Origin of the sequence: Tumebacillus flagellatus (assembly GCF_000714935.1) — a bacterium.
Classification (GTDB): domain Bacteria; phylum Bacillota; class Bacilli; order Tumebacillales; family Tumebacillaceae; genus Tumebacillus; species Tumebacillus flagellatus.
Map to the genome: position 1 here is coordinate 1 of NZ_JMIR01000012.1, position 114,220 is coordinate 114,220.

The window sequence follows — 114,220 nt, forward strand, 5'->3', positions numbered from 1 at the left end:
AATGGTTACTGTTGCCTTCACCATTCGGGACTTTCACCCTATAGACAACGCCCATGCTGGGCGCGCTATAAAAAAAAGAGCCCGCAGAGCGGGCTCTTTCTTGGTAGCTTCGACTATTAGTTAGCCGCAGCAACGTTGATGGTGATGGTTTGGGACTTGCTGCCGACGTAAACGGTAGCGGTGATGTCTTTACCGTAGGTGAAGTTGGTAGCGTTGGTCAGCTGGAGCTTGCCAGTTGCGTCGATGGTGAACGCGTTAGCAGCAGCCAGGTTGGTGCTGTTCACGTAGATGGTAGCGGTGTTGTAGTCGGACCATACACCGTACTGATCTTTGCGGATGACGTTCAGTTGAACACCAGCAAGTGCATCAGCGTTGCTCAGAGCGTAGTAGGACTTGTTCGCGAGGCCCAGGTCATCTACGGAATCTTGGATGTTAGCGGTGCCGCTGTTAGCGGTTGCGATCGACTTGTTCACGATGCGGAACTCGCTGGTAGACGGAGCAGCCGGAGATACGGTTACGTCCGTGGTGACTTCTTTCACACCGTCGAGGGTGTTCAGTTTCACCTTGATGGTAGCTTTCTTGTCAGCGGTGTTGTCGGAACCATCAGCGTTGGTGGTTACGTTAGCGCCGTAGACTTTCGAGGAGTCTGCAGATACTTTCGCAACGGTGGAATCGCTGGAGGTTACAGACAGGATGTCGGACGGAGCGATCACGTAGGTGTGACCTTGAGCATCTTTCGCAGAGACGGTGATGTCACGTGCGTAGATGTCGCCAGCGTTAGCGGTACCGGAGTGGTCGCCGTTGCCGTTCAGGGTCGGGATCGCAGCGATGCTGTAGGTGAGACCCGAAACGTTGTTCTTCACTACCGATACGGTGGAGGTAGCGGAAGAAGTTACGTTTTCTTTCGCGGTGCCGAGGTCGGTGCCGAATTCTACGGTTACTTTCGCAGAACCGGTTTTCACAGCGTCGCCGGAAACGACGATGTTCGCCAGGTCAGCTTCGTCGGTGCCGATGTAAGAAGCACCCGGGGTCACAACGTGGCCGTTGACAGATACGCCTACTGCCAGATCGGTCGAGGACTTCTCAACAGATACGCGGTACCCGATTTTGCCGTTGTCAACCAGATCAGCAGCGTCGATAACGGTGCCATATTGGTCAAGGAACTTCGGCTTCAGCTTGGAAGTAGCGCCATTGGTCAGGTACAGAGCGGAAGCAGCATTCACTTCGGTCAGTACGCGAGCATCCTTGATGTCGAGGATGGTTTGAACCGGGGTGGAGCCAACGGTGGAGATGATGGTAGCTTTGCCGGTAGCGCCAGCCGGGGTCAACTTCAGCTGACCGTAGTGGGAGCTGTTCTTGTCGGTAACCAGAGTCATTTGGCCGCTGAGAGCGCCGGTTGCAGTGGTTTTCAGCGCTGCGAAGCCAGCTTTCACCACTTGATCAGCAGTCATTGCGTTGCCGAATTGGTCGGTTACGTTGATTTTCAGGTACGCGGTGTCGCCGAGTGCGATGGTGTCGCTGGATACATCGCCAAACTCGAGCGCGTTCGGAGCAGACAGGTTTTCAACCTTAACGGTCTTGCTGTAGGAAACGCCGGTTTCTTTGTTTACTACAGTGACAACAACGTTCTCTGCGGTGGTTACTGCAGAGGTGTCGAGGGTGATGATCGCGTTACCGTCGCCGTCGTTGTCGAATGCTGCAACAACATTGGAGTCGGAGGTCAGAATGGTAAGAGCGCCATCGAGAGCCGTCTTGGAAGTGATTGCAGTGCCGTATTGATCCAGAGCGGAAACCGCGATGGAACCAGCAGCAGAATCGCCGAGGTAGAGCTTATCGGTGTTTTCCGGAAGCACTACATCACCGAAGGTGAACTTGTCGATCTTCGCTGCAGCTGCGACGTTGAGGGTCTTGGAGAACGGAAGACCGGAAGCAGAGTCAACCAAGGTTACAACAACTTTCGCCGGAGCGTTGTCCGCGTTGAAGTTGATGCCGGTAACGGAACCGATACCCTTGGACTTGGTCAGTGCAACGGAACCACCGTTAGACGCGTACGATTGTACGGAAGCGGTCTTGGTGATGTCGGTGTTGTACTGATCGTATACTTTATAAGCGAAGGAAGCGGACAGACCGTCTTTCGCTTTGATCACGTCATCGCCGATGATGTCGATCTTCGCGATCTTCTGTGCTTCGAATTTAACGGTGTTGGTGATTGCGGTGTCGGTCAGGCCGGAAACCGTTACGGTGTAGTCGCCTTCGGAGAAGGTACCGGAGGATTTCACCAGGGTAGCGGTGGTCTTGTCGTCGCTCCAGGTAGCGGAGTCAACTTGAACCGAGGTGGTAGCTTTCTTCACGGAGAAGGTAGCTTTCGTGGTGTCAACCGGCTGGTTGAACTTCACGGTGATGGTGTTAGCAGCCGTAGCGGAAACGGTAGCGGAAACTGCGCCGACCGGTACTTTTACGGTGTCAACAGCGGTTTGCCAACGAACGGTCAGGGAAGCAACTTGCTCACGGGTAGCAGTGCCTTTCGGATCGAACGCGCCGTTGGAGCCGGAGATGTAACCGAGTTTGAACGCGGTGCCGACTGCGTCTTTCGCGTAGTCCGCGATGTCAGCTGCGTCGGAGAAGGTCAGGTTTGCTGCGCCGCCGGTTACAACGTCTTTGCCTGCTGCCAGGTTCAGAGCGCGACCGAAGATTACAGCCATGTCTTCACGGGTCAGGTTGGAACCTGCGCCGAATTGGCCGTTGCCGGTACCTTTGATCAGACCAGCTTTAACTGCTGCTTCAACCGCTGCGAAAGCGTAGTGATCTTTCGGAACGTCGGTGAAGGTAGCGGTTGCCGGAGCGGAGGTGGTGTCGAGCTTCAGAGCTTTTGCGAGGATGATCGCGAAGTCTTGGCGCTCGATGGTGCCGGTCGGGTTGAAGTTCCCGTTGCCTACACCGTTCAGGATGCCAGCATCAGCCAGTTTGAGGATCGCGTCTTTCGCGAAAGAACCGTCGATGTCGGAGAAGGTGGTGCCAGCGAATGCTGCCGGTGCAACCAGTGCGGATGCAACTGCGGATGCAGCTACAGTTGCGGTGAGCTTCTTGCTTTTGTTCACAGAGTCTTCCTCCTTCGGATTGCGAGTCCAGATCACTGCCGATTCAAACCTCTGCAACAGTTCAGAAAGTTCGCCGTACAATGCCTGCACTCTCTTAAAAGAAAAATTGTATAGACCCTTGAGGATATATGCTCCTGTCGAATCGGCTCGAGACGACAGGCTGGCTAGCAGTTTGTGGTCCTGGTGGCGCCAAGACCACTCCCCGGCGGAGCTCTCATGACAGCTCCACGGCGGTTGAGTTTCTCAAGGGCTCGAGCCTATGTCTGTACTATAGCAAACTCCGAAAAGTTTGTCACTAGCTAGAGGACAAAAAGTAGCCCACTAGATTCTGTAAGTGTGTCCAATTTGAAACATACAGAAAATTCGACACACCCCTTCTCGGTTTTGCTACAGGCGTCCCGCCCGAACTAACAGGGGAATCAAGTATTGATTGTAGAGCAGGACTGTTGTTTTTGACAACTACTTTTTTCCATGGGTATTAAAAAACCCCTACTCACTCTATGTGAGCAGGGGTTGAACTATGCCGTTTGTCGAAATCTCACAGCAGATTTTTGTATAGATCTGTCGTCTCTTGAACCAGTCGGGAAAGCGCAAAGCGGCGGAAGACCATCTCTTGCCCGGCCTTCGCCAGCCGCTCCCTCAACTCGGTGTTCTTGACGAGGAGACACACCGCTTCCGCAAGTGCGTCCGGATTGGCCGACGGCACCAGCAATCCGTCCACGCCGTCGGTGATCACTTCCGGCGTTCCGCCCACCGCGGTGGCGATCATCGGCACTCCGACCGCCAACGCTTCCAAGATCGCGACCGAGAGACCCTCCGACAGCGACGGCAGGACAAACACGTCGAGCTGCGGCAAGAGGTCGGGGACGTCCTTGCGGAACCCCATGAACTTAATGTAGGAGTCCACGCCGAGCTCCTTGGCCTCCCGTTCCAGCTCTTGATGCAAATCCCCTTCGCCGATCCACGGAAACACGACGTCTTGGCGCTCTTGCACGATCTTCCGGATCGCTTTCAACAGATAGGTGTGCCCCTTGACCGGATGCAGGCGGGCGACGGTGCCGACGATCGTCACGTCCTCGTCCACACCGATCAACTCGCGCAAGTTCGTCACGGGCTGGTGAGCGACCGGCTCCTCCGGCAACTCCAGCGCGTTGTGGATGACGCTGAGTTTGTCCTTGGGCATGCCGACTTTGACCAAGTCCCGCTTCATCGCTTCCGAGACGAGGATGAAGTGGTCGACATATTGCCAGGTCTTCTGCTCCGCCGCTCCGAAGATCATGCGTTTCCACGCCACCGGATAGTCCAGCGACATGATGCTGTGCACGGTGGTCACCAACTTGGCGGGGAATCCCTCCGCCCGGTTGGCCAGCCGCCCGATCAAGTTGGCGCGCACGCCGTGCGTATGGATGACGTGCGGCCGCCAATCGCGGATCAAGTCGCGCAACGGATTCAGACCGCCGATCGACTTGGAGTCGCTCTTCAGCACTGTCGTCGGAATGCCGAGCGCCCGGACGCGGGCTGAAAACTCCTCTTCATAGAAGACGGCGACCTGCGGATGAAATTCATGTGCGTCCAAGTGGCTGACGAGCCCGAGCAGGTGCTGTTCCGCCCCGCCGAACTCGCCGCCCCCGATCAAGTACAGGACGCGTATCGGTGCTTCCACCATGATTGACCGCCTGCCTTTATGCGTTTGCTTTCTCGCGCATCAAGCGAATCCCGGCGAAGAGGATCGCGATCAGCACCCAGAAGTGCGTGGTAACGTTCAAGTCTTCAATAATCGCAGCCGTCACGTTCTCGACGATCATCCCGAACAGAGCGGCCGTAATGCCGGCATTGAGCGCGTACAGGTACGAGCCTTTTTGCTTCATGCCGAATACTGCTTTGGCGCCGTTGATGACCGGGGTCACGATCATCGCCACGTAGGCGAGGAGACCTGCCAACCCGGTTTCGGCGAGCAATTTCATATATTGGTTGTCGATCCACGTCGCGCCCGGCATGTTGTGACGGGTGGCAACCGAGTCGCCCGCCGTCCCAAGCCCGGTGCCGAACACCGGATAGCGTTTCCAGATGTCAAACGCACGGGTCCAGAACTCGACGCGGCCTTTGTTGGAAGACTTGTTGAGGTACTCCGGTGTGAACGCCAGCGTCAGGCGATGGACGACGTCCGGCGCGACAAACGGCGCTGCGATCAAACCGACGATGCCGATGCCCGCCAGCCACTTGTTGCGGGTGATCAGCGTGTACAGCGCCATGCCCGCCACGAAGCCGATCCACGCGCCGCGCGAATACGTCATCACCATCGTGTACATCAACATGAGCGAGACGATGCCGTACAGCGAGCGCTTCAGCCAATCCTTGGCATGCAGGCACAGCGAGATGGCGATCGGCGCGATCAAGACCATATACCCGCCCAGCGCGTTCGGGTTGCCGATCGTCGAGAACACGCGCAGCTTGATGCTGCTTTCCTGCTCGGAGTAGACCCAGCTCTTCGGAGATTCGACGCCGGAGAGCTTTTGGTAGATGCCGAAGCACGCCACGACGAACGCCGCGATGATCATCGCGTTGATCATGTCCTTGATCGTGTCTTCGTCGTCGAGCAACGCGTTGAGAACAAAGAAATACAGCGACCCTTCCAGCAGCGTCCGGATGCCGTCCACAAACGTCGACAGGTCCAGATTCACCGGCACCCAGGTGTAGGGTTTCGGGGAGATGCGCAGCGTCTCCGGGTGGAACACCCAGTTAAACACGGCGGAAAGCACCGCGACGATCGCCACGACGAGAATTAGTTTATGCAGTCGGCTCGCTTTCCAGTCGAAGCGGCCCTCCGCTTTGGATTTCTGGTAGAACGCGAGATACAAGAGAAGGATCATCAGTTCCTTCCAAGCCGGAACCAGCGAACCGAGTACCGGAATGTGACCCAGCGCGTCGCGCAGGATGTAGTTGACCATCGAGAACAGCGAGAGGATGAGCAACAGGTAATAGGTCCAACCGCGCGTGCGGGAATTCTGCAAAGTGACTCCCATTCCTACTTCCCTCCCTTCTTGGCATTCGTGTCCGTCTTGGTTTCCGGACGGGTTTCACGCAACGCCTTCGCAAACAGGGAAGCCACCGTCGCCCGGTTGGCGTTCTCGTCGGGACGGAAGGTGTTGTCTTCATACCCCTTGGCATACTTGTTGGCGATCATCGTGTCGATGGCCTGTTCGTACGGGTTGCCAGCGACGTCGTTGACCGGCGATACGCCATCGGTCGAAGTACTGTATTGCAGGTGCAGCGATTGAACAACGCCTTGCGCCAATTCACCGCGCGTCACCGGCTTGTCCGGTTGGAACTGCCCGCTCGCCAAATCCTTGAACGGGATCAAATTGCGCTTCTCGGCTTCAGCCAGCACCGGAACCGACCAGTGCGTGGGCGACACGTCCGTGTACTTGACGGTGGCGGTCTTGTCCAGCGTGTCGAGATTCACACCGTCCACGCGCAACATCAGCGCGACCAGTTCGGCGCGTGTCATCACGGCTTCCGGATAGAAGTTGTAGACGGTACTGTCACGGCCTTTCATGAAGCCCTGGTTGTACATGTACTCAATGTCATACGCCGCCCAGTGCGATTGCGGCACGTCTTGGAAAACAGTAAATCCCGTTGGGAACGGCAGCTGGTAAAACAGCCCGATCGTGATAAAATAGAGGACCACGACCACTGAAGTGAACCAGACGAACTTTTTATTCCGCATGTGATTCCGATTCCTCCATTTTTTTCTGCTCCTGTAGACAAATACTCATATATTGTAAGACTCGTTCACGGGCGCGTCAATTCACACACCGTAACAAAAACGTGACAAGTTGCAATTCCCGCCCACCAAAGGGTACGATATGAGGTGGGAAATAAGGGAGGTCATGCCCATGTTAAAATCCTACCGCACCTTGCTCGCTCCAGGCGTTGAAACGCTGATCATAAAAAAATCCCGCTTCATCGGATACGCCACCCCCGTGCAATCGGAGGAAGAAGCGCTGGAGTTCATCGCTTCCCTGCAAAAAAAGCACTGGGACGCCACCCACAACTGCTACGCGTACGTCTTCGGCCCGCACGACGAAGTGCAAAAAGCAAGCGATGACGGCGAACCGTCCGGCACCGCCGGCAAACCGATCCTTGAAGTGATCAAGAAGGAAGAACTGCACAACGTCGCCGTCGTGGTCACCCGCTACTTCGGCGGGATCATGCTCGGCGCGGGCGGGCTGATTCGCGCGTACTCGTCCGGTTGCGTCGCCGCTTTGCACGCCGCCGGCATCGTCACGCGGATTTTGTTCCAAGAGATCGCCATCGACATCGACTACACGTGGTACGGCAAGATCGAAAACGAACTGCACGCCGGCGGATGGCACATCGACCGCGTGGACTACCTCGACCGCGTCACCGTCTACGCGCTCTGCCCCGTAGACGAAACACAATCCCTGCACAAGCAGTTGATCAACGCCACCAACGGACAGGCTCTGCTCACCGACATCGAACAGCGCTACTATTTCTTGCAAGACGGCAAACTCGTCCGCTAGGTGTACGAGATTCCACCCCATCCCTTTCAAAAACGTCCCAGCCACGTCGGGGCGTTTTTGATGTACGACACGCCCGCCGGTGCGGTTGATTCTCCCCCCCGCTTACTCACCGGTGCGATTGAATCCACCCCCGCTTTTTCGCCAAGGGTGTTTGAGTCTACCGCAAGTTTACTAGCCGGGGCGTTTTTTATCTACCGCATGCGCTCTTGATAAAACGTCTGCACGATCTTGGCATGCCGCACTTGCTGCTCGGCAAAGTCGGCGCTTTGCAAGCACGTCCACGTCTTGCCGCCCGCCATTCTCACGCGGCAGGAAGTCGGCGACGGGCCGCCTTGAATCTGCGCGATGCTGTGCGCGGCAACGTAGCCCGTCGTGCCGTCCTTGGCGACGCGCGGCGTGCGCATCTTCAGCGGAATCAGCACGAGTCGCGGCGAGAACGGCAGCGGAACGTGCAACCTTTTTCCTAGTATATCCCCATAGCGCTCTCGCACAGCCGTCAAATCCACGCCGTAATAGCGGGCGATGCCCTTGAGCACGGCGGGTACGGGCCGCGGGTCCAACCACCCCTCTCCGTCCGTCAACTCCACGCGCGTCATGTCTCCGCCGCCCTCCACGTAGACGGGCGCCAAAACCGCCAACTCCCGAATGAAACTCTCCACCTCTTGCCTGCTCTCCCTCTCCAACCTGAAACTCCTCCTCTCAAACGAAGACCTGCTTTCACTTCCCGACGACTCACGGTAAGTCGAATTCGACCCAGCCTCGCTCGACGCAGAGCAAGCCTGATTCCGCTTTGGACGATACGCTTGTCCCGCCCTATCCTGAGAGTGCGTATACGACACCCACCAGGACCGGTCCCCAAACGAGGGGAACTACCATATGATCGACCGCTGGACACCGATCGTGCTGCAAGCCCAAGCCCAAGACCCGATCGCCACGCAACAGCTGATCGAGGAATTCACCAACTTGATTCACTCCGCCGTCGCGAGTTTCCGTCCGCAACGGGACTTGCGTGCCGATCTCGTGCAGGAATCCTACCTCGGCTTCCTGCGCGCCATCCATTCCTACGACCCAACGCTCGGCTTTTCGTTTGCCGCCCACGCCAAGTCCCAAACCCGCGCCGCCGTCTGGCACTTCCTGCGCGTCAAAAAAAGAACCCGCCTCCGTGAAGAAATCTGCTTCGACGACATCGCGCCGCCCGCCCTGTCCGCCGACTTCTCCCGGCTGGAATGGCGCGAGATGCTCGCCACCCTCTCCGACCGCGAAGCCCTCGCCGTTGAGCGCTTGTTCAAAGACGGCTGCTCGATGAGCGAACTGGCGCGTCTCGAAGGCGTACACCCCGACACAGCACGGACTTGGAAGAAACGCGCCTTGCAAAAACTCAAAGCACAACTCTGTCGGAGCTAATACAACCAGATTCCCGCCCCGCCCGTCAAGGGTGCAAGAGATTGCAAACTCTCGCACACATCCGCAAACTTCTGCATGGTTTTGCACCGTTTCGCGCACTTCGGCAAACCTTCTCAAACTCTTGCACTCTATTGTAAGAACTCGCAACAAAAAAGACCCGCGTCCATCACGGACCGGGTCTCTTTCTTGCCAAACTTATTTCTGATCGACGAACGCGAACATCAATTCCGCTTCGCACACCACGTTGCCGTCGACCGTCGCCACGCCCTTGCCTTTGCCGATCGCCCCCTTCATGCGGGTGATCTCCACTTCCATGCGCAGCACGTCGCCGGGGCGGACTTGTCCGCGGAACCGGCAAGCGTCGATGCCGGCAAACAGCGCGAGGCGGCCTTGGTTCTCCGGCTTGGAGAGCATCGCCACGCCGCCGACTTGCGCCATCGCCTCGACGATCAGCACGCCCGGCATCACCGGGAAGCCCGGGAAGTGGCCTTGGAAGAACGGCTCGTTGATCGTTACGTTCTTCACCCCGATCGCTTTCTCACCGATCACGACCTCTTCGATGCGGTCAACCAGCAAAAACGGATAGCGGTGCGGCAACACCGATTGAATTTCATCAATGTTCATCATGGGAAGTCACGTCCTCCTCTGTCCTTGGGCAGAACACAATTTCTATTAGCATACCAAATTTTACTGCCGCCCGCCATTCTGCATAGGGGTCCTGCCCCGCACACATACTACAGACACCTTCCGCAGGCCGGCCGGCACGGAAGTTTATATAAAAAGCACCTCGCCCCGCCGCTTGACGGGAAGAGGTGCTTTTTATTTGACGTTGAGCGCTCGGAAACGTTGCAAGTAGACAATCGAAGTACCGAAAGCCACGACAAGAACTCCCCACAACAACAACTCCGCATGCGGCCAGCGCAACAGCAACGCCACGAGCGCGAGGTACATCAGCACCGTCGTTGCTTTGCCCCAAAACATCGCCGGCACGGTTTTCTTGCCCCGCGAGACCCAGAACAGGCTCGTGAGGATCATGCCGGCTTCGCGCACGACCAACAGCGCCGTCGCCCACCAAGAGACCCGCTCGTCGATCACCAGCGAGAGAATCACCGCCAGCATCATCAGCTTGTCGGCGAGCGGGTCGAGCATCGAACCGAGTTCCGTCACCCAACCGAACTTGCGGGCGAGATACCCGTCGACGATGTCGGTCAATCCGGCGAGCGTCAGCACCAGCAGCGCATACAGCATGTTGTACGGAGAGTCCGAAAAAAAGACGATGCCATAGACCGGGATGCACCCAAATCTCAGCATCGTCAACAGGTTCGGAAGATTCAGCATCCAGAACCTACGCCCGCAGGTTGTTGGCGATGCCCATCATCTGATCGGTTGTCGTCAAAGCGCGTGCGTTCATCGAATACGCGCGCTGTGCCACGATCATTTCCGTCATCTGCTGGGACATATCGACGTTCGACATTTCCAACGCCCGCTGTTGCAAGGAGGAGTGACGAACCCCTCCAATCACAGTTCCGTTTGCTTGCACGTCTTGGGGGTTATACCCCGTAACCAAACGGTAGAGGTTGCCGCCCGCTTCCGCCAAGTTCGCTTCCGGGTGCGCAATGCGCGTCACTTCAAGTTGTCCGAGGTTCTCATACGTCGTGCCGACGTCCGGCGAACTCGGCAGGGCGGTCAGGTTTCCGTCTTGGTCGATCTTGAGCGAGGCCGCGTCATAGCCGGTCAGCTTGATCGGCTGGTTGTTCGTGTCGAGCACCGGGTTGCCGTCCGCCGTGACCAAGTACTGATCGGTCCCCACCGTGCCGACTTTGAACGAGCCGTCACGGGTGTACGATTCAAACGCTTGCCCCGACTTGTCATACGCGCGGATCTTGAAAAACCCGTCGCCCGAAATCGCGACATCGAGCGGGCTTTCGGTGGTTTGCACACTGCCTTGCGCAAACGACGTCGTCGAGCCGACGGCGAGCACACCGGCCCCGATGCGCAGACCCGCCGTCGTCAAGCGTCCGGGCAGGGCTTGCACGTCGTCCTTCTGGGTCAGCGCGCTGTAGAACATGTCTTTGAACTTCACGTCTTCCGTTTTGTAGCCGGTCGTGTTCAAGTTGGCCAAGTTCCGCCCGAGGATGTCAAGCTGCGACTGCATCGCCGACATTCCGTGCGCCGAGGTCCACAACGATCTCATCCCTTACACCTTCTTCCTAGGTGAGACGGCCGATGGAGACTGCCTTCTCCAACGAGCCGTCCAACGTCTTGATCATGCGGGAGTTGGCTTCGTAGCTGCGCATCACTTGGATCATCGACACCATCGACGACGCCATGTCCACGTTTGACTGCTCCAACTGCTTCGAAACCATCTGCGAAGAGAGCTGTCCGTACTGGGCGTTGTCGGTGATCACGGTGCCGCCTTGGTACAGCGTGTCGCCGTACTTCTCCAGTTTGTTGCTGTCTTGGAGGTAGACGATTCCTTCGGCGTTGGTGCTGCCCCGAAGCGCCTGCGGAATCTGATACGCACGGCCGGTTGCGTCCGTCACGGCGTACGCGCCGTCCGACCCCACTTGGATGCGGGCGTCGTTGACAGCGTTGTGCGTCTGCGAGTTGACCGGAAGCACATAGTTGCCGCCGGAATCTACGAGGAAGTTGGTGCCCGGCTCGACTTGGAAATCACCGTCGCGCGTATACATGACTTTGCCGGAGTTGCGCTCCAGCACCGGGAAGAACGCGCGGCGGAAGTCGTTCGAGTCGGTCGGCGGCGAGTCGATGATCGCGCGGGCATGAGGGTTGTCCGAAGCAACCAGCTGGCCTTGCACGAATCGCGGGACGACTTCTTCGACGAACGCGCCGTTGTTCAACGTGCCGATCTTGCGGTTGTTGCCGCCGGGACCGCCGGTCAACGTGTCGTTCATGCGGTAGAGCAACTCGTCGGGAAACGAGCGGACGACGCTCGTGTCGCCCTTATACCCAACGGTGTTGGCGTTGGAGATGTTGTTGGACAAAACCTCTTGCATGCGCTCGTTGGAGTGCATGCCCGACTGCGCGATATACAGGCCGCGAATCATAGCTCAGTTCCTCCCTCGTAGAGACTGCAAATCACACTCAAACCTGGACGACGTTGCTGGTGGTTTTCTTATTCAGAAGCGACCGGGAGACTTTGTTGAGGTTGTCCAGCGCGATGCCCGTGCCCTTGACCACGCAAAACAGCGGGTCGTGCGCGATGTGCACCGGCACCAGCAACTCTTGCTGCAACAAGCGGTCCAGCCCGTGCAACAGGGCGCCGCCTCCGGTCAACACGATTCCTTTGTCAAAAATATCGGCTGCCAACTCCGGCGGGGTCTGCTCCAACACGCTCTTCGTCGCGGCGACGATCAGATCGACCGTCTCCTGCAACGCCTCGCGCATCTCTTCCGATTCTACCGTCACCGTTTTCGGCAAACCGCTGATCATGTCGCGGCCGCGAATGTCCAACTTCTCATGGCGGGCATGCGGGAACACCGAGGCGACCCTGATCTTGATCTCTTCTGCCGTACGCTCACCGATCAACAGGGAATGCTCTTTGCGAATATGGCGAATGATCGCTTCGTCGAACTTGTCCCCCGCGACGCGAATCGAATTGGCGGTGACCACATCTCCGAGCGACAGAACTGCTACGTCGGTCGTGCCTCCGCCAATGTCGACCACCATGCTGCCGGACGGTTCAAAAATGTCGAGTCCGGCCCCGATCGCGGCTGCTTTCGGTTCTGAAATCAGATAGACCTGCTTCGCACCCGTTCGCTCCGCCGCTTCGATGACCGCTTTCTGCTCGACCGACGTAATGCCGGACGGCACGCAGATCATCACGCGCGGACGCTTGAACGGACTTTTGCCGATCGACTTGTTGATAAAATGGCGAAGCATGATCTCTGTAGTATCAAAGTCGGCGATGACGCCTTCACGCAGCGGCCGGGTTGCCACGATGTGCCCCGGCGTACGTCCAAGCATCCGACGCGCCTCTTCGCCGACTGCCACAACTTTTTTGGATAGCGAATCGATGGCCACCACGGACGGCTCATCGAGCACGATGCCTTTCCCCTTGACATGGACTAACACGTTCGCCGTGCCTAAGTCCACGCCGATGTCAATTCCGAACATGTTCGAAAGATCCTCCCTTAGCCCCGTTGCATTTGTACAAATTAAGAAGCGAAGTCTCAGCTCGGGTACGCCGCTGAAGGGCTAAGTAGATGAGATTCCGCTCTCTAGAAGTTCTACAGCGGCGCGGAAACTCCTCTTTCCACATGCAGGTTTTTCGCCATTTTTCGCTTGGTTTCGTCTTTGCGGTATTTCTTTTTCGTCGCCTCTCCTCCCCGCAGATGGCGGATCGATTTGTGGTATTCGAGGATCTCCTTCACTCGGTTTGCGAGATCCGGATTGATTTCCGGCAAACGCTCTGTCAGGTCTTTGTGAACCGTGCTTTTGGAGACCCCAAACTCTCGGGCGATCGTTCGGACCGTGTTTTTGGTCTCCACGATGTATTCGCCGATTTTTAGGGTGCGTTCTTTGATGTAATCGTGCATTCCCTTCGCCTCCCCATGTTCATCGGATTGTCTGATACATGTATATGAGGAGGGGTACACCATATTCCAAAATTGAGGTTTGACAAGCCCTGACAGGCGTTTTTCGCCAAATATCTCTCTCTATCTCTCCCTAGCATTTTTTTATTGAGGCAAAAAAACCGCCTCTCACGCGGGGGTGAGAAGCGGTTTCGGAAGTTTGCGGTTACTGCACCGAGTCGGTTGCGCCGTCCGTTTTTTCAGCCGGAGCTTGGGTTTGCCCGCCGGTGGAAGAGGAAGCGTCAGGCGCTTTCTTCTCGGCCGGAGCGGTTGCGTCGGCCGGAGTCGTGGAAGTGCTGGACGTTTTGCCCGCGTCTCCGGTGGTCGCTTTGCTTGCGTCGGTGCCGGACGTTGCGTTGCCGGACGTTGCAGCGGATTGCTCGCTGTCGGTGTGAGTGGTTTTCGCGTTGTCCATCTTCGGCTTCTTCGGAAGGACGGTGTTCGGGTCGACCGGTTTGCCGTCTTTGCGCAGTTCGAAGTGCAGGTGGTTTTTCTCGTCTTTCTCCAGACGGTTGTTGCCGGTCTTCGCGATCGGCTGTCCGGCGAGGACTTGCGCGCCTTTTTGCACATCCACATTCGAGAGCGACGCGTAGTAGGTGGTGTAGCCGCCGTCGTGTTGGATCTCGACGGTTTGACCCATCAGCGGGTCTTCGGTCACGGAGAGGACGGTGCCTTTCGCCGCGGCGATGACGGTGAACGGCTGGTCGTTTTTCAGACCGAGGTTGACGCCTTGGTTCGGGATGAAGCTGTTTTCGTAGGAGATGAGCGAAGCGGCTTTTTCATCGTCCGACGCGTCCTCGCGGTAGAAGTCCATCGAGACCATCGCGTCGTCGCCGCCTTCGCCGACCGGCCATTGGAAGGTCGGAGCGGTGTTCGCCGGAGTTGCGTCGGTGTTGTTCGGGATTGCCGGACCGGATACTTTGCTCGGAGTTTCCGTCGTTTTGTTCACATCGTACGGCGACGCATCTTGGGATTTGGCGTACATCAAACCAACGATGAGGACAGATGCTGCGAGGTAGATAACCGGGAACGTCCAGCGCTTGGCAAAAAACGAAGACTTGGCAGATTTGTTCGTTTCTTGCGCTTTGTCTTGCAGGTTTTTGTTTTCTTGGTTGTTGTTCATATCAATCACCTCAGTAGGACATTCTCACCCGATCATGAGATTGCTAAACATGTCCCTGCTGAGATTTTGATAAAAAAACAATCTGTTGCGCATACTACCCTTTTTTGACGAGGTCCTTGGCGTTGCCGAATTGGACGCCTTGGTAGTAATGAAGCAGGATCTGGTCGTACGTCTTGCCTTCCTTCGCCATGCCGTCCGCGCCGTACTGCGAGAGCCCGACGTCGTGTCCGTAGCCTTGCGTGTGGAAGGAGATCGTGTTCTTGGCTTTGTCGACGTCCCATGTAAACATCGTGGAGCGCAGGCCGAGCAGCTTGCGGAAGTCGGGGCCGTTGAAGACTTTGTCGCCGACTTTGATTTTTTTGATGTGGTCGGCGGCGGAGCGCTCGACGGGGATGATCAGTTGGGTCAGCGTCGAGGCGGGGAGTGCGGTGATGCCGAGTTTCTGGCTGAATTCGGAGAGCGGCAAGGTGAGTTCGCCGTTGTACTTTTCCGATTTCAAGTCCCAAGGGGAGTCGACGGAGCGCAGGTAGGGGATGACGTTGCCCCAGTAGTCTTCGGAGTTTTCCGTCTTGCCGCTGGAGGTGGAGAAGAACAGCGCTTCGATCGGTTTGCCTTCATAGAGCAGGACTTTGCCCTTGGTGGCGTTGACGGCGTTGTTGATTTTGGAGATGTTCTTGGGGTAGTTGAGCATACCCCAGGTTTGTTGAAGTTTCTCGTCGGTGGAGTAGGCTTGGCCGTCGTTGTGGTCGTCGCTGACGTCCGCCCCCTCGGGCGTTTTGGTCCCGGCGGCGAGTCGGCGGACGATGTAGGTGCGGGCGGCGACGGCTTGGGCTTTGAGGGCTTCGTCTTGGAACGCGATCGGCATCTCGGCGGCGACGACGCCGCGCACGTACTTTTCGAGCGACATCGGGACGATTTTGTCTTGGCTCTTGAGGTAGACTTTGATCTCGATGTCGTCTTGGTTGTCCAATTCCACGAGGGACGGCGAGGTGGAGGAGTCGTGTGCAGACCCCGAAGGCCAGATCGCAACCAAAGCCGACGGGATGAGGACGGTTGCCGTGATCAGAGCGACGATGAGCAGCGGGATGAGGAGCCAGGTCTTTTTGTTCATGGGAAAGATGATCCTCCATTCTCAGAGTGTCTAGTGAAGTGTATGAGAGAGTGGGAGGGGTTATGAGTGGTTGGGAGGGGATGACAAGGACTGTCCGAATTTTACGGACAGTCCTTCGAGACACTACAACTACCCGTAGTTTTATAAATTCTCCTTGCTGAACGGTTTTGTATTTTTTATACTTTTTTGATAAAACCCCAGAAACCACTTAAAGTGCGAAATGACGAGTATCTCGGCGGAATATGGTGAAATTTACCTCCCCTTGTTCTATTTTTCATGCCACTCGACTTGAAATAATCACCTAAAAAACATATATTTTACTTCTAGTCATAAAAATAATAAAGGTGTTTTGTAACATGGCGATGAGTAATGTAAAATGGGTAATCGGGGCTGCTATGGCCGTTGCACTTGTTGTCCCGCAATCAACTTTTGCTTCTGCAACAAAGAATGAACACACCATCAAGACGTCTACGTACTACAACGTAGACGAGCAAGGCACGAACATGGTCAAAGGCAATTCCCAAAATTCCAAAGTCACCTTTCAAGAAGTGACCGTAAGCCAGTCTTCTACCAACATCATCGGTTCTGTTGAAGGAAAGACTCGCCTTCCCTTCCAATTGACCGGTACGTTAACTCAGGCAGAGGACGGCAAGAACATGATTGTCGGTCACCTAAAGGACGAAGGCGGTAATTTCGAGGTTTTGCATTTCAGTTTGGATCGTTCGAACTCGAAAGACCTTATGTTCGACAAGAATGTTAGTAAAAAAGATGAGACTGTTTTGCGTCTGTACCTGCTGGAAAAAAACACTCGAAATGTCACGGTCGTTGAATTGGTAAACCCGGACTTCCTTTCCGTGGATGATGCTTTCAAAAATCTTTCCAATTTCCCATTGACCGATCACAGCGATGAATTTTGGTATGGCAAGTTGCTTAAGCCGGTAAAAACCGAGTCTGTTGATTTGTCCAATACGGGTCCGCAAATCTACAAGTCTGATAAGGTCATGAAAGACTACGTGAACTCATACAATGTAGCGGGAAGCTATATTTATGAGCACTTCATTGTCAATCACAACATTTCAGCTCCTGGGTCGATCGGTTCGGATGGCCAAACTTTTACTGCACAAATGTACGTTTATGACGAGTACACCTTGAACTCTTCCGGTTCCAAGATCAGCAGTGACACTTATACAAAGATCGGTGCCTATTCGAGTTCGAAGTTAGACACTTACTTAGACCTAGGCGATGCCTACCTCAACATGTTTTGGGATGGAGGCTACTCGACTTCCGGCTCTTTTGACGCGATTTTGCGCTGGGATATGGCTCTTCCCAAGACCCCTTTGGGCTTTACCGTGACCTACGCAGGCGGTCAAACGGTTCCAAACAAAAGCATGAAGACTTTTGACAACTCGGGTTCTTACAAATATCGTCAAGCCGGGGTCGAATGGGACAAAGGAAAGTACCTTCAATCCGTTGGACAAAACTTTTCCGCAAGTTTTACGGTAGGCTTATTTGATGCCAGTTCCTATAGCTCTGTGAAGACCTGGGCAACTCGTTGGACGTACGATCTCTCGAGTACCCAAAACTACACATACGGCGGCACACAAACCGTTCCGGTTTACATCACTTACGGAAACTAATCAATAACAAAGGATAGGAGGCGTGTGATTGAAAACGTCACGCTGGTTTGCTGGGACACTTGTTGGACTCGTATTGATTATCGGCACTTATTGGGCTACAAAGACTGCATTCGAGAATCGACATCACCAGGAATACTCCACACACATCTCCAATGCCCTGACCGATGTAAAAATGGCGGATCAAGGGATACGTGATCTCCAACCACGATGGGGAGAGCTTTCTCAACTTGAGATTTCAAACGCTCTGCTGCAAGTGGCAAGTTCCTTGAAAGCTGCTGAAGTCGAAGCCGACGGTCTGCAAGGTTATCTCATGTATCATGACGATACGAACTTTGGTCCCAGCCCTTCCTTCTTATCCGACCTGTTTATGAACTATCGGGAAGCAGTCGAGTCTCGTCTCCGCGAAACTTGGAACCTGAACAAAGAGGATGCGAAATGGAGTGTCCTTCAACAAGACATCTCAACCATGGAGAAGGACTTGCACCACCTCGCGGAAGCCGACCCATCAAAAATGCAGAATGCCAAGTTATCTGAACTCCGTCAATACTGGTCTTCGTATACGGCTGATCTTAAGTTCCAAGAAGTCAAAAAACGCTACGACGAGAAACACCCGTAGAATTCCAAAGTGGTAATGAATAAGCCTCCTTCCCGTTAGGGAAAGAGGCTTTCGTTTTCCTTGCCTTCAGACTCTATCCGCACCTTCTGCACATCTTTGCAGGCAAGTTACACCTGAGATCACGGCAATTCGTCCGTCGATGCGAACATTTGCACCCATGCACGACAGTTCAGCAATATGTTACAAGCGTAGCGAAGATACGCAGCGGGATAAGGAGCCAGGTCTTTTTGTTCATAGGAAAGATGCTCCTCCATTCTCAGAGTGTCTAGTGAAGTGTATGAGAGAGTGGGAGGGGTTATGAAAAAGGTTAGGCACAGAGAGTATATCCATTGACCCCAAAGTTGGTTTTTTTCTGCACATTTGACTTCACGAAACTTATTGTAATGGTAACAAAAAAATCATCCCTACAATTCATTCCACCGAACCGTATTTATTCTTCGAGATATATCAAAGAGGCACGATAAACAACTCGTGCTCCTTCATAAGATATTCAAATTCACATTTAGAATCACGAGGAGAGTTCCAGTGCCTTTCTTACCGCCTTTGCTAAATCCCCGCCTTGTAAGCTTTCTCCTAAAAGTAAGGTTTCATCTTTCTTGAGTATAAATCCATTTTTCCCTTGATTGGATGTCGGCAATACAGAATATCCTTTACGAATGCTCCAATCTAAAGCGACATATTTCGCTCCTTTTATGATTTGTAGATATCTCTTATTAAGCAACTTTTCAATCGGAGACTTGCTAAGATCTTCATTTGGTTTATTTAAACATTCCTCTAAAGCTTCTAGCAGATTCTCTTCTAAAACGTTATCAGGACAATCTTCTTCCAACACATGATATATTTCAATTTCAAGAGTTCCTCCCCATTTCTCCGACTTACCTTTAGGAATAATAATTAGCTTACCGCCAGATAGTAAGTATACACTCACACTCTTGTATTCCAACTTTCCCACTCCTTTATTTCACTATTTTCGTGATAATTGTTACTCCATTTTCGCGGCTTCTTCAATAATTCTTTCCAGTTGGTCAGACTGTGATTTTGATAGCTCAACCGGGGGTAATGCCAACTCCAAGATGCGTTGTGTATTCTCATCCAAATCAATACGTATACCTTTATAAGTCATCGGCTGAAATCCAGCGAGTAAATCTGCGTACCCCTTTATTGTGTTATACAAGTTATTACCACTTTGGTATGTCTTGGAACTTACATCCAAGGATTTGATACTTGTAATAGAACTAGCTAAATCTCCTTCGCTTTTTGTGAACTTATCAATAATGGGCATATTATTCATCATACCACCCAGCGTTTGTTCAATTTCCCAACCGCGTTGAAAAGGTGACTTTGCCCAAACTCCTATTGGAGACTTTACGAAATCATCAGCTTTACTTAGGAGTTTAGCTCCCTTGGCTACATACGAACCTGGAACAAATGGAATTATCGCTGCTCCGATGTCCCAAAGCAAATAACCTACATTAGTCCAAGTGGGATTACTATAGAGGTCGTATGCGCTCCACCCAATGCTTGCGATGTCAATGATGGTTTCAAGAAAATGTCCACTCGGGTCTCGATACTTTAAAGGATTATTCTGCACATAGGTGTATAGGTTCAGTGATAGTGGGCTTGTTAGATCTCCTTCAAAACTGTCCTGATTTATAAATCTACCTATACTTGGATCATACCATCGTGCTCTGAGATTCTGCAACTTACTGGTTTCATCCCAAAACTCACCGGAGTAACGGAACGGGTTGGAGACCGTTTCTTGAGTGGTTTGCGGGTTGCCCCAGATGTCGTAGGTGTAGGTGTTCAGGACGTTGCCGTTGCTGTCGCGAAGTTCCGTGACGTCGTCGTGACCGTTGAGGGAGTAAAAGGCTTTGGTGCCATTGGCGTCTTCGCGAGAGATCAGTTGGCCGCCTTGGCCGCCTTGGCCGCCTTGGCCGCCTTGGCCGCCTTGGCCGCCTTGGCCGCCTTGGCCGCGGTAGTAGCGGGCTTTCAGTGACGCGGTTCCGTTGGTGACGGTCGCTTCGGCGATAATGTTGCTGCCATCATAGTAGTAACGCGTCGTTACACCATTCTCCGTGCGCTCGGTCATCAGTCCGTCGCCGTTGTACTTGTAGGTGACTACCTTGCCATCCGGGGTGGTCACTTTTTTCAGTTGGTTGTAGCCGTCGTACTCGTAGACGTTGAGGCTCGGAAGTACCAGTTTGTCCGATTGCTGCGTTTGACGGTTGCCTCGGTTGTCGTAAGTGTACGTTTCGTTGAACTGCGAAGATGTGGAGATGCGGTTCAGGGAGTCGTATCCGAAGGTATACTGCGCCGCGTTTTCCGTTTTGGATGTTTGGTTGTTGTTCAGGTCGTAGGTGTACCCGAACGTGTTCGTGACGGTGTTGTCGTTTTTTTTCTGAACTTCAGAGTTGACCATGTTCGTCTCGTTGTAGCCGTAGGTGGTCGTCATGCCGTTTTGCAGTTGCAGAGAAGCGACCACTCCGCTTCTCTTGTACGTGTATTGCGCGTCCGGCGACGCGGCGTTCGTGTCGGTTTTTACGTTTTGCAGACGGTTCATGCTGTCCAAAGCGTAGGTGATCGTCTTGCCAAACGGTTCTTGCAGAGAGACGACGTTGCCGTTGGCATCATACGTGTACTTGAGCGTCTTGGCGTCCGGATAGGTGACGGTGTCCAGTTGGCCCAATGCGTTGTAAGTGTAACTCGTCGTGCCCGTTTCATCCGTCATCTTGGTGCGGTGACCGCTCAAGTCGTACTCATACGAGACTGGAGCCGTGTTGGAGGTCATCGTGGAGTCCGGCGTTTTTTGGGTCAGTTGGTTCCGGGAGTTGTAGGCGAGCGTGGTGGTCTTCCCGTTGCGGTCTACTTGACGGATCAGGTTTCCGTTCAAGTCATAGTAGAGCTTTTGCAATTGGCCGAGCTCGTCGGTTTGCTTGATCAAGCGGCCCAGTTCGTCATACGTTTTGGTGACGGTACTGGCGTCTGCATTCGTGATCTTGGTGACGTTGCCGCGCATGTCGTAGGTGTACGAAGTCTTCGTGAGTTGCGGGTCGGTCACGCTCGTAAGTTGGTTCAGCGCGTCATAGGTGTATTGGGTGGTTTGGTTTTTGCTGTCGATGACTTTGGTCAGGTTTCCGAACGCGTCATAGGTGTTGGTGACAAGGTCAGGGGTGTCGCTTGCAGAACGAATCAGTTCTTGCAGCGTCACTTTGCCGTACTTGTCATGGGTCTCGCAACTTGTGTAAGTTTCAGACGGTTTGCGTCTGCGCTGGCGGCGTAGGTCGGCTCGACAGTGCCGTATAAGGTGCCCATCACCGTCAGCACAGCAAGCATCCGGTGCCAGTTTTTTGTCTTCTTGGTGCTCATTTCACTTCCCCTTCTCTCCTGAACTTTTCATGCTGATCGTAACCTGTCTGTTTGATTCCTTCTTACGATGCGGCCCCCGGGTCACCTGGTGTAATGCCGCCACCTCCGGTGCTTGTCCCCGTGACTTGAATTGCGGAAGTGGTCACTTTCTGCCCCTCACCCGAATCAAAGACGGCCGACACAGAGTAGGTGTACGACCCCGTTGTCAAACTGCCAAACGTGTAGTTGGTGCTCGAGCTGCTGACTGTTGTTACGTACGCCCCGTTTTTGTACAGCTTGTACCCCGAGACGGTGCCTTTCGTCGGAGCCGTCCATCTCAGCGTTGCAGAACCAGTCGCGGCAGTGGCGGTCACGTTGGTGATCGGGCTCAGTTGCTCCACTTTCAGGAGATTGCCGTTTTTGTCGTACTTGTAGCCGTAGTACGTCGATGCCCGATTGATGTACAGATGGGTCAGCCTGTTGTTTTTGTCGCGGTTGCGGCAAACGCCGACTGTGGGAACATCGTCAGTGCGAAGGCACTGAGCAAGAGACATGCGATTTTCTTTTTCAAGTAAGTGTCACTCCTATCCATCCCTTTTCAGTAAATAAAAATTTAAATTCACTTCGAAAATATACCGCATTTGCCAAAATTGTCAATATATGCGGACTCTTCATTTTGATTACGGATTGAGTCACTTCTATTCACACCTTTGAAGATGGCACCTTCTCGTTTCCAACAAAAAAAGCCTCCTTCCCATTGGGGAAAGAAGCTTTCGTTTGACCTTGATCTCGATGTTGTCGTGGTTATCCATTTCCACTAGCAGTAGCGAGCTGAAGGCTGTCTTCGTGCCCCAGTTCTACTGAACAGGCAAGCGATAGTACGTATCGTCCAGTTCATGCTGGTAGTTTGGAGACACGACAAACATACTTCCATTCGGTAATCTGATCTTTGAAAAATACTCTCCTTCCTTGAAGCTGTACAATACGGTCTGTGTATAGGAGTCTTGTTGCATGACGTATCTGTCATTCAAATAGTGATCCACGTCCTTGGAAAAAGCGTACTTCCCCCAGGGGGTTCCATTGAAAAAGCAATACCCACCTGCCAGAATCAAGACCGCAAGGGAACCTGTCATCAACATCCATAGTCGTTTTTTCATAAAGACCTCGATTCGTAAGGTATTTGCGACGTATCGCTATTCCGTTATTTTTTTGATAGACAATCCCTTGTTTCGAAAATGGATGAGGACTGTCGCACCAGACCCCAGCGACATCTCGTGTGACAGGGTGTGTTCATCGACGTCTAAGATCTCTTCGACGACGATATCATCGAACCCGCGACCACGAATGTTTTCTTAATAGTCCACTTGAAACTTCGTAACGCCGCGATAGATCAATTCATAGCGGTCAACCCTCGTTACCACTTGAAGGACGACTTGGATCGGCTTGGAGATGAGCCCGCCTCCGTCTGTCATTCGGAGGGACGCCAATCTGTGGTCATGCAATCCATGTTTCGCGTAAAACGCAAGCGAGTTTTTCGTCATCCGATCGGCAAGGCTGTCGAAATGCGCTTTGTAGCGGATCAATGCCTCCACCCAACGGGCGTCTTCCGCTTCATATGCCTTCCTATACTCCTCCGTATCCTCAATCGGGAGCGGCAACTCGGACTCAAAAAAGTATTGCATCTGGCAATCACCTCCATTCTATACTTCTTTGCGTATGAAAAAAAACCTCCTTCCCATCAGGGAAAGAGGCTTTCGCTCGTCTTGCTCTCTACTTCATCTGCAACTCTCTTACATCTTCCGTACGGCACAGCTGTGCGCCAAGCGCCCGGAAGCGCTCCACGACATCGACATAGCCGCGCTCGATGTGGTGAATCGCGTGAATCCGCGTCTCACCCTCGGCAACGAGCCCGGCGAGGATCATCGCGGCTCCGGCGCGCAGGTCGGTCGCGGTCACGTCCGCTCCTTGCAAGCGCGTCACACCCGTGATCACGGCGGTTCGTCCGTCGATGCGAACGTTTGCACCCATGCGCGTCAGTTCGGCAAAGTGTTGAAGGCGGTTCTCAAACACCGTCTCCGTCACATAGGAAGTCCCCGGCGTAATCGCAAGCATCGCCGACATCTGCGCTTGCATGTCGGTCGGGAACCCCGGATGCACCGCCGTGGTCACGTCAAGCGGACGCAGGCGACCCGATCGGACGATGCGCAGGGCGTTTTTTTCCTCGGTGATGACGGCACCGGCTTCGCGCAGCTTCTCCAGCACGGGACGCAAGTGTTGCGATTGCGCCCCTTCGACGAGCACGTCACCGCCGGTGATCGCACCCGCCACGAGGAACGTCCCCGCTTCGATGCGGTCCGGGATGATCGCATGCGTCGCGCCGTGCAGCGCGTCCACACCGTGGATCGTCAGCGTCGCCGTCCCGGCTCCGCGCACGTCCGCGCCCATCGCGTTCAAGAAGTTCGCGAGGTCGACGATTTCCGGTTCCTTGGCGGCGTTCTCAATCACCGTCTTGCCCTCGGCAAGAACGGCGGCCATCATCAAATTCTGCGTCGCCCCGACAGAGGCAAAGCGCAGGGGAATCCGCGCGCCTTGGAGTCTTCCGTTCTTGGCGCGGGCTTCGATGTATAGTTCGTGGATTTCAACTTCCGCTCCGAGGGCTTCAAACCCCTCGATGTGCAAATCGATCGGACGCGAGCCGATCGAGCACCCGCCGGGCATCCCGACGCGAGCCTTTCCAAATCGTGCCAACAAAGGGCCCATAACGAGAAAAGAAGCCCGCAGTTTGGAGACCAACTCTGTCGGTGCTTCTGTAGATTCAACATGTTGTGCATCGAGGCGCAGTTTCCCGTCCCCGAGGTCCTCCGATTCAAGTCCCAGCGCGTGCAAGATCCCGCGCAGGTGGTGGACGTCAGAAAGCGGCGGCACCTCTTCCAAGAGACTGGCACCCGATTCGGGCAACAGCGTGGCTGCCAAGATCGGCAGAACAGCATTCTTGGCACCGTATGCGCGCACGGTGCCCTCCAGGCGTTGTCCGCCCTGAACGACGATAAGTGCCAATGGTGACCCTCCAGCCTAATATTCGATCGTCACAATCGGGGAGCCGACCAGCACGCGCGTCTTGTCTAGATGCGCGTCGTAGTGGACGGCGACTTGCAGGTTCATCTTGTTCCCATTGGTGACTATGTAATCCTTGCCAAGAGGAGAATAGCCGGACAAACTGGTCACAAGTTCCGAGCGCACTCCTTCGATCTCCTTCGCCTTCACGCTTTGAAACACGGTCTGGATGAGAGAATTCGAGGAATCGTCACTCATTTTATCAGCCCGCAACCCTTTGATACAAGTGCTAATTTGTGGGATGGCATTCGCATCCGACACGGTTTCGCGCACCGCTTGGATCGCTTCTTTGAACCCGCCGAGGTCATCGGCGTCGCGCTCCACGCGCAGCACCAACACCGTCTGCGGAGCCTTGTCCTGGAACTTCATCGAGGTCAGCACGATTTGCGCCGCGCCGCCCGCCGCTGTCGTTCCGCGCAACGTGTATGCATTCTGATCGCCTGCGGAATCTTGCGACTCCTTGGCGTTCTGCATTGCGAATGTCTTGTTGAGCTTCTGCCCGAGGGTCTTCAGTTGGTCCGGCGTATGAAATTGTTTGTCCACCAACGACCAATTGTGCACGGTGTAGCCTTCCACATCCGCTTTGGTCGCCGCAAACGCCCGGGTGAGAAACTCGCCCGTATCCGCCGTTCCTGTCACCGTCTGCTGACGGGTCTGAATCACACTGTAGGTTCCGATCAACAAGCAGAGAATGATGCCAACGATGCCGATTTTCTTCATAGAGTATCTCTCCCAACGCCGTTTGAATGATACTACCCATTCTGGACGCGGGGGAGAGCAAATATACTCTAGTTGCTAGATTTCTAGAAGATATGTTTCAGCATCGAAGACAGGGAGATGTAGTCGCTGACAAACTTCATCAGAAAATAGCCGAGCGCAATCGAGATCAACAACCGCAGCACCGCAGCCGGACGGCCCTTGGGTTTTTTGAGAAAAACGTCCCAGCGCACCGCCTGCAAACTGTACCACGCAATCAGCACTCCAACCAACAACAACACCATGTTCAACCCGGCCATCCAGCCCACTTCTGCGGCCACTTGTTCCAAAGGCATGAGAGATTTCCTCCCTGACGTACGGGTTCATAGATACAATCTCGATTTTACCATAGATAGCGGGGCGGGGACATCGTACTTTGGTACTGGGATCAAAAAAGACCCAGATCCGTGTTGGACCTGGGTCTTTTTTTCGATATTGCGCGGGAAATAAAGTTATTGACCGAACCAGTGGAGACCGTTCAGCAGTTTCATCATCGCGTCCGGATAGACCCCGAGCACGATGGTTCCGATCAGGCCGATGGCGATGGTGACGCCGATCGATGCCGGAACTTGAATCTTCTCATGGGTTTCCACGGAGGAATCCTTGAGGAAGATCGCTTTGAGCACGCCGAAGTAGTAGTAGAACGCGATGGCCGACGTTGCGAACAACAGGCCGCCGAGCCAGTACATTTCGGTGTTGATCGTGCCGAGGAAGATGTAGAACTTCCCGACGAAACCGGCGGTCAGCGGCATCCCGGCCATCGACAGCGTGAAGACCGCCATCGAGACAGCGAGGAACGGAGACCGTCTCCAGAGGCCGCGGAACGCTTCCAGCGTTTCGTTGCCCGCTTGACGGGTCACGACGGTCAGCACGGCGAACGCGCCCATCGTCATGAACAGGTAAGCAACCAAGTAGAACACCGTTTGGCCGAGCGACAACCAGATGTTGTCGATCGAGCTGCCCTTGCCGAGCGTCGCCAGCGGGATCAGCAGGTAGCCGGCTTGCGCGACCGACGAGTACGCGAGCAGCCGCTTGATGTTCTTCTGCGTAAGAGCGGCGACGTTCCCGATGACCATCGTCAGAGCGGCGAGGATCACGAGGTAGATATAGATGTCGCCGAACACGCGGGAGAAGCCCCAGAGGAACACGCGCAAGATCAACGCGAAACCTGCCGCTTTGGAGACGACGGCGAGGAACGAGGTGACCGGGTTGCCCGCACCCTCGTAGGTGTCAGGCGCCCACTGATGGAACGGCACGAGCGCGACTTTCACGCCGAAGCCGACCAGCATGAGCAGGAAGCCGAGCACCAGAACCGGTTTGAACTGGTCCCAGAGTTGCAGCATTGTCGACGCGCCCATCGCCAAATTGGTTTGGCCGGTCACGCCGTAGAGGAACGACATCCCGTACAGCGCCATCGCCGAAGCGACGGAACCGATGACGAGGTACTTCATCGCGCCCTCGGTCGACTTCGCGTGGTTGCGGCGCATCGCCACCAGCACGTACGACGAGATTGAGAGCAATTCGAGGCCGACGAACAGCGTGATCAGATCAAGGGCCGAAGCCATGACCATCGCGCCGACGGTCGCAAAGAGCATGAGGTAGGTGTACTCTGCCACTTTGACTTCCAGGTTGTGCTTGAAAAAGTCGATCGACATCAAGAGCACCACGGCGGTGCCGGCCGTGAACAAGAGCTTGAACACGTTGCCGAAGTCGTCCAGGACGTAGAGCATGTTCGAGAGGTTGATCATGTCGCCGCCGGCCGCCGCGTTGTCCGCGACGATGCCGAAGTTGCGAATGGTCAAGACGAACGCCGCGATAAGGAACAGGATGCCCAATTGCGGCGAGAGGCGTCGAGAGCTTTCCTTGCTCATGAACAGATCGAGCACGAGAATCAGGAAGCCGCCGATCACCAAGATCATCTCCGGCGCCATGACGTGCCAGAGATCAGAAAAATGCAGTTGTGTGAGACCGTTCATCGCATTCATCGAACTATCCTCCTATCCTCGTGACGTATGAGGAAATCGTGTGGTTCACCAGGTCACCGAGGATCGACGGATAGACACCAATCAAGATGATCAACGCGACGAACACGACCATCGGCACGTACTCGATGGCGCGTGCGTCAGACAGGCCCTCTAACTGCGCCGTCGTCGGACCGTAGGTGGTGCGCTGCATCGCCCACAGCAGGTAGACAGCGGCGAAGATGATGCCGAGCGTACCCACCGCCGAGAGACCCGGGAACGCTGCAAAACCGCCCATAAACGCCAAGATCTCCGAGATGAACCCGCTCATGCCAGGCAAACCGAGCGAGCCGAGCGCGGCTGCCAGCAAGAAGCCTGCCAGAACCGGCATCGGCTTGGAGAGGCCGCCCAGCGCGTTGATGATCGTCGTGCCGGTGCGCTCCCGCACCGCGCCGATCAAGAAGAAGAGCAGACCGGAGAGCAGACCGGACGAGATGGTCATGAAGATCCCGCCTTGCAGACCTTCTTGGTTCATCGCCGCCACGCCGAGCAGCACGACGCCCATGTGCGAAATCGCCGAGAACGCCAGCAGTCGGCGCCAGTCTTTCTGCACCATCGCCACCAGTGCCGCGTAGACGATGTTGATGACCCCGATCACCGCAATCACGGTCGCGTAGTATTTCACAGCGTCCGGCAAGATGCCGACCCCGATGCGGAACAGCACGTACGCGCCGATCTTCATCAGCACGCCGCCGACGACCATCGAGATCGTGGACGGAGATTGTTCATGCGTGTCCGGCAACCAGGTGTGGAACGGGAAGAACGCTTCCTCGATCAAAATTGCGAGAAACAGCACGAGGAAGATGCCGTGCTTGAAGCCTGCCGTGATCGCATCAGCCGGCGCTTTCGCAAACGCCTGTGCGATCGACGTCATATCCATCGTGATCGTGCCGGTGACGACCGCCGCTTTAAACGCCAGCGCCACGAACGAGACGAGGATGCCCACGGAAGCGAGACCGCGGTAGATCAAGAACTTCGTTGCCACTTGCCCCTTGCGGTCGCCGCCCCAGATGCCGATCAAGAAGTACATCGGCACGAGCGTCATTTCGAGGAACAGGAAGAACAGGAACAGGTCTTGCGCCAAGAAGCAGCCGTACAGACCGGTCACCAAGATCAGGTACCAGATGAAAAACTCCTTCGCGCGTTGCATCGACTTCGTCGCCAGCACGCCGAGGAACGTTACCAGTGCCGTCAAGAGCAAGAACGGCATCGCCAGCCCGTCTACGCCAAGCGAGTAGCCGATGACGAGTTCCTTGTCTTGGAACGCGTGCGCGATGTGAATCCATTCCTTCGATTCGGAGAATTGCATGCCGGATTGTGCGCTGTCGAAGTTCCCGTAGAGGATGAACGCGAACAGCAACGGCAGAAACGTTGCGATCAAAGCGATGGCTTTGGGCTGTCCGTTCGCCGAGCGCGGGACGAAGCCCAGAATCAGAGCGCCGAGCAACGGGAGGAATACGATGAGCGTCAACAGATTCCCCATCATCTTACTTAACCCCCCCTACTGCGTACATCGCAAAGCCGATCAACAGCACTGCCCCGACCAGCGTGACCAACCCGTAGGTTTGCACTTGACCGTTTTGGGAGTACTTGAGGCCCAGCGAGCCGATGAGCGTTCCTTCACCAAACAGGTGAACGATGCCATCGACGATCCATTTGTCGATAAAGTTGAGGATGTGACCGATCCAGACGACCGGTTTGACGATCACGTAGTGATACAGTTCATCCACATAAAACTTGTTGAGCGAGAGTTGGTAGAGCGGACGCAACGCGCCGTTTGCCAAGTTCTCGGGCTTGATCGATTGTTTTTTGTACATGAGATACGCAAGGCCGATGCCGAGCAGCGCCACCAGCGTGGCGAGACCTGCCATGCCCCAGTTTGCTTCGTAGACGTTGCCGATCTCTTCGCCGCCTTTGAACAGGAAGTGTTCAAACGCGTTGTTCATCAGCGGAGAGTTGAGGAAACCGACGACGATCGCCATGATCGAGAGCAGCACGAGCGGAATCGCCATCACCGGGCCGGACTCGTGCGCGTGGTCGTACACGTCCTTCTCGCCGCGGAATTCGCCGGTGAAGGTCATGAAGAACACGCGGAAGATGTAGAACGCCGTGCAGAACGCCGCGATCAACGCGAGGGTGAACAGCACGTAGTGGCCGGAGTTGTACGCGCCAAGCAAGATCTCGTCCTTGGACCAGAACCCTGCAAACGGCGGAATCCCCGACAGCGCCAGCGCGCCGACCAAGAACGTCCAACCGGTCAACGGCAGCTTCTTCCACAGACCGCCCATCTTGCGCAGGTCTTGGTTGTGGTGAATGGCATGAATGACCGAACCGGATGCCAAGAAGAGCAAAGCTTTGAAGAACGCGTGCGTCATCAGGTGGAACGTGGAGGCGGTGTACGCCGAAACGCCCAGCGCCATCACCATGTACCCCAGCTGCGACACGGTCGAGTACGCGACCACGCGCTTGATGTCGTTTTGCGTGAGGCCGATCAGCGCGGCGAAGATCGCCGTGATGCCCCCGATGATGCCGATGACGGTCAACGTGTCCGGGGACGCTTCAAAGATCGGGAACGCGCGCGCGACGAGGTAAACGCCTGCCGCAACCATGGTCGCGGCGTGGATCAGTGCCGATACCGGAGTCGGACCTTCCATCGCGTCCGGCAACCAGGTGTGCAGCGGGAACTGCGCCGATTTGCCGATCGCGCCGATGAAGACCAAGATCCCGATCAACGTGATCAGGTGATCCGGTGTGATCCAATCGATCGCGAATTTCTTCGCTTGGAACGCTTCAAACACACCGGAGTACTCAAACGTGCCGGTGGCCACGTAGATCAACACGATCCCGATAAACAGGCCGACGTCCCCGATGCGGGTGACGATGAACGCTTTCTTTGCAGCGGCTGCCGCTTCCGGCTTGAAGTACCAGAAACCGACGAGCAAGAACGAGCAAAGACCGACCAATTCCCAGAACATGTAGACTTGCAACAGGTTCGGGGAGATGACGAGACCGAGCATGGAGAAGATAAACAGGTTCAAGTACTGATAGAAAACAGAGTAGCGTTCATCGCCGTGCATGTAGCCCTTCGAGAAGAGCAACACCAGCGTGGAGATGAACGTAACGACGGTCAACATCATCGCATTGAGAGGGGTTACTTCATAACCCATGCTCAGTGAATGTTGGCCGACGGTCAGCCAGTGGAACACGTACGGTGCTTGTGCGCCGTTCGCATTCACATCCGACAAAATCAACAGGGACACGATGAAGCCGGCAAGCGCTGCCAGCACGCTGATCCCTGTTACAATACCCTCTTGCGCTCTACGCCCCAGCACGAACAGAAGCAGGTACGCCACCAGCGGAAAGAGGGGGATAAGCCAGGCATTTTGTACCATACGATCACCTTTCTCCGGAGTTCTGCAGGATCATTACCACTTCATGAGATCCTGATCCCGCACATCGCTGGTGTTGCGGTTGCGGTACAGCGCGATCAAAATTGCCAGACCGACCGCGACTTCAGCCGCCGCAATCGTCATGACGAACAACGTGAAGATCTGACCGTTAATCGACGGGGTCAGTCCGAAACGCGCAAACGTCAACAGGTTGATATTCACCGCAGTGAGCATCAATTCCACGGAGACGAGGACGATGATGATGTTGCGCTTGGTCAAGGCGCCGAACAGACCGATGCAGAAGAGAATCGCGCCAAGGGTTAAAAACTGCTCGACACTCAGCATTAGTTTTTCTCCTCCTTGTTAGCGAGCGTGATCGCGCCGACCAGTGCCACGATCAGCACCACAGACACGAGCTCAAACGGAATCACGTACTGGCTGAACAGCGATTCGCCGATCATCTTGACGTTGTCTTGGCCTTGGAACGGCGAGTCGGCCGTCGCTTGCGGCCACTTGATGCCGGAGAACTTGACGACCCAGAGGACGATCAAGCCAAGACCGGCAGTGCCGAGCACCGACCAGACCGGATGCGCGGTGATCACGGCCGGACGCTCCAGTTCGTCATGCTTGGTGAGCATGATCGCGAAGAGCAGCATGATCGTGATCGCCCCGGCGTAGACCAGCACTTGTGCAAACGCCAGGAAGTCGGCTTCCAGCAAGATGTAGACGGCAGCCGCCCCGATGAACACGCCGCCGATGGAGATCGCCATGTAGATGACTTTTTTCATCGACAACAGCATCACGCCGCACGCGATCAAGAAGAGCGCGATGAGGAAGAAAGCAACCGTTTGACCGGTGATGACAAGTCCGGAAAACATTACTTCTCACCCCCGGCGTGTGTTCGGCCTTCCGATTCGATGATGCCGTCATGTTTGCGTGCGTTTTCATCCAGCCAGTAGATGTTTTTGTACAGGTCGACACGGCTGTACGTCGCCAGCTCGAAGCGGTCGGTCATCTGAATCGCTTCGGTCGGGCAGACTTCGGTGCAGAGGTCGCAGAGGATGCAGATTTCAAAGTTGATATCGTACGTGTCGATGTGCAACTTTTTGTCTTCGCGTTTGCTGCCGGAAAGCGAAATGCAAGAGGTTGGGCAGATGCGCGCGCACTGGTTGCAGACGATGCACTTTTCTGCGTAGAACTTGTGGACACCCCGGTAGCGCTCGCCCCAGTTCGGCATGACATCCGGGTATTGCAGGGTGACTTTCTTGTGTGCCAGTTGAGCAAACGTGATTTTCAACCCTTTGAGAAACCCAAACATGAAATTTCACCCCGTTTCTTAGTGGAGAAGGTACTTCAGAACAGCGGTCAGGACCAAGTTGACGATGGAGAGCGGGATCAGCACTTTCCAAGCAAAAGTGAGCAGCTGGTCGGTACGAATCCGCGGCATCGTCGCTTGCAGCCAGAAGAAGAAGAAGATAAAGCACGTAACTTTGATCCCGAACCAGATCCAACCCGGCAAGAACGGACCGGACCAACCGCCGAAGTACAGCGTAGCTCCGAGACCGGACATCGCGAACAGGTAGACATACTCCGCGAGGTAGAAGAAGGCGAAACGGAACCCAGAGTATTCAGTATTGTAGCCGGAAACCAACTCCGACTCCGCTTCCGGCAAGTCGAACGGCGTGCGGCTCAGTTCGGCGGTTGCCGAGATGATGAACACGCAGAAGCCGAGGAATTGCGGAACGATGTACCAAACGTACGGGAACGAGATTTGCGCTTCGACGATGTTCACGAGGTTCATCGAACCCGCCATCAGGACGACGCCGAGGATCGACATCGCCAGCGGCACTTCGTAAGAAATCATCTGTGCGGCCGAACGCATGCCGCCGATCAGCGAGTACTTGTTGTTGGAAGCCCAACCGCCGAGCACGACCCCGATGATCGTCATCGCCGAGAGCGCGATGTAGTACAGGACGCCGACGTTGGAGTACGCGGTGAACACGTGGTTCGCCGAGAACGGAATGACGGCCAACACCATGAACGACGGGAAAAACGCCAGTATCGGCGCGATCAAGAAGATGTTGCGGTCCGCTTTTTCCGGAACGACGTCTTCCTTGATCAACAGCTTCAAGACGTCGGCGATGGTCTGCAGGAGCCCCAGCGGGCCGACGCGGTTCGGACCGATCCGCCATTGCATCCAGCCGATCAGTTTGCGCTGGAAGTAGATCGAGTACGTGACCACCCCGAGGATGAACGCGAGGATCACGACAGCCCCGATGATCATGTTCAGGACGGCATGAGTATCGAGCGGTTTATCCACCCAAGAGAAGAAATCCGCCATGTTATGCGTCAACCTCCCCAAGCACGATATCGACCGCTCCGAGGATTGCGATCAGGTTCGCCATCGACTGCCCCTTCAACTGCTGCGGCAGCAACTGGAGGTTGATGAAGGACGGACGGCGGAACTTCAAGCGATACGGTTTGTCCTTGCCTTCGGAGACGATGTAGACGCCGAGTTCGCCGCGGGTGCCTTCGATGGCGGAGTAGTACTCGCCCGCCGGCACGCGGAGAATCTTCGGCACTTTGCCCATGACCGGGCCTTCCGGAATCTGTTCCAACGCTTGCTCGACGATCTTCAAGGACTCCATGATCTCGTTCATGTGGCACATGTAACGGTCGAAGCAGTCCCCGTTCTCGCCGACGATGACGTTGAAGTCAAAACGGTCGTAGATCGAATACGGTTTGTTTTTGCGCAGGTCCCAGTTGAACCCGGTCGAACGCAAGTTGATCCCGGACATCGCGTAGTTCAACGCCGTTTCCGCGTCGAACTTGCCGATGCCCTTGACGCGCTCCAAGAAGATTTCGTTGCCGGTGACGAGTTCGTGGAACATCCCCATCTGCGAGCGCATGTACGGAACGAATTTCTTGACATCGTCAAGCCAACCGTCCGGTGTGTCCCATTTGACGCCGCCGACGCGCATGTAGTTGTACGTCAAGCGCGCTCCGCAGAGGCGGTTGAAGAAGTCCACCACTTGCTCGCGGTCGGCAAACGCGTAGAGGAACGGGGTCATCGCCCCCAAGTCCAGCAGGTACGTGCCGAGGAAGACCAAGTGAGACATCACGCGGTTCAATTCCACGACGATGATGCGCAGGTACTCGGCGCGCTCCGGAACTTCCAGGTCCATCGCCCGCTCGACCGCGTTGACGATCGCGTGGTTGTTGACCATCGAGGACAGATAGTCCATGCGGTCGGTGTACGGAATGATCTGCGTGTATTGCAGGTCTTCCGCGAGTTTTTCGGTGCCGCGGTGGAGATAGCCGACAACAGGGTCCGCTTCTTTGATGATCTCTCCGTCCACCTTGACAACGACGCGCAACACCCCGTGGGTACTAGGGTGTTGAGGGCCGATGTTCATTAACATTTCTTCAGTGCGAATTTCTCCCATCGCGTTCCTTTCCCCCTAGTTCTCGACGACGTAGTCTTTGCGCAGCGGGTGTCCCACCCAGTGGTCTTCCAGCATGATTCGGCGCATGTCCGGGTGACCCGGGAAGTTGACTCCGAGCAAGTCGAAGATCTCGCGCTCTTCCCAGTTGAAACCGGCGAACAAAGGCGTGATCGACGGAATGCTGGCATTCTCACGCGGCGTGCGGGTCTTCAAGGACACGTCATAGTCCAGCGTGAAGGAATGCAACAGCACGTACACTTCGATGTAGTCCTTGTAGTCGGTACCCGCCATGAGCTCCGGGTAGACAAAGCCAAGCGTTGCTTCGGTTTTGAAAAACTCCACGACTTCGACCCAATGCTGGTTCTTGATCGTGATCGTCGGTTGGAACTGTTTGAGTTCCGCCGCTTCCAAAACGTCTTCGCCGAACTTGGCAACCACTTTGCCGCGCAGGAATTCCAAACGTTCGGTCGCCTGCTCGATGCGCGGGTCAACCGGCTCGGGAGCAGCTTCTGCTTCCGGAGCTTTTGTTGCTTCAGGAGCTTTCGTTTCAGGCGCTTTGGTTTCTTCGCTCATCTATCGCACCTTCTTCCCTTTCGCTTCCAGACGGATCTTCTCTTGCAGTTTGTTCAAGCCGTAGATCAGCGCCGGCGGAGACGGCGGGCAACCCGGGATGTAGACATCGACCGGGATGACTTGGTCCGCGCCTTTGACGACGGAGTACGCACGAACGTACGGACCGCCTGCCGTTGCGCAAGAGCCCATCGCCACAACCCATTTCGGTTCCGGCATCTGGTCGTAGAGACGCTTCAAGATCGGCGCCATCTTCTTAGTAATTGTGCCGGCGATGATGATGCAGTCCGCATGGCGCGGCGAGGCACGGAAGATGATACCGAAACGGTCAAGGTCGTAATGTGCCGCACCCGTGCCCATCATCTCAATCCCGCAGCAAGCGGTCGCAAACGTCAACGGCCACAGCGAGTTGGAACGCGCCCAGCCTTTGATCTGTTCGAGCGTACCGATCAAGACACCGGCTTTGGACAGTTCTTGCGACTCCTCTTGCGTGAAGCCTTCAAACTCCATATACGCCGGCTGTTGGTTTGCATTGTTGTTTACTTCCATTCCAACACCTTCTTTTTCCAGGCATAGATGAGGCCGATTGCCAACAGTCCAAGGAAGATCAACATCTCCACCAGACCGAACAGACCGAGGGAGTCGAATGTGACAGCCCACGGATAGAGGAACATGACTTCCACGTCGAACGCCACAAACATCAGAGCAAACAGGTAGTAACGCACGTTGTACCGTACGTGTGCTTCCCCAAATGGCTCCACACCGGATTCATATGTAGTCAATTTCTCCGGAGTCGGGTTCTTCGGCCGCAGGAGCGGACCGATTACCATAATGGCACCAATCGGAAGCAACAAGCCTAAGACCAGGAACAGGAAGATGAACAAATAACTGTTCCAATACGAGACCATTAGCAGCCCCTCCATCTTTTTGAAAAGTTACAGTTTTGCCCCCAATATTATAACAGACCATAGATAGCGTGTAAAACAGGGGTAGGAACTCAAATCCAACGAAACAAGGCGGTCTCCCTATAGGACTTTCCAAAACTCCCCTGATCTACACAAAAAATCCCGCACCGTTACGATGCGGGAATTTCGTTTTGCAGTTCTTAGCGTCTGGTCGCCAAGGAAATGCGGTTGACGGCGCGCTGCAACGCAAGTTCAGCACGGCGTTCATCAAGAGATTCGCCCTTGGAGCTCAGGCGTTTCTCCGCACGTTCCTTCGCGCGGTTTGCGCGTGCAACGTCAATCTCTTCCGGCATTTCGGCCGCTTCAGCAAGCACCGACACACCTTCCGGTTTCACTTCAAGGAAGCCGCCGGAAACTGCGAAGGTGATCTCTTGCCCGTCGTTCTTGAGGCGAAGGTGCGAAACCTTCAGCGTCGTGACGACCGGTACGTGGCCGGCCATAATCCCGAGATCGCCGTCAGCGCCGCGCGCGACGATCAAGTCTACCGCGTTCTCGTAGACTTTTCGTTCTGGCGTGACGATTTCGATCGGCATTTTTCTCATGTGATTAGCCTCCTAAGCGCGTTCAAGCGTTAGGCTTGAGCTTTCGCGTTTTCGAGGACGTCTTCGATACCGCCGCACATGTAGAATGCAACTTCCGGGATATCGTCGTGCTTGCCTTCAAGGATTTCCTTGAAGCCGCGAACGGTGTCCGCGATTTTGACATAACGGCCCGGACGGCCGGTGAACACTTCACCTACGAAGAACGGCTGGGACAGGAAGCGCTGGATCTTACGAGCGCGCGCTACGACCAGTTTGTCTTCGTCGGACAGTTCGTCCATGCCGAGGATCGCGATGATGTCTTGGAGTTCCTTGTAGCGTTGCAGGACGCCCTGAACGCCGCGCGCTACACGGTAGTGCTCTTCGCCGACAACGTCCGGAGACAGTGCGCGGGAAGTGGACGCGAGCGGGTCAACCGCCGGGAACAACGCCATTTCGGCGATTTTACGGTCCAAGTTGGTGGTTGCGTCCAAGTGAGCGAACGCGGTTGCCGGAGCCGGGTCGGTGTAGTCGTCGGCCGGAACGTAGATCGCTTGGATCGAGGTGATCGAACCCTTCTTGGTCGAGGTGATGCGCTCTTGCAGCTGACCCATTTCCGTTGCGAGGGTCGGCTGGTAACCTACTGCGGACGGCATACGGCCGAGCAGTGCGGATACCTCGGAACCTGCTTGGGTGAAGCGGAAGATGTTGTCGACAAACAGCAGAACGTCGCGCTCTTCAACGTCGCGGAAGTATTCCGCAATCGTCAGACCGGTCAGAGCAACGCGTGCGCGTGCGCCCGGCGGCTCGTTCATTTGGCCGAAGACCATCGCGGTCTTCTCGATAACGCCGGAGTCTTTCATCTCGTGGTAGAGGTCGTTCCCTTCACGGGTACGCTCGCCAACGCCTGCGAATACGGAGTAACCGCCGTGTTGCTTCGCGATGTTGTGGATGAGCTCCTGGATGGTAACGGTCTTGCCTACGCCTGCACCGCCGAAGAGACCGATTTTGCCGCCCTTGATGTACGGAGCGAGCAAGTCGATAACTTTGATGCCGGTTTCGAAGATCTCGACTTTGGTGGCGAGGTCAGCGAATTCCGGAGCGCTTGCATGGATCGGCATGCGCTTGGTTTCGCCGGTGACTTCGCCGGCTTCGTCGATGGTTTCACCGAGTACGTTGAAGATACGGCCGAGGGTGCCCGGACCTACAACTGCGGAAATCGGTGCGCCGGTGTCGACAACTTCCATGCCGCGGACGAGGCCGTCGGTGGAAGACATCGCGATGGTACGAGCTTGGTTATCACCGAGGTGGAGCGCGACTTCAACGGTGAGGTTGATATCCGCTTCGCCTTCGGATTGAGCTTTATAGGTAATGGTCAGTGCGTTGTTCAATTGCGGAAGTTGGCCTTCCGGGAATTGAACGTCGACGACCGGACCGAGTACCTGGACTACATGTCCTTTGTTCATCACGTTTCCCTCCATTCTTGCGTACTACAAGCTGATCTACTCCAGAGCGGCAGCCCCGCCGACGATTTCGGTGATCTGCGTGGTGATCGCCGCTTGTCGAGCGCGGTTGAGTTCGAGGGTGTACTTGTTGATCATCTCGCCTGCGTTGTCGGTCGCAGCGCCCATTGCGGTCATCTTCGCACCGAATTCAGACGCTTTGCCTTCGAGCAGGGCAGAGAAGATCAAGGTCTCCGCGAACTTCGGGAGCAGGTTATCGAGGACCGCCTCTTCAGACGGTTCGTAGTCGTACTTGGCCGTGAACTGACCCGGAGCCGGCTTCTTCACGTTCGCACCGATGTCTTCGAGCGGGAGAAGTTTGCGGGATTTCGGGATCTGAGTCAACGGGGAAATGAATTCGTTGTAGAGGAGGAAGACTTCGTCATACACACCCTCTTGGAAAAACTTGACGACTTGGGACGACAAGTCTTTGACGTCCGCATAAGTCGGCGAGTCGGACAACCCAGTCACTTCACCCACAAGCGGGTAATTGCGGCGCTTAAAGAAGTCGCGCGCCTTGCGCCCGATCGCGAAGATGGCATACGAGTTCTTGTCCTTGCCGCGCACTTCGTTGACGAGCGCACGGATGATCTGCGAGTTGTAACCGCCCGCAAGACCACGGTCAGAGGAGATGATCACGTAGCCGGTCTTCTTGACCGGACGTTTGACGAGCATCGGGTGGTTCGAAGAACCGGCCGCCGATGCGATGGAACCGATGACTTCTTCCAATTTTGCGGCGTACGGACGCGCTTGTTCAACGCGTTCTTGTGCACGACGCAGTTTCGCCGCCGCTACCATTTTCATCGCTTTGGTGATTTGCTGGGTGTTCTTCACGGACTTGATGCGGCGACGGATGTCGCGAGCATTCACTGCCATGTGAAAACACCACCTTCGGATGAAATGGAGTTGCTAGACGACGTTACGCCACAAAGGTCGCTTTGAACTTGCCAACCGCTTCCTTCAGGGACGCGACGATGTCGTCGGTCAGCGCTTTGCCTTCGACGATGCCCTTGAAGATTTGCGGGTAGTTCGTATCGATAAACGCGAGCCACTCGGACTCGAAGCGCAGGACGGACTCAACCGGGATCGCGTCGAGGTGGCCCTCTTTAACCGCCCACAGGGAGACGATTTGGCGCTCAACGGACATCGGTTGGTATTGACCTTGCTTCATGATCTCGACAGTGCGCGCACCGCGGTCAAGGCGGGCTTGGGTCGCTTTGTCGAGGTCGGAGCCGAACTGAGCGAACGCTTGCAGCTCGCGGTATTGTGCGAGGTCGGTTTTGATCGTACCTGCGACAGACTTCATCGCTTTGATCTGTGCCGAACCACCGACGCGGGATACGGAGAGACCTACGTTAACCGCCGGACGAACGCCGGAGTTGAACAGGTCGGACTCGAGGAAGATCTGTCCGTCGGTGATCGAGATTACGTTCGTCGGGATGTACGCGGAGATGTCGCCCGCTTGGGTCTCGATGAACGGAAGCGCGGTCAGAGAACCGCCGCCGAGTTTGTCGGACAGTTTCGCAGCGCGCTCCAGCAGACGGGAGTGCAGGTAGAAGACGTCGCCCGGGTATGCTTCGCGGCCCGGAGGACGACGCATGAGCAGGGACATTTCGCGGTATGCAGCCGCTTGCTTGGAGAGGTCGTCGTAGATGCAAAGGACGTGGCCGCCCTTGTACATGAAGTATTCACCCATCGATACACCTGCGTACGGAGCCAAGAAGAGCAGCGGAGCCGGGTCAGATGCCGATGCGGAAACGACGATGGTGTATTCCATCGCGCCGTGTTTGCGGAGGGTTTCCACAACTTGCGAAACGGTGGATTGCTTTTGACCGATTGCAACGTAGATACAGATCATGCCGTTGCCTTTTTGGTTGATGATCGTGTCGAGCGCGATCGCGGTCTTACCGGTTTGGCGGTCGCCGATGATCAATTCGCGTTGGCCACGGCCGATCGGAATCATCGAGTCGATCGACTTGATGCCGGTTTGGAGCGGTTCGTGAACGGATTTACGGTCGATAACGCCCGGAGCCGGAGACTCGATCGGACGGAATTCTTTGGTTTCGATCGGGCCGCGGCCGTCGATCGGTTGGCCGAGCGGGTTGACAACACGGCCTACGAGAGCTTCACCAACCGGCACTTGCGCGATGCGGCCGGTACGTTTTACGGTGTCGCCTTCCTTGATGCCGACGACAGTACCGAGGATAACTGCACCGACGTTGTTGGTTTCAAGGTTGAACGCCATACCGATGGCGCCGTTGGAGAACTCGAGGAGTTCGCCCGCCATGACTTTTTCAAGACCATGGATACGTGCGATCCCGTCACCAACTTGGATTACGGTCCCAACATCATATACTTGAACTTCAGATTGATAGTTTTCAATCTGTTGCTTGATCAGCGCACTGATTTCTTCAGGACGAATGCTCATGATCTCACCCCTCTGTTAGTGACTTAGTATTTCAGCGTTTGGCGGAAACGTTCGAGCTGAGCAGCGACGGTGTAGTCAAACACGGTGTCGCCTACGCGCACTTTCGCGCCGCCGATCAGAGCAGGATTGACAGTCGCCGTGACTTCGATCTGCTTGCCGTTTGCGCCGAGCGTGTTTTTCAAGGTCGAAATTTCCTCATCGGAAAGCGGAACCGCAGATTCCACTTTCACTTTCACTCGACCAAGAGCCTGGTCGACCAGGCGGGTGAACTCCTCGTTGATGCCTTGGAGGTCCTCCTGGCGGTTCTTGTCGAGCAACAATTGAAGGAAGTTCATCACGATCGCAGAGACGCGGCCGCTGAACAGTTCGTTCATTTGCTTTTTCTTCACTTCAGTGCTGATAGCCGGGTGGAGCAGCATCTGTTCCAGTTCCGGATGCGCTTTGAGAGCGTCGGAGACGGCCGCGAGTTCCGCTTGCACGGTCTCTGCGTTGCCTTGTTGCTGTGCGACATCAAACAGCGCTTCAGCATAACGCTTGGCTACTGTTGCGTTCTTCATACGCGAACACCCATTTCCTTAACAGCCTCTTCGAAAAGAGCCTTGTGGGAATCTGCGTTGAGTTCTTTCGCAATGATCTTGCCAGCCAGCAGAACGGACAGGTTGCCGACTTGCTCGCGAAGTTCCGCGATGGCAGCTTCCTTCTCGCGGTTGATGGTCGCAACCGCTTCTTCGCGGATGCGGCGAGCTTCTTCCTCCGCAGCAGCGAGGATGTCAGCCGCTTGCTTTTCGCCGGAGCGACGTGCGTTTTCAAGCATCTCGGCAGCGTCCTTCTTCGCGCTTTGCAGAGCTGCGCGGTTTTCTTCTGCGAGACGTTCTACTTCTTCACGGTTCTTTTCAGCCGTGGTGATTTGATTCTCGATGTATTGCGCGCGTTCTTTCATCATGCGCATCAGCGGACCGATGGCAACTTTGCGGAGCAACAGGAAGAGGATCAAGAAGGCCACGAGCTGGAATAACGCCGTGCCAAGTTCAAAATCCATGAAGGTTCACTCCTTTCGGGCTGGACAAAAGAGTGGCGCAGGCGGTACTCGTTCCGCCTCGCCGCCCAACAGAACGTCCGAGTGGTGGGATGATTACAGACGGCCGAACAGGATCAGACCGAACGCAACTGCGATGATCGGGAGTGCCTCGACGAGACCCAGACCGATAAACATTTGAGTTTGGAGCATACCGCGCATTTCCGGTTGACGAGCCATACCTTCGATGGTGCGACCAACTACGAGACCGTTACCGATACCTGCGCCAACTGCTGCGAGACCGAGCAAGAGACCTACTGCCATTTCCATGAGAGAGTACCTCCTTGATTTCCGTTAAGGTTGTTTTATTGGTTGAAAGGGTAAAACGTTTTCTTGCTTGTGTTGCGGACGGCTGCTTGACGGCTTAGTGATGCTCGTCGTGCGGCAGTTTTTGACCGATGTAAACAAGGGTCAGGACGGTGAAGACGAACGATTGGATCGTACCTACGAACAGCGAGTACGCAATCCACACGAGCAGCGGAATGCCGCCTGTCGGGAACCATCCGCCAGCCAGCGGGATCCCGATGATGATGCCCACCAAGACTTCACCCGCGAAGATGTTCCCGAAGAGACGAAGACCGAGCGTGAAGAACTTGGAGACTTCGTCAATGATGTGCAGAATCGCGAACGGCGGATACGGTTGAATGTAGTGCTTGAAATAGCTACCCGGATTCCGCAGACCAATGATGTGGGTGAACAGAACGATCGAGATCGACATTGCGAGTGCGACCGACATGTTCGCCGTCGGCGATGCGAAGAACGCAACAACACTGTGACCGCCATGCTCTTTCAACTGATCAGCCGTGACACCAAGCATCGGAGAACTTACATCGAAGTTGAGGTTCAAGATCAGACCCATTTGGTTGGAAACAAACAGATAGGTGATCAAGGTCAACGCGAGCGGCACATAGGTCAACGCGCGCTCTCCCCCGATGGTATCCTTCGCGAGGCCGGTGATGAAGTCCGTCAGCCACTCGAAGAGGTTTTGCACGCCACGAGGGTTTCGGATGCTCATGTTGGCCACTGCCAGACGACCGAGGATCAGCACGATCAGGATCGCGATCACCGTCATCGCAGCCGAGGTCAAGTTGAGCTTCCACATCCCTTCCCCAATGGTGGGAAAAAGGTGTTCCATTACTTATTTCACCCCTTCCGTACTTGATGGATTATGAAGTTTTTTTGTATAGGAAGCCCCCCAAGAGTACGATCTGGTAGGTGAACAACCCTATGATCAAACTCGGAAGACTTACATACCCAATTCGTTTTTCCACGATCCGCATGATCAAGATCGCAGCGATCACCATAACGATCCGAAACACCATGATCATGCTCGGACGTTTCTTGGATTGAAACAGCGCCACTTCCGCCACTTGTTCCGTCTGCCGCGCAACGCTGACAGCGAAATACAAACTAACTGCCGACCCAATCGTCAGGCCGGCACATACAGAAGCAAAGCGTGGCAACAGCGCCCAGAGTGCCGCGAAAATCACGGTAACGATCGTGGTGTTCTTGATTGTCCGCCTTGCTAAAAGATGAAATTCATTCACAATTCGTGGCTCCCATCTGTCCCATCTGCAGGCACCATCTTCCAGCATAACCAAACAGTGGATTTGATATGTATGTGAGTCCACATATCTCTGGCGGGGTTTCACACCGCGAAACCTGAGTTCCCGCGTATGAAACCCTAACCCAGAGAACATACTACTATATCCTCGACAGCATTGTCAACGAAACAACTAGGTACGACAAGGGCTCTTGCGAGATTTTAGGGATTTTTTCATAGAACCGACAAAAGTATGTGAAATCATACCTCTGTTTGCTGCCTTTTGCTTGGTTTTGCTCGTTTTTACCGCTCCACGACCAAAGCGACGCCTTGGCCGCCGCCGATGCAGAGGGTGGCGAGCCCGCGCTTGCTGCCCTGCTTTTGCATTTCGTGCAACAGGGAGACCAGCACGCGCGCGCCGGATGCGCCGATCGGGTGGCCGAGGGCGATCGCGCCGCCGTTGACGTTCAGTTTTTCATTCGGGATGTTGAGGTCTTTGCCAACCGCGAGCGACTGCGCCGCAAACGCTTCGTTCGCTTCGACCAGATCGATGTCGGCGATGGAGAGGTTCGCTTTCTCCAGCGCTTTTTTGGTTGCGTAGATCGGTCCGAGGCCCATGACGTTCGGGTCGAGGCCTGCCGAAGCGTACGAAGTGATCTTGGCGAGGATCGGCAGTCCGAGCTCTTCCGCTTTTTCACGGGACATGACCAAGATCGCCGCTGCGCCGTCGTTGATACCCGACGCGTTGCCCGCGGTGACGGTGCCGTCCTTCTTGAATGCCGGGCGCAGTTTGCCAAGCGTTGCCGCCGTGGTGCCCGCGCGCGGGAATTCGTCGCGCTCAAACACAACCGGGTCGCCCTTGCGCTGCGGGATCACAACCGGTACGATCTCGTCCTTGAAGCGGTCGGAAGCGAGCGCTTGCTCGGCTTTTTGCTGCGACCAAGCCGCAAATTCGTCTTGCTCTTCACGGGTCAGGCCGTAGCGCTCTGCCACGTTCTCCGCCGTGATGCCCATGTGGGTGTCGTCAAACGCGCACCAGAGGCCGTCGCGGATCATGCTGTCGACCACTTTGCCGTCGCCCATACGGTATCCGTTTCGAGCTCCTTCCAATAAATAAGGAGCTTGAGACATGTTCTCCATGCCCCCGGCGAGAATCACGTCCGCGTCGCCCGCTTTGATCGCTTGCGCCGCCAGCATGACCGACTTGAGGCCGGAACCGCAGACTTTGTTGATCGTCATGGAAGCGATCGTGTTCGGAAGCCCCGCTTTGATCGCCGCTTGGCGAGCCGGGTTCTGGCCGAGACCCGCTTGCAAGACGTTGCCGAGGATGACTTCCTCAACAAGATCCGCGGAAACACCTGCACGAGAAAGCGCTTCCTTCAACACGATGCCGCCGAGCTCCGGAGCCGAAACCCCAGCCAGTGCCCCTTGGAAATTCCCAATCGCCGTACGAACGGCGCTGACGATGACAACTTCACGATTGCTCATAAACCATTCTCCTCTCAAATCAAACGTTCGGTTGAGTAATACCCAACATGTACTATTCGTGTCCGGGAACCAATTCCCTGCTCATGAAAGCGATTACATCGGAAACATTCTCTTTTCAAGAAGTCTTTTGGGATGGTAAGATACGATCATACAAATCAGAATGCTACCGAAATACACACTCAATGTCGCTTTGAAAAGAGGAGAGTCACGATGAACTACTTGACCCTTGGCCAAAAACTACGACTCAAACGCAAAGAACTCAACCTCACTCTCAAAGACGTCGCTGGAGACTATATTTCGACTGCTACCCTGAGTCTCGTCGAGCGTGACATGCAAGTCCCGTCGGAGGACTTGCTGCGCTACTTGGCGGATCGGTTGCAGACTCCCTATACGTACTTCCGGGAGACTCCAGAGGAAACTTTGAACCGCAGGGCCAAGACTCTTCTCGCAGAAGCCGAAGTACTCCTCACCCGCAAGCGCTACGGGATGGCCGCCCGTTTTGCGGAGGAGATCTTGGAAGATGCGAAAGAATTGAAGCTCATGCATCTGATCGGGCAGAGTTCCTTGTTGCTGAGCCAAGTCGCGTTGGAAAAAGGCGAAACCCACAAGGCGAATCAATATCTGTTCGAAGCGCAGTCGGCCACGATCATGGCAGGCAACGAAGAACTGCTTCCGAACATCTACTACCAGTTCGGCCTCGTGTCGTTCCGCCAGATGTTCTACTCGCAAGCGCTTGATTACTTCAAGCAAGCCGAGCAGACCGAGTGCAAAACGATCGAGGACGATCTCAGCCGCAAAATTCTCTCGATGATCTCGCAAACGTACCACAAGCTCGGGCAATACGACCAAGCGCTGCACTACGCGGAGAAGACCCGCGATCTGGTTGCCCGCTTAAACAACTTGGAAGCGTACGCGGAATCGCTGATCATGCTGGGCGCGTCCTACCGCGAGAAAGACCAGTACGACCAAGCGTTCTCACTGTTCCAAGAAGCGCAGCGCCTGCTTCACCAAGTGGACGCGCAACAAGAACTCTCGACGATCTCGTACAACCTCGCGTCCCTGTTCGTGAAGACCGGGAACTTGGAAGAAGCGAACCGCCACTATACGGACGCGATCGACCAGAAGTTGAACCACCAAGACCCGAGCGTCGTTTCCACGTCGCTGGAGCATGTGGAGACGCTGATTTTGGCCGGCGAAATCGACAACGCGATGGAGCGTCTGGAGAACGCGCTCCGCTTGCTCGACCAGTTCGGCGTCGAGGAAGAGCGCGCCCGCGCGCTTGCGTTGCGCTACCAGCTCTTGCACCTGACCGGCAAGTCCCAAGAAGGCCGCGCCGCACTGGAAGAGAGCTTGACGTTGACCCGCAAGTTGCCGTTCCCGAAGCGCGTCGCCGACACGCTCGTCCGCCTCGGGCGCATCTGCGCAAACTCCGGTGATGCGACCACTGCGACCTTGCTGTTTGCGGAAGCGCTCGCCGTGTACGAAAACTGCGGTCTCATCTTGGATCGGCTAACAGGCGTCTGAGAGGATCGCTATCGTAAACCCTAGCAAAAAGACCCCCTGCCATGCGGCGGCGGGTCTTTTTTTGCTTGGATTTGACATGCTTAGACGGTAAATTCGCTCGGCTTCTCTGCGCGGCCGAAGTGGTAGAGGATCGCTTGGACGATGCGCTCCGACGCCAGGCCGTCCCCGTACGGGTTCGCCGCCACCGCCATCTTGCGGTGCGCTTCTTCGTTGGTCAGCAGTTCATGCGCGAGGTTGTAGATCACGTCTTGGTCGGTGCCCGCCAGCTTCAGCGTGCCCGCTTCGATGCCTTCCGGACGCTCCGTGGTGTCGCGCAGCACGAGCACCGGAACGCCGAGCGACGGCGCTTCTTCTTGGATGCCGCCGGAGTCGGTCAGAATCAACGTCGCGCGCGACATGAAGTTGTGCGTGTCGAACACGTCGAGCGGGTCGATCAAGTGGATGCGGTCGTGTCCGCCGAGAATCGCGCGCGCCGGTTCTTGCACCGCCGGGTTCAGATGCACCGGGTAGACCAGCACGACATCGGGGTGCTCTTCGACCAGACGGCGGACGGCGGTGAAGATGTTGTGCATCTTCTCGCCCAAGTTCTCGCGGCGGTGCGCCGTCATGAACACGAGGCGTTGGCCGTCTTGAATCCCGTCCAGAATCGGGTGGGTGTATGTATCGCGTACGGTGGTCTTCATCGCGTCGATCGCCGTGTTACCCGTGACGAAAATCCGCGCTTCCGGCTTGTGTTCTTGCAAGAGGTTGGCTTTGGACATCTCGGTCGGCGCAAAGTGCAAATCCGCCATAACGCCGGTCAGCTGACGGTTCATCTCTTCCGGGAACGGCGAGTATTTGTCATACGTGCGAAGGCCGGCTTCGACGTGACCGATGGCGATCTGTTGGTAAAAAGCGGCCAAGCCCGCCACAAACGTCGTCGACGTGTCGCCGTGCACGAGCACGATGTCCGGTTTCTCTTCTTGCAGGACTTTTTCCAATCCGGCCAGCGCTTTGATCGTGACGCCGGTCAAGGTTTGGCGCGGCTCCATGATGTCGAGGTCATAGTCCGGCGTGATCTCAAACAGATGCAGCACTTGGTCGAGCATCTGGCGGTGCTGGGCGGTGACGCACACTTTGGAGTGAATTTGCTCCCCTGCGTTCTCCAGCGCTTTGACCAGCGGCGCCATCTTGACGGCTTCCGGTCGGGTGCCAAACACGGTCAATACACGAATCGGTTCCATAGTCTGTATCGCTCTCCTCTGTTACTTCGTGCCAAACAGGCGGTCGCCCGCGTCGCCGAGGCCCGGCGTGATGTACCCGTGGTCGTTCAAGCACTCGTCCACAGCCGCCACGTAGATGTCCACGTCGGGGTGCGCTTGCTGAACGGTCTCGATGCCTTCTGGAGCGGCGATCAAGCACATCAGCTTGATGTTCTTGGCTCCGCGTTGTTTCATAAACGTGATCGCAGCCGCTGCCGAGCCGCCCGTGGCGAGCATCGGATCGACGGTAATCAAGTCGCGCTCTTCAAGATCGGTCGGAAGTTTGCAGTAGTACTCCACCGGCTGGAGCGTCTCCGGGTCGCGGTAGAGGCCGATGTGACCGACCTTGGCGCTCGGAATCAAGTTCAAGATGCCGTCGACCATGCCAAGACCTGCGCGCAAAATCGGCACGATGCCGAGTTTTTTGCCGGCGAGGACTTTGGTGGTTGCGGTTGCGACCGGCGTTTGAATCGTGGTTTCCTCCAGGGGCAGGTCGCGTGTGGCTTCATACGCCATCAGCATCGCGACTTCCTCAACCAGTTCGCGGAATTGCTTCGTTCCGGTCTCGGTGCTGCGGATGTAAGTCAATTTATGTTGGATCAGTGGGTGATCAAAAACGTACACTTTGCCCATGAGCCGTCTCCCCTTTGCTGTTTCGTCTCGTCCATTATAGCAAAACCTTTCTCGAATCCCAAAAGAGACCCGCCACGCATCTTGGCGCGTTGGGTCTCCTCTGTCCCGCTGAGGGGTCTTAGAGATAGGTCAAGCCTTCGTACATCGGGAATTTGTCGCACAGCGCGTTCACGCGTTGGCGCGCTTCTTCCACTTTCGCCGCGTCGTCGCGGTGTTTGAGCGCGAGTTCGAAGATGTCGGCGATCTCCACCATCGCCTGTGCATCAAAACCGCGGGACGTTGCCGCCGGGGTGCCGATGCGCACGCCCGACGTGACAAACGGAGACGCCGGGTCGAACGGGATGGTGTTTTTGTTCGTGGTGACGCCGATTTCGTCAAGCAGATGTTCCGCTTCTTTGCCGGTCAGACCGAGGTTGCGCACGTCCAGCAAGATCAAGTGGTTGTCGGTGCCGCCGGAGACCAGCGTGAAGCCGCGCTCGGTCAGCGCGCCCGCGAGCGTTTGCGCGTTGTCGACGACCGCTTGGATGTAGTCTTTGAAGTCCGGTTGCAACGCTTCGCCGAAGGAGACGGCTTTGGACGCGATGACGTGCATCAGCGGTCCGCCTTGGATGCCCGGGAAGATCGCTTTGTCGATTTGCTTTGCGTATTGCTCTTTGCACAGAATCAAGCCGCCACGCGGGCCGCGCAGGGTTTTGTGCGTGGTGGAAGTGACGAAATCCGCGTACGGAACCGGAGACGGATGGTGACCGGTGGCGACGAGACCGGCGATGTGCGCCATGTCGACCATCAGGTACGCGCCGACTTCATCGGCGATTTCACGCAGTTTCGGGAAATCGATGACACGCGGAAACGCAGAAGCGCCGGCGACGATCATCTTCGGTTTGTGTTCCAGCGCGAGGGCGCGGACTTTGTCATAGTTGATTTGGTGCGTATCTTCTTCGACGCCGTACGGGACGAAGTTGTAGTATTGGCCGGAGATGTTCACGGGGCTGCCGTGAGTGAGGTGGCCGCCGTGCGAGAGGTTCATGCCAAGGACGGTGTCGCCCGGTTTCAAGAACGCGAAGTAAACAGCGGTGTTCGCGTTGGCGCCGGAGTGCGGCTGGACGTTGGCGTGCTCGGCGTTGAACAGTTTCTTCACGCGGTCGCGGGCGATGTCTTCCACGACGTCGACGTATTCACAGCCGCCGTAGTAGCGCTTGCCCGGATAGCCCTCGGCGTACTTGTTGGTGAGCACGGTACCCATCGCTTCCATGACAGCTTTGGAGACGAAGTTTTCAGACGCAATCAGTTCGATCTTCGAACGTTGGCGGCCCAGTTCGCGTTCAATGGCTTCTGCGACTTCGCGGTCGATTTCGTTCAACGTATGAGACAGGTGGTTTTTCATCCTCGGTTTTCTCTCCTTTTAAACGCTGTTTCCGAACATTATAACATATAGGACGGGAAATAGTTCGTACTTTCCAGTCAATCGAGAACGTAAATGGCCCGTGCCCCACCGATCAGTTTCGGGCGGGTTTTCGCCATCGTGACATGCGCTTCGCCGATCGTGCGCAGGGTCGGACGAACCGGCACGGCGACCGGGCGCAAGTGCATGCCGATCAACGTGTCCCCGATGTCGATCCCGGCGTGGGCTTGGATCGATTCGACGAGGACGGGCTGATGCAGAGCTTTGTAGGCGGTCGACGCCGTTTGACCGCCCGCCGTCGGGACGGGGATGACGGTCACTTCCTCCAAGTGAAACGCTTTCATCGTGGCTCGCTCGACGACGAGGGCGCGGTTTAAGTGTTCGCAGCATTGGAAGGCGACGTGGAAGTTGTATTTCTGACGAGCCTCCAGCACGGCGGCGACGATTTGCGCCGCCGCTTCGGCCGACCCGGCGGTGCCGATTTTGCGGCCGACGACTTCGCTGGACGAGCAGCCGATGACGACGATGGAGTCTTCCTCAAGCGTCGTGGAAGCGGCGAGGTCGTCGAGGACTTGGAGGGTTTGTTGCTTGAGGAGGGGAAAGTCTGCCTCTAGCATCCGGACACGCCTTCTTCCTGGCCGTAGCGTTTTTCGATGTCGGCGATTTTGTCGAGGCGTTTCTGGTGGCGGCCGCCGGAGTAGTCGGTGGTCAGCCACAGTTCCACGATGTCGTCCGCCAAGCCCGGGCCGATGACGCGCGCGCCCATCGCCATGACGTTGGTGTCGTTGTGCTCGCGGGTGGCTTTGGCGGAGAAAGTATCATGGAGCAGGGCGCAGCGGATGCCGGGGACTTTGTTGGCGACGATCGACATGCCAAGTCCGGTGCCGCAGACGAGAATGCCGCGGTCAAACTCGCCGTTCGCGACGGCTTCCGCGACTTTGATCCCGTAGTCCGGGTAGTCGACCGATTCCTCGGAGTAGGTGCCGAAGTCGTGAAACTCCAAGCCCATCGCGTCCAGTTTCTTTTTGACAGATTCCTTCAAAGAAAAGCCGCCGTGGTCGGCTGCGATTGCAATTTTCATGGGTGTCGGGCCTCCTTGGGGGTTAGAGAATGGCGATCTCGAACTTTTTGAGAATCCTGAGCAGTTCGCGCGGAGGATTGTCTTTGGCGATGAGGGCCAATTCGAGTGCGAATTCTTGCTTGGGTTTCTTTTTTCTTGAGTAGGCAGGCAGTCTTCCTACCATCCGCTCGTATAAGATTTCCCGAAGCAACACTTTTCCATTAATCCAGCGGTGAACACCGCTCATCGTGCGGCAGATGACTTGCAGTTCCTGTGCGTGGGCCTCCCACTTTTGCAAAAAGCCCTCTAAGTCGTCGCGGAAAGGGATTCCTTCAAAACGAGCGGCGATTTCGACCCGGATGTCTTGGGGTCTACGATGGGGACTTTGTCAAAATACACGGTTTTCAGAAAGTTCACGTGAGAAAAAGTTTTTGGTAGCCGCTCATGATGTCGACTCCCTCAGCAGGTCATCAAGTTCCACGACTTCACTTGGCAATACGCTGTCTGCGATGGCTGGGGATTGCGTGGTGAGAATGAACTGCGCGTTTTTGGATTGGCAGAGATTCGTGAGCGTGCTGACGAAGATTTTTTGCCAGACGGGGTGCAGATGTAACTCAGGTTCGTCGATGAGGATGAGACTTCCTTCACGAATGTTTCGCAGGATTTCGCCGATGAAGAGGACGATTTGTTTCTCGCCGGAACTGAGGGCGTCGAGGGTCATGGTTTTTTGGGTAGTCAAGTCGGTGACTTCCACACGGTAGTCGTCGCCGACGTCGGTGATCGCTTTGCCTTCAAGGAAGCGGTTGACGAGATCGGCGAATTCTTGGAATTTGGAAGGGGCGGTTGGGTTTTTACGTCTGTCTCGCAAGTTCTTGTGGAATTCCCAGACAAGGTAGCTTTCCAAGGAGCCTTTCCACTCGCTGTGCTCTTGGTTGTAGCGGTACGCCCAGCGGAATTGAGGTGCTTCGTTTGATATTTCGCCTTCGAGGTCAAATCTTGAATTCCGGTTAGTCGGGAAGTAGAGTAGATTGCCGATATTCAGGTCATCATCTAGCCCAGAAACTGCGTCCGTAATCAAAGATAACAAATCTCGCCCTGATAGGTTGTAAGAGAATCCTGGTGCCCCTAATTCATTATCAAAACTTACCCACGCAACTTCCTGTGACAAATCCGGAGATCGTCGCCCTCCCGTTGCAAGTTCGACCTGCTTCGTCTGAAGTTCTGATACAGAAATCTCTAATTGAAGGGTTGCTCTTGCAGGACTAAATATAGATTGATCCGCAGATTCGATCCCAGCGTGCTTTGTTTCTAGCAACGAAACAACCGTAAAAACACTCTCCAAAAACGTCGTCTTCCCCGACCCGTTTTTCCCGACGATGACATTTCTGTCCCGCACTTTGTTCTTCACAGGATCAACAAAGTCGATCTCCAACTCCCCGATCCCCTTCACGCCTTGCAGATACGCCCTTCTCAGTTTCATACCTTCACCTCCCGTACAGTTCTGCTCCCTCCAGTATATCCTACCAACCCCTCCAATAGAAAAGCCCCGCCATCACTTTTCAGCAAAAACGGGGCCGGCAACTACCGCTAAAAACAGCCTACAGCTCTTCCTTCAACCGCACCACCAGTTTATCGAGCGCGATTTCCAGTTCGCGTGCGGTTTGTTCGTAAACGGGGAGGTCGCTGCCGTACGGGTCGGCGATGTCGTAGTCGGGGAGTTTGGAGGCGAGTTCCATCATCTTCTCCGCTTCTGCTTGCACGGACTCCTCCAGCCGTTGCTGCAGCGCCGCCAACTCGGCGTCCACCGTCGGATCTTGCCCGCCGGAATCCGCATAGCGCTGCTGCAACGAATCCAACTCGTCCGCATGCTCCGCCATGAACAGCGCTTGCTTGGTCTGCGCTTCCGCTTGCAGTTCGTCCATCATATCCAAGATCTTCACGCTCTCCGGGTCGTCGTCGACGAACTCCTTCAATTGGAACGTTTTCTCCAGCGCATCAAAGTGGCGCTCCAAAATCGCCCGCTTGTGCGATTGCGACATCGTCAAAATCAAATCCGCCCAGCGCACCAACTCGTCGTCCAGCGGCGTCGCCATGTGCGCGTCCCCGTCCAAGCCCTGCGCGGTCAACACGTGCTTCGCGCCCTTGCTCGCCGGCTGCCCCGCAAACGCGGCAATCCCCGCCGAGCGCACTTCCACTTCATTCTCCAAACCTGCCGCCGCCAAGCGCTTTCTCATCAACGGCTCGGCCATCGCGCTGCGGCAGGTGTTTCCCGTGCAGACAAACAACAAATTCATGTGTCTCCTCCTCTGCGTTCCATGTCTTTCCTCTAGTATAATCAAAAAGAGACCTGACCGCACGCGCGGCCGGGTCTCCTTTTTTCAGGACTGTCTCTGGTTCTAGTCTTCGAGCAATGTGCCGACGCCGTTTTCCATCGCGTAGTCGTAGTAATAACGCGCAACCGCCACGTCAAACACCGCCATGCCCATCGGGTTGAAAATCACCGCTTCGTCGAGGTTGTAGCCCTTGAGCGCTTCTTTGCACACCACGTCGACGATCGACTTCGTGTCTTCTTCGCGCAGCCCGCGTTCCTTGTGCATCAGTTCGATGTCGGTGTTCTCACGGCAGACTTCTTCCCAATCGTCGACGACGATGTTGCGGGTGTAGTCGAGGATTTCCGGTTTGAAGTCGCGCAGGGAGACGTTCAGCAACAGCGCGCCCGTTTTCGGCTTGCGGTCGATGTAGCCGCCCGCCGAGACGGTGCAGGTGATGAACACGTCCGCGTCGTCATACGCCGCTTCGTACGAATCGACGATCTCCACGCGGTCTTGGATCGCTGCCGGGATGAACTCGGTCTTCACGCCGCCGATGTCGTAGAGGCGCACTTTGGCGATTTTGTCACCGAGCACCGCCGTGACCATTTCCAAATGCAACTGGCCGATCGGGCCGAAGCCGATGATGCCGACCGTGACGTTTGCAAGCGGTTTCACTTCTTCGTACTTTTTGATCACCAGCCCCGTCACGGAAGCGGTTCGGATGCCGGAGACGTACGCGGTGTTGAACACGGCCATCGGTTTGCCGTTGTCCGCTTGGTTCAAAATCGTCACCGAGTGCGCGCGCTGCACGCCTTGCTGGATGTTTTTCGGGAAGGAAGCGATCCACTTGATCCCCGCGACGTTGACGTCGCCGCCGCAGAACGCCGGCATCGCGATGATGCGGTTGGACATGTCACGGTAGCGCAGGTACGGCTTGACCGGTTGCGCGAAATCGTTGTTCCCGAGGCATTTCACCGCGTCCTCAATCACGGAGATCGTTTGGTTCCAGTTGATGCCGATGGATTGCAGATCCTTCGTGTTTAAATACAACATGGGGCGTTGTCTCCTCTCTTGTCTTACAGGGTTTGAACCGAGTTTTTCTCCCGCATCTCCTGCACCCATTGCGGGTTGTACACCGTGTCGGCATACGGCGTGCCGCCGTCCGGACAGAGAAACACGACGTTGGGGCGTTTTTCAAACACTTTGTCTTTGAAATACTGTTGAATCGCGTAGTACGACGTACCCGACGACCCGCCGCCGAAGATGCAGTGGTCTTCAAACAGCTGGTAGCAACCGGTGATCGTGTCGACTTCTTCGACGTGCACCACTTCGTCGATCACGGCCTCGCGCAGAATCTGCGGCACCATCGAAGAGCCGATGCCGGGGATGTAGCGTTTCTTCGGCGGGGTGCCGAAGATGACCGACCCGACGCTGTCGACCGCGACGATGCGCACGTTCGGGAACTTGTCCTTCAGACGGCGCGACACACCGGAGATCGTCCCGCCGGAAGACACGCCGATAAACGCGTAGTCCAATTCCTCAAAATGATCCGCCAACTCTGCGCCCAACCCGTTGTAGTGCGCGTTGAAGTTGTCGATGTTGGCGTATTGGTTGGTCCAAAACGAGTTCGGAATGCTCTCCAACAGATCGTTGACGCGCTGCACACGCGTGAGCAAAAAGCCGCCCGTCTGATCCCGCTCTTCGACTTTCTCCACGCGATAGGACAACGAACGCAACAAGTTCTCGTAACTCGGGTTGATGTTGGGATCGATAACCGGGATAAACTTGATCCCCAGTCGCTTGCAAAGCGTGGCGAGCGCAATCCCGAAGTTCCCCGACGACGACTCGATGACGGTGGTATCTTGGTTCACCCGCCCGGATTCAATCGCGGACTTCAAGATGTAATAAGCCGGGCGGACTTTCACGCTGCCCATCAAATTGTGAAACTCCAGCTTGGCATACAGATCGACGGTCGGATGTTCCAAGTGCACCAACGGCGTCCGACCGATATAGTTCCCGATCGATGTCAGCTTCTCCATCATGGCGCTTCTCTCCCCGATTGAAAAAGTGTGGTCCGGCAATGTAGCAATGTCATATAAGATCATAACCCCAATATTAAATGCGCGTCAAGAAAAATGCATTTATATTTGCAAGACTCTAATTATGTTTAAAATAACATCATTCAAAGAATGACTTTTACTTCACCACAGCCAAAACGACGGAGGATCCCCCCGTCGTTTTGGCGTGACACTCCTGATTTCATTAGAACAAGAATTTCAGACCGAACGCGATCAGCACCCCGCCGCCGATCACCTCGCCGTATTCGCCGAACAGATGCGAAACGCGGCCGCCGACGGCAAGACCCAAGGCGGCCAGAAGGGCGCCGCAGATGCCAAACAACGTGACGGCCAGCGCGATGTTGGCTCCGAACGTGCCCAGCGAAAAACCGACCGACAGCGAGTCCAGCGAGACGGACAACGCAAATAAAAACAGCCCGATCCCGCTCGTGCGCGCCGCCGCTTTGGAGTCGGCCGGCTCGTCCCTGTCCTGGCCGAACAGAGAGTTCCAAATCATCTGCCCGCCAAGCCCGATCAAGAGCAGCGCGCCCACCCAGCGCGTGACGTCTCCGATGATGCTGGACAGATACAGCCCGACGACCATGCCCAAAAGCGGCATGAAGACATGGAACACGCCGATCGTGCCGGAGATGCGGGCGATCTCATGCGTGCGCAGCCGGAGCATCCCCATCCCAAGTCCCAGGGAGAACGCGTCCATGCCCAGAGCCAGTGCCATGATCAAGAGTGTCATGAACTCGCCGTTATGTAGAAGTATGTTGCTCATTGGCCACCCTCCCCCGGTTGTCCTTGCTAGAACATGTCTATGCGCGTCCTTCAAAAAAAAAACCTCGGACTCCGCTGGGGGAATCCGAGGTTTCTTTTTTCATGCGCTTGTGTGGCCAGCCAGACTTACCAGAAGAGGCCGCGGCGGAAGCCCAACCCGCCGCCGAATCCAACGCCCGCTCCGACGCCGATGCCCGCGCCGTAGCCAAACCCGGCTCCGTAACCGAGACCGCCAAAGCCTCTGCCAAAACCAAACCCTGCGCCGTAGCCGATGCCTGCACCGTAGCCAATGCCTGCGCCGTAGCCAAACCCTGCTCCGTAACCGAGGCCGCCGCCGTAACCGAATCCCGGATAGAACACTTGCTCGGCTTGAACGTTGTGCGCTTGCTTTTGAACTTTCTTCGGGAGCGGCTTGCGGGTGATGCTTTTCACGTTCTTGCGTTTCATTCTTCGCTGCCACCTGCCTGTCTTGGATTTGCTATATCCTATGGAGGCTCTCCCTGTTTGGTGTGGACGAACGTCCAATTGCACAAAAAAGACCGCCCGGATCGGACGGCCCTGCTTGGTGCGAGGTTTGATTACGAATGTTTCTGCTTATGCGTGTTGCGCATAGAGCACGCGCAACGAGTCCCGGTTCCAACGGCGGACGCCGACAACACGATCCGCCCCGAGAGCGCGGTACGCGCGCATGAAACTTTGGTTCTGCGCGACGACGACGACTTTCTGGATGCCCGCTTGTTTGAGCGCTTGCACGATCAGCGCGCTCTCCAACCATGCGCCCTCAAACACGACGGCGGTGTCGCAGTTCTTAACCGCTTCGTTTTGAATGACGTCCGACTTGTGATGTCCGACCCGGATGACGGGGGCGTCCACCTCGAATTCGCGCAGAAACTGTGTCGTCTGCACGCAGTAGTCGAGGATGGAACACTCGACACCGAGTTGTTTCATGGTGGTGATAAACGGAATCGCAGCTTCATCCATCGTCACAACGAGACATTGTTTCATGCTGAATGCACCTCTTTATCCAATGAAGTATTGGACAACAAGAACAGAGGTCAGCGACCTCTCTCGCAGCAGCTTACGAAGTTAGCTGACGGGTTAGGGTGGCAAGAGAGAATCTTCACCCCTTCTGCCTGACGCACGGCAGAACTCACCCCAAATAGATTGGGTCCTCCGCTTCACGCCCATCTCAGGTGCGCGAACTCAGCTGTTGTGTGTTGTGTTGTCTGCTTCCATTATACACGTTCCACTGGGAGAAGATGAAGCGCTTTCATGCCCATTTTTCCGGCAATTCCGCCGCTCTAGCTGAAGATCACCCGATGTCCCGCCGCTTTTCGCAACCGGTTCATCACGGCAAGCCCCACGCCCTCCTCGGAATAGGTTTGTGCGTAGATCAACTCCACGCCGTGGTGGTCGAACGTGCGGATCGCATCATAGAGGCGCGACGCCACCGTGGAGAGGTCATGGCGCGAACCCGCTTCCAAAATCACCGCGCCCTCCTCTTCGGAAAAAACGGAACGAAACGCGTCCGCGTCTTCTGCCGCGGCGAGGATGCCGACTTTCTTTCCGTCGTGTCGGGCGGCACGTGCCAGTTCGACGATCTTGTCGACGTCGTGCTCCCCTTCGATGAGGAACATCGTGCCTTTGGGGGCATAGTGCGTGTATTTGACGCCTGGCGATTTCGGGGCGATGCCCGCATCGCTCAGCGCCGGGTCGATGCCGACGGGGCCGAGCAGCTCTTGGAGCATCTCGCGGGTGATGCCGCCGGGACGGAGGATCATCGGCTTGTCCCCGGTGACGTCGAGCACAGTGGACTCCACGCCCACGCCCGCCGCTCCGCCGTCAACGACGCCCGCGATGCGCCCGGAGAGGTCTTCCAGCACATGCGCGGCGGTCGTCGGGCTGGGGCGGCCGGACGAGTTGGCGCTCGGAGCCGCCAGCGGAATGCCCGCCAGCGCAATCAATTGCAGCGCGGTCTCATGGTCGGGCATGCGGATGCCGACCGTGTCCAGCCCCGCCGTCACAGCGCTCGGCACGCGGTCGGTGCACGGCAAAATCAACGTGAGCGGCCCCGGCCAAAAACGCTCCATGCAGAGCTTCGCTTTCTCCGGAATGTGCGTCACCAGCTGCGAGATGTCTTCCAAGCGGGCGATGTGGACAATCAGTGGATTGTCGGACGGCCGGCCCTTGGCTTCGTAAATTTTCTTCACAGCTTCGGGGTTGAGCGCGTTGGCGCCCAATCCGTACACCGTCTCGGTCGGAAACGCGACCGTCTGCCCCTCCCGCAACAACTGCGCGGCCCGTTCAAGGTCTTCTCGATTGGTATGAAACACGTGTGTCTCTCTGTTCATTGGAATCCCTGCCCATCTGCTTTGTCCTATCCAGTATAGGCAATGTGAAGAGAAATTCCAACGTAGGAACGTTTGTTCCTAGTTACCCACAATATCCACATGCCCATGTGGATAAGTTGTGGACTTATACGCATGCACCATCGCGGTGATCTCTTGTCCCTCATACGCCAAGAACGATGGCGACTGACTTATGCAAGCGGGAAGAGCGTCCGCCTCCACTGTGGAAAACCCCATGTGGATAAATAGGTCAATTCCTGTGGATTTTGTGAATAAGTACAACGCCATCAGTTCTTTCGTCTCCGCATACGCAAAAAACAGCCGCAGCAACTCCATGCCCATCTTGGCTTGCAGAGTGCTGTTTTCCAGAACAAGCGAACGCATGAGCCCGTACAAACGTTCGTGTTCAGTGTAAATCTCCAAGCCTACGGTGCCCACGATCTTTCCTTCGTTCGGGTTTTCAACAGCGAGGTAGTTTTGGATGTGATCGCCGAGACCGGCTGTGGACAACCCGGCGGTTGTGAGCAACTTGTGGATGGGGGCGAAGTCTTGCAGGGTGGCTTGACGGATGATCAGACTCATGAGGGCTCCTCCTCGTATCGGTTTTCTATCAATCTATGCCGATGGCACGATTGATAGAATCAAAAAAGCCCCCACTTTCGCCTGTGCCTAAGCTTGTGCCTAAGCTTGTGCCTAAGCTTGTGCCTAAGCTTGTGCCTAAGCTTGTGCCTAAGCTTGTGCCTAAGCTTGTGTCTGTGCTTGTGCCTGCGCTGGGACAGGCAGGGTGCGGCTACCCAGCGACTTTGAAAACATTCTTTTTTCCATTCGACGGTTTTACCTATTCAAAAAAAAGGAATTTTTCTCAGGAGCAGGGGAGCTGTACCCTGCCGGTCCCGACCACCAACCCAGCCGACCCCCCAAAATAAAAAAGCCCGCCCCCACCCGGAGACGGACTGTCAACCAAACCTATGCAAAAATCTCATGCCACCACTCACAAATCTTATCGAACAGAGCAGACCGAACCTGTACTTCCTTCTCGGAGCCGTCTGCGGAATCTTTCACATCGACGGTGGCAATCGGAGCGGGTTGTGCGGACTTATGTTCTTCCATATCCTTCGGCTTCACCTCTTCACTGCCGGAAGCCGAAGCCGAAGCCGAAGCCGAAGCCGAAGCCGAAGCCGAAGCCGCATCCCCATTCGCCATATCCACAAAGCACAGCGGCGGGAACAACACGCACCACCAATTCTGCCCGGCCGCCGCGCCGATCTGAATGCGGAGAGCCTCATAATCCCCAGCCGGGTACACCTGATCCCCGTACAACTTCGTCGGAAACGGCACATTGCCGTAATCGGTGCGCACCGGATACTGATACCCTTCCGCCGCGATCACCTTCTTTGCAATCGCGTTCATCTCCGGCACATGCTGCGAGATGGTCTTGCGGATCTCCTCATGATCCTTCAACCCACGAATCTCATTTGCGACGGCGACAATCACTTGATCGCGGACATCGCGTTTGAGCTGTTGGTCAGCCGGGTCGTCGCTGTTGGCGATGATGCGCAGGCGAATGGCGTCGCTCGGAATCACGTCGGAAGCGTCGTCTTCCGCCGAGACAACCGGAACCATCGCCACCTCTTGAGCGCGGACCGCTTGCTGTACATACCCGCCCCCCGTCAGCAACATCGAAACCGCCAGCGTAACCAGAACCAGACCTTTTCTCATGAGTAGTCATCCCTCTCTCGTAGTCTCTCAACCGCTTCTGATAGACAGTATGGACGAGACCTGAGAGGTCTAAACCTATCACTCCAAAAAAACTAGCAAAAAAATAAGAGACTCGCGACCTTCACGTAACTGCCGCTACCTCCGCACGCCCCAAATCACGCGCCCAATCCCTTGCCAATCGGGCAAGATCCCGGTCTCAAGCGTATCAGGAGCAACGGCAGCCGCCCCTTCTGCAATCATCTTCTCCACCCACACATCCTGATGAATCCCCACCTCATACGCCACATAAGCGGGCCCGTCCTCCGGCCACAACCGAGGAAGCGCGGCAGAGAGGACACGATACGGATACATCCCGTCCGGCCCGCCGTCCAATGCGAGGAGGGGTTCATGCTCGCGAACTTCCGCATCGAGCTCCTCGCAATCCGCCGTCGGGATATAGGGCGGATTCGAGACCAGTATGTCCGGACGAATCCCCCGCTCCAACAGCGGCGTCACCAAATCCCCGTGCAAAAACTCCACATTCGCGCCCAACCGAGCGGCGTTCTCCCGAGCAACCGCCAACGCCTCTTCCGAAATGTCGACGCTAAACACCTGCGCCCCTTCCCATTCCAGAGCCGCAGTCACCGCGATCGCACCGCTCCCGCTCCCAATATCCGCAATCACCACCGGCCCTTTTTTCCCGGCAAACAGAGGCTTCTGCTTCAACACTTGCTCAATCAACAGCTCCGTCTCCGGTCTGGGAATCAGCACAGCGGGATTCACCAAAAACTCGCGGCCGTAAAACTCCGTCGACCCGACCAGGTACTGCAACGGCTCCTGCTCCCCCCGCCGCTTCACCAACTCGTCAAAAACGGCCCGCTTCCCCTCCGGAAACGGATCATTCCACACCAACAGCATGCGCGTCTTATCAATCCCCAGCACATGCTGCACCAACACCTCTGCATTAAATTGGGGCGAGCGAATCCCCTGAGAATCAAAGAAACGGGAAGCCCCCATGAGGACTTCCCGTATAGACAGAGCAGGCATCAATTTGCCTTACGCCTCTTCGTTCTGCGCTTTCAACGCTTCGGTGCGCTCGTGCATATGCAGGGTGTTGATGATTTCGTCCAGGTCGCCCGCCAGAACGTAATCCAACTTGTGCAAAGTCAAGCCGATGCGGTGATCGGTGACGCGGGATTGCGGGTAGTTGTAGGTTCGGATGCGCTCCGAACGGTCGCCCGTCCCGACTTGCGACTTGCGGGCCGCGGCGCTCTCCGCCTGTTGACGTTGCAGTTCGAGCTCGAACAAACGCGCGCGCAGGACCTTCATCGCTTTGTCTTTGTTCTTGATCTGCGACTTCTCGTCTTGGCAAGACACGACCGTGCCGGTCGGAATGTGCGTGATGCGAACGGCGGATTGCGTCGTGTTGACCGACTGCCCGCCCGGACCGGAGGAGCAGAACGTGTCGATGCGCAGGTCTTTCTCATGAATTTCCACTTCCACGTCCTCCGCTTCCGGCAGAACGGCAACCGTCGCCGTGGAGGTGTGGATGCGGCCGCCGGATTCCGTCGCCGGAACGCGTTGCACGCGGTGAGCGCCGGATTCCCACTTCAGCTTGGAATACGCGCCCTTGCCGTTGATCGAGAACACCATCTCGCGGTAGCCGCCAAGTTCGGTGTACGACACGTCGATGACTTCAGTCTTCCACCCTTGACGCTCCGCGTACGCGGTGTACATCTTGAACAGGTCGGTCGCAAACAGCGCCGCTTCGTCGCCGCCGGCCGCGCCGCGAAGTTCGACGATCACGTTCTTGTCATCGAGAGGGTCTTTGGGCAGCAACAGGATCGTGAGTTTTTCCTTCAACACTTCTTCGCGCTCGGACAGTTCGGAGATCTCCATCTTGACGAGATCGCGCATTTCATCGTCGAGCTTCTCTTCCAGCATCGCTTTCGCATCGGCGAGTCCGTTGAACACGTCCTTGTACTCGCGGAATACCGCGACGATCTCTTCGAGATCGGACTGTTCCTTCCCGTACTGGCGCAATTTCGCCGGATCGCTGGCGACCGCCGGGTCGCACAGCCACTCGCTCAGTTGATTGTATCGGTCTTCAATTGATTGCAACTTGTCGATCATGGTCTTCCCTCACCTCTTCTATAAGTTACGCGGTTAACGTGGATTCTGCTTCCTGCTTCTCTACCAAGACCGCCTGCACAGAGGCGATCGCCACTTCCAGCATCGAGTCATCCGGCTCGCGGGTCGTCAAGCGCTGCATCAGCATGCCGGGCGACACCAGCCACGCCACACAGCGGTTCGTGGAGTTGCCCGACCAGCGGATCAACTCGTAGGAAAGCCCGGCGACCACCGGCATCAGCACGATTCGGTAGATCATCATCTCCCAATGGGACATGCCTTGCTTGGAGAAAAACGAGAACAAGATGATCGAAATCACCATGACGAATAACAAAAAGCTCGTCCCGCATCGCTTGTGAATCATCGTGTGGCGGCGCACGTTCTCCACCGTCAACTCTTCACCCGCTTCAAAACAGTTGATCGTCTTATGCTCTGCGCCGTGATACTGAAACACCCGCTGAATGTCTTTCATCCGCGAGATCAACCACATATACGCTACAAAGATCACAAGGCGCATCACGCCTTCGATCGCAGCAAACGCCGTGCCGGTCGCACCGCTGGTTATCCATTTCGCAATATAGAGCGGGGCGAGAATGAACAGCGCCACACCAAACCCCAGCGAAAAGATCATCGTCAAGACCATCTGCCAGTTGGAGAGTTCCTCCCCCTCTTCGTCGATGGACAGGTTGGCGGACTTGTTCAGCGCTTGGTAGCCGATAAACGTCGACTCAAACAGCACCGCGGTGCCCCGTACGAGCGGCAGGGCCAAGAACTTGAATCGCTGCGTCCAGGGAATGCGCACTTCAGACTCCACATGGATCGAGTTGTCAGGCTTGCGGACGGCGACAGCGACCTTGTCTCCACCGCGCATCATGACCCCTTCCATAACGGCCTGACCACCGATATACAATTGCGGTTCCATCTTGAAAAACCCTCCTCCCGATATCTCTCTATAACAGTCTAATTATAGTACAGCTCCCCCCCTCCGTCAAAATCTCATAAAATGGTTCGGATAAGCAGACAGTAACGGATAAGAAGAAGCCAATGGAGGGGGGTGCCGGATGAACAAGCTCTTGCAAACCATCATGAAAAAACTTCATCGACGCCCGAAAACTCCGCCCGTGAACCCGCCGACGCCCAACATCCCGAAGCGGCAGATCGGCTCCTATAAGGACGACGTCCAAGAGCTGCAAGCGAGCTTCCAAGGCTGCGACGACGTGAAGATCCGCGAACTGACGCCGGGCAAGATCACCGACTGCCCCGTCGCCGTCGCCTACATCGAATCCCTGATCAAAATCGACTGGATGGAATTTGCCTACTCGCAAATCCAAGCGTTAACCGACAAACCGGAACACCTGCGGCCTAACGAAACCTCGGGCTCCATGGAAATCGTGATGCTCAAAACGATCAAAGAAGCGGTCTCCTACGTCCTCGACGGCTGGACCGTTTTCATCGTGGAAAAAACCAACAAAGCCTACGCGGTCAACACCTACTTTCCGCCGATGCGCAACGTCGAGCGCTCCGAGACGGAAACGGTCATCCTCGGCCCGCAAGAAGCGTACACCGAGTCGATCCAAATCAACCTCTCGCTGTTGCGCAAACGGCTGAAGTCGACCGACCTGAAGATCACTTTCACCCGTGTCGGCCGCTATAACAAAAAATTCGTCGCCATCGCCTGGCTGGAGAGCATCGCGCCCAAGGAGTTCGTCGAATCGGTGCAAGCGCGCATCGAAGCGATCGACATCGACAACTTGACGGACGCCGGGGATTTCGCCCAGCTGATCGACGACAACCCCTATTCGCCGTTTCCGCAATATCACATGACGGAGCGCCCGGAGCGCATCGTCTCGCACCTGTGCGACGGCAAAGTGGCGATCTTCAACGACGGCAGCCCGTTTGTACTCTCCGGACCCGCGTCGTTCATCGAGTTCTTTCAGTCCTCCGAGGACTATGACAACCGCTGGTTGAGCGCTTCGGTCATCCGCACCCTGCGCTTGATCGGTGTCTTGATCTCGATTTCGCTCTCCGCGCTCTACGTCGCCGTCGTGACGTTTCACTACCAACTGATTCCGACCAACATGCTCGTGCCTTTGACCGAGTCTAGATCGCGCGTGCCGTTTCCGCCGCTGTATGAAACCCTGTTGATGGAAACCACCATCGAGCTGTTGCGCGAGGCGGGCGCCCGCTTGCCGACCAAAGTCGGGCAAACGATCGGCATCGTCGGCGGTATCGTCATCGGACAAGCGGCGGTCACCGCCGGTCTTACGTCCAACATCTTGATCATCTCCGTCGCGCTCTCCACCGTCGCTTCGTTTATCACGCCCAGCTACATCATGTCATCGGCGTTGCGCGCCATCCGCTTCCCGCTGATCTTGCTGGCGGGGATGTGGGGGTTGTACGGCATGTTTATCGGGTATCTGTTGATGGTGATTCACTTCCTGCGCCTCTCGTCGCTTGGCAGTCCGTATCTGGTGCCGTTTGCTCCGCTGCGCTTGATCGACTGGAAAGACACCTTCTTGCGGGCGCCGATTCCGTTTATGAAATACCGCCCGACCCACAACGCCCCCAAAAACAGCCAGCGCATGCCTTTTCAAAACGAGACGACCGCGCCTGCCGTCTCCCCGAGCGCGACGCCGGATGAAATCAACGAAAACGCGAGCGATGGGAGTGATTCCAAGTGACGCAACAACAGGAACAGCAACAACAAAAGCAACTGCAAAAACCCTCCGCCGTCCAAACGGACGAACACAAGCGGCGCTCCCTGGGCTTTCTCGAGATGATGTTCCTCGTGCAAACCGTCCAAGTCGGCATCGGCCTGTTCAACTTGCCGCGCGTCGTCGTGGAAGAAGCGGGACACCCCGGCTGGATCGCGGTGCTGATAGCCGGCGTCGCGGCTCACATAGCGATCTGGATTTGCATCCTGCTCACCCGGCGCTTTCCCGATCTGGACCTCTACGGAATGTTGACCCGCGTGTACGGCAAATGGATCGGTTGGTTTTTCGGCGCGGTGTTCATGCTCTATTGCGTGGCGATGTCCGCTCTGGTGGGGCGTACCTATGTGGAAGTCGTCCAACTCTGGATGTTTCCTACCACTTCAACGAACATGTTTTACCTGCTCCTGCTCCTCCCGTGCTTTTACGCCGCCACCGCCGGCCCGCGCGTGCTGGCGCGTTTGGCAACATTGGTGTTTTTCGCCACTTCGTGGATGCTGTTGCTCTTGATCGCGCCGGCAAGGCAAATCACGTGGGACTACTACTTCCCCATCTTCTTCAACACAACGCTCTGGGACCTCACGCGCGCCGCTTGGAAAGTCGGCGCTTCCATGGTGGGATTTGAACTGTTGCTGATCTTCCACACCTTCGCCAAGGACAAGAAAAAAACGTTGAAAGCCGCGTCGTTCGGCAACGGGATCACCGTCTTCATCTACCTGCTCGTCACGCTCGTCTCCATCGGCTTCTACTCGGCCGGTCAGATCATCAAAGTGCTCTCGCCGACCTTGCATATGTTTCAGATCGTGGAGCTGCCGTTGATTGAGCGGATCGAACACATCGGCATCTCCACATGGTCGTTTCTGATCGTCAACACCGTCTGCACCTATCTGTGGGCGGGCGGACGGTTTCTCTACACGTTTGGCAAGTGGAGCGAGCCGGTTTGCGTGCTGATGCTTTTCCCGCCGGTCTTCCTGATCGGGATTATGGGGCGGGACGTATTCTTCCTGACCAAATTCGAACTCTACCTCGGCACGATCGGCGGGCTGATGTCCACGGTGATGCCGCTGTTCTTGTTGCTGAGCGCCATGATCCTGCGCAAGCGAGGCGGGACCTCCGCTCCGCCCGCGCCTCCAGAAGATTCGCAGGAGGTGTCGGTGTCATGACGACTCTCTTTTGGAAAAAACGCCCCCGTCCGCTGCTCTTGGCGCTGGCGTTGTCGGTCGGCGTCACCGGGTGCGCCCGGCCCTACATCCTCGAAGACCTCGGCATGGAACTGACCGCCGGCTACGACCTCACCGACAACGGCAAGCTCTTGGTCACGTACTCCCTGCCGAACATCGGAGCCGGCGAACAGGAAAAAACGATCATCATCTCCTCCAAGGGAGACCTCTCCAAGGAAGCCCGCGAGAACGTCGGCCTTGCCACCGACCGTCAGATCGTCTCCGGGCAGTTGCGGGTGGCGGTGTTTTCCGAGCACTTGGCGCGCAAAGGAATCTGGCATGTGCTCGACACCTTGATGCGCGACGTGAACATCACCAAAACGATGGTGCTCTGCGTCTCGGACGGCAATGCGGGAGACCTGATGAAGAGCAAAGCCCCCACCCGCCCGTCCAGCGGCCGCTATCTCTACGAACTCTTGCAAAAATCGCAAAAAAACTACGCCGTCCCGAAAACGACGATCCAAGACTTCGAACGGATCTACTACGACCAAGGTGCCGACCCGATGATCCCGTACGTGCGTCTGGAAAACGGCACGATCATGGCGGCAGGCACGGCACTGTTTCGTAACGACCGCTTCGTCGGCTCCCTCTCTCCCGAAGAGACCAAGATGATGCTGCTCTTGCGCGGCGGAGGACAGGGCGGCGACATCAAACAAACCCTGCACACCAAGGGCCAAGACAACCTCCAAGACCAAGTGATGCTGACGTTTGTCACCGCCAAACGCAAAGCCAAACTGGAGATGCAGAACGGGCGTCCGCACATCACGTATGACGTGAAAGTCTCCGGGCAGATCATCGAATACTCAGGTGACGAAGACCTCACCGATGACAAAATCGCTCAGAAGATCGAAAAACAGATCGAAGACGGTCTCAGCACCCGCATCAAAGACCTGATCAAGCAGTTCCAAACGAAATACCACGTCGACCCGCTCGGCCTCGGCACGAAGATCCGCGCCGCCAACCTCTACCCGAACGATCCGTGGACGTATGACCTCTGGCGCAAATCGTATGAGAGCGCCAAAATCGACGTCAACTTCAAGCTGCGCATCATCCGCACCGGCATCACCCGCTAGCTTTCACATGCACAACAAAAAACGGAGCCGCTCCGAGACGACTCCGTTTTTCAAATCTTATTCACTTAGCGGGGGACCGCCGGCAGCATCGACGGACCGATCGCCGGAATGCGGCGGGTCAAATCCATGATGTCATCGTTGAACATGGAGAGCGAATGACCCGCGCGAATCTCGTCGGCGATGCGCTGCACGCGACGGTGCAACGCGCGGTCGGCCGTGATGTGCACGCGCTTAAATTCCGGCGCCTGCACCAAGATGCGCTGGCGGACGGTTTGGATCAGTCCCGTTTGCGCTTCCGGTCGTACGCCCTTGTCCAAGTTCAGCGCGACGATGGCCGTTTGCCCGATGACAAGCGCCCGCGCGTTCGCGACTCCGTTGACCGAATGCGCCAAGTCGGCAATTCGGTCGGCGGTGAACGTGTGCGGATAGACCCCTTGCGTCAGATCGGAGCCGCCGCCCGGATGAGCGAACGACCGCAAATCCACCGACGGGTTGGCGATGTTGTTGCGCCCGGAGAGATGTTCCCGATCGCCGTCTCCATCCACGTCGATGTTCTTGTTGTCCCAGTTCGGCACCCGTTGCAGATCTTGACCCGGCGCAATTTCGACCGTGTTGACGCCGTAGCGGTTGTCCGCTTTCTCCCGCGCGGTCTGGGTGCAACCGGACGCGCCGGTCACCGTGACGAGCGCGAGCAGGGCAACAAGACCTTGGACCCACTTGTTCTTAAGCATCAAGGTCACCTCCTTCGGGTACGGTTAGCTTGCCCGGCAGGAAGTGACGAGACACTGGAAATTGGAGTGGAGATTAGGCGCGGCTGACAGCCGGTTGCTGCGAACCACAATGCGATTGGCCCGGCGGCACATCGTGGCAGTGACGGCAACGCGCTTCATACGTCTCCGCCGCCCCGACGAGAATCACCGGATCGTCATAGCAAGCCGGTTCCCCGTTGATCAAGCGTTGGTTGCGGTTCGCCGGGTTGCCGCAGACGGTGCAAATCGCTTGCAGCTTCGTGACATATTCGGCGACGGAAAGCAAGTCCGGCGTCGGGCCGAACGGCTCGCCGCGGAAGTCTTGGTCAAGACCCGCCACGATCACGCGGATGCCGTTGTCCGCCCACTCTTGGCAACGCGCGACGATCTCGCGGTCAAAAAATTGCACTTCATCCACAGCGATCACTTCGGTGCCCGGTTCTACGAGCGCGACGATCTCCGCGACCGAACTCACGGCGCAGGCTTCCGCTTTCTCTCCACTGTGCGACACGACGGCGGTCTGGTGGTAGCGGTCATCGATCTTCGGTTTGAATACCTGCACCGATTGGCGGGCGATGCTGGCCCGCTTCACTCGGCGAATCAGCTCTTCACTTTTCCCGGAAAACATACTGCCACAGATGACCTCGATCCAACCAGGCTTGTTCATGAAATGCAACCGCGATCTCTCCCTAATTCTCATAATGTATATCAACTAGTATACCTCAGAAACATAAAAAGCAGGGCAGCGAACTGCCCTGCTTTCTTGTCACGTGTCTTAGATACCGTATTTCTTCTTGAAACGGTCGACACGGCCGCCTGCATCCAGAAACTTCTGTTTACCGGTGTAGAACGGGTGGCACTGCGAGCAGATCTCGACCTTGAGGCCTTCCTTAACGGAGCCGGTCTCGAACTTGTTGCCGCAAGCACAGGTGACGGTGGTCAGATGATACTTCGGATGGATATCAGTTTTCATAGTCTGTTCACCTCATTCCTAGCCATAGGTTTTGCCATGGCTCTTTGTTCACACGCATCAATTAATATACCACACGACCCGAATCGGAAGCAAGAAAATCTCCTACATAAAAATGCTTTACAAGTTTCAAAAATCGGTGTACTTTAAGTGGTAGAGTTTTACTCTATAATGGGTAACTTAAGTTGCTATAGGATGTATAGCGTGATTTATTTTAAACATCTAGGAGGGTGTACTTTGATTTCTTTGGGGCAAAAAATCCGTGAGTTGCGCATTCGTAAAGGATTGACACAGCAAGAGCTTGGCGCCGGGATCGTGACGATCTCTATGATCAGTCAGATCGAATCGGATAAAGCATACCCGTCGCATAAAGTGCTGGAACAAATCGCTGCCCGGCTGGAAACGCCGATCGAATATTTTGTAGCCGATATGCAGACGCAAATGGAGCAGAGTTCTACGTACAAATTAGCGCGTGCTTACCTGGCAGCCAAGAATTTCGACATGGCAATTCCCCTGTTTCGCGATTTGATTTCCAATCCCGCCCCCCACTTGATGGTGCATGAAGTTCAATATGATTTGGCCGAAGCTTGGCTTTCCAGCGGTGACATTGAGAAAGCGGTGGAATTGTTCGAGCAAGTTCTCGACACGGTCGTCCGCAAAAACGACGACAGCTTTGCTCTGCTTTGCTTAAACAAACTCGGCGAAGCGCGTTACGACCAAGAGAACTATCCTCTCGCTCTCTATCATTGGCATAAAGCCTACGAGACATTCTCCCGCGTCAAAGAGATCGACCCGTTCACCCGTGCGCGAATCATCACGAACTTGGGTCATGCCCACTATAAACTGGGCGAATACAACGATTCTGTCCGCTTCTATCGAGAAGCTTATAATTTGTTGCGCGGCAGCACCAACATGCGCCAATTGGCGGACGTCTACCTCGGACTCGGCAATTCGTATAAAAACCTCGGTGAATACGCGCGGGCGATCGACTACTGCCATGACGCGCTCACCATTTACGAAAGCTTGCAAAACATTCGCCAAGCGATCGAAGTCAAAGTCAACTTTGCGCTCGTCGAAGCGGAGAACGGTGACCTGGCGGAAGGCATTGAGCTTCTGCACGAGTGCCTTGCCGAATACCGCAAACACGAACTGCCGACCGATAACTTGCGGATCTACAGCGAGATCGCCAGACTGTACATCCGCGCCGGCCGCCTGCAAGAAGCGGAAGCGTTCTGCCAAGAGACGCTGTTCCTGCTGCCGGAGCATGCGGAAAACCTCGCGTCCGTCTACCAATCGCTCGCCCGCGTCAAGCGCGAGCAAGGCGACACCGACGCGTCGATCCAGTGGATCAAGCAAGCGATCGCCCTGCATGAGAAACTCGGCCATCGCTCGGAGTTGCGCACGGCCATCGAGGAACTCGCCGACCTCTACGAGCAGATCGGCGATTACGTCTTGGCGAACGAAACGCTTCGCCAATTGCACGTCGTCCTCGACTCTTCTCTGCGCAAGATCGGCATTCTCGTCTAAGGTATAAGAGCAAAGTTAGTACGTGTGGAAGCCTGTCGAGGGACAGGCTTCTTTTTTGTTGAAGATTGTCGTAAATTGTCTATTATAGTCAATGTAAATTTTCTAAGTTGACAACAAAGAAATCACAATTAGTATATTGTAATATCGCGTTTGCCATGTATAATATACGTAAGGAAACCGGTCACTCTATTACATGAATATTAATATCATAAACTAAACAAAATAGACCGGATTACCAGAGTTTGTCACTTCATGGGAGGGTGTATCATGAAAAAAAGAATGGGTCTGTTGGTGATTGCAACTTGCGCTTTGATCAGTTTCGCTCTGGCTTCTCATACGACTGGAGCTTGGTGGAGTGAACACGAACCGAACCACTTGCAACTCGCGGACGTACAAACGGTCATTACCCCCGATTGGTGGAGTGAACACGAACCGAACCACTAAGAACACGAAAACACAACAAACAAAGCCTCCCATACCCGAGGGTCTGGGAGGCTTTTTCTTTGGGTTACGCGCGGTTGCGGCGCATCTGTTCCGGCGGAACGTGCGTGAACGAACCGATCACCGTGTTCGGGCACTCTTGGCGGAAGATGTCGAGCATGGTCTTCATGCCGAGCAGTTCGCCGCGCTGTTTCGGGATGTGTTGCAAGTACCATTCCGGGTCGATGTTCAAGTTGCGCATCTGAATCAATTTGACGTTGTTTGCGTTGACGAAGTCGACCATCGCTTCGATCTCTTCTTCGCGGTCGGTGACGCCGGGGAAGATCAGATAGTTGATCGACGTGTAGACGCCCTTGTCCGCCGCGTACTTCAGCGAACGGCCGACGTTTTCCACGCCGTACAGACGCGGGCGGTAGTAAGCGTTGTAATGATCGTCGAGCGCCGAAATCGTCGAGACCCGCATCAGGTCGAGGCCGGCGTCGGTGATCAGCTTGATCATGTCGGTGAGACCGGCGTTGGTGTTGATGTTGATGAAACCGCGGTCCGTTTCAGCGCGCACGCGGCGGATCGCTTCGGCGATGTCGACGCCGCGCGTGGACGGTTCGCCCTCGCAGCCCTGGCCAAACGAGATGATCGCGTCCTGCCCGGCGGTGTTCAAGTGGTGAAGCATCAACTGCACCATCTCGTCGACCGTCGGCTTGAAGTCCAAGCGCGTTTGCGGAGACGGGAACGGCGAGTCGTCCGGCTGCTCGGAGATGCAGCCGACACAGCCGGCGTTGCAGGTCATCGAGACCGGCAGCGACCCTTCCCAACGTTCGAGGAACGTGTTGCGCGACGTCAAGCAGCCGTATTCGAGCGCACACTTGGTCAAGTGTTGCCAGATGCGGTTCTCCGGGTAGAGCGTCGTGATTTTTTGCACGGCGGATTCGACTTTGTCGTCCGGAGCGGAGAGCGGGTTCCACTTGTCCGGATCATCGCTCGCTTCGGCTGCGACGTAGAATCCGTCCTCCATCCAGACGACCGCCGTGTAGCCGAACAGCGGCCACGTTTCGCTTTCGTCCTTCTTGGCGTAGGCGGGCAGGAGCAAGCGCGTGAAGCCCTGCGGCAACAGCGCGCCGACCGCCGAGTACTCTTCGGGGAGCGCGATCGTCTTGCCGGTGTCCGGGTCGACGCCCAGAGCGCGCGCGCCCGGCAGCGAGACGAGCGTCGCGCCTTCCGGGAGCGGAATCAGTTCTTGCGGGTAGATATCGGTGAGGAACTCTCCGTTGCGGCCGAGGGCCAACAGATCGGAGTGATCGTAGATTTGTCCTTTGGAATCTGCATACACGAGATGCATGGAGTGTTTCCCTCATTTCTTTGTCGCCTGTGCACTATTCTAACACAAAGAACCGAATGCATGCGCATCCGGTTCCTTCTCATGCTTAGGCTTGTTCGTTCAATTGTTTCTGTTCCTTCTGCCCCTCGACGCCCGCCATAAACTCGTCGTTGGTCGGGGTTTTTTTGAGTTGGCGCAAGAGCACTTCGGTGAAGTCCGAGTTGTCGCTCATCGACTTGCGCATCGCCCAAATCTTATCGAGGTGCTCCGGTTCCATCAGCAGTTCTTCGCGGCGGGTGCCCGACTTGCGGATGTCGATCGCCGGGAAGATGCGCTTCTCCGCCAGCTTGCGGTCGAGTTGCAGTTCCATGTTGCCCGTGCCCTTGAACTCCTCGTAAATCACATCGTCCATCCGCGAACCGGTTTCCACCAGCGCCGTCGCGAGGATGGTCAGCGACCCGCCCTCTTCGATGTTGCGCGCCGCGCCGAAGAAACGCTTCGGGCGGTGGAACGCCGCCGGATCGATACCGCCGGACAAAGTGCGGCCGGACGGCGGGATGACGAGGTTGTACGCGCGGGTCAGACGGGTAATCGAATCGACGAGAATCACAACGTCCTTGCCGTGCTCCACGAGACGCATCGCTCGCTCCAAGACCATCTCCGCCACCTTGATATGATGCTCCGGCACTTCATCGAACGTGGACGCCACGACTTCTGCTTTGACGGAGCGCTGCATGTCGGTGACTTCCTCGGGGCGCTCGTCGATCAAGAGGACGAACAGCTCGGCTTGCGGGTGGTTGGTGGTGATCGAGTTGGCAATTTCCTTGAGCAGGAGGGTTTTCCCGGCCTTGGGCGGTGCGACGATCAAACCGCGCTGGCCGAAGCCGACCGGAGAGAGCAGGTCGATAATGCGGGTGGAGATTTTTTCCGGGGAGGTTTCCATCTGGATCTTGCGTGTCGGGAACAGCGGGGTCAGCGCCGGGAAGTGGATGCGCTCCGCCGCCTGCTCCGGTGTCATGCCGTTGACGGCTTCCACTTGGAGCAGGCCGAAGTAGCGCTCGTTCTCCTTGGGCTTGCGCACTTTGCCGGAGACGCGGTCGCCGGTGCGCAAGTCAAAGCGGCGAATCTGCGATGCCGCCACGTAAATGTCTTCGGAGGAAGGCAAATAACCGGTGGGACGCAGGAACCCGTAGCCGTCCTGCATGATCTCAAGCACGCCTTCCGCAAACAGCAGGCCCTCTTCTTCGGCTTGGGCGCGGAGGATGGCGAAGACCAGTTCCTTTTTCTTGAGCGTACCGTAGTACGGGATTTCAAATTGCTTGGCCAACTTGTATAAGTCGGGCAGTTTCATGTCTTCCAATTCGTTCATGTTCATGGGCAAGGAACCGTCACCTTCAATTCAAATTCAGTCCTAAATATCCTTTATTATACCACTTTTCCCGCCCATGAACTCGTGTATGCAAAAATTATTCTAATTAAACTTCGCTTACATCCCCCGCCAAACAGGCGTTAGACCATCACGAGATGCGGTTTTTGTTCGAGGTTGTGGCGAGCGTCGACGAAGCGCACGGTGCCCGTCTTGGCGCGCATGACGACCGAGTGCGTGGTGGAAATCGAGTTGCCGAGGAAGCGCACGCCCTTGAGCAGTTCGCCGTCGGTGACGCCGGTCGCGGCAAAAATCGCGTCGTCGCCTTTGACGAGGTCGTCGAGCAGCAGGATTTTGTGCGGGTCTTCGAGGCCCATCGAGATGCAGCGCTCCACTTCCGCTTCGTTCTCCGGCTTCAGACGGCCTTGGAACTCTCCGCCCAGGCATTTGATCGCCGCCGCTGCCAAGACGCCTTCCGGAGCGCCGCCGGAGCCGAACATGATGTCCACGCCGGTCTCTTCAAAGCAAGTGTTGATCGCCGCGGCGACGTCGCCGTCGGAGATCAGTTTGATCCGGGCGCCCGCCGAGCGGATCTCTTCGATCAGCGCGCCGTGGCGCTCGCGGTCGAGGAGAGTGGCGACGACGTCCGAGACTTTCTTATTCGACGCTTTGGCGACGGCCTCGAGGTTTTCCTTGACGGTGGCGTCGAGGTGCACGAGTCCCTTGGCGCGCGGGCCGACCGCCAGCTTTTCCATGTACATGTCGGGTGCGTGCAACAGGGTGCCTTTCGGAGCGACGGCAACGACGGTCAAGCCGTTCCACAGCCCCTTGGCGACGATGTTCGTGCCTTCCAGCGGATCGACGGCAACGTCGAGCTTCGGCCCCCAGCCGGCGCCCAAACGCTCCCCGATGTAGAGCATCGGAGCCTCGTCCATCTCGCCTTCGCCGATGACGACGGTCCCTTTCATGTTGACCGAATCAAACATCGCCCGCATCGCGGTGGTCGCGGCGTTGTCCGCTTCGTTTTTCTTGCCCGACCCGACCCAGCGTGCGGCGGCGAGGGCTGCTGCTTCGGTGACGCGTACGATCTCAAGCGCAAGTTCACGTTCCATCTATGAGGTCATCTCCGTTTCGTGTGCGTTCTTTCGCCAACATTATAGCACATTGGCGGTAATGTGTTATACCATTTTATGCAGGAGAGCTTGTCAATCTTGTCGAAGTGGGTTGGGCTTGGATTGGAACGGATGGAGGCGGCAAGATGCGACGGAAGCGTCTGGGGTTGTGGTTGTATTCGATGATGTTGACGCTGTTGTCGACGCTGGTGATCTTGGGCATCGTGCTGCGTCCGCCGGAGGGGTGGACGCCGGTGTTGAAAGAGACGTACCACCGCTGGTTTGGGGAGAAGCCGTTGCAGGTTCAGCCCTTGACGGCTCCGACGCCGCATGAGTCGTCGTACGCGATCAAAGCGTACTGGGACGAGGGCAAGCGGTTGATCACCGCCGAAGAGACGGTGACTTTGCCGCAGTTGCAGTTGGACGGAATCCCCTTCTATTTATATACCCCTGCTGGTGCCTTGCAAATTCGCGACGTGAAATTGAACGGACAAGCGGTGAAGTTCGACGTGAACGACTCGCAGTTGACCGTGCAAGCCGCCCCCGCGAGCGGGCCGCAGACGGTGACGCTGACGTTTGACGTGACGGTGCCGGAAAGCGCGAAACGGTTTGGGATCTATAAGGGCGTAGCGACGATGTGTTATTGGTATCCGGTGCTCGCCGTCGAGCGCGACGGGAAATGGATGCCGCGTCCCGATTCTCTTGGGTTTGGCGACCCGTTCCTCATGGATTTGGGGAACTACCGGATCGAGTGGAACGCGCCCGCCGGCTACAAGTGGTACGGCTCGGGGCAGAAACTTTCGGAAACTGCGGCGGACGGCGGGCGCGTCGTGTCGGTGTGGCAAGCGGAGAAAGTCCGCAATTTTGCGCTGGTCGGCGGGCGCGGATTTCAAGAGGCGGCGTTTGAGACGGGGTACGGGACGCACGTCGTCGTGGCGACGGTCGATCCGGCGAAGCTCGCACAGACGGTGGAGTTGGCGCGGTCGGCGGTGAGTACGTATTCCCAAGACGTGGGGATCGATCCGAATCCGGTGCTGACGGTGCTGGAGTTGCCAAGCGGAACGATCTATGCGCATGAGTTGCCGAACTTGGCGCTTTTTTCGGAGGACTTGTGGGGGTATGACGATCCACAGCATTGGATAGCGCATGAGATCGGGCATGTGTGGTTTTACAACACCGTGGGGAATTACGAAGCGGAGACGCCGTGGTTGGACGAGGGGTTGGCGGATTACCTGGCGCTGATCGAGATGGAGACGCGGCAAGGCGAGGGGGCTTATCAGAACTGGATCGCAGAGTATTGGCAGCGTTTCAAAGCGGGCGACACGTACTCGCCGTACAAGCCCGGCACTTCCGCCGGGGTGCTGAACGGGCAGACCGCCGTTCCGTACGGGTCGTATGCCACGTCGCAGGCGCATTATTACTACAGCTATCTGCGTCCGATCTTGATGTACCATGACTTGCGGAGTCAGATGGGGGACGAGAAGTTTTTCAAGTTCCTGAAGCAGTATTACATTAAGAACGCGCAGAAGACTGCCACGCGCGCCGATTTGGAGCAAGCGCTGGATGACATTGATCCGGCGATGGTCGCGAGGATGAAGCTCTGGCTGGATACGCCCAACGAGCAGTTGATCTCTCAGGTGAAAGCGGCGTTCGGCGGGTAGGAAAAAAGGAACTCTCCCGCACAGGATTCCCGCAAGAAGAGGTTCTCTGCCTGCACACAAGATTCACACGAAACGAGTCTCTGCCGTACACGGGTTTCACACGAATAGATAACAGCCTGCACAGAAGTTGCTTTGGATAAGTTGTCTCATGCGCGTGTACGCATACAAAAGGGTCTCTTCCGCACACAAATGCGCGGGAGAGACCCTTCTTATTACTTCGTTGCCGCTTTGGCGAGGTACTTCGTCATGACGTTGATCGCCACGCCGATCGCATTCTCGCTCGGTTCGATCTTGGCGTGATGCAAGCCGTACGGCGTGTCGGCTCCCAGCCAGAACATCAAGCCGGGGATTTCGGCGAGGAAATAGCCGAAGTCTTCGCCCGTCATCGCTTCCTTGGCTTCCACCAACGTCGCTTCTCCCGACTCGCGCAGCCAGTTCATGAAATCAAGCGTCACCGCTTCGTCGTTGTACACTTGGCAGTAGTTCGACCCGTAGTCGATCTCCGCCCGGCACTCAAACCCGATCTCAATCCCCTTGACCAACGCTTCGATGCGCGATTTGATCTTTGCCATCGATTCCATCGAGAACGTCCGAATCGTCCCTTCCAAACGCGCCCGCTCGGCGATGATGTTCTGGCGGGTGCCCGCCTCAATCTTGCCGACCGTGACGACACCGGAATCCAGCGGGTCGAGGTTGCGCGCCACGATGCTTTGCAACTGTGTCGCCAAGTGCGCCTGCGCCACCACCATGTCGTTTGCCGTATGCGGGAACGCCGCATGGCCGCCCTTGCCGATCAAGTCGATGAACAGCTCCGACGTGTTCGCAAACAAGATGCCCGGTTTGGTCGCGATGGTGCCGACCGGATACTCCGGCGCGATATGCAACGCAAAAATCCGATCGGGACGCCACGCTTGAAACTCGTCGCTCTGCATCATCGGCAGCGCCCCGCCGGGGCCTTCCTCCGCCGGTTGGAAGAGAAACAGCAAGTTGTCGTCCACCGCGTTCTCCGCCTGCGCGAAGTGGGTCAACACGCCAAGGCCGATCGTCATGTGCACATCGTGACCGCACGCGTGCATAAAGCCCGGATGCGTCGATTTGAACTCATACGATGTCTCTTCCGAAATCGCCAGCGCGTCCATGTCCGCGCGGTACGCCAGCGTGCGCGACGGGTTGGTGCCTTGGACCCGCACGAGGATGCCGGTGCGCCACGTCTTGACTTCCAAGCGCTCCTGCGGGAGTTTTGCGATGTAGTCAAGCAGGTACTGCTGGGTCTTGAACTCTTGGAAACCCGGTTCCGGGATCTGGTGCAGATCCCGGCGGATCTGAATGTAGCGTTCCAATTCCAAGGTCGGCATGCGGCTCTCCCCTTACAGTTGACGCAGAGCTTGCATGATCTCCGTCTTGGACTTGGTTTTCGCGTCGATGTCCTTGATGATGCGCGCCGGAGCCCCTGCCACGACGACGCCCGCCGGAACGTCTTGCGTGACGACCGCGCCCGCCGCGACGACAGAGCCCTTGCCCACGCGCACGCCTTCGAGGATGACCGCGTTCGCGCCGACGAGCACGTCGTCTTCGATGATGACCGGAGTTGCGGACGGCGGTTCCACCACGCCCGCAACAACCGCCCCTGCGCCGATGTGGCAGTTTTTGCCGATCGTACCGCGACCGCCGACGACCGCGTTCATGTCGATCATCGTGCCTTCGCCGATCACCGCGCCGATGTTGATCGAAGCGCCGAACATGATGATCGCGTTGTCGCCGATCTCCACTTGTTCGCGGATGATCGCGCCCGGCTCGATGCGGGCTTTGATGTTTTTCATGTCGAGCAGCGGGATCGCCGAGTTGCGGCGGTCGTTTTCCACGACGTAGTCCGCAATTTTCTCACCGGCGGCGATCAGTGCCGGGCCAACTTCTTTCCAGTCGCCGAAGATCACACCGACGTTGCCGGTGATAAAAGTTTTGGTGTTTGCTCCGAAGTCGATGCTTTCGAGGTCGGTGCCTTTGATATGTACTTTAACCGGGGTTTTCTTCTCGCTTTTTTGGATGAATTCGATAATTTGGTAAGCGTCCATCATGTTGCTCATAGGTGTTTGATCCCCTTTCAAAGTGACTCACTTCGTTATCATATCACGTTTCATGATTTTTTGAGCCGCGACCAGCCGAACACGCCGTAGAAGATCACGGCGATGCCGATCAATTCACCGAGCGGCAACCACTCCGGAACCCCGAGTACCGCCAACCGCCCCACCACGGAGAGAAGCACCGCTCCGGCGGCAATGAACAGGTTGCCGCTGAAACGGGACTTCCACCACGACCAGAGCGGGCCGAAGATCAAAATCAAACCTCCGACGCCGGAGAGAATCGGCGGGAACACCGAGCGGATCACCGAGCCCTTGGGCAGCGCGTTGCCGCCGATCGCCGCATCGTGATGCCCTATGACCGACGGGTCGGGCACCGCCGTCACAAGCAGGGCTGCGAGCGTCGCCATCAGCGCGATCATGATCACGAGATACACATGTCCAATCTTGCTCTTAAACAGCATGTACATCTCGCCGGCCGCCATGATCGCCACCAGCGAAACGGCGTTGAAATAGTAGAACTTGTACATCGACGGGCTCCAGCCGTACGCCAGCGCGTAGAATTCTCCAAACGACGCGCAGGCGTACGACAACATGGAGATCGCCCACCACAATTGGTACAGCCGCTTGCGGCCCGCATATTGCCGGAACAGCAGCACGGCGAACCACAGCGAAATCAGGGAGGCTCCCAACGGGACCCAAGAAGATGCGTTCATGAACGGGTCTAGCCCCTTTCTTCGCTCCATCAGACAGATTTACACAGAAAAACAAGCACCTCCTAAGAACGAAGAGGTGCTTGGAAGTTCACGCTTGTCTTATTTCTTCATGCCTTCCCAGTCTTTCAAGAAGCGCTCGATCCCGGCATCGGTGAGCGGATGCTTGACGAGAGAGGTCAGCACGTTGTAAGGCATCGTCCCGATGTGCGCACCTGCCATCGCGGCTTGGGTGACATGGATCGGATGACGGATCGACGCCGCGATGATCTCGGTGTCGATGCCGTGCACGGTGAAGATTTGCACGATATCGTTGATCAGGCCCATGCCGTCCGTCGAGATGTCGTCGAGACGACCGAGGAACGGCGAGACGAACGTTGCGCCTGCGCGCGCCGCCATCAGCGCTTGGTTCGCGGTGAAGATCAACGTGACGTTGGTTTTGATGCCGCGCTTCGCGAATTGATGGCACGCTTTCAGACCTTCCAGCGTCATCGGAAGCTTGATGGTGATGTTCGGATGGATTTCCGAGAGCTTCAGGCCCTCTTCGACCATGCCTTCCGCATCGAGAGAAATGACTTCCGCAGAGATCGGGCCGTCGACGATTTGCACGATTTCACGCAGCATCGCGTGGAAATCGCCGCCTTCCTTCGCGACGAGCGACGGGTTGGTCGTAACGCCGGCGATGACGCCGAGTTCGTTTGCTTTTCGAATGTCTGCTACATTGGCAGTATCAAGAAAAAATTTCACTGTTGAGTTCCCTCCTCACGTTCTAGAACTAGGATGTGAAAAATCCCGTTCTCTTACGCGCGACCGGAAGACCCGAACAGGCGCATTTTTTCCTTGACGACTTCCTTGATCGCAGCTTTGCCCGGGCCGAGGTACTTGCGCGGGTCATATACTTTCGCGTCTTTCGCAAAGATCTCGCGGATCGTGTTGGTCAGCGCGATTTGGTTTTCGGTGTTGACGTTGATTTTGGAGACGCCAAGCGAAATCGCTTTGCGGATGTCTTCGTCCGGGATGCCGGAACCGCCGTGGAGAACCATCGGGGTGTTCGGGAGCAGATCGCGGATTTCTTGGAGACGGCCGAAAGCCAGTTCCGGTTTGCCGACGTACACGCCGTGCGCGGAACCGATCGCCGGTGCCAGCGCGTCGATGCCGGACTCTTCGACCAGACGCTTCGCTTCTTCCGGCAGAGCCAGGGTCGCGTCGCGCTCGTCGACGGTCAGGTCGTCCTCGGTGCCGCCGATGCGGCCCAGTTCGCCCTCGACTTCAATGCCCAGCGGGTGGCACAGGTCGACAACGCGCTTGGTCAACTCGATGTTTTGTTCGAGCGCGTAGTGAGATGCGTCGATCATGATCGAGGAGAAACCTGCGCGCACGCACTTGACGACGTACTCGAAGCTCGGGCCGTGGTCGAGGTGCAGGATGACCGGAACTTTCGCGGTTTCTGCCGCCACGCGCGCCATTGCGACGGTGTAGTCGATGCCCATGTACTTGATTGCGCCTTCGGAGCAGCCGAGAATCACCGGAGATTTCTCTTCGTTCGCCGCTTCGACGATCGCTTGGGTGAATTCCAAGTTGTTCATGTTGAACTGACCGACTGCATAGCCGTTCTTGAGACCGTCCAGCAATACTTCCTTAAAGGATGCAAATGCCATTATGTAGCCTCCTCCGTCCTATCTGGAAAATGTTCTATCTGTAAGCTGTATCTTGGTTTCTACTCCCTATCATACCGCTTTTCAGCCGACATTGACAGGGGAGATGCCCAAGATTTTTCGTGCCTCTTGCGCGGTGGCGACTTCCCGGCCCAGCTCCTTGGCAAGACGGACGATGCGCTCGACGAACTGCGCGTTGGACGTTGCCAGAACGCCTTTTTCGTAGTAGATGTTGTCTTCAAACCCGACGCGCACGTGGCCGCCCAGCAAAATCGCCATCGTGTTCAGCGGCAATTGGGCTCTGCCGACGCCGGCCACCGACCAAGTCGAGCCCGCCGGAATCTGATTGACCATGTACTGGAGGTTCTCGATCGTTCCCGGAATCGCGCCCGGCACGCCGAGAACGAAATCAAAGTGCAGCGGCGCGGTGACGAGTCCCTTTTTGAGCAAGCGCAGGGCGTTGTTTATCATGCCCACGTCGAAGATCTCCAATTCCGGGCGCACGCCGTGCTCTTGCATCGCTTGGGCGTACGCTTCGATGTCCTTCGGCGTGTTCATGAACACATCGTCGCCGAAATTGACGGTACCGACGGTAAGCGTCGCCATCTCCGGCTTGAGCGTGACCGGTTGCAGGCGTTCTTCTGCGGTCATGCCAACAGCACCGCCCGTGGAAACTTGGACGATGATGTCGCACTTCGCGGAGATTTTTTCGATGATCTGACGGTAGATTTCCTTGTCTTGCGTCGGGTTGCCGGCCGCGTCGCGCGCGTGCACATGCGCAATCGACGCGCCCGCTTTCCACGCTTCGTACGCCGCGTCGGCGATTTCGTCCGGTGTGAGCGGCAAGTGCGGCTGCTGTTCGCGCGTGACTTCCGCGCCGTCGAGGGCGACCGTGATAATCAGCTTCTCCATCTACGCTTCCTCCCGCTTCAGACGTTGTTTGTCTTTCGGAGTGACGCAGGTGCCGCTGGCGTACGTGACGAGAATCGGCTCTTCCAACACTTCCGCCGCCGACGGGTTGTCGGGGTCGATGTTGCCGCGGATGACTTTGTACGCGTGGAATTCCATCTTGCGCGAGGTGTTGCCGATCTGCGTCACCGTGCCGTGCGCTTCAATATAGTCGCCGGCGTAGACCGGCGCTTTGAACTCCACTTTGTCGTACGCGACGAACAGACCTTCGTCGCCGTCCAGACGAATCAACAATTCCGTCGCCACGTCGCCGAACAGTCCGAGCATGCGCGCGCCGTCCACGAGATCCCCGCCGTAATGGGCGTCATGGGAGCTCATTCGCAAACGGATCATGGCTTTCTCAACTCTCTCCATCGGACAACCCTCCCCTTACGATACGAGCTGCGCGTTGACCGCTTGGCGCAGTTCGTCAATATCAAACGGCTTGGTGAAATGGGTGATCGCGCCGAGCACGGTCGCTTCCTTGATCAGGTCCAGTTCGCCGTACGCGGTCATCATGATGACTTTGGTGTCGGGCTCGATGGTGCGAATGTGGCGGAGGATCTCCAGCCCGTCCATGCCCGGAATTTTCATATCGAGAAGCACGAGGTCCGGTTGGTGCTCTTTGACGATTTCCAGTGCGGTCACGCCGTTCGGTGCTTGGAAAATGGTATAGCCTTCCTTATCCAAAACCTCCTGCAACAATACGCGAATGCCATATTGATCATCTACAATGAGAACCTTTTTATCTTTCCGATCCATTTCGGCAAGAGCCCCTTTCTTACAAGAACTTTCCATTGCTTAGACTGATTCGCCTCGCGTGAACTAAATTCCTTTTTCCTTTGTGGATGCGGCAAAAGAGGAGAAAACTTGATGTTTTTCGTGGTTTTTCGACTTTTTTCGGCAAACGGAAGAGGCGGGCTGAGCGACGTCATTTCATCTGTATGCAAGCAGTATGACCGCACTTACATTTGTAAAAAAGACAGCCGCCCGCAAGCGGATTGCGAGTGCTGTCCAGTTGAGTTCGGCAGGAGGGCCGGGAGGGTTCAGAGCCCGACTTTGGCGTCGGCTGCCGTTTCGATATCCGCGGGCTCGGAGAGCGGGTAGAGCCAGGCGTCGTTTTCAAACAGCGTCTCTCCTTGCTCGTTGACCAGCCGTCCCGTGACGTGAACGCGCGTGAGACCGGCGGGGATCGGGAGGTCGTGTCCCGCCAGTTGAGTCGCGCTGTCGGGGGCGATGAAGTCGGCGTTCGCTTCGCCTTGGTTCAGGAGTTCGCCGCTTTCCGTGGAGACCGTGAACAGCACGCGCAGGCGCTCGCAGCTGTGCGGGTAGTCGTTGACCACCCACGGTTCAAGGGACGCCCAGCCCGGTTTGACGGTGCCCTTGAAGCTCAAATGCAACGGGGCGAACGCTTTGGCGATCGCGGCGTACGCGAGTTTGGGCCGGCGGTAGTAGTCGAGGATCGACCAGTCGATCGCCGGCCAGCAGTTGACGAAATGGAAAGTGAGGATGCCTTTTACATTGTTGTATTTTTTTCGGCGAAGGGTTTCGGTGTGTTCTTTGTAAAAACGGGCTTGGTACGCTTGGCTTCTCTCGATCAGCTCTTCCAAGGTTTCGGGGACGGGGCCGAGGTTTTTCTCATAGGTGGCCAATTGGAAGCCGTGTTTTTTCCAAACGTCCCAATTTGGCGGCCAAAGGGCGTCGGAAGGAATGAATTTCTCCAGCGATTCGCGGTTTGGGACGGATTGGGTGCCGTATTCGCTGATGAACATCGGGTTGTAGTGCTCCTTGTCCCGCAGTTCGCCCCAGTACCAGCCGACCCAGTGAACGGTCAGATGCGGCGGGATGTAATCGCCGTACGTCTCGATGTCGCGAAAGGCGTGCGGGAGGTCTCCGTAGTCGGCGAGCACGGAATTGCGGTGCACCGGGCGCGTCGGATCGAGGGCGCGGACGTGGTGGAGCAGCACTTGGTCGAGTTTGTTGTAATCGTAGAGCCTCGATTCGCTGTGGATCGACCAGAGGGCGACGGACGGGTGGTGTTGGAGTTGCTGGACGTAGCGGGTGACGACTTCCTTGGCGCGGAGGATGAAGTCCGGCGTGCTTTGGTAGCCCCATTGGAAGGGCAGGTCCTGAAAGAGCAGGAGGCCCTTTTCGTTGCAGAGGTCGTAGAAATCTTCGCGCTCTTGGTGGGCGAAGACGCGGATCATGTTGAAGTTGGCGTCGAGCATGAGCTGGACGTCGCGTTCGTAGTCGGAGCGGGTGACTTGGGAGAGGAACTGGTCGGAGAGGTAATTCGTTCCTTTGAGGAACAGCCGCTTTCCGTTGAGGGTGAAGGTCCAGTCCTCGTGCAGGCGGACGTCGCGCAGACCGAAAGTTTTGGATGCGGTGTCGATTTTGGTGCCGTCGACGACCAGTTCGACGGTGCAGCGGTAGAGATTTTGGTCGCCGAGGTCGCGGGTCCACCAGAGTTTGGGGTTGTCGATTTCCAAGGAAATAGTCGTGCGGGCGAGGCCCGGACGGATCTTGGCGGAGACGGCGGAGTGGTAGCGCGCCGGTTCGAAGTTGCAGGGCTCAATGTCGACTTTGAGCACGGGACGCAGGGAGGCGGTGCCGTGGTTGCAGGTTTCGATGTCGACGTGGACGAGCGCTCGTCCGTCCGCTTGGAGTTCGGGGTGGACGAGGATGTTTTTGATGTAGGCGGAGTCGCGTTCCAGCAGGGTGACGTCGCGCCAGATGCCACCGGGGTTGCGGACCGGGTTCGGGTATTGCGGGTTGGAGGAGGACGGGACCTCCGGGAAGTCGGGGATCACTCCTTGGCGGATCGGGAGGCAATCCCAGTGGTAGAGGCCGCCCTTCACAATCGACTTCTGTTCCGGGTTGGCGTCGAGGTCGGCGGTGACTTTGACGATCAGGCGGTTGGGCTGATGGGGCGTGAGGTATTGGGTGACTTCGTATTCGAAGAGGTCGAAGTCGCCTTCGTGCGCGCCGAGGTAGATGCCGTTGAGCCAGACTTCGCTCCAGTAGTCGACGCCGCTGAAGTGGAGGTGGTAGTGTTTGGACGGGTCGAGGGCGGGGGTGGTGAATTCGCACTTGTACCAGACGGTGCCTTGGTAGTCGGCGAACGGCGTCGGTTGGGTTTGCCAGTGGGACGGGACTTGGATCGGGTGCCAGGTGAGGTTTGGCGCGTCCTCCCAGTGGAGGTGGAGGGAGTCGTAGGTTTTCGCCGGGTCGGGGGTAGCGTGCCAGGTGCCGTTGAGTGTGAGCATGGTTTGTGCACTCCTTTTTTTGAAAAAAACGCCCTGGTCCGCATGGGGTGAGCGGTAGGGCGTTTGTTTTTCTGTGTGGGTGGGGCGGTTTGTTTGCTTGCTTGCGGAGGCTGGGTGGTCGCCTACGGGTGGGGACCTGTTTGCCCGGCGTTCGGGAAAAGATTCTATGTTTTACTTTAAGCGATACACGCGCGCTTCATACGGGCGGGTGGTGAAGGTGCGGATGTCTTGGGTCGGGTCGACGTCGTAGTTGGAAATCAGGAGCTCGAAGCCGTTGTAGGTGACGTCTGACGGGAGCTCGAAGGTTTGGTCGGTTTTGGTGAAGTTCAGCACGATCAGGGCTCGCTCGTCACCGAGCGTTCGGGTGTAGACGTAGAACGTCTCACTGTCTTTCAGGAGTTCGTCGAACTCCCCGTAGATCAGGACGAGGTTGTTTTTGCGCGTTTGGATCAGGCGCTTGTAATAGTTGTAGATGGAGTTCGGGTCGGACACCGCTTGCTTGGCGTTGATCTCCGTGTAGTTCGGGTTGACTTGGAGCCACGGCGTGCCCGTGGTGAAACCCGCGTTCGGGCTGTCGTCCCATTGCATGGGCGTGCGCGCGTTGTCGCGCCCCTTGATGTAGATCGATTCCATGACCTTGGCAGGGTCGGCACCTTGCTGGTTCACTTTTTCGTGGTACATGTTCAGGGTTTCGATGTCTTGGTATTGGTCGATGGACTCGAACTTAACGTTCGTCATGCCGATCTCTTCGCCTTGGTAGACGTACGGCGTCCCCTGTTGCGTATGCAACAGCGTGCCCAGCATCTTCGCCGATTCCAGTCGGAACGTCCGGTCGTCTCCAAAGCGCGACACCATGCGCGGTTGGTCGTGGTTGTTCATGTACAGCGAGTTCCAGCCCTTGCCGTGCCCGAGACCGTATTGCCACTTCGACAGGATCCGCTTCAGGTCGGTCAGTTTGTACGGTCGCACGTCCCATTTGCCGTTGCCCGAGTCGATGTCCATCAACTCGAATTGGAACAGCATGTTCAGTTCATGACGGTCTTCGTGAACGTAGTTCGCCGCTTCTTCCGGCGTGACGCCCGGCGTTTCGCCGACGGTCATGATGTCGTAGCGGGAGAGGACTTTTTCGTTCATTTCACGCAGGTAGTCGTGGATGCGCGGGCCGTTCATGAAGTATTCGCCGCCCCAGACGTACTTGCGGCCTTCTTGGGGCGGTGCGGACGGCATGCCTTCGACTTTGGAGATCATGTTGATGACGTCCATGCGGAAACCGTCGATGCCTTTGTCCAGCCACCACGTCATCATGTCGTATACTTCTTGGCGGACTTTCGGGTTCTCCCAGTTGAGGTCCGGTTGTTTTTTGGAGAAGAGGTGCAGGAAGTATTCATTCGTCTGCTCGTCATGCTGCCACGCCGAACCGGAGAAGCACGATTCCCAATTGTTCGGCTCGCAGTTGCCCTCGCCGCCCGGACGCCAGATGTAGTAGTCGCGGTACGGGTTGTCTTTGGACTTGCGGGACTCCACGAACCAACGGTGCTCGTCGGAGGAATGGTTGACGACGAGGTCCATGATCAGCTTCATGCCCCGCGCATGCATTTCGGCGAGCAACGTGTCCCAATCCTGCATGGTGCCGAATTCGTCCATGATGTCTTGGTAGTCGGAGATGTCATAGCCGTTGTCGTCGTTCGGCGATTTATAGACCGGGCTCAACCAGATGATGTCGATGCCGAGGTTTTTGAGGTACTCTAGCTTCGAGATGATGCCCGGGATGTCGCCGATGCCGTCGCCGTTCGAATCGGCAAAACTGCGCGGGTAGATTTGATACACGGTGCCTTCTTTCCACCATTTGCGTTCCATGTGAAAGCCTCCAGATGTTTGGTTTGTTTCCTTCAGTATACCCTGCAGAGCAAACGATTGCACAAAAAAAGCGGCACCTGTTCGCACGCCGCTTTTTCCCAACTATTTGAGCCCGGAGGTCGCAATGCCCTTGATGAACCACTTCTGGAAGATCAAGAACACGATCAGCATCGGGATCGTCATGAACATCGTGCCCGCCAAGTCTTGGTTCCAATAGGCAACGTACTGCCAGTGAAACGAGTTCAGACCCACCGGAAGCGTGAACATGTCGTCCGACGACGCCAGCAGCGACGGCCACATAAACGAGTTCCAGTTGCCGAGGAACATGAAGATCGTCTGCGCCGCCAGCGCCGGTTTCGCCAGCGGCAAGGCAATTCGGAAAAAAATCCCCCAACGCGACAGCCCGTCGATCAACGCCGCTTCTTCCAAGTCGACCGGCAGCGCCAGGAAGAACTGACGCATCATGAAGATGCCAAACGACGAGGTGAGAAACGGAAGGATGAATCCTTGGTACGTGTTGATCCATCCCCAGTTCGCAAGCATGATGTACACCGGAATCATCACAACTTGTCCGGGCACCATCATCACCGCCAACACGATGTAGAAAAGCAACCCGCGCCCCGGAAACTTGATGCGCGCCAACGCATAGCCCGCCAAGGTGTTGAACAGCAAGTTGCCGATCGTCACCGACCCCGCCACGATCACCGAGTTCAACAACCAGCGGAAGAACGGAAACTTCGTCACGATGTAGGTATAGTTGTCGAGCGTCAGGCTTGAGAGCGGTACCCAGAATTTGTCCATGTCCGGCGTCGATTTCATCGACGTGAGGATCGACCACGCAAACGGGATCAGGGTCAACACCGCATATCCGATGACCACACAGTAGAACAGCGTGCGCCAAAGCTTCTTCATCTGTTGATCCCCCTCCCCTAGTGAGTTTCTTCTTGGAAGAACTTGCGCTGAATCACCGTCAAGATCAAGATGATCAGGAACAGCACGAACGCCATCGCCGACGCGTACCCCATGTCGAAGTCCTTGAACGCCGACCGGTACAGGTAGAACACCACGGAGAGCGTGCGGTCTTGCGGGCCGCCCTCGCCCTTGGAGACGACGTACATCTGGTCAAACACTTGAAAGCACCCGATGATCGACATGATCAAGATAAAAAACGTCGTCGGTTTCAGCATCGGCCACGTGATAAAGCGCAGCCGCTGCCACGGCGTCGCTCCGTCCACTTCCGCCGCTTCGTAGAGCTCTTGCGGAATGTCTTGGAGACCCGCCAAGTAGATCACCATGAACTGTCCCACCGTCGTCCAGATCGCCATCCCCATCACGGACGGCAACGCAAACGTCAGCGAGTTGAACCAGTCGAACGTCGGGATGCCGAGTTTGCCGAGCAGCAGGTTGACGAGGCCGTCGTTTTTGAACAGGTACATGAACATGACGGAGACCGCAACGGTGGACGTGACGGTAGGCAGAAAGTACACGACACGGAAGAACGTCTTGCCTTTGATTTTGGAATCAACGATGAGGGCCAGCATCAGCGCGATCGCAATCTGGATCGGCACGACGCCAAGGGAATACAGCGAGGTGTTGCCAAGCGCCCGCAGGAAACGAGGGTCGTGGAAAAGTTTCGTGTAATTGCCAAGCCCCGCCCAAGTCGCATGGTCCGGCGCCAAAAACGAGAAGTGATGAAAGCTGATGTACAGCGCATAGAAGATCGGTCCGATCAGAAAGACCGCCAACGAGACGACAACGGGCAAGACGAACAGATACCCGGTTGCAAGATCACCGCGATTGCGCATCTTACTCCCTCCTCTGCCTGGTGTGGAAAAAAAGGACCCGCCGCGCGACGGGCCATTTTTTCCAAAAATGCGTGTGGTGCCGCGGTGTTCTTACAGTTTGCTTTGCGCTTCGTCCAGCGCCGATTTGCCGTCCGGCTTCGCGCCGAGAACGATCGCTTCGGCCGCTTTGTTCGCGGCGTCGGTCAACTTGGTGCCGACGACGCCGTATTGGAACGGCAGCGCGTACGACGCGCCCTTGACGAACGCTTCACGCTCCGGGTACTTCGTCGCGTATTCCTTGCCCATCGCTTTGAGGGTCGGGAGCGCCAAGCCGCCTTCGACGGTGACTTTTTGCCCTTCGGTGCCGGTCAGGTACGCCATCAAGTCCATCGCGTCGTCCTTGTGCTTGGAGTTTTTGGAGAGCGCGTAGGCGACGGTGAAGATCATGTTCGACGGTTTACCGCCGTCCTTGACCGGAAGTTCCGCGATGCCGTACTTCACGTTCGGCGCTTTTTGCGCCATGTGCGGGATCAGCCAAGAGCCTTCGACGACCATCGCGGCTTTTTGGTTCGCAAACGCGTCGCCCGACCAGTCGACGCCAAGCGTTTTCGGGTACGCCGCGATCTTGTCTTTGACCATCATGTCGCGGTAGATGAAGTCGAGCGCCGTTGCGTTCGCCGGATTGTTCAGAGTCGCTTTGCCGTCCGCGTACACCGAGCCGCCCGCTTGTACGAGGAACGGTTGGTAGCGCGGCAGTTCCGCGGAGATCGAGAAGCCGGTCACGCCGTCCTTGGTGAGCTTTTGTGCGTCGGCGCGCAGTTCGTCCCAGTTCTTCGGCGGTGCCGTGATGCCCGCTTTGTCGAACATCTCTTTGTTGTAGAACAGCGCGAGGGTGTTGTAGTCTTTCGGGAGGCCGTAGGTCTTGCCGTTCCATTGGAACGCTTTGAGCGCCGCGTCTTCGTAGTCGCCAAAGTTGACGTTGTGTTTTTGGGCGAGGTCGTCGATCGGTTCGATGACGCCCTTATCCATGAAATCCGGCGCGACGTTCGCGTCGAGGTAGAAGATGTCCGGCTCGGTTTTCGAGGCGATCATCGGTTGGAGTTTTTGCAGGTAGTCGCCGACGACCGGCTCAAATTTGACGTCGATGTTCGGGTGGGTCGCTTTGAAGCCTGCGATTTGGGTGTCGAGCATCTTCTGCTCTTCCGGCGAGGAAGACCAGCCGCCGACGCGCAGGGTGAATTTCTCGTTGCTGGACGGGCTGCCTTGGGAGTCGGTGCTGCTGGAGGAGCTGGAACAACCGACGAGCGCGGTCATGGCCAAAGTGGTTGCCAGAATGCCGGTGATGACGTTTTTCTTTTTCATCTCAGTGATTCCCCCTTGTTTTTAGCCGGAGATGACTTGCAGTCCGGTGGTGTTGCGAAGCACTTTCCAAGTGGTGTGTTGGTCGTTGTATTTTTGTATCAACAGGTCGAGGGACCCGTTGCCCACCCGCAGGTTTTTAACTTCCATCTGGTTGATGCCTCGGGGAAGCGACGGCGAGAGGCGCAGGACACCGTCCGCGACGTTCGGCATCAAGCCGAGCATGACGCGCACAAACGTCAGCGGCGTGCCGGCCGCCCACGCTTGCGGAGAGCACGCGACCGGATACGGCACCGGGTCTTCCTCCGCACGGCTGTAGCCGCAGAACAGTTCCGGCAAGCGGTCGTACGCAAAGTGCGCCGCTGCCTCGATCAATCCGGACATAACGCGGTCGGCGTGCTCGTGGAAGCCGTATCGCTTCAACCCCATGACGATCAGCGAGTTGTCATGCGGCCAGATCGAGCCGTTGTGGTAGCTCATCGGATTGAACGCTTTCTCGCTCGCCGACAGCGTGCGGATGCCGAAGCCGGAGAACAGGTCGTCCGACAGCAGGCGGTCGGCGACGTGCCGGGCTTGGGACTCCTCCAGAATGCCGGAGAGCAGGCAATGGCCGGGGTTGGACGCGACAGAGCCGACGTGGGCTTTGTTCTCGTCCAGCGCCATCGCGACGTATGATTGATCTTCCATCCAAAACGTTTTCGTAAATTGCGCTTTGAGCTGCTCGGCGGATTCGCGCAGCAGGATTGCGCGTTCGCCGCTGCCCAGTTGTTCAAACAGACGGGCGAGGCGGATCTTGGCGTCGTACACGTAGCCTTGCACTTCCGCCGGCGCGAGCGGCGCACGGGCGAGCGTCCCGTCGCGGTGCACCATCGAGTCGCCGGAGTCCTTCCAGTTTTGGTTGGCACAGCCCTTGCTCGACTCTTGGTAGTACTCCACGAAACCGTCGCCGTCCCGGTCGCCGTATTGATCGATCCACGTGAGCGCCGCTTCCAAATTCGGCAGGAGTTCGCGCAGAAATTGTTCGTCGCCCGTCCAGTCGAAGTACTCGGCGGCGAGCACGAGGAACAGCGGCGTGGAGTCGATGGAGCCGTAGTACGGTGCGTGCGGGATGATGTTCAAGTTGGCGAGCTCGCCGTACCGGATCTCATGCAGGATCTTGCCCGGCTGCTCCTCGCGCCACGGGTCGATCTTGGTGCCCTGATGGCGCGCCATCGTCTTGAGTGTGCCGCGCATGATCTCCGGATGCACCGCCGCCGTCTGCCACGCGGCGATCAACGAGTCCCTGCCGAACGGCACCGCGAAGATCGGCACGCCCGCCGTCGGGAAGCGTCCGTCGCCGAGGTCGGTCAAGAGCGCGAACATGTCGTGCGTCGACCGATCGTACAGTCGGTTGAACGCGTCGTTGTCGGTGCAAACTTTCGTGATTTCGCTCTGCCACTGCGCGTACGAGGACTTCAGTTGCGTCAGCGCTCTCTCCGGGTCTTGCACCGTGCCCTGTCGACCATCGATCTCCGGGACGACGGTGAGCAGGATTTCGTGCGCGCCTTGCGGAGGAAGTTCAAACTGGAAGCGCAGCACGCCGTCTGCCGTCACTTCGGTCGGAGCCGGATTCGCTTGCAAGTGCGTGCGGCGCTTCACGCCGTCTTGGCCGTCATAGGCGAAGCGGACTCCGGTTGCCGAGGTTTGCAGCGGCAAGCGGTTGCCGCGCGCGGCCTCTTCGTAACCGCGCACGGTGAACATGTGCGCGAAATCGGAGCCGGCTTCCACGCGCACAGAGAGCGGAACCGGGTAGATGTTGTAGTTGCGAAACAGCAAGCGTTCGTAGAGCACGCCCTGTGAGATGAAGCGCTTTCTCTCCAAGTTGATCGATTCGCGCCACACTTTCACTTCGTGGTTCTCCACGAGTTCTTTGTTCGTCAATTTGACGCGGCCGATGAAGTCGTGCGACACGCGCGAGGAGAGCAAGATCATCTCCAAGTTCTCCACGTGCACTTCCAAGCGGTTCAAAAAGCGCGTGTCGTCGGTGAACAGTCCGACGATCAACTCGCTGTCCGCCAAGACGTCGCCCCGGTTGTTGGTCAGCAAAAACAAGTCGTTCTCTTTGATGACTTGATCGTCCATCTCGTACCTCCTGGCTAAGACCGAAAGCGTTTTTCCGAAAACGTTTTCGATAAGTTTTAAAGAGAAAACGGTTCCAACCTCGGCAGGAAACGTTTTCGGTCTCTCTATCTCTGCTATATGTCTGAAGTTGTCTCCTCATGCACGCCGGTCGTCTCGCGAACGACCAGTTCCGGCGGCAAGACGATGCCGCGGCCCTTCTCGTTTTGCTCCAGCATCCGGATCAGGGTCTCCGCAGCCGATTGGCCCATCTCGTAGCGCTTCTGGCGCACGGTGGTCAACGCCGGCTGCATCAGGGACGCCAGTTCGATGTCGTCGTAGCCGACGATCGACAGCGAATTCGGCACGGGCAGGGAATGTGTTTGCAAGTATTTCAAAGCGCCGAGCGCCATCAGGTCGGACGCGAAAAAAATCGCCGACAAGTCCGGGAATTTGCGCAGGAGCTCGGCGGTGCCGTTCGCCCCGTCCTCTTGCTCGAAGTTGCCGTAGTAGACCAGTTCCGGGTCGAACGCCATCCCCGCTGCTTCCAGCGCGATCCGATAGCCTTGGAGTCGCTCCTTGGAAACGGCGGCTTGGGCGTGGCCGTTGACGAATCCGATACGGCGGTGCCCCAGTTCCAACAGGTGTTCCACCGCCAGCTTTGCGCCGACGACGCTGTCTGTGGTCACATACGAACACGTCTCGGAAATCAACGGCACATCGATCAACACGCTCGGGACGCTGGCTTCCACCACCTCGTGGGTGTACGGGTCGTCCAAGCGAATCCCCATCATCAACACGCCGTCCACGCGGCGCTGGCGCACGAAGTCGAGGTAGGGCGTTTTCTTCTGCGCGGTCGTCGACGTCGAGAACAGCACAAGGTCATACCCCAGTTCTTGCACGCGGTCGTTGATCCCGCAGAGTACGTCAAACATAAAGTGATGCCCGTTGCGCGAACGCGAGAGATCGGAGACGACCAAACCAACGGTGTTCGTGCGGTTCATCACCAGAGACCGGGCCACCGAGTTCGGCCTGTATCCGAGCTGCTCGACCACTTTCAGCACTTTGGTGCGGGTCTTGGGATTGACGTCCGAGTATTGGTTCAGCACGCGGGAGACGGTCGTGATCGAAACGCCGGCTGCCTTCGCTACATCTTTGATTGTCGGGCCCACTGCATTCACCTCCGAAAACGCTTTCTTAAGCGTTGTATCGAAAACGTTTTCGATATCTATCGCTAGAGTACCACACGACAAAAAATTCTGGCAACCTTATTTTTTGGCGTGCGGCGCTCTCTTCAATTCAGACGGTTGCTCTTGGGAGCGACAGGGGCCAGTTCGTCGAGACGCTCTTGCAGTTCCTCGACTTGCGCGGTCACCGTTTCCATCTGTTTGACCATACGATCTTGCAAATCGAGCATCCGCTCCATCAACGCCACCACTTTGCTGACGGTGTCCTCCAGGTGTTTGTCCGACATGAACTCACGCTCCCTTATTTGGCAGAGAAAAAGCCCTTGCTTCCGGCAGGGGCTTTTTCACTAGTTTATAGCAGGTTTGTGTTTTTTACCAGATCAAACTCTGGAAAATTCAAACTTGCACTTATTGTTCGTCTTCCGGAATTTGTTCACTCTCGTCGACCGGGAACGTGTCGATCGCTTTGTCGGTGTAGAGAATGCCGTCGAGATGGTCGATCTCATGCTGGAAGACGCGGGCAAAGTAGCCCTCCGGCTTCATCTCGTAGGTGTGTCCGTCCCGCTGTTGGAACTGGATGGTCAGCTTGTCGAATCGCTCGACATGACCGCGCAGGCCCGGAATGGAGAGGCAGCCTTCGACGTCGACGACGGAGCCGCTTTTTTCGGTGATCACGGGGTTGATCATCTCGATCAGGCCGCCGTATTCGTCACCGTAATCGACGACGATCACGCGCTTGGAGATGCCGACTTGCGGGGCTGCCAATCCGATGCCGTGGTAGTCGTACATGGTGTCGGCCATGTCGTCGAGCAGTTTGAAGAGCTCCGCGTTAAACTCGTTCTTCGCGACCGGATCTGCCACTGCGCGCAGCACCGGTTCGCCTTCCAACACTACAGGTCTTACCGCCATTGTTATACACCTCTCTCTTGGTTCATGTCCCAGATGATGCGCAAACCGTCCAGCGTGAGGTTGTCGTCCTTGATCTCAATCTCATAGGACTCGGCGGCGATGAGGCCGGAAAGTCCGCCGGTGGCGACCACTTTGAACGGAAGGTTGAATTCCTTTTTGATGCGGCCGACGATGCCGTCGACTTGCCCGGTGAAGCCGTAGAGCACGCCGGACTGCATCGAGGTGACGGTGTTGCGGCCCACGACGCTCGGCGGGCGCGCGATCTCGATGCGCGGCAACTTCGCGGCTTTGTTGTACAGCGCATCGGTGGAGATGCCGATGCCCGGCGCTACGACGCCGCCCATGTAATCGCCCTTCTCGTTGATCACGCAGAAGGTCGTGGCGGTGCCGAAGTCGACGATGATCAGCGGCGCGCCGTACTTTTCCAGCGCCGCGACGGCGTTGACGATGCGGTCGGCGCCGACTTCGCGCGGGTTTTCATACTTGATGTTGAGGCCGGTCTTCACGCCCGGTCCGACGGTGATCGGCTTGTGGCCGAAGTATTTGATCGCCATGCGCTCCAGCGCAAACATCAGCGGCGGCACGACCGACGAGATCGCCACGCCCTCCACGTCCTTGGGGTCCAAGCCGCGGTCGTGGAACAGACTTTTGATCAAGATGCCCATCTCGTCTTCGGTGCGCTCACGGATCGTCGCAATGCGCCAGTGCACCAGCAACTCTTGGTCTTTGTACACCCCGAGGGTGATGTTGGTGTTGCCTACATCCAATACGAGAATCATTCCGGTTGACTCCTTTTACTTCGCTTCGATGTCCAGGGAGATGTCGAGCGACTTGATCGAGTGGGTCAGTGCGCCGATGGAGATGTAGTCGACGCCGGTTTTGGCGATCTCAACGATCGTCTCTTCGGTGACGCCGCCCGACGCCTCAACCAAAGCGCGGCCTGCGATCTTCTCCACCGCTGCGTCCATCTGTTCCGGCGTCATGTTGTCGAGCATGATGATGTCCGCTTTGACTTCCAGCGCTTCGTCGATCATCTCCATGTTCTCCACTTCCACTTCCACGCGCATCGTGTGCGGGATCTGATGGCGCGCCGCGATGATCGCTTGCTTGACGCCGCCAGCGATCTCGATGTGGTTGTCCTTGATCAACACCGCGTCAAACAGCCCGAAGCGGTGGTTGCGTCCGCCGCCGACGACGACAGCGTACTTCTCCAACACGCGCAGGCCCGGCGTGGTCTTGCGGGTGTCGACGATCTTGGCGTTGTAATAGCGCACCATCTCGACGAACTTCGCCGTGCGGGTGGCAATGCCGGACAGACGTTGCAAGAAGTTCAGCGCCACGCGCTCGCCGGTCAAAATCGAACGGGCGGAACCGTTGACTTCCATCACCAGGTGACCTTTGGGCACTTGCTCGCCGTCTTCCACATGGCGGGTGACGGTCAGGTTCGGGTCGACGAGGCGGAACACCAATTCCGCTACATCAAGGCCTGCGATCACGCCCGGCTCCTTGGTGACCAAGAGACCGCGGCCAAGCTTGTCGGTCGGGACGATCGAGTTGGTGGTGATGTCGCCAAACCCGACGTCTTCGGCCAACGCGTTTTGTACGATGGTTTCAATGGCACGAATATCCAGCTTCATTCGTTAGCACCCCTCTTCAATGACACCGATCCCGTGCTGGAATACGATGTGCTTCAACCACTGTTCGTCTTGCTTCGGAAAGTCGTTGCGGTAATGCCCGCCGCGCGATTCTTCGCGCAAGAGCGCCGCCTGCGCCGTCAGCATTGCGGTCGTCAGCAAGTTGATAAACTCCCACTCCGACGGTTCGCTGTACGCGTGCGACAACATCGGAGCCAATCGACCCATCTCCGCGAGCGCCCGCTCCAACGATTCCTTGGTGCGCTTGACGCCGACATAGCGCACCATGACTTTTTGCAGATGCAGTTTGCGGTCTTCGATCATCTCCACCGGCGACGGGTAGCGCGTCGGAACTCGCGGCAAGTCGATGTGCTCGCACGGTTCGTCCAAAAACGCCCGCACGCGGTCGGCGATGCGCTTGCCGAACACGATCGCTTCCGACAGCGAGTTCGAGGCCAAGCGGTTTGCACCGTGCACGCCGCTGCAGGAGACCTCGCCGCATGCAAACAAGCGGCGAACGTTGGTCTCGCCGTAGAGGTCGGTCTTCACCCCGCCCATCGCGTAGTGCTGCGCCGGGGCGACCGGAATCCAGTCGGTCGTCATATCCAGCCCGTAGTTCAAGCAAAACGCATAGATCGTCGGGAAGCGCGACTTGATCAACTCCGGCGGCTGGTGGGTGATGTCGAGGTAGACGTAGGTCGATTTGGTTTTTTCAATTTCCGAGACGATGGCGCGCGCCACGATGTCGCGCGGCGCCAGCTCTTCCAGCGCGTGATACGCCGGCATAAAGCGCTCGCCCGCCGCGTTGCGAAGCACGGCGCCCTCGCCGCGCACCGCTTCCGAGATCAAAAAGCGCGGCGCCCCCGGATAAACGAGCACGGTCGGGTGGAACTGAATAAACTCCAAGTCCTCCAATTGCGCGCCCGCCCGGTACGCCATCGCAAATCCGTCGGCGGTGGTCACGTCCGGGTTCGTGGTGTAGCGGTACATCCGCCCCGCCCCGCCGGTGGCGAGGACGGTCGCTTTGGACCGTATGTAGTGCAGGGAGTTCCGGTGCTCGTAGAGCAGCCCTTTGCAAGAGCCGTTCTCCGCCGTGATCAAGTCGATGGCGAAAGCGTTCTCGATCACTTGGATCCGCTTGTTTTTGCGAACTTGAGCGGCCAGCGCGCGCACGATCTCGGCACCTGTGGCATCGCCGTTGGCATGCAAGATGCGGCGGCGGCTGTGCGCCCCCTCCTTGGTCAACGCCAAGTGGTGGTCTTCCCCTTCTAAATCAAATTGCGTGCCCAGTCGAATCAGGTCTTCCACCAATTCCGGGCCTTCGTGGACCAACACATCGACAGCGGCGATCGAGTTCAAGCCCGCTCCCGCCATCAGCGTGTCTTCCCGATGCAAGTGAGGGGAATCGCCCTCGGCGATGGCCGCGGCGATTCCCCCTTGTGCCCGGTTGGTATTGCTCTCGGTGAGACCTTTCTTGCACAGGATCACGACGTCGGCGTACTCCGCGATCTTCAGCGCGGTGTACAACCCTGCAATCCCGGTGCCGACGATGACCACGTCTGTGTCGTGAACATCCGCCTGCTCCGGGGTAAAGTTGGCAATAAATCTCGCAAACATCGTCAGGATCTCCTTCACCGATCAAGCAAGTATGAGGTTAGGCTTTCTCCGGCACCACCGCGAGCATGTTGTCCAGAGAACGCTTGGCTTTGGCCGCGATTTCCGGGTCCACTTCGATCTGCGGCTGCATGGTTTCCAGCGCGCGGACCATCTTCTTGACGTTGTGAACCTTCATGTTCGGGCAGACCATAAAGCGGGAGGCGAAGTGGAAGTTCTTGGTCGGCCCTTCCTTCTCCAACATGTAGCGCACGCCCTCTTCGGTCGCCACGATGTAGTCCTCGAAGTTCGTCTCGCGGCAATACTTGAGGATACCTGTGGTCGAACCGACATAGTCGCCCAGCGCCACGACTTCCGGACGGCATTCCGGATGCACGACGATCGGCGCGTTCGGGTACTGGCGCTTCAACTCCAGCACTTCTTCCGGCGTCAACAGGTCGTGCGTGTTGCAGTAGCCCTGCCAGATGATCATCTTCTTGTCGGTGAACTGGGAGACGTAGTGGCCCAGGTTCTTGTCCGGAACCCAGATGATCTCGTCGGATTCCACCGATTCGATGACTTTCAGAGCGTTCGAAGAGGTGCAGCAGATGTCGGTTTCCGCTTTGACGTCCGCCGAGGTGTTCACGTACGCCACGACGGTCGCGTTCGGATGTTCCGCTTTCAGCTTGCGCAAGCCCTCGCCGGTGACCATGTCGGCCATCGGGCAGCCGGAACGCTCATCCGGCATGAGGACGATTTTATCAGGATTGAGAATCTTGGCGCTTTCCGCCATGAAATGAACGCCGCAAAAAAGAATGACGTCCGCATCGGTGTCTCGGGCTTTCTGCGACAAACCAAACGAATCCCCGATGTAATCGGCGACCGCTTGCACTTCCGGGCGCATGTAGTAATGAGCCAAGATGATCGCGTTGCGCTCCTTCTTCAACTGTTGCAGACGTTCCACGTAATATTCGTTCTGTTCACGATTCGGTACCGTAAGCAGTTGGGCCATCGCGAGCAGTGCCCCCTTTGGAGTTAAAATGGGCTGGTTGCAAAATGCCATATGTCTGCATTCTAACTCTTGGTCGGGAACCTGTCAATTTGTCGAACTTCTGTCGAAATCCTAAAAAAAGACCCCGACGAAAGCAGTCTGCCCGTCGAGGTCTGTTTTCATTAGAACAAACCGGTAATTTTGCCGTCTTCCAGCAGGTCGATCGAGAGAGCCGCCGGTTGTTTCGGCAGGCCCGGCATCGTCATGATCTCGCCGGTGACGGCGACGACGAAGCCCGCGCCCGCCGAGATGCGCAGCTCGCGGATCGTGATCGTGAAGCCCTCCGGTCGCCCGCGCAAGTTCGGGTTGTCGGAGAAGGAATACTGGGTTTTCGCCATGCACACCGGAAGATGCGTCAGCCCCATCTCTTGCAGTTTCTTAAGCGTGGTCAGCGCTTTGGGCGCGTACTGCACGCCTGCTCCGCCGTAGATTTCCCGGACGATGGTGTCGATCTTGGTTTCGATGCTGTCTTCGAGGTTGTAGAGGAACATCAGACCGCCCGGGCGGTTTTCCACCACGTCGAGCACTTTCTCCGCCAGTTCCAAGCCGCCTGCGCCGCCGTCGGTGAACACTTCCGAGAGCGCGACCGGAATTCCGTACTGCGCGCACCAATTCGAGATGACGGCCATCTCTTCCGGCGTGTCGGTCGGGAACTTGTTGACGGCGACGACCACCGGCATGTTGAACATCTGCACGTTCTCCACATGCTTGGAGAGGTTGTCCAACCCGCGGGTGACCGCTTCGAAGTTCGGGGTTGCCAGATCGGTTTTTTCCACGCCGCCGTGCATTTTCAGCGCGCGGACGGTGGCGACGACCACGACGGCCGACGGGTTCAGCCCCGCTTGGCGGCACTTGATGTGGAAAAACTTCTCCGCCCCGAGGTCGGCGCCGAATCCGGCTTCCGTCACGACATAATCGGCGAGCTTCAGCGCCATCTTGGTCGCGATGACCGAGTTGCAACCGTGCGCGATGTTGGCGAACGGGCCGCCGTGGACGAGCGCCGGCGTGTGTTCCAGCGTCTGCACGAGGTTCGGCTTGATCGCGTCTTTGAGCAGAACGGTCATCGAACCTTCCGCGCCGAGGTCGGCGACGGTGATCGGCGCTTTGTCCACGTTGTAGCCGACGATGATTTTGCGCAAGCGGTTTTTGAGGTCGGCTTCGTCCGCGGCGAGGCAGAGCACCGCCATGACTTCCGATGCCACGGTGATGTCAAACCCGGACTCGCGCGGGATGCCGTTGGCGACGCCGCCAAGCCCCACCACCACTTGGCGCAGGGCGCGGTCGTTGACGTCGAGCACGCGGTTCCACGCGATGCGGCGCACGTCGAAGCGCTGCGGGTTGCCTTGGTGAATGTGGTTGTCGATCAACGCTGCCAGCAAGTTGTGCGCGGCGGTGATGGCGTGAAAGTCCCCGGTGAAGTGCAAGTTGATGTCTTCCATCGGGACCACTTGGGAGTAGCCGCCGCCGGCAGCGCCGCCCTTCATGCCAAACGACGGACCGAGCGACGGTTCGCGCAGAGCGATCATCGAGGTCTTGCCGGTGCCCTGGAGTTTGCGGCCCAACGCTTGTCCCAAGCCCACGGTCGTCGTCGATTTGCCTTCGCCCGCCGGCGTCGGCGAGATCGCCGTGACGAGGATCAACTTGCCGTCCGGTTTGTTTTGCGCTTGCATGCGGCGGTAGACATCAAGCGAGATCTTCGCTTTGTACTTGCCGTAGGGCTCGATGTCGTCCTCCGTCAGCCCAATTCCTTCGGCGATCTGTTTGATCGGCAACAGCTTCGCTTCCTGCGCGATTTCGATGTCGCTTTTCATCGGCTTGCTCGGTACCTGGGTCGTGTTCTCGACGGTCATCGCTGTCTTGGCCCCCTGTTAGGTCTGGTTTGAAATTCGAACTTACATTTCGCAAGCGACGATCATCGTCGTCAACTCGTCCATCAGGTTGATTTCGTACGGCTGCTCCACATCCTCGCCGCGCTCGTTTCGCAGCACGCGAATCGTCGGGCGCTGCGGATGTCGCGGCGCCACCTCCACGACCACACCTTCCTCGCCGGTGTTCAAGGTGACGGTCATCCCAAGCGGGTAGATCGACACCGTTTTGAGGAACTTTTGCACGATATCGGTTTGAAAGTGCGTGCCGCACGAGCCGAGCAGCAACTCCAAGGCGAGGTGCGGCAACTGCCCCTTGCGGTAGACGCGGTTGGCGGTCAGCGCTTCATACACGTCGGCGACAGCGGTGATGCGGGCGTAGAGATGAATCTCATCGCCCTTGAGTCCGCGCGGGTATCCGGTGCCGTCGAGTTTCTCATGATGCTGCAACGCCACGTGCGCCGAGAGGATCGAGATGTCGTCCTGTTGACGCAAAATCTCATACCCGACCATCGGGTGCTGCTTGATCACTTCGAACTCTTCTACCGTCAACCGGCCCGGTTTGTTCAAGATCTCCTGCGGCAGCGACAGTTTGCCGACGTCGTGCAACAACGTGCCGACTCCCAAGTCGAGCAGTTGCTTTTGCGTCAGCCCCATCTCCATGCCGATCGCCATCGCGAGGATGGAAACGTTCACCGAGTGGTGGTAGAGAAAATTGTCGGTCGAGTAGATGTTGGAGAGATGAAACGTGGCGTTCGGTTTGGACTTCATCTCCGAAAGTATCACATCGAACAAATCGCGAATGCTCCGTCCGATCTGCTTCTGTTGAAAGTGTCGCGGCAGACGCTCCGGAGCGGTCAAGTCCGCAATCGAAGTATGTACAAGTCCAAGCGCTTCTTGGCGCGTCTGTTGCGAGATCACGTCTTCAATGACGATGTCGGCGGTGCGGTCATCTTCAATATAAACAGAAGTAATTCCCATTGCAAGGAGCCGCTTGGTCAAAAATTCGGTCAGTTCAACCCCGGACCCCAGCAAGATAGTCCCTTTCTCATCCAAGATCGAGCGGGCCAAGCGAGTTCCGGGATGCAGTTTCTCTAAAGCAGCTAATCGCAAAAATCCCACTCCCTCATCTGTAATCTGCTTCGATTACATATTTACCTTATTGTACTCATCCTAAGCACAAGAAAAAAGGGGGCACTCTTATCGAGATACCCCCTTTCTTCTCCTTATTCGCGAGTTTCGTCAGACTGTGCCGAAGAATCGTCGGACTTATCAACGGTCGTAGCATCGGAGGCTTTGATGTTGACGCTGAAGTCAACACGGGAGCCATCCGGCAGCACGCCGTTCTCCATGAGGGAGTCGATCGTCGCTTTGTCGATCGTTTCCTTCTGGAGCAACACTTGCGCCAGCAAGTCGAGCTGGTCACGATGCTTGGTGAGCAAGTCCTTGGTCACGGTGTACGCTTGGTCGATGATGCGGCGCATCTCTTTGTCGATTTCCAGCGCAATCGTGTCGGAGTAGTTCTGTTCGGCGTTGATATCGCGGCCGAGGAACACTTGACCGCCTTGGCGGTGTCCGTACTGCAAGTTGCCCAGTTTGTCGGACATGCCGTACTCGGTGACCATGCTGCGGGCGATGGCGGTGACGCGCTCCAAGTCATTGGAAGCCCCGGTGGAAATCTCGCCGAGCACGATCTCTTCGGCGACACGGCCGCCGAGCAGACCGGAGATTTTGTCGTACATCTCCGAGCGGGTCATGAAGTAGCGGTCTTCCTTCGGCAGCATGACGGTGTACCCGCCTGCCATGCCGCGCGGAACGATCGTGACTTTGTGCACTTCGTCCGCGTGTTCGAGGTGGTAGCCGACGACGGCGTGACCCGCCTCGTGGTAGGCGACCAGTTTGCGCTCGTGCTCGCTCATGACGCGGCTGCGCTTCTCAGGGCCGGCCATGACGCGGTCGATCGCTTCGTCGATATCGGTGGTCTCGATCAGGCGCTTGTTCTGACGGGCTGCGAGCAGCGCCGCTTCGTTCAAGACGTTCTCCAGATCGGCGCCGGTGAAGCCCGGCGTGCGCTTGGCAATCGCTTCGAGCGGGATGTCCGGAGAGATCGGTTTGTTGCGGGCGTGGACTTTCAGAATCGCTTCCCGGCCTTTGACGTCCGGACGGTTGACGGTGATCTGACGGTCGAATCGTCCCGGACGCAAGAGCGCCGGGTCGAGGATGTCCGGTCGGTTGGTCGCCGCGATGATGATGATGCCTTCGTTCGCGCCGAAGCCGTCCATCTCGACGAGCAACTGGTTGAGCGTCTGTTCGCGCTCGTCATGCCCGCCGCCAAGACCGGCTCCGCGGTGACGGCCGACAGCGTCGATTTCGTCGATGAAGATGATGCAAGGCGCGTTCTTCTTGGCGGTTTCGAACAGATCGCGAACGCGGGATGCACCGACCCCGACGAACATCTCGACAAAGTCGGAACCGGAAATCGAGAAGAACGGAACGCCTGCTTCGCCTGCAACCGCGCGGGCGAGCAACGTTTTACCGGTGCCGGGCGGCCCGTTGAGCAAAACGCCCTTCGGAATGCGCGCACCCAGTGCGGCGAACTTGCGCGGGTCTTTGAGGAACTCGACGACTTCGACGAGTTCGTTTTTCTCCTCGTCGGCACCCGCAACGTCCTCAAACGTAACTTTCTTCTTCTCTTCCGTGTACAGCTTGGCGCGGCTCTTGCCGAAGTTCATCACTTTGGAGCCGCCGCCTTGAGCTTGGTTGAAGAGGAAGAAGAACAGAATGAACATCACGATAAACGGAACGATCGACGTCAAAAACGTCAGCCAAACCGATTCTTTCTGCGGTTCGTTGATCTTGACGTTGGCTTTGGCCAGATCGTTGCCAAGCTTCTGCGAGAAATCCTCGCTGAACAGGGCGCGGGACACGTAGTCCTTATCGTCGGACAACTTCCCTTGGAGCTTGAGCGTCAAGCCTTCGGAGGTGACGGTGACGTCCTTGACTTGCCCCGCCTGTGCCTTTTGCAGGAATTGGGAGTAGGTGATCTCCGTTTTGTCCTGCTTCTCACCGGTAATGAAGTTGACGATGCCCACGGTGATCAGGAAGATCAATAAGTAAAAGCCGGCATTGCGGAAAAATCTGTTCATTTCATACCTCCTCTCGGCACCGTGCTAGGATTGGTAGACTTCCGGTTTCAGCACCCCGATGTAGGGCAGATTGCGGTATCGTTCCGCGTAATCAAGGCCGTAGCCTACAATAAAGTGGTCAGGGACGGTAAAGCCAAGATAATCCGCCTGAATCTCCACTTTGTGGCGATCGGGTTTATCCAAGAGCGAAACCAGTTTGACCGATGCGGCCTTGCGCTGTTCCAAGAGGTTTTTCAGATAGATCAGCGTCAGACCCGTGTCGATGATGTCCTCTACGATGATCACGTCACGGCCTTCGATCGATTGGTCGAGGTCTTTCAAAATCCGGACCACGCCGCTCGATTCGGAGGATTGCCCGTACGAGGAGACCGCCATGAAGTCCATCTGGACGGGAAGATCAATCCGCTTGACCAGTTCGGCCATGAACAGGGTTGCCCCTTTCAAAATGCCGATGACCAGCGGGTTCTTGCCTTCATAATCGCGGGTGATGTCCGCTCCGAGTTGACGGACGCGCTCTGTCACCGCTTCTTCGGAAAACAAAATCTCAAGTACGTCTGTATGCATGGTCTACGATAACCTCCTGAAAACGGGTCGCTGCATTCGCGTCTTGCTGTAGCCTACGCGAGACGTTCGGCCCGGATGACGAGCGTGCGCCGTGTCTCCGGTGTCACCAGTCCCGCTTGCCCGCGCGTAAGTCCGACGACCCACGCGATGGAGTCATTGATGCAAAGCAACGGCCAAGTCTCGCGGCGGGCTTTGGGAACTTTGCGGTCCACAAACACGTCGCTGAGAAGCTTGCTCCCCTGCAGACCGAGCGGTCGAAGCGTGTCTCCGGTCGCCCTTGACCGTATGTATATGCGAGAACCGGCAAGTTCATCAGCATCGAAATGGGCGACCCACGCATCCTTGGGACGCGAAGGCGCACCTTCGACTTCCTCCACATGAAACGCCATCCCGAATTCCGGGAGTTCATGACGTCCGTGTCTCGTCAGTTCGTAAGGCGCATCGGGGACTGCCGACCCATGCGGACTTTCGCACCGATCGTCCTCATGGGTAAAAAGAAGCCGGTCGTACTCCCGTCGAGCGACGACCCCGTGCGGAAGATGCACTTCCGCGCTCGGATAGCGATTTGAAAGCAGAGAGCGGATGCTCTCGATATGTACCTGCTCCCACACTCTGGTATGTCCGCGCAGATAATATAATATTAGTGTAATTACCCGGCGTTGTAAAGGAAGCGGGCTCACACCGAGAAGCCGCACATCTGCTGAAATTCTCCCCGGCGACTCCATCCGGCAAACCTGCCGGAATTCCCGCTGTGCCAACCCGTTCAGATAACGGTCATCTTCGCGAGCCTGCTCTGCCAACTGGACGAGGTGGGACTTTACCCCCCCGTTGTACTCGCGGGCGAGTTCGGGAAGAAGGTGTATACGTATCTTATTGCGCAGGTAATGGGTTGATGCATTCGATGAGTCCTCTCGATACAGGATTCCAAAGTCCTGCGCGTATGATGCGATGTCCCGCCTCCAGACGTCAAACAACGGCCGAATCACTTCCCGCGCGCCGCCTTCGTCCAAGCGCCGCACCGGAATGCCCCCAAGCCCCCGGACAGACGTTCCGCGCAACAGATTCATCAGTACGGTCTCCGCTTGGTCGTCCGCATGATGCGCCGTCGCGATGCGCTTGGCTCCCGTCTCTTCCGCCACCCGCTCCAAAAATCCGTATCGCACCTCTCGCGCCGCCGCCTGCGTGGACAGCCCGCGCTCCTGCGCGTACGCTTTCACATCAAAGCTCTCGGAAAAAACCTCAACTCCCCGCAAGCCCGCTTCCCGCTCCACAAACGCCCGATCGCCCCGCGACTCCTCACCGCGCAGCCCGTGGTCGACATGAGCGGCGAGCACGGTGATCGCGAGTTCGTCCTGCAATTTGCAGAGCACGTCCAAAAGCACCATCGAGTCCACACCGCCGGAGACGGCGACGAGAACTTTGTCCCCAGACGTCAGCAGATGATGATCAGCGACCGTCCGGCGTACCGAATCGATCACCGGATGGCTTTTCATAGCGTTTCCTCCTGTCCAAGCGCATGATCGTGCCGGCGATGACGAGGCCGGCGGAGATGGCGCTGGCGATCAAGAACGTGTTCGTCCCTTGCGCCAAGCCCTGCAGTTGGTGTCCGGTCACAAATTCGCGCATCGTGCGAAACGCCGAAGACCCCGGCACCAGCGGCACGATGCCGCCGACGACAAACACGATGACCGGCATGCGCAGTTTGCGGGCAAACAGTTCGCTGAGCACCGAAACGACCAACCCGCCGAGAAACGCAGCCCCCACCGCCGACACGCCCCAGCGCATCGAGATGTCTTGAGTGATCCACGCCCCCATGCCGATCAGCCCGACCCACAGCGAAGCGCGTTTGGGCACATGATAGAGAATCGCGTACCCGAACGTCGCAATCCAACTCATCAACAACAACAAGAGCAGATGCGGAATTTGTTCCCACGTGTACGGAATGGTCATGGTGCCACCTCGACGCCGACGGCGACAAACGACAGCACCAACGCGACCGCCACAGCGATCGCAAACGCCGTCAACGTCGCTTCACTCGCCCGCGCCACGCCGGAGAGCAGCTCGCCCGCCATCAAGTCGCGGATCGAGTTGGTCAAGCTCAACCCCGGCACCAGCGGAATCACCGCGCCGATGACAGCCGCCTCCAAGTTCCCGGAGAAGCCGCTCTTCACGGAAAAAGCAGCGACGAGCACGCCGACCAGCGCCGCGATGAACACGCGCAGAAAGCGGGGGACGCTCTCGTGCATCGCTTCCATCGTCGTGTTGCTGAGCCAGCCGCAGACCGAACCGATCAGAAATTCCGTCCAGCCGCCGCCAAACAGAATCGTGAACGCGCCGCTCGACATCGCCGCCGCCAAGTGCTGGTAGCGGATGCGATAGTGCGGCGGCGCTTGATCGATCGCGTCCAAGCGGTCAAACATTTCGTCGATCGTCAATTGCCCGCGTTCGAATCTACGGGAGAGGTCGTTGACCTCGTGGACTTTGTACAGGTTGATCGCGGAAGTGCTTCTGATACGGATCAGGCCGGTTTTTTCCGCCCCGAACGTGCCCACGGAGATGAAGATCCCCGTCGGCGTCACAAAACTATGTACCAACTTCGCTCCGGACGCTCGCCCCACGCGCACGATCGTCTCTTCCACACGCGACGTTTCCGCCCCGTGCTTCAACATGAGATCTCCTGCGCGCAAACAGAGGTCGAGCACCCGGTCTTGGCCTTGCCCGCTGCTCATGAGCATCCATCCTGTCTCTACCAAAGTGGTTCCACTTGCTTATTCCCGTACAACTTCGTGTCAAGGACGGACATTCCTTCTTCCTTAGAAGAGGAGAAATTGACAAAAAACCAACACCAACACCGCCGCCGAACCGAGCAACAGCCAATCGGTCCAATCGCGGCGGCGTTTTTGTTTGCTTTTGATCTTTTTTTCGATCTCAACGCTGCGCTTGACCAGCGGCGAGAGCGCTTCCCGCAGCGACGCCACGGTGCGGATGCGGCCGTCCCACACCCCTTTGAACAGCCCCCGCCAGTTTTCAAAGCGCGGGTCGCTGACGATCGCTTTTTTCAGAAGCGAGTAGTTCGGGCCGATCTGCTGCACGCTCTTGCGCGCTTCCGGCGCGATCAGTTGGACGGCGAGCATCGAGAGCGCAAACACGTCATAGCTCTCTTCCGACAAACGGCTGCCTTGGCCCCACCACGCGCGGTCGTACCACTCGGTGTATTCCTTCACCCCGCGCCCGAACTCGGTCACGCCGCCGAAATCGACGAGGCGGACGACGCCCCGGTCTTCGTTTACGAGGCAGTTTTCCGCTTTGAGGTCGCCGAAGCAATAGCCTTGCTTGTGCAGGCGTTCGAGGTACGTGCACAGTTGGAGCAGCAAAACCGGCGTCCAGTGCGGCCCTCTCTTTTGAAGAAAGTCGGGCAGGTCGGTGCCTTGCACCCATTCCATGACGTAAAAAAACGCCTTGCCCCGCTGGGTCTGCACATCGTCCAAATCAAAGATGAGCGGCCCGAGGTCCGAGCCTCGAGCCACCCCCTGGAGTTGTTTGAGAATTTTATGTTCGAGCGAAATCTCGGGAGCTTGCGCGGACACTTTCAGCGCGTACGATTGCCCTTCAGAAGAAACGCGGTACACTTCGCCGTTGGCGCCGCTGCCGAGCATCCCGTCGATGCGGTAGCGCTTTTTGTTCCAAAGACCGGTGATGACCTGCCCCTTCTGAAAAAAAGGATCAGACCACGTAGGCTGCCATGTCGCCATCTCCATCATCCTCCCGATTGGCGGGTCGTTCGATCAGTTGCTGGGAAAGCATGCGCGTCGCTTTTTCAATCGCGGGGCCGGTCGGCGTGCCGCCGTTCGCGCGCAGGGCGTTCATCAAGTCGACGAGGTTGGCTTGTTGCGTGAAGTCGGCGACGACCGAAACGTCTTCGCCCTGTTGGCCCGGGAACGTGAGGATGGCGGCTTGGTGTTGGCCTTTGCGGACGTCGAGGCCGATTTTCAGGTCGCGGATCGCTTCGCGGACAGTCGGGAGTTTGTCGTGCATGGAAGCGCTGGTGTCGATGACGACCACCAGTTGCAGCGCGGCTTCGTCTCCGAGTTTGTCGACCATCTCCGCCACGTCGCTGCGCTTCTCCGGCGGAAGGCCGTCCGCGTCGGTGCCCATCAGTTGGCGCAGCTCTTTGTTGACGACTTGCTGGATCGTCATCTGCACGGTGTGCTTGGTGACCATCTGCATCGTCATCGCGAGTTGACGCGCTTCCACGATGCGCGAGACGCCGCCGCCCGCTTCGGCGATCGCTTGGACTTCCTGACGACCCGCCGAGTTCAAATCACCGCCGTCGACGATCCCGACCACGTTGACGGCGATGCCGAGCTTTCTGGCAAATGTCGCCGCTTCCACCGGATTGCTTCCCCGGTTCGAGCACCCGTCCGTAATCAGCAAGATCTGTTTCATCGTCACATTCTTCCACATAGTTCCACCCCTCCAAGGCATAGTTACTAGTAGTATTCCCGGAAGTGCTAGAATTCAAACATGAAAAAGACCCTCCGCGCGGGAGAGCCTTTTTTCCATGCAGATCGCATTCCTGCGGATCGCTTTACGTCATCGGCACCAGCTTGTCCGGATCGGGCAGCACTTGCCCGCCCTTGCGCTTGAGTTTTTGCACGCCGGGGAGACGGATCGTCGCCCATTCCGGTTTGTACTTGGCGACGCGGGCGACGAGGACGGTCATGTCGTCGATGATCTTGCCGTGGTTGATGCGCACCGCGAGCTCCACCAGCATGTCGGCGATCTCTTGCGGGTCGTTGCTCTCAAAGTCCTCGATCTTCTTCTTGAGCCACCCTTCCTTATCATCGGTGTGCTTCGGCGCGTCGAAGATGCCGTCCGACATCAAAATCAACAAGTCGCCTTCCTGCAACTCCTCCTCCACCGTCTGGATGTCGATCTCCTGCAAGATGCCGATCGGGATGTTCTCGCCGGAGATCGTGTTGACTTTGCCGTGCCGCTTGATGAACGAGGGTGCCGAGCCGATCTTGAGGAACTCCGTTTTCGCCGTGAACATGTCGATCAACGCCAAGTCCATCGTCGTGAAGATTTCGTCCTGCGAGCGCAAGAGCAGCACGGAGTTCACCGTCTTGATCGCCAACTGCTCGTCAAAGCCCGCCTTCAACAACTGTTGGAGCAGGCGAATCGCCGCACTCGATTCCTGCATCGCCCGCTCGCCGTTGCCCATGCCGTCGCTGACCGCCACGGCGAACTTTCCGTTGCCGACGTCCAGCGCCGTGAACGAATCGCCGCAGTGCATCCGCCCGTCCTTGGCGGCGGAGGCGATTCCCGTTTCGATGTGGTATAGCTTCGCGGAAGAGAGCGTCATGGTCACGCCGTTTTCATCCTCCCAATAGCGTTTGTTCGTCACGACGATGTTCTCGCCGAGCACTTCCGAGAGCAGCGGCGCGATCAGTTTTTCCCCTTCGTCCGCCGAAGTCGCTCCGGTCGAAGTCACTTCAATCTCCACTTTGCCCACTTCAAGCGATACGATGTCCACGGAGCGAATCGACAGCCCGAGATGCTCAAGCGCTGCGACGATGTGCTCTTCGTGATCGGCGGAGACGTGGTTTTCCTTGCGAATCTCCTGCGCCAAGTCCGCCATGATCGAGGAGATGCCGACCAACTGCTCCGCCACCATGTTGCGCGAGTCCGCCAGTTGGTTTTGCCACTGCATGTCGCGCTTGGAAATTTCCACGGCGCCGGTCAGCGCCGGGATCATCGCGTCCGTTTTGACGCAGAACTTCGTGAGTTCCTTCGGAATGTCGCCCTTGGCAATCCCGCCCTCGATGTCGATCAGCGTCACCGTGTCGAAGAGGGCTCGGTACGTTTGGTAGAAGTTTTTCTCCCAGCATTGCTCTTGTTTGAAACAGCCTTTGCAGACTTGCGTGGCTGCGGATTGAAACGTTTTGTTCATCACTTCGTCTTGCACCGCCGCTTTTTGCTGGGCGCTGGAGATCTGTGCAAACGTGCGGGAGAGCTCTTGGAAGACGCTCGACACTTCGCGGATGCGCATCGCCATCAGCTCGCGGATGCGGCGGGCGTAGTCCTGTTGGGACAGCGAGTGCTGGTGCGTGCCCGGCACGTAGCGGGAGACTTGGTCGATGAAGTTCTTCGGGGTGAGCAGCAGCATCGCAAACGCCGCCGCCGATTCTTCGAGCGCCACCACAATCGAGCTCGAATCGTTCACATAGACTGTCAAGATCGCCGCGCCGAGTCCAAAGCCGATGCCGACGCCGATTTTCCTGACATCGCGCAGGAGCCCGGCAAGCAGGCCGGAGAACGCGAGCAACCCGATTTGCGTGGCGGCCATCAAGCTCGCCATCGTGAGGATGATCCCCGTCACCACGCCGACGCCCGCCGCCACCCCCGCGCCGCCGATCAGCGCGAAGAGCATGATCAGGTAGCGGGAGAACACATTTTCAAACGAGAGTAGCCCGAGGTGCAGGCCGTGCAAGCCGGTCAGCATCGACGCGAGCAAGATGACGAGGCAGACGATCTCTTCGTTGCGCAACTCCTTCACGCCGCGCTGGAAGGTGAAGATCGGCAGGGACTGGATGAAAATCAACGTCAGCACCATCGAGAGGAATCCGTCGACGAGGCTCATCATCAGCCCGTACGAGTTCATGTCGCCGGTCGCCGTGTGTCCCGCCAACCGTACCGCGCTGTCGACGAGGAAGACGACAAACGGCACGGTGCCAAGCGTCAGGGCTTTTTTCTTGCTCAACAGGCCGTAGACGAATCGGTAGCCGAGCAGCGCCAGCACCAAGATCGGCCAGATGGAGAACAGTCCGTTTGTCGTGAACGATCCGAGGATCAACGCCCCGAGTACCGGGCGGGCGGCCGAGCGTTTCAACCGCAGCACCACGGCGTAAAACGCGATCGCAAACGGCGAGAGTTCCCCCAAAATCATCGCCCGCCCGAGGAAGAACGCCATGACCGTCAAGATCGTCGAGGTTCGTCCGAGGTACGCTTGCACCCCCGCCAGCTTCACGCCGAGGCGGTTTGGCAACTTCTCGATCCCTGCGGAAGTTGCCGTTGCTGCTTGTCCACTGTCACCACGTTGGAAAAATCTCTTCCACATTCTGTTCCCACCATCCCGTTTCCGAAATTTGTACGTTCAGGATAGCATGTCTCCTCTGAATTGTTTGTCGGTTCGCGCACCCGCCCTCGGGAAATTTCCGACACGGAATTCTCTTCTTGTACACGAACATCCGCTCCCCTAGCCGCATCGAACCCGCGCTCGTTCAAGAAGCCTTCAAAAAACGCCCCTGTCCCGTTTCGGCTCGAATTGTCGCGGAAGTGCGGCGATTTGTCGGAAAGAAATCTGGTGTTCGACACCTATTTTCACGAGAGGTAGAATAGACATGTAGATTCCCCATGAGGAGGTACTGGTGAGATGCGCAAACCTTGGAACGAATACTTTATGGATCAGGCACGCATGGTGGCCACCCGCGCGACGTGCGACCGGCTGCATGTCGGAGCGGTCATCGTGCGCGACAAACGGATCATCTCCACCGGATACAACGGCAGCGTCTCCGGCGACGTGCACTGCCAGGACAAAGGCTGCTACGTCGTGGACGGACACTGCATCCGCACGATTCACGCGGAATCGAACGCGATCTTGCAATGCGCCAAGTTCGGCGTCTCGACGGAAGGCGCGGCGATTTACGTGACGCACTTCCCCTGCCTGCTGTGCAGCAAGCAGATCATCCAAGCCGGCATCTCGCAGATTTATTACGAAGCCGACTACCGCACCGATCCCTACGCCGTGCAGCTGTTGAAGCAGGCGGGCGTGGAGTTGACGCAAATCCTCGTGCAAATCGCCGAGTGACGCACGCTTTCCCCCGCGTTTGCATAGCCTATAGGCAAACGACGACGAGGGGGAAGGATGATGCCGAGCTGGCTGGTAACCCAACTCTCACGGGCGTATCGTGAGAGGGACAAACGATCGATCCTCATGCTGAACCGTGCGTTTTTTAAATACAGAAACAGCCGTTGACCGCATATAGATGGCAGGGAGAGGGGGACGTGCCATGTACGAAACCAATCCCGAAGCGCGCACGTTTGCGATGCTGTGCCATCTGTCGGCGCTTGCCGGGTACATCATCCCGTTTGGCAACATCATCGGTCCGCTGGTGTTCTGGCTGCTGAAGCGGGATCAACACGCGTTTGTGAACGACCAAGGCAAGGAAGCGTTGAACTTTCAGATCTCGATGTTGCTGTACGTGATCGTGGCGGGGATTCTCTGCTTGGTGTTCATCGGGCTGATTCTCCTGCCGATCATCGGCATCGCCACGCTGGTGCTGCTGATCATCGCCGGCGTGAAAGCGTACGGCGGCGAAGCGTACCGCTACCCGTTCACGATCCGGTTTTTGAAGTAAAAAAAGCCCTGCGACCTCGTCGGCAACGACGTATCGCAGGGTTTTTCATGTTTCAGTTCCGTCATCCGGTTTCTCGATTAACCTCCGTACCGACGTCGGTTGTGCTCGGCAAGTTCGCGGGTTTTCACGCCTCTCTCCGGGGAATGGACGAAGGCGATCGCTTCTTCTGCGACGGCGCGCTCAATCCCGAACGTCTCCTGCAACATGCGCAAAAACGTCTCCACATCCGGCATCGGCGTCTCATGCCGCCCCTTGGTGTCCATCCGCAAGTGGCGGTTCGTGTCGATCCACACCTTCTCATACGCCGACTTGATCCCGTCCGCCGACGCTCTGCGCATGAACGAGTTGTCGTCGACGTCGCGGTGCGAAAGCGCCACGTCTTCGTCAAAGTCGGCGATCGTCAACGGTTGCCACTCGATGATCTTCTTCGAGAAGAGGTCTTCGTAGTAGAAGCGTTCAATCTCATAACGTCCCTCGTCCAGCTTGGTGATCTTCACCCGCTCTCCGTAGAGCGACGTGAAATCCGGTTCTTCGTCGAGCAGCAGCGGGCGGTACGTCGGCGCGCCGTAGCCGACGTCGGTGTACCAGACTTTTCCGTCGAGGTGCACGCGTATCGCCATGTGCCCCGGCGCGACCCGGCAGTAGTCCAGCTCATAGCCGAGCGCTTCGAGCAGCCGCCCGAAGTTGAAGTTCAAGATGAAGCAGTTCCCGCCCCACCCCTTGCTCACCAAGTTCTCCACAAAAACCTCCGCCGGCGGCACCAGCCAGCCGTTCTCTTCGCGGTGGTTGTAATAGTGGATCTTGCTCAGCAATTCGTACGGGATCTTCAAGAGATGCGCTTGGGTCAGCTTGGCGAGCGTCTCCCAATCGGGCCGCTCCGCCACAACGCCCAAGTGCTCCAGATATTGTTGCACCCAATTCATGCGCAAAACCTCCGTTCTTTGCATCAAAAAACCCTCCGTCACGCGCGGCGACAGAGGGTCTTTGCACGCGAACACCTGTTGGGGAAATTCGCGATGCGACGGGTTGGTTCCTTTTTTACCGCTTTAAAATGTTTTGCATCATTTCGTCGGCGAGTTGATACGGATCGAGCGCGCCCGCTTCGACTTGGGCGAGTTTCTGCGCCCACTCGGTGTCGGCGGAGATCTGCTCTTTCAAACGGCGCGCAATCGTGCCTTCGACAATGCCGACGATCTCCTCTTGACGGCGCTGTTGGCGGCGCTCCGTCCAGAGGCCGGAGTCGTGGAGATATTGACGATGCTTCTGCACCGCCGCCCACAGTTCCGGGCAGCCTTGGTTGTCGCGGGAGATCGTCCGCACGACGGGCGGCCGCCACGGGATGTGGCCGAGCATGTCCAGCATGTATTGCAGTTCGCGCTCCGTCTTGTCGGTGCCCGGCAAGTCGGCTTTGTTGATCGCAAACAGGTCGGCGATCTCCATAATCCCCGCCTTCATCGTCTGGATGTGGTCACCCGCCGACGGATTCAAGACGACGACCGTGGAGTCGGCGACGTTCATGATGTCGAGTTCCGATTGCCCGACGCCGACCGTCTCGATCAAGATCACGTCGCACCCGTACGCGTCGAGCACGCGGATCGCTTCTTGGGTCGCGCGCGACAAGCCGCCCAGCGACCCGCGGGTGCCCATCGAACGGATGAACACCTTGGGGTCGAGGGCGTGCGTGCCCATGCGCACGCGGTCGCCGAGGATCGCCCCGCCGGTGAACGGCGAGGTCGGGTCGACGGCGACGACACCGATCGAGTAGTCAAACTCCCGGCGCAAGTAGCCGATCAGCCGATCGGTCAGCGAACTTTTGCCCGCGCCCGGCGGCCCGGTGAGACCGACCAGAAATGCTTGGCCCGTGTGCGGGTGCAGATCGCGCAGGATTGCGTTTTTTTCCGAAGCGTCATTCTCGATGTGGGTGATGGCGCGGGCGACGGCCCGTTTGTCCCCGGCGAGAATGCGGGCGACCAGCTCATGCATAGGATCAGTCCTTCAGAAGGAAGCGCGAGATGACCATGCGTTGAACCTCGCTGGTACCTTCGTAGATTTGGGTGATTTTCGCATCGCGGTAGAGGCGTTCCACCGGGTATTCGCGGGTGAAGCCGTAGCCGCCGTAGATTTGCACCGCTTCCGAAGCGGCTTTGACCGCGACTTCCGACGCGAAGACTTTCGCCATCGCGGATTGCTTGGAGTACGGCAAGCCGTTGCTTTCCAGCCACGCCGCTTGGTAGGTCAAGAGGCGCGCCGCTTCGATCTCGGTCGCCATGTCGGCCAGTTTGAATTGAATCGCTTGGTTGTTCGCGATCGGTTTGCCGAATTGCTCGCGCTGCTTCGCGTACTCGGTCGCGAGGTCGAGCGCGCCTTGGGCGATGCCGAGCGCTTGCGCCGCGATGCCGTTGCGGCCGCCGTCGAGGGTCATCATCGCGACTTTGAAGCCGTCGCCGACTTTGCCGAGCACGTTTTCTTTCGG

Annotated in this window: 116 protein-coding genes and 1 riboswitch (1 of these 117 cut by a window edge); of the genes, 14 read left to right on the forward strand and 102 right to left on the reverse strand. The window is 57.0% G+C overall.

Annotated elements, in window-relative coordinates; genetic code table 11:
* Positions 1–116: 116 nt before the first annotated feature.
* The 4 genes from EL26_RS23645 to EL26_RS09460 all read right to left on the reverse strand — a co-directional run bounded on the left by EL26_RS23645 (position 117) and on the right by EL26_RS09460 (position 6,825).
* The gene (locus EL26_RS23645) at positions 117–3,188 is read right to left on the reverse strand and encodes an S-layer homology domain-containing protein (RefSeq protein ID WP_081857098.1); all 3,072 of its coding nucleotides are present in this window, start codon (positions 3,186–3,188) and stop codon (positions 117–119) included.
* Between the two features lie 448 nt (positions 3,189–3,636).
* A complete protein-coding gene (locus tag EL26_RS09450) occupies positions 3,637–4,764 on the reverse strand; it encodes a glycosyltransferase (protein WP_081857099.1) in 1,128 nt (375 codons plus the stop codon).
* Between the two features lie 16 nt (positions 4,765–4,780).
* Positions 4,781–6,121: an O-antigen ligase family protein gene (locus EL26_RS09455; protein WP_038087392.1), complete on the reverse strand. Its 1,341-nt coding sequence runs from the start codon at positions 6,119–6,121 to the stop codon at positions 4,781–4,783.
* Between the two features lie 2 nt (positions 6,122–6,123).
* Positions 6,124–6,825, reverse strand: coding sequence for an S-layer homology domain-containing protein (locus EL26_RS09460; RefSeq protein WP_038087396.1), 702 nt, complete (start codon positions 6,823–6,825; stop codon positions 6,124–6,126).
* A gap of 169 nt (positions 6,826–6,994) precedes the next feature.
* Between EL26_RS09460 and EL26_RS09465 the strand changes: the two genes are divergently transcribed.
* On the forward strand, positions 6,995–7,642 hold the full coding sequence (locus tag EL26_RS09465) for a YigZ family protein (RefSeq protein ID WP_038087398.1): 648 nt from the start codon (positions 6,995–6,997) through the stop codon (positions 7,640–7,642).
* Between the two features lie 191 nt (positions 7,643–7,833).
* On the opposite strand, the gene EL26_RS23650 is transcribed toward EL26_RS09465, so the two are convergent.
* Positions 7,834–8,301, reverse strand: coding sequence for a hypothetical protein (locus EL26_RS23650; protein WP_052036196.1), 468 nt, complete (start codon positions 8,299–8,301; stop codon positions 7,834–7,836).
* A 217-nt stretch (positions 8,302–8,518) separates the two neighbouring features.
* On the opposite strand from EL26_RS23650, the gene EL26_RS09475 reads away from it, so the two are divergent.
* Positions 8,519–9,046 (forward strand): sigma-70 family RNA polymerase sigma factor, encoded by a 528-nt coding sequence (locus EL26_RS09475; RefSeq protein ID WP_038087399.1) that lies wholly within the window; start codon positions 8,519–8,521, stop codon positions 9,044–9,046.
* Positions 9,047–9,241: 195 nt separating this feature from the next.
* On the opposite strand, the gene fabZ is transcribed toward EL26_RS09475, so the two are convergent.
* From fabZ to spoIID, 8 genes are all read right to left on the reverse strand, one after another.
* On the reverse strand, positions 9,242–9,673 hold the full coding sequence (fabZ, locus tag EL26_RS09480; RefSeq protein ID WP_038087401.1) for a 3-hydroxyacyl-ACP dehydratase FabZ: 432 nt from the start codon (positions 9,671–9,673) through the stop codon (positions 9,242–9,244).
* Between the two features lie 192 nt (positions 9,674–9,865).
* Positions 9,866–10,384: a CDP-alcohol phosphatidyltransferase family protein gene (locus tag EL26_RS09485; protein WP_038087403.1), complete on the reverse strand. Its 519-nt coding sequence runs from the start codon at positions 10,382–10,384 to the stop codon at positions 9,866–9,868.
* A 7-nt stretch (positions 10,385–10,391) separates the two neighbouring features.
* Positions 10,392–11,240, reverse strand: a complete 849-nt coding sequence (locus EL26_RS09490) for a flagellar hook-basal body protein (protein ID WP_038087405.1) — start codon at positions 11,238–11,240, stop codon at positions 10,392–10,394.
* Between the two features lie 16 nt (positions 11,241–11,256).
* Positions 11,257–12,114: a flagellar hook-basal body protein gene (locus EL26_RS09495; RefSeq protein ID WP_038087408.1), complete on the reverse strand. Its 858-nt coding sequence runs from the start codon at positions 12,112–12,114 to the stop codon at positions 11,257–11,259.
* Between the two features lie 37 nt (positions 12,115–12,151).
* Positions 12,152–13,183, reverse strand: a complete 1,032-nt coding sequence (gene mreB, locus EL26_RS09500; RefSeq protein WP_052036197.1) for a rod shape-determining protein — start codon at positions 13,181–13,183, stop codon at positions 12,152–12,154.
* Between the two features lie 113 nt (positions 13,184–13,296).
* Positions 13,297–13,605 carry a sporulation transcriptional regulator SpoIIID gene (spoIIID, locus tag EL26_RS09505; RefSeq protein ID WP_038087410.1) on the reverse strand — a complete coding sequence of 103 codons (309 nt, stop codon included), beginning with the start codon at positions 13,603–13,605 and terminating at the stop codon, positions 13,297–13,299.
* A gap of 202 nt (positions 13,606–13,807) precedes the next feature.
* Positions 13,808–14,764: a M23 family metallopeptidase gene (locus EL26_RS09510; protein WP_052036198.1), complete on the reverse strand. Its 957-nt coding sequence runs from the start codon at positions 14,762–14,764 to the stop codon at positions 13,808–13,810.
* Between the two features lie 94 nt (positions 14,765–14,858).
* Positions 14,859–15,875 carry a stage II sporulation protein D gene (gene spoIID / locus EL26_RS09515; RefSeq protein WP_038087414.1) on the reverse strand — a complete coding sequence of 339 codons (1,017 nt, stop codon included), beginning with the start codon at positions 15,873–15,875 and terminating at the stop codon, positions 14,859–14,861.
* Positions 15,876–16,231: 356 nt separating this feature from the next.
* Here spoIID and EL26_RS09520 point away from each other — a divergent pair, with 356 nt between their 5' ends.
* Together EL26_RS09520 and EL26_RS09525 are read left to right on the forward strand one after the other, a co-directional pair.
* Positions 16,232–17,512 carry a hypothetical protein gene (locus EL26_RS09520; protein WP_038087416.1) on the forward strand — a complete coding sequence of 427 codons (1,281 nt, stop codon included), beginning with the start codon at positions 16,232–16,234 and terminating at the stop codon, positions 17,510–17,512.
* Between the two features lie 28 nt (positions 17,513–17,540).
* On the forward strand, positions 17,541–18,128 hold the full coding sequence (locus EL26_RS09525; protein WP_038087419.1) for a hypothetical protein: 588 nt from the start codon (positions 17,541–17,543) through the stop codon (positions 18,126–18,128).
* A 508-nt stretch (positions 18,129–18,636) separates the two neighbouring features.
* On the opposite strand, the gene EL26_RS09530 is transcribed toward EL26_RS09525, so the two are convergent.
* The 30 genes from EL26_RS09530 to EL26_RS09670 form a co-directional block, all read right to left on the reverse strand.
* On the reverse strand, positions 18,637–19,071 hold the full coding sequence (locus EL26_RS09530) for a hypothetical protein (protein WP_038087422.1): 435 nt from the start codon (positions 19,069–19,071) through the stop codon (positions 18,637–18,639).
* 39 nt (positions 19,072–19,110) lie between these two features.
* Entirely contained in the window at positions 19,111–21,336 is a 2,226-nt protein-coding gene (locus tag EL26_RS09535) for an RHS repeat-associated core domain-containing protein (protein WP_052036199.1), read from the reverse strand.
* Positions 21,333–21,494: a hypothetical protein gene (locus tag EL26_RS25470; protein WP_161780701.1), complete on the reverse strand. Its 162-nt coding sequence runs from the start codon at positions 21,492–21,494 to the stop codon at positions 21,333–21,335. The genes EL26_RS09535 and EL26_RS25470 overlap by 4 nt, the downstream gene beginning before the upstream one ends.
* A gap of 62 nt (positions 21,495–21,556) precedes the next feature.
* Positions 21,557–22,027 carry a fibronectin type III domain-containing protein gene (locus tag EL26_RS09540; RefSeq protein ID WP_038087426.1) on the reverse strand — a complete coding sequence of 157 codons (471 nt, stop codon included), beginning with the start codon at positions 22,025–22,027 and terminating at the stop codon, positions 21,557–21,559.
* A gap of 303 nt (positions 22,028–22,330) precedes the next feature.
* The gene (locus tag EL26_RS26805; protein ID WP_038087429.1) at positions 22,331–22,630 is read right to left on the reverse strand and encodes a YfjL-like protein; all 300 of its coding nucleotides are present in this window, start codon (positions 22,628–22,630) and stop codon (positions 22,331–22,333) included.
* 195 nt (positions 22,631–22,825) lie between these two features.
* Complete coding sequence (locus EL26_RS09550) at positions 22,826–23,155, reverse strand: hypothetical protein (protein WP_038087432.1); 330 nt, start codon at positions 23,153–23,155, stop codon at positions 22,826–22,828.
* Between the two features lie 88 nt (positions 23,156–23,243).
* Positions 23,244–24,530 (reverse strand): UDP-N-acetylglucosamine 1-carboxyvinyltransferase, encoded by a 1,287-nt coding sequence (gene murA / locus EL26_RS09555; protein WP_038087434.1) that lies wholly within the window; start codon positions 24,528–24,530, stop codon positions 23,244–23,246.
* A gap of 15 nt (positions 24,531–24,545) precedes the next feature.
* Complete coding sequence (locus EL26_RS23655; RefSeq protein ID WP_052036200.1) at positions 24,546–25,307, reverse strand: YwmB family TATA-box binding protein; 762 nt, start codon at positions 25,305–25,307, stop codon at positions 24,546–24,548.
* A gap of 83 nt (positions 25,308–25,390) precedes the next feature.
* A complete protein-coding gene (locus tag EL26_RS09565; RefSeq protein WP_052036201.1) occupies positions 25,391–25,639 on the reverse strand; it encodes a DUF1146 domain-containing protein in 249 nt (82 codons plus the stop codon).
* Positions 25,640–25,795: 156 nt separating this feature from the next.
* Entirely contained in the window at positions 25,796–27,328 is a 1,533-nt protein-coding gene (locus EL26_RS09570; protein ID WP_238546089.1) for an NADH-quinone oxidoreductase subunit N, read from the reverse strand.
* Positions 27,329–27,332: 4 nt separating this feature from the next.
* The gene (locus EL26_RS09575; protein WP_238546090.1) at positions 27,333–28,850 is read right to left on the reverse strand and encodes a complex I subunit 4 family protein; all 1,518 of its coding nucleotides are present in this window, start codon (positions 28,848–28,850) and stop codon (positions 27,333–27,335) included.
* 1 nt (position 28,851) lies between these two features.
* A complete protein-coding gene (nuoL, locus tag EL26_RS09580) occupies positions 28,852–30,756 on the reverse strand; it encodes an NADH-quinone oxidoreductase subunit L (protein ID WP_038087436.1) in 1,905 nt (634 codons plus the stop codon).
* Positions 30,757–30,789: 33 nt separating this feature from the next.
* Positions 30,790–31,098, reverse strand: a complete 309-nt coding sequence (gene nuoK / locus EL26_RS09585) for an NADH-quinone oxidoreductase subunit NuoK (RefSeq protein ID WP_038087439.1) — start codon at positions 31,096–31,098, stop codon at positions 30,790–30,792.
* Positions 31,098–31,631, reverse strand: a complete 534-nt coding sequence (locus EL26_RS09590) for an NADH-quinone oxidoreductase subunit J (protein WP_052036202.1) — start codon at positions 31,629–31,631, stop codon at positions 31,098–31,100. Before EL26_RS09590 ends, nuoK begins: the two co-directional genes overlap by 1 nt.
* The gene (locus EL26_RS09595) at positions 31,631–32,071 is read right to left on the reverse strand and encodes a NuoI/complex I 23 kDa subunit family protein (RefSeq protein WP_038087442.1); all 441 of its coding nucleotides are present in this window, start codon (positions 32,069–32,071) and stop codon (positions 31,631–31,633) included. Before EL26_RS09595 ends, EL26_RS09590 begins: the two co-directional genes overlap by 1 nt.
* 18 nt (positions 32,072–32,089) lie before the next feature.
* On the reverse strand, positions 32,090–33,094 hold the full coding sequence (nuoH, locus tag EL26_RS09600) for an NADH-quinone oxidoreductase subunit NuoH (RefSeq protein ID WP_038087444.1): 1,005 nt from the start codon (positions 33,092–33,094) through the stop codon (positions 32,090–32,092).
* Between the two features lies 1 nt (position 33,095).
* Entirely contained in the window at positions 33,096–34,199 is a 1,104-nt protein-coding gene (locus EL26_RS09605) for an NADH-quinone oxidoreductase subunit D (RefSeq protein ID WP_038087447.1), read from the reverse strand.
* A 15-nt stretch (positions 34,200–34,214) separates the two neighbouring features.
* Complete coding sequence (locus EL26_RS09610; RefSeq protein ID WP_052036203.1) at positions 34,215–34,772, reverse strand: NADH-quinone oxidoreductase subunit C; 558 nt, start codon at positions 34,770–34,772, stop codon at positions 34,215–34,217.
* The gene (locus tag EL26_RS09615; protein WP_038087746.1) at positions 34,773–35,279 is read right to left on the reverse strand and encodes a NuoB/complex I 20 kDa subunit family protein; all 507 of its coding nucleotides are present in this window, start codon (positions 35,277–35,279) and stop codon (positions 34,773–34,775) included.
* Positions 35,280–35,308: 29 nt separating this feature from the next.
* Positions 35,309–35,677: an NADH-quinone oxidoreductase subunit A gene (locus EL26_RS09620; RefSeq protein WP_038087452.1), complete on the reverse strand. Its 369-nt coding sequence runs from the start codon at positions 35,675–35,677 to the stop codon at positions 35,309–35,311.
* Positions 35,678–35,874: 197 nt separating this feature from the next.
* Positions 35,875–36,276, reverse strand: a complete 402-nt coding sequence (locus EL26_RS09625) for a F0F1 ATP synthase subunit epsilon (RefSeq protein WP_038087454.1) — start codon at positions 36,274–36,276, stop codon at positions 35,875–35,877.
* Between the two features lie 29 nt (positions 36,277–36,305).
* Positions 36,306–37,718, reverse strand: a complete 1,413-nt coding sequence (atpD, locus tag EL26_RS09630; protein WP_038087457.1) for a F0F1 ATP synthase subunit beta — start codon at positions 37,716–37,718, stop codon at positions 36,306–36,308.
* Between the two features lie 36 nt (positions 37,719–37,754).
* Complete coding sequence (atpG, locus tag EL26_RS09635; RefSeq protein ID WP_038087459.1) at positions 37,755–38,630, reverse strand: ATP synthase F1 subunit gamma; 876 nt, start codon at positions 38,628–38,630, stop codon at positions 37,755–37,757.
* 43 nt (positions 38,631–38,673) lie between these two features.
* Positions 38,674–40,182, reverse strand: coding sequence for a F0F1 ATP synthase subunit alpha (gene atpA, locus EL26_RS09640; protein ID WP_173424616.1), 1,509 nt, complete (start codon positions 40,180–40,182; stop codon positions 38,674–38,676).
* Between the two features lie 23 nt (positions 40,183–40,205).
* A complete protein-coding gene (locus EL26_RS09645) occupies positions 40,206–40,739 on the reverse strand; it encodes a F0F1 ATP synthase subunit delta (RefSeq protein ID WP_038087465.1) in 534 nt (177 codons plus the stop codon).
* Positions 40,736–41,221: a F0F1 ATP synthase subunit B gene (gene atpF, locus EL26_RS09650; protein ID WP_038087468.1), complete on the reverse strand. Its 486-nt coding sequence runs from the start codon at positions 41,219–41,221 to the stop codon at positions 40,736–40,738. The genes EL26_RS09645 and atpF overlap by 4 nt, the downstream gene beginning before the upstream one ends.
* Before the next feature lie 93 nt (positions 41,222–41,314).
* Positions 41,315–41,527 carry a F0F1 ATP synthase subunit C gene (gene atpE, locus EL26_RS09655; RefSeq protein ID WP_038087470.1) on the reverse strand — a complete coding sequence of 71 codons (213 nt, stop codon included), beginning with the start codon at positions 41,525–41,527 and terminating at the stop codon, positions 41,315–41,317.
* A gap of 94 nt (positions 41,528–41,621) precedes the next feature.
* The gene (gene atpB / locus EL26_RS09660; protein WP_038087472.1) at positions 41,622–42,392 is read right to left on the reverse strand and encodes a F0F1 ATP synthase subunit A; all 771 of its coding nucleotides are present in this window, start codon (positions 42,390–42,392) and stop codon (positions 41,622–41,624) included.
* A 31-nt stretch (positions 42,393–42,423) separates the two neighbouring features.
* Positions 42,424–42,804: a hypothetical protein gene (locus tag EL26_RS09665; protein WP_152559224.1), complete on the reverse strand. Its 381-nt coding sequence runs from the start codon at positions 42,802–42,804 to the stop codon at positions 42,424–42,426.
* Positions 42,805–43,103: 299 nt separating this feature from the next.
* Complete coding sequence (locus EL26_RS09670; protein ID WP_038087478.1) at positions 43,104–44,288, reverse strand: acetyl-CoA C-acetyltransferase; 1,185 nt, start codon at positions 44,286–44,288, stop codon at positions 43,104–43,106.
* Positions 44,289–44,498: 210 nt separating this feature from the next.
* Between EL26_RS09670 and EL26_RS09675 the strand changes: the two genes are divergently transcribed.
* Positions 44,499–45,812, forward strand: coding sequence for a helix-turn-helix domain-containing protein (locus EL26_RS09675; RefSeq protein WP_038087481.1), 1,314 nt, complete (start codon positions 44,499–44,501; stop codon positions 45,810–45,812).
* 80 nt (positions 45,813–45,892) lie between these two features.
* Here EL26_RS09675 and wecB read toward each other — a convergent pair whose 3' ends face one another.
* The 19 genes from wecB to EL26_RS09770 form a co-directional block, all read right to left on the reverse strand.
* On the reverse strand, positions 45,893–47,035 hold the full coding sequence (wecB, locus tag EL26_RS09680; protein ID WP_038087484.1) for a non-hydrolyzing UDP-N-acetylglucosamine 2-epimerase: 1,143 nt from the start codon (positions 47,033–47,035) through the stop codon (positions 45,893–45,895).
* A gap of 21 nt (positions 47,036–47,056) precedes the next feature.
* Positions 47,057–47,686, reverse strand: coding sequence for a uracil phosphoribosyltransferase (gene upp / locus EL26_RS09685; RefSeq protein ID WP_038087488.1), 630 nt, complete (start codon positions 47,684–47,686; stop codon positions 47,057–47,059).
* A 118-nt stretch (positions 47,687–47,804) separates the two neighbouring features.
* Positions 47,805–49,070 carry a serine hydroxymethyltransferase gene (locus EL26_RS09690; RefSeq protein ID WP_038087490.1) on the reverse strand — a complete coding sequence of 422 codons (1,266 nt, stop codon included), beginning with the start codon at positions 49,068–49,070 and terminating at the stop codon, positions 47,805–47,807.
* A gap of 77 nt (positions 49,071–49,147) precedes the next feature.
* On the reverse strand, positions 49,148–49,705 hold the full coding sequence (locus EL26_RS09695) for a TIGR01440 family protein (protein WP_038087494.1): 558 nt from the start codon (positions 49,703–49,705) through the stop codon (positions 49,148–49,150).
* Positions 49,699–50,169, reverse strand: a complete 471-nt coding sequence (gene rpiB / locus EL26_RS09700; protein ID WP_038087496.1) for a ribose 5-phosphate isomerase B — start codon at positions 50,167–50,169, stop codon at positions 49,699–49,701. The genes EL26_RS09695 and rpiB overlap by 7 nt, the downstream gene beginning before the upstream one ends.
* Positions 50,170–50,191: 22 nt before the next feature.
* Positions 50,192–50,446: a hypothetical protein gene (locus EL26_RS09705; protein ID WP_038087499.1), complete on the reverse strand. Its 255-nt coding sequence runs from the start codon at positions 50,444–50,446 to the stop codon at positions 50,192–50,194.
* Between the two features lie 144 nt (positions 50,447–50,590).
* Positions 50,591–51,628 (reverse strand): AAA family ATPase, encoded by a 1,038-nt coding sequence (locus EL26_RS09710; RefSeq protein ID WP_038087500.1) that lies wholly within the window; start codon positions 51,626–51,628, stop codon positions 50,591–50,593.
* Positions 51,629–51,746: 118 nt separating this feature from the next.
* On the reverse strand, positions 51,747–52,442 hold the full coding sequence (locus EL26_RS09715) for a low molecular weight protein arginine phosphatase (RefSeq protein ID WP_038087503.1): 696 nt from the start codon (positions 52,440–52,442) through the stop codon (positions 51,747–51,749).
* 102 nt (positions 52,443–52,544) lie between these two features.
* Positions 52,545–53,513 carry a 2,3-diaminopropionate biosynthesis protein SbnB gene (sbnB, locus tag EL26_RS09720; RefSeq protein WP_038087506.1) on the reverse strand — a complete coding sequence of 323 codons (969 nt, stop codon included), beginning with the start codon at positions 53,511–53,513 and terminating at the stop codon, positions 52,545–52,547.
* Positions 53,514–53,536: 23 nt separating this feature from the next.
* Positions 53,537–54,502, reverse strand: coding sequence for a 2,3-diaminopropionate biosynthesis protein SbnA (gene sbnA / locus EL26_RS09725; protein WP_038087509.1), 966 nt, complete (start codon positions 54,500–54,502; stop codon positions 53,537–53,539).
* Between the two features lie 220 nt (positions 54,503–54,722).
* Positions 54,723–55,301 carry a manganese efflux pump MntP gene (locus EL26_RS09730; RefSeq protein WP_038087512.1) on the reverse strand — a complete coding sequence of 193 codons (579 nt, stop codon included), beginning with the start codon at positions 55,299–55,301 and terminating at the stop codon, positions 54,723–54,725.
* Positions 55,302–55,426: 125 nt separating this feature from the next.
* Positions 55,427–55,747 (reverse strand): hypothetical protein, encoded by a 321-nt coding sequence (locus EL26_RS09735; RefSeq protein WP_193789834.1) that lies wholly within the window; start codon positions 55,745–55,747, stop codon positions 55,427–55,429.
* Positions 55,748–55,894: 147 nt separating this feature from the next.
* Complete coding sequence (locus EL26_RS09740) at positions 55,895–56,305, reverse strand: NAD-binding protein (RefSeq protein ID WP_038087515.1); 411 nt, start codon at positions 56,303–56,305, stop codon at positions 55,895–55,897.
* A 55-nt stretch (positions 56,306–56,360) separates the two neighbouring features.
* A riboswitch (cyclic di-AMP (ydaO/yuaA leader) is annotated at positions 56,361–56,519 on the reverse strand.
* An 82-nt stretch (positions 56,520–56,601) separates the two neighbouring features.
* Positions 56,602–57,651, reverse strand: a complete 1,050-nt coding sequence (locus EL26_RS09745) for an L-threonylcarbamoyladenylate synthase (protein WP_038087518.1) — start codon at positions 57,649–57,651, stop codon at positions 56,602–56,604.
* Between the two features lie 78 nt (positions 57,652–57,729).
* Positions 57,730–58,230 carry a GNAT family N-acetyltransferase gene (locus tag EL26_RS09750; protein WP_038087520.1) on the reverse strand — a complete coding sequence of 167 codons (501 nt, stop codon included), beginning with the start codon at positions 58,228–58,230 and terminating at the stop codon, positions 57,730–57,732.
* A gap of 384 nt (positions 58,231–58,614) precedes the next feature.
* Positions 58,615–59,271 (reverse strand): stage II sporulation protein R, encoded by a 657-nt coding sequence (gene spoIIR, locus EL26_RS26440; protein ID WP_420802061.1) that lies wholly within the window; start codon positions 59,269–59,271, stop codon positions 58,615–58,617.
* Between the two features lie 231 nt (positions 59,272–59,502).
* Positions 59,503–60,393: a peptide chain release factor N(5)-glutamine methyltransferase gene (gene prmC / locus EL26_RS09760; RefSeq protein WP_038087522.1), complete on the reverse strand. Its 891-nt coding sequence runs from the start codon at positions 60,391–60,393 to the stop codon at positions 59,503–59,505.
* Between the two features lie 9 nt (positions 60,394–60,402).
* A complete protein-coding gene (gene prfA, locus EL26_RS09765; protein ID WP_038087524.1) occupies positions 60,403–61,479 on the reverse strand; it encodes a peptide chain release factor 1 in 1,077 nt (358 codons plus the stop codon).
* Between the two features lie 25 nt (positions 61,480–61,504).
* On the reverse strand, positions 61,505–62,398 hold the full coding sequence (locus tag EL26_RS09770) for a DUF1385 domain-containing protein (RefSeq protein ID WP_038087527.1): 894 nt from the start codon (positions 62,396–62,398) through the stop codon (positions 61,505–61,507).
* Between the two features lie 139 nt (positions 62,399–62,537).
* On the opposite strand from EL26_RS09770, the gene EL26_RS09775 reads away from it, so the two are divergent.
* The 3 genes from EL26_RS09775 to EL26_RS09785 are packed head-to-tail and all read left to right on the forward strand — an operon-like array spanning position 62,538 to position 66,480.
* On the forward strand, positions 62,538–64,157 hold the full coding sequence (locus EL26_RS09775) for a spore germination protein (RefSeq protein ID WP_052036205.1): 1,620 nt from the start codon (positions 62,538–62,540) through the stop codon (positions 64,155–64,157).
* Positions 64,154–65,350, forward strand: coding sequence for a GerAB/ArcD/ProY family transporter (locus EL26_RS09780; protein ID WP_038087529.1), 1,197 nt, complete (start codon positions 64,154–64,156; stop codon positions 65,348–65,350). Before EL26_RS09775 ends, EL26_RS09780 begins: the two co-directional genes overlap by 4 nt.
* A complete protein-coding gene (locus EL26_RS09785; RefSeq protein ID WP_038087532.1) occupies positions 65,347–66,480 on the forward strand; it encodes a Ger(x)C family spore germination protein in 1,134 nt (377 codons plus the stop codon). The genes EL26_RS09780 and EL26_RS09785 overlap by 4 nt, the downstream gene beginning before the upstream one ends.
* 65 nt (positions 66,481–66,545) lie before the next feature.
* On the opposite strand, the gene EL26_RS09790 is transcribed toward EL26_RS09785, so the two are convergent.
* From EL26_RS09790 to rpmE, 3 genes are all read right to left on the reverse strand, one after another.
* Positions 66,546–67,211, reverse strand: coding sequence for a YhcN/YlaJ family sporulation lipoprotein (locus EL26_RS09790; protein ID WP_038087534.1), 666 nt, complete (start codon positions 67,209–67,211; stop codon positions 66,546–66,548).
* Between the two features lie 73 nt (positions 67,212–67,284).
* Complete coding sequence (locus EL26_RS09795; RefSeq protein ID WP_052036225.1) at positions 67,285–67,896, reverse strand: thymidine kinase; 612 nt, start codon at positions 67,894–67,896, stop codon at positions 67,285–67,287.
* 108 nt (positions 67,897–68,004) lie between these two features.
* Positions 68,005–68,202: a 50S ribosomal protein L31 gene (gene rpmE, locus EL26_RS09800; RefSeq protein ID WP_038087537.1), complete on the reverse strand. Its 198-nt coding sequence runs from the start codon at positions 68,200–68,202 to the stop codon at positions 68,005–68,007.
* Positions 68,203–68,436: 234 nt separating this feature from the next.
* On the opposite strand from rpmE, the gene EL26_RS09805 reads away from it, so the two are divergent.
* Positions 68,437–69,726, forward strand: coding sequence for a helix-turn-helix domain-containing protein (locus EL26_RS09805; RefSeq protein ID WP_038087540.1), 1,290 nt, complete (start codon positions 68,437–68,439; stop codon positions 69,724–69,726).
* 267 nt (positions 69,727–69,993) lie between these two features.
* The gene (locus EL26_RS25475; protein ID WP_161780702.1) at positions 69,994–70,170 is read left to right on the forward strand and encodes a hypothetical protein; all 177 of its coding nucleotides are present in this window, start codon (positions 69,994–69,996) and stop codon (positions 70,168–70,170) included.
* Between the two features lie 64 nt (positions 70,171–70,234).
* On the opposite strand, the gene EL26_RS09810 is transcribed toward EL26_RS25475, so the two are convergent.
* From EL26_RS09810 to glpX, 3 genes are all read right to left on the reverse strand, one after another.
* Positions 70,235–71,503, reverse strand: a complete 1,269-nt coding sequence (locus EL26_RS09810; RefSeq protein WP_038087542.1) for a radical SAM family protein — start codon at positions 71,501–71,503, stop codon at positions 70,235–70,237.
* 85 nt (positions 71,504–71,588) lie between these two features.
* The gene (gene rho / locus EL26_RS09815) at positions 71,589–72,857 is read right to left on the reverse strand and encodes a transcription termination factor Rho (RefSeq protein ID WP_038087545.1); all 1,269 of its coding nucleotides are present in this window, start codon (positions 72,855–72,857) and stop codon (positions 71,589–71,591) included.
* Positions 72,858–72,991: 134 nt separating this feature from the next.
* A complete protein-coding gene (glpX, locus tag EL26_RS09820; protein ID WP_038087548.1) occupies positions 72,992–73,960 on the reverse strand; it encodes a class II fructose-bisphosphatase in 969 nt (322 codons plus the stop codon).
* A 146-nt stretch (positions 73,961–74,106) separates the two neighbouring features.
* Between glpX and EL26_RS09825 the strand changes: the two genes are divergently transcribed.
* A complete protein-coding gene (locus tag EL26_RS09825; protein ID WP_038087551.1) occupies positions 74,107–75,621 on the forward strand; it encodes a M1 family aminopeptidase in 1,515 nt (504 codons plus the stop codon).
* A 212-nt stretch (positions 75,622–75,833) separates the two neighbouring features.
* Here EL26_RS09825 and EL26_RS09830 read toward each other — a convergent pair whose 3' ends face one another.
* The 31 genes from EL26_RS09830 to spoIIE form a co-directional block, all read right to left on the reverse strand.
* Positions 75,834–76,976 (reverse strand): N-acetyldiaminopimelate deacetylase, encoded by a 1,143-nt coding sequence (locus tag EL26_RS09830; protein WP_038087553.1) that lies wholly within the window; start codon positions 76,974–76,976, stop codon positions 75,834–75,836.
* A gap of 12 nt (positions 76,977–76,988) precedes the next feature.
* Positions 76,989–77,705, reverse strand: a complete 717-nt coding sequence (gene dapD, locus EL26_RS09835; RefSeq protein WP_038087556.1) for a 2,3,4,5-tetrahydropyridine-2,6-dicarboxylate N-acetyltransferase — start codon at positions 77,703–77,705, stop codon at positions 76,989–76,991.
* Positions 77,706–77,755: 50 nt separating this feature from the next.
* Positions 77,756–78,415: a hypothetical protein gene (locus tag EL26_RS09840; RefSeq protein WP_038087558.1), complete on the reverse strand. Its 660-nt coding sequence runs from the start codon at positions 78,413–78,415 to the stop codon at positions 77,756–77,758.
* A 99-nt stretch (positions 78,416–78,514) separates the two neighbouring features.
* Positions 78,515–79,159 (reverse strand): fructose-6-phosphate aldolase, encoded by a 645-nt coding sequence (gene fsa, locus EL26_RS09845; protein ID WP_038087560.1) that lies wholly within the window; start codon positions 79,157–79,159, stop codon positions 78,515–78,517.
* A gap of 53 nt (positions 79,160–79,212) precedes the next feature.
* Positions 79,213–80,070: a class II fructose-1,6-bisphosphate aldolase gene (gene fba, locus EL26_RS09850; RefSeq protein WP_038087563.1), complete on the reverse strand. Its 858-nt coding sequence runs from the start codon at positions 80,068–80,070 to the stop codon at positions 79,213–79,215.
* Positions 80,071–80,151: 81 nt separating this feature from the next.
* Complete coding sequence (kce, locus tag EL26_RS09855; protein WP_038087565.1) at positions 80,152–80,979, reverse strand: 3-keto-5-aminohexanoate cleavage enzyme; 828 nt, start codon at positions 80,977–80,979, stop codon at positions 80,152–80,154.
* Complete coding sequence (kal, locus tag EL26_RS09860) at positions 80,980–81,390, reverse strand: 3-aminobutyryl-CoA ammonia lyase (RefSeq protein WP_038087568.1); 411 nt, start codon at positions 81,388–81,390, stop codon at positions 80,980–80,982.
* 15 nt (positions 81,391–81,405) lie between these two features.
* Positions 81,406–81,777, reverse strand: a complete 372-nt coding sequence (locus EL26_RS09865; protein ID WP_038087571.1) for a response regulator — start codon at positions 81,775–81,777, stop codon at positions 81,406–81,408.
* A 284-nt stretch (positions 81,778–82,061) separates the two neighbouring features.
* On the reverse strand, positions 82,062–84,281 hold the full coding sequence (locus tag EL26_RS09870) for a glycoside hydrolase family 2 protein (protein WP_038087575.1): 2,220 nt from the start codon (positions 84,279–84,281) through the stop codon (positions 82,062–82,064).
* Positions 84,282–84,452: 171 nt separating this feature from the next.
* Positions 84,453–86,138 carry a glycoside hydrolase family 13 protein gene (locus tag EL26_RS09875; protein ID WP_038087578.1) on the reverse strand — a complete coding sequence of 562 codons (1,686 nt, stop codon included), beginning with the start codon at positions 86,136–86,138 and terminating at the stop codon, positions 84,453–84,455.
* 102 nt (positions 86,139–86,240) lie between these two features.
* Positions 86,241–87,050: a carbohydrate ABC transporter permease gene (locus EL26_RS09880; protein WP_038087580.1), complete on the reverse strand. Its 810-nt coding sequence runs from the start codon at positions 87,048–87,050 to the stop codon at positions 86,241–86,243.
* A 17-nt stretch (positions 87,051–87,067) separates the two neighbouring features.
* Entirely contained in the window at positions 87,068–87,943 is an 876-nt protein-coding gene (locus tag EL26_RS09885; protein ID WP_038087582.1) for a carbohydrate ABC transporter permease, read from the reverse strand.
* 90 nt (positions 87,944–88,033) lie between these two features.
* Positions 88,034–89,284, reverse strand: a complete 1,251-nt coding sequence (locus tag EL26_RS09890) for an ABC transporter substrate-binding protein (protein ID WP_038087585.1) — start codon at positions 89,282–89,284, stop codon at positions 88,034–88,036.
* A gap of 21 nt (positions 89,285–89,305) precedes the next feature.
* Complete coding sequence (locus tag EL26_RS09895; RefSeq protein WP_038087589.1) at positions 89,306–91,402, reverse strand: amylo-alpha-1,6-glucosidase; 2,097 nt, start codon at positions 91,400–91,402, stop codon at positions 89,306–89,308.
* Between the two features lie 113 nt (positions 91,403–91,515).
* Positions 91,516–92,550, reverse strand: a complete 1,035-nt coding sequence (locus EL26_RS09900; protein WP_038087592.1) for a LacI family DNA-binding transcriptional regulator — start codon at positions 92,548–92,550, stop codon at positions 91,516–91,518.
* 122 nt (positions 92,551–92,672) lie between these two features.
* Positions 92,673–92,852 (reverse strand): hypothetical protein, encoded by a 180-nt coding sequence (locus tag EL26_RS09905; protein ID WP_038087594.1) that lies wholly within the window; start codon positions 92,850–92,852, stop codon positions 92,673–92,675.
* Positions 92,853–92,973: 121 nt separating this feature from the next.
* Positions 92,974–93,474, reverse strand: a complete 501-nt coding sequence (gene def / locus EL26_RS09910; RefSeq protein WP_038087597.1) for a peptide deformylase — start codon at positions 93,472–93,474, stop codon at positions 92,974–92,976.
* Positions 93,475–93,476: 2 nt separating this feature from the next.
* A complete protein-coding gene (locus tag EL26_RS09915; protein WP_038087600.1) occupies positions 93,477–94,253 on the reverse strand; it encodes a type III pantothenate kinase in 777 nt (258 codons plus the stop codon).
* Positions 94,254–94,268: 15 nt separating this feature from the next.
* Complete coding sequence (gene nadC / locus EL26_RS09920; protein WP_038087603.1) at positions 94,269–95,111, reverse strand: carboxylating nicotinate-nucleotide diphosphorylase; 843 nt, start codon at positions 95,109–95,111, stop codon at positions 94,269–94,271.
* A 3-nt stretch (positions 95,112–95,114) separates the two neighbouring features.
* On the reverse strand, positions 95,115–96,725 hold the full coding sequence (gene nadB, locus EL26_RS09925) for an L-aspartate oxidase (protein WP_038087605.1): 1,611 nt from the start codon (positions 96,723–96,725) through the stop codon (positions 95,115–95,117).
* A gap of 37 nt (positions 96,726–96,762) precedes the next feature.
* The gene (gene nadA / locus EL26_RS09930; protein ID WP_038087608.1) at positions 96,763–97,713 is read right to left on the reverse strand and encodes a quinolinate synthase NadA; all 951 of its coding nucleotides are present in this window, start codon (positions 97,711–97,713) and stop codon (positions 96,763–96,765) included.
* Between the two features lie 161 nt (positions 97,714–97,874).
* Positions 97,875–99,602 (reverse strand): formate--tetrahydrofolate ligase, encoded by a 1,728-nt coding sequence (locus tag EL26_RS09935; RefSeq protein WP_052036206.1) that lies wholly within the window; start codon positions 99,600–99,602, stop codon positions 97,875–97,877.
* 42 nt (positions 99,603–99,644) lie between these two features.
* On the reverse strand, positions 99,645–100,598 hold the full coding sequence (locus EL26_RS09940) for an HD-GYP domain-containing protein (protein ID WP_152559225.1): 954 nt from the start codon (positions 100,596–100,598) through the stop codon (positions 99,645–99,647).
* Positions 100,599–100,843: 245 nt separating this feature from the next.
* The gene (gene ftsH, locus EL26_RS09945; protein WP_038087613.1) at positions 100,844–102,763 is read right to left on the reverse strand and encodes an ATP-dependent zinc metalloprotease FtsH; all 1,920 of its coding nucleotides are present in this window, start codon (positions 102,761–102,763) and stop codon (positions 100,844–100,846) included.
* A gap of 24 nt (positions 102,764–102,787) precedes the next feature.
* Positions 102,788–103,327: a hypoxanthine phosphoribosyltransferase gene (gene hpt, locus EL26_RS09950; protein WP_038087615.1), complete on the reverse strand. Its 540-nt coding sequence runs from the start codon at positions 103,325–103,327 to the stop codon at positions 102,788–102,790.
* A 53-nt stretch (positions 103,328–103,380) separates the two neighbouring features.
* On the reverse strand, positions 103,381–104,820 hold the full coding sequence (gene tilS / locus EL26_RS23665; protein ID WP_052036208.1) for a tRNA lysidine(34) synthetase TilS: 1,440 nt from the start codon (positions 104,818–104,820) through the stop codon (positions 103,381–103,383).
* Positions 104,774–105,277, reverse strand: coding sequence for a threonine/serine exporter family protein (locus EL26_RS09965; RefSeq protein ID WP_052036209.1), 504 nt, complete (start codon positions 105,275–105,277; stop codon positions 104,774–104,776). The genes tilS and EL26_RS09965 overlap by 47 nt, the downstream gene beginning before the upstream one ends.
* Positions 105,274–106,056 (reverse strand): threonine/serine exporter family protein, encoded by a 783-nt coding sequence (locus EL26_RS09970; protein WP_161780703.1) that lies wholly within the window; start codon positions 106,054–106,056, stop codon positions 105,274–105,276. The genes EL26_RS09965 and EL26_RS09970 overlap by 4 nt, the downstream gene beginning before the upstream one ends.
* 84 nt (positions 106,057–106,140) lie before the next feature.
* Entirely contained in the window at positions 106,141–107,079 is a 939-nt protein-coding gene (locus EL26_RS09975) for a protein kinase domain-containing protein (protein WP_052036210.1), read from the reverse strand.
* The gene (locus EL26_RS09980; protein ID WP_038087626.1) at positions 107,051–107,791 is read right to left on the reverse strand and encodes a vWA domain-containing protein; all 741 of its coding nucleotides are present in this window, start codon (positions 107,789–107,791) and stop codon (positions 107,051–107,053) included. Before EL26_RS09980 ends, EL26_RS09975 begins: the two co-directional genes overlap by 29 nt.
* Before the next feature lie 124 nt (positions 107,792–107,915).
* Positions 107,916–110,447 carry a stage II sporulation protein E gene (gene spoIIE, locus EL26_RS09985; protein ID WP_052036211.1) on the reverse strand — a complete coding sequence of 844 codons (2,532 nt, stop codon included), beginning with the start codon at positions 110,445–110,447 and terminating at the stop codon, positions 107,916–107,918.
* 315 nt (positions 110,448–110,762) lie between these two features.
* Here spoIIE and EL26_RS09990 point away from each other — a divergent pair, with 315 nt between their 5' ends.
* The 3 genes from EL26_RS09990 to EL26_RS09995 are packed head-to-tail and all read left to right on the forward strand — an operon-like array spanning position 110,763 to position 111,747.
* Positions 110,763–111,197, forward strand: coding sequence for a ComE operon protein 2 (locus EL26_RS09990; protein WP_038087628.1), 435 nt, complete (start codon positions 110,763–110,765; stop codon positions 111,195–111,197).
* A 60-nt stretch (positions 111,198–111,257) separates the two neighbouring features.
* Positions 111,258–111,365: a cortex morphogenetic protein CmpA gene (gene cmpA / locus EL26_RS24940; protein ID WP_152559227.1), complete on the forward strand. Its 108-nt coding sequence runs from the start codon at positions 111,258–111,260 to the stop codon at positions 111,363–111,365.
* A 34-nt stretch (positions 111,366–111,399) separates the two neighbouring features.
* Positions 111,400–111,747, forward strand: coding sequence for a DUF4870 domain-containing protein (locus EL26_RS09995; protein ID WP_038087632.1), 348 nt, complete (start codon positions 111,400–111,402; stop codon positions 111,745–111,747).
* A gap of 77 nt (positions 111,748–111,824) precedes the next feature.
* On the opposite strand, the gene EL26_RS10000 is transcribed toward EL26_RS09995, so the two are convergent.
* The 3 genes from EL26_RS10000 to EL26_RS10010 all read right to left on the reverse strand — a co-directional run.
* On the reverse strand, positions 111,825–112,670 hold the full coding sequence (locus EL26_RS10000; protein ID WP_161780704.1) for an arylamine N-acetyltransferase: 846 nt from the start codon (positions 112,668–112,670) through the stop codon (positions 111,825–111,827).
* Between the two features lie 115 nt (positions 112,671–112,785).
* Positions 112,786–113,730 carry a methylmalonyl Co-A mutase-associated GTPase MeaB gene (gene meaB, locus EL26_RS10005; protein ID WP_038087635.1) on the reverse strand — a complete coding sequence of 315 codons (945 nt, stop codon included), beginning with the start codon at positions 113,728–113,730 and terminating at the stop codon, positions 112,786–112,788.
* Positions 113,731–113,734: 4 nt separating this feature from the next.
* Positions 113,735–114,220, reverse strand: partial view of an acyl-CoA dehydrogenase gene (locus EL26_RS10010; protein WP_038087638.1) — the final stretch only. Its footprint extends 660 nt past the window's final position; the window shows 486 of its 1,146 coding nt (coding positions 661–1,146); the start codon falls outside the window, past its right edge — the gene reads right to left on this strand; its stop codon occupies positions 113,735–113,737.

Bases quoted from the DNA above. Each gene is read 5' to 3' on its own strand.
- atpD (WP_038087457.1), bottom strand. From the start codon at position 37,718: ATGAACAAAGGACATGTAGTCCAGGTACTCGGTCCGGTCGTCGACGTT.
- EL26_RS09775 (WP_052036205.1), top strand. From the start codon at position 62,538: ATGAACAAGCTCTTGCAAACCATCATGAAAAAACTTCATCGACGCCCG.
- ftsH (WP_038087613.1), bottom strand. From the start codon at position 102,763: ATGAACAGATTTTTCCGCAATGCCGGCTTTTACTTATTGATCTTCCTG.
- EL26_RS09615 (WP_038087746.1), bottom strand. From the start codon at position 35,279: ATGGAGTTTGAAGGCTTCACGCAAGAGGAGTCGCAAGAACTGTCCAAA.
- nadC (WP_038087603.1), bottom strand. From the start codon at position 95,111: ATGAAGCTGGATATTCGTGCCATTGAAACCATCGTACAAAACGCGTTG.
- EL26_RS09550 (WP_038087432.1), bottom strand. From the start codon at position 23,155: ATGCAATACTTTTTTGAGTCCGAGTTGCCGCTCCCGATTGAGGATACG.
- EL26_RS09595 (WP_038087442.1), bottom strand. From the start codon at position 32,071: ATGTTTGGGTTTCTCAAAGGGTTGAAAATCACGTTTGCTCAACTGGCA.
- EL26_RS09590 (WP_052036202.1), bottom strand. From the start codon at position 31,631: ATGTTTTCCGGACTTGTCATCACCGGTCAAACGGTTGCTTTCTTCCTC.
- def (WP_038087597.1), bottom strand. From the start codon at position 93,474: ATGGCGGTAAGACCTGTAGTGTTGGAAGGCGAACCGGTGCTGCGCGCA.
- sbnB (WP_038087506.1), bottom strand. From the start codon at position 53,513: ATGTTGTATTTAAACACGAAGGATCTGCAATCCATCGGCATCAACTGG.
- EL26_RS09485 (WP_038087403.1), bottom strand. From the start codon at position 10,384: ATGCTGAATCTTCCGAACCTGTTGACGATGCTGAGATTTGGGTGCATC.
- EL26_RS09455 (WP_038087392.1), bottom strand. From the start codon at position 6,121: ATGGGAGTCACTTTGCAGAATTCCCGCACGCGCGGTTGGACCTATTAC.
- EL26_RS09880 (WP_038087580.1), bottom strand. From the start codon at position 87,050: ATGAAGAAGCTTTGGCGCACGCTGTTCTACTGTGTGGTCATCGGATAT.
- EL26_RS09795 (WP_052036225.1), bottom strand. From the start codon at position 67,896: ATGAACAAGCCTGGTTGGATCGAGGTCATCTGTGGCAGTATGTTTTCC.
- EL26_RS09450 (WP_081857099.1), bottom strand. From the start codon at position 4,764: ATGGTGGAAGCACCGATACGCGTCCTGTACTTGATCGGGGGCGGCGAG.
- glpX (WP_038087548.1), bottom strand. From the start codon at position 73,960: ATGGAACGTGAACTTGCGCTTGAGATCGTACGCGTCACCGAAGCAGCA.
- EL26_RS09885 (WP_038087582.1), bottom strand. From the start codon at position 87,943: ATGCGCAATCGCGGTGATCTTGCAACCGGGTATCTGTTCGTCTTGCCC.
- EL26_RS09735 (WP_193789834.1), bottom strand. From the start codon at position 55,747: ATGAAACGCAAGAACGTGAAAAGCATCACCCGCAAGCCGCTCCCGAAG.
- EL26_RS09490 (WP_038087405.1), bottom strand. From the start codon at position 11,240: ATGAGATCGTTGTGGACCTCGGCGCACGGAATGTCGGCGATGCAGTCG.
- EL26_RS09790 (WP_038087534.1), bottom strand. From the start codon at position 67,211: ATGCTTAAGAACAAGTGGGTCCAAGGTCTTGTTGCCCTGCTCGCGCTC.
- kal (WP_038087568.1), bottom strand. From the start codon at position 81,390: ATGGAGAGAGTTGAGAAAGCCATGATCCGTTTGCGAATGAGCTCCCAT.
- atpA (WP_173424616.1), bottom strand. From the start codon at position 40,182: ATGAGCATTCGTCCTGAAGAAATCAGTGCGCTGATCAAGCAACAGATT.
- atpF (WP_038087468.1), bottom strand. From the start codon at position 41,221: ATGGATTTTGAACTTGGCACGGCGTTATTCCAGCTCGTGGCCTTCTTG.
- EL26_RS23655 (WP_052036200.1), bottom strand. From the start codon at position 25,307: ATGAAGAAAATCGGCATCGTTGGCATCATTCTCTGCTTGTTGATCGGA.
- fabZ (WP_038087401.1), bottom strand. From the start codon at position 9,673: ATGATGAACATTGATGAAATTCAATCGGTGTTGCCGCACCGCTATCCG.
- atpB (WP_038087472.1), bottom strand. From the start codon at position 42,392: ATGGAACACCTTTTTCCCACCATTGGGGAAGGGATGTGGAAGCTCAAC.
- atpE (WP_038087470.1), bottom strand. From the start codon at position 41,527: ATGGAAATGGCAGTAGGTCTCTTGCTCGGTCTCGCAGCAGTTGGCGCA.
- EL26_RS09990 (WP_038087628.1), top strand. From the start codon at position 110,763: ATGCGCAAACCTTGGAACGAATACTTTATGGATCAGGCACGCATGGTG.
- EL26_RS09460 (WP_038087396.1), bottom strand. From the start codon at position 6,825: ATGCGGAATAAAAAGTTCGTCTGGTTCACTTCAGTGGTCGTGGTCCTC.
- EL26_RS09935 (WP_052036206.1), bottom strand. From the start codon at position 99,602: ATGACCGTCGAGAACACGACCCAGGTACCGAGCAAGCCGATGAAAAGC.
- EL26_RS09570 (WP_238546089.1), bottom strand. From the start codon at position 27,328: ATGAATGCGATGAACGGTCTCACACAACTGCATTTTTCTGATCTCTGG.
- prmC (WP_038087522.1), bottom strand. From the start codon at position 60,393: ATGCCTGCTCTGTCTATACGGGAAGTCCTCATGGGGGCTTCCCGTTTC.
- EL26_RS09620 (WP_038087452.1), bottom strand. From the start codon at position 35,677: ATGGTCTCGTATTGGAACAGTTATTTGTTCATCTTCCTGTTCCTGGTC.
- EL26_RS09915 (WP_038087600.1), bottom strand. From the start codon at position 94,253: ATGATTCTCGTATTGGATGTAGGCAACACCAACATCACCCTCGGGGTG.
- EL26_RS09745 (WP_038087518.1), bottom strand. From the start codon at position 57,651: ATGAACAGAGAGACACACGTGTTTCATACCAATCGAGAAGACCTTGAA.
- EL26_RS09710 (WP_038087500.1), bottom strand. From the start codon at position 51,628: ATGAAACTGAGAAGGGCGTATCTGCAAGGCGTGAAGGGGATCGGGGAG.
- upp (WP_038087488.1), bottom strand. From the start codon at position 47,686: ATGGGCAAAGTGTACGTTTTTGATCACCCACTGATCCAACATAAATTG.
- EL26_RS09520 (WP_038087416.1), top strand. From the start codon at position 16,232: ATGGCGATGAGTAATGTAAAATGGGTAATCGGGGCTGCTATGGCCGTT.
- EL26_RS09690 (WP_038087490.1), bottom strand. From the start codon at position 49,070: ATGAAAAACCACCTGTCTCATACGTTGAACGAAATCGACCGCGAAGTC.
- mreB (WP_052036197.1), bottom strand. From the start codon at position 13,183: ATGTTCGGAATTGACATCGGCGTGGACTTAGGCACGGCGAACGTGTTA.
- EL26_RS09870 (WP_038087575.1), bottom strand. From the start codon at position 84,281: ATGCTCACACTCAACGGCACCTGGCACGCTACCCCCGACCCGGCGAAA.
- EL26_RS09540 (WP_038087426.1), bottom strand. From the start codon at position 22,027: ATGTCTCTTGCTCAGTGCCTTCGCACTGACGATGTTCCCACAGTCGGC.
- EL26_RS09465 (WP_038087398.1), top strand. From the start codon at position 6,995: ATGTTAAAATCCTACCGCACCTTGCTCGCTCCAGGCGTTGAAACGCTG.
- EL26_RS09890 (WP_038087585.1), bottom strand. From the start codon at position 89,284: ATGAAAAAGAAAAACGTCATCACCGGCATTCTGGCAACCACTTTGGCC.
- EL26_RS09970 (WP_161780703.1), bottom strand. From the start codon at position 106,056: ATGAGCAGCGGGCAAGGCCAAGACCGGGTGCTCGACCTCTGTTTGCGC.
- EL26_RS26805 (WP_038087429.1), bottom strand. From the start codon at position 22,630: ATGAAAAAACGACTATGGATGTTGATGACAGGTTCCCTTGCGGTCTTG.
- spoIID (WP_038087414.1), bottom strand. From the start codon at position 15,875: ATGAACAAAAAGACCTGGCTCCTCATCCCGCTGCTCATCGTCGCTCTG.
- EL26_RS09605 (WP_038087447.1), bottom strand. From the start codon at position 34,199: ATGGGAGAAATTCGCACTGAAGAAATGTTAATGAACATCGGCCCTCAA.
- EL26_RS09785 (WP_038087532.1), top strand. From the start codon at position 65,347: ATGACGACTCTCTTTTGGAAAAAACGCCCCCGTCCGCTGCTCTTGGCG.
- EL26_RS09565 (WP_052036201.1), bottom strand. From the start codon at position 25,639: ATGCCTTTGGAACAAGTGGCCGCAGAAGTGGGCTGGATGGCCGGGTTG.
- EL26_RS09980 (WP_038087626.1), bottom strand. From the start codon at position 107,791: ATGTGGAAGAATGTGACGATGAAACAGATCTTGCTGATTACGGACGGG.
- EL26_RS09875 (WP_038087578.1), bottom strand. From the start codon at position 86,138: ATGGAACGCAAATGGTGGAAAGAAGGCACCGTGTATCAAATCTACCCG.
- EL26_RS25470 (WP_161780701.1), bottom strand. From the start codon at position 21,494: ATGAGCACCAAGAAGACAAAAAACTGGCACCGGATGCTTGCTGTGCTG.
- atpG (WP_038087459.1), bottom strand. From the start codon at position 38,630: ATGGCAGTGAATGCTCGCGACATCCGTCGCCGCATCAAGTCCGTGAAG.
- nuoL (WP_038087436.1), bottom strand. From the start codon at position 30,756: ATGGTACAAAATGCCTGGCTTATCCCCCTCTTTCCGCTGGTGGCGTAC.
- EL26_RS09670 (WP_038087478.1), bottom strand. From the start codon at position 44,288: ATGAGCAATCGTGAAGTTGTCATCGTCAGCGCCGTTCGTACGGCGATT.
- nuoK (WP_038087439.1), bottom strand. From the start codon at position 31,098: ATGCTGAGTGTCGAGCAGTTTTTAACCCTTGGCGCGATTCTCTTCTGC.
- kce (WP_038087565.1), bottom strand. From the start codon at position 80,979: ATGGAGAAGCTGATTATCACGGTCGCCCTCGACGGCGCGGAAGTCACG.
- rho (WP_038087545.1), bottom strand. From the start codon at position 72,857: ATGAACATGAACGAATTGGAAGACATGAAACTGCCCGACTTATACAAG.
- EL26_RS25475 (WP_161780702.1), top strand. From the start codon at position 69,994: ATGAAAAAAAGAATGGGTCTGTTGGTGATTGCAACTTGCGCTTTGATC.
- EL26_RS09475 (WP_038087399.1), top strand. From the start codon at position 8,519: ATGATCGACCGCTGGACACCGATCGTGCTGCAAGCCCAAGCCCAAGAC.
- EL26_RS09695 (WP_038087494.1), bottom strand. From the start codon at position 49,705: ATGCTAGAGGCAGACTTTCCCCTCCTCAAGCAACAAACCCTCCAAGTC.
- wecB (WP_038087484.1), bottom strand. From the start codon at position 47,035: ATGGAACCGATTCGTGTATTGACCGTGTTTGGCACCCGACCGGAAGCC.
- nuoH (WP_038087444.1), bottom strand. From the start codon at position 33,094: ATGGCGGATTTCTTCTCTTGGGTGGATAAACCGCTCGATACTCATGCC.
- EL26_RS09940 (WP_152559225.1), bottom strand. From the start codon at position 100,598: ATGGGAATTACTTCTGTTTATATTGAAGATGACCGCACCGCCGACATC.
- EL26_RS09625 (WP_038087454.1), bottom strand. From the start codon at position 36,276: ATGAGAAAAATGCCGATCGAAATCGTCACGCCAGAACGAAAAGTCTAC.
- rpmE (WP_038087537.1), bottom strand. From the start codon at position 68,202: ATGAAAACTGATATCCATCCGAAGTATCATCTGACCACCGTCACCTGT.
- EL26_RS09770 (WP_038087527.1), bottom strand. From the start codon at position 62,398: ATGGAACCGCAATTGTATATCGGTGGTCAGGCCGTTATGGAAGGGGTC.
- meaB (WP_038087635.1), bottom strand. From the start codon at position 113,730: ATGCATGAGCTGGTCGCCCGCATTCTCGCCGGGGACAAACGGGCCGTC.
- nadA (WP_038087608.1), bottom strand. From the start codon at position 97,713: ATGGCCCAACTGCTTACGGTACCGAATCGTGAACAGAACGAATATTAC.
- spoIIR (WP_420802061.1), bottom strand. From the start codon at position 59,271: ATGGTTCCGGTTGTCTCGGCGGAAGACGACGCTTCCGACGTGATTCCG.
- EL26_RS09865 (WP_038087571.1), bottom strand. From the start codon at position 81,777: ATGGATCGGAAAGATAAAAAGGTTCTCATTGTAGATGATCAATATGGC.
- EL26_RS09995 (WP_038087632.1), top strand. From the start codon at position 111,400: ATGTACGAAACCAATCCCGAAGCGCGCACGTTTGCGATGCTGTGCCAT.
- EL26_RS09715 (WP_038087503.1), bottom strand. From the start codon at position 52,442: ATGAATTTGTTGTTTGTCTGCACGGGAAACACCTGCCGCAGCGCGATG.
- dapD (WP_038087556.1), bottom strand. From the start codon at position 77,705: ATGAGCAACATGATGGACGCTTACCAAATTATCGAATTCATCCAAAAA.
- EL26_RS09905 (WP_038087594.1), bottom strand. From the start codon at position 92,852: ATGTCGGACAAACACCTGGAGGACACCGTCAGCAAAGTGGTGGCGTTG.
- EL26_RS09610 (WP_052036203.1), bottom strand. From the start codon at position 34,772: ATGAGCGAAGAAACCAAAGCGCCTGAAACGAAAGCTCCTGAAGCAACA.
- EL26_RS09810 (WP_038087542.1), bottom strand. From the start codon at position 71,503: ATGCATCTCGTGTATGCAGATTCCAAAGGACAAATCTACGATCACTCC.
- EL26_RS09975 (WP_052036210.1), bottom strand. From the start codon at position 107,079: ATGGCGACATGGCAGCCTACGTGGTCTGATCCTTTTTTTCAGAAGGGG.
- EL26_RS09825 (WP_038087551.1), top strand. From the start codon at position 74,107: ATGCGACGGAAGCGTCTGGGGTTGTGGTTGTATTCGATGATGTTGACG.
- fba (WP_038087563.1), bottom strand. From the start codon at position 80,070: ATGGCATTTGCATCCTTTAAGGAAGTATTGCTGGACGGTCTCAAGAAC.
- EL26_RS09495 (WP_038087408.1), bottom strand. From the start codon at position 12,114: ATGATTCGCGGCCTGTATATCGCGCAGTCGGGCATGCACTCCAACGAG.
- EL26_RS09510 (WP_052036198.1), bottom strand. From the start codon at position 14,764: ATGAACAACAACCAAGAAAACAAAAACCTGCAAGACAAAGCGCAAGAA.
- EL26_RS09645 (WP_038087465.1), bottom strand. From the start codon at position 40,739: ATGAAGAACGCAACAGTAGCCAAGCGTTATGCTGAAGCGCTGTTTGAT.
- EL26_RS09575 (WP_238546090.1), bottom strand. From the start codon at position 28,850: ATGATGGGGAATCTGTTGACGCTCATCGTATTCCTCCCGTTGCTCGGC.
- EL26_RS09750 (WP_038087520.1), bottom strand. From the start codon at position 58,230: ATGAGTCTGATCATCCGTCAAGCCACCCTGCAAGACTTCGCCCCCATC.
- cmpA (WP_152559227.1), top strand. From the start codon at position 111,258: ATGCCGAGCTGGCTGGTAACCCAACTCTCACGGGCGTATCGTGAGAGG.
- rpiB (WP_038087496.1), bottom strand. From the start codon at position 50,169: ATGAAAATTGCAATCGCAGCCGACCACGGCGGCTTTTCTTTGAAGGAA.
- EL26_RS09830 (WP_038087553.1), bottom strand. From the start codon at position 76,976: ATGCCGACCTTGGAATTGGAACGCTACATTCAGATCCGCCGGGATCTG.
- EL26_RS10000 (WP_161780704.1), bottom strand. From the start codon at position 112,670: ATGAATTGGGTGCAACAATATCTGGAGCACTTGGGCGTTGTGGCGGAG.
- spoIIID (WP_038087410.1), bottom strand. From the start codon at position 13,605: ATGCACGATTACATCAAAGAACGCACCCTAAAAATCGGCGAATACATC.
- nadB (WP_038087605.1), bottom strand. From the start codon at position 96,725: ATGTTTGCGAGATTTATTGCCAACTTTACCCCGGAGCAGGCGGATGTT.
- spoIIE (WP_052036211.1), bottom strand. From the start codon at position 110,447: ATGTGGAAGAGATTTTTCCAACGTGGTGACAGTGGACAAGCAGCAACG.
- EL26_RS09895 (WP_038087589.1), bottom strand. From the start codon at position 91,402: ATGGACGATCAAGTCATCAAAGAGAACGACTTGTTTTTGCTGACCAAC.
- hpt (WP_038087615.1), bottom strand. From the start codon at position 103,327: ATGCATACAGACGTACTTGAGATTTTGTTTTCCGAAGAAGCGGTGACA.
- prfA (WP_038087524.1), bottom strand. From the start codon at position 61,479: ATGATCGACAAGTTGCAATCAATTGAAGACCGATACAATCAACTGAGC.
- tilS (WP_052036208.1), bottom strand. From the start codon at position 104,820: ATGAAAAGCCATCCGGTGATCGATTCGGTACGCCGGACGGTCGCTGAT.
- EL26_RS09675 (WP_038087481.1), top strand. From the start codon at position 44,499: ATGAACTACTTGACCCTTGGCCAAAAACTACGACTCAAACGCAAAGAA.
- sbnA (WP_038087509.1), bottom strand. From the start codon at position 54,502: ATGATGGAGAAGCTGACATCGATCGGGAACTATATCGGTCGGACGCCG.
- EL26_RS09730 (WP_038087512.1), bottom strand. From the start codon at position 55,301: ATGAGCAACATACTTCTACATAACGGCGAGTTCATGACACTCTTGATC.
- EL26_RS09840 (WP_038087558.1), bottom strand. From the start codon at position 78,415: ATGAACGCATCTTCTTGGGTCCCGTTGGGAGCCTCCCTGATTTCGCTG.
- EL26_RS09740 (WP_038087515.1), bottom strand. From the start codon at position 56,305: ATGAAACAATGTCTCGTTGTGACGATGGATGAAGCTGCGATTCCGTTT.
- EL26_RS09965 (WP_052036209.1), bottom strand. From the start codon at position 105,277: ATGACCATTCCGTACACGTGGGAACAAATTCCGCATCTGCTCTTGTTG.